Here is a 112,518-nt window from a genome sequence, read left to right as displayed (position 1 = left end):
CGCCGAGCATTTCGCAGATCACCAGCGACGGCACCGGCAGCGCGAACTCGGCGACCAGATCGACCGGCGGGGTGAGCCGCGCCATGGCGTCGAGCTGCTGCTCGACGATCTCGGCGATGCGTTCTTCCAGCGCCCGCATGCGCCGGACGGTGAACGCCCCGATGAGCTTGCGCCGCAACCGGGTGTGGTCCGGTGGATCCATGGCCACGAACACGCCGGGCATCTGCGGCGACGGCTCGGTGGCGGCGGGCATGCCTGGCGTCTCGTAGGGCACGTGCACGATGCCGAGGTCCTGGCGCGAGCTGAACCGGGTGTCGGCCATCAGCTTGCGCACTGCTTCGTAGCCGGTCACCAGCCAGCCGTCGTGGCCGTCGGGGAACCGCAGCGGGCTCACCGGGCGGGTCTCGCGCAGCCGGGTGATCTCGCTCGGCGGATCGAACGGGCCCGCATCGCGTTGCTGGGGCAGGCCGTAGGGGACTGTTTCGGTCATCGTATTTCCTTGTCGGAGAGCGGAATCAGGTTTGATCGCGGAGGGTGATGGCCCCGGAGGGGCACAGCAGCGCGGCCTCGCGCACCGCCGGCTCGTCCGCCGCGGCGGGCGGTCGAACCGGCAGCACCCGGCCATCGTCGGGGTCCTGGTCGAAGACGGCGGGAGCGGTGAGCACGCACATGCCTGCGCCGATGCACCGCTCCCGGTCCACATGCAGTTCCAGCACGGCTCGGCCTACGCGGCGGCGGCGTGCCGGATGACGATGTTGCCGAGCGAATTCCGCGCGAACACCCGAACGGTGTCGGCAGCCTCGGCCGCGACCGGCGCCAGCGTGTTCTGCACGTTGCCGCGGGCGACCTCGGTCTCCAGCCGCACCGCGCTGCCCGGGTGGATACCCACCTCCAGCGCGCCCACCGAGGTCTCCAGCCGCAGGTCACCGCGCACCGCCGCGCCGATGCGGATGTTTCCCTTGGCGGTCTTCGCGGTCACCGAACCCTGCGGACGCTCGACGATGATGTCGCCCAGCGACACCGTCAGCTCGCAGTGGCCGAGTTCGCCCGCGCCGTGGACCTGCCCGACACCGGTGGTGCTGGTCAGCTCCGAGCCCGCGGGCACCTCGATGGTCACCGTGATCGCCGCGTTGCCGCCGAACGGGATGTGGGTGCGCCATGTCTTCGGGGTGCGCACGCTCAGCACGCCGTCGGCGAACTCGACGGTGGTCTGCTCGGCGGCACGCACGTCGGCCTTCTTCGACTCGTCGGCCGGGCGGACGACCACGACGCTGTCGGTGCGCTTGGAAGCGATGACGGTGACGTCGGCGGCCAGCACGTCGACGGTGACGGCGATCGGCTGCGGGGTCTGGAAGGTGTACATGGTGTTCTCCTCGAGATCGTGCTCCCGCTGCCTGCTCGCCGCGGTCGCTGTGACGTTGATGTGACTACTGTCGCGGGGGCGGCTGATACGGAGCTGACACCGAACTGATGCGTCGCCTGACATGCCGAGCGCCCCCGTTGACGCCCCGGGCAGAATGAGCCGGTGCGAATCAAGATGCTCGGCCCGCTGGAAATCCGGACCGATGACGGTGGATTGATTGCGATACCGGGTGCTCGGCTGCGCGCTTTGCTGGTCGCCCTCGCGCTCGAGCCGGGGCGCGCCGTCGCGAAGACGAAGCTGATCGACTGGATCTGGGGCGAGCAGCCACCGGCGGACGCCGCGAATGCGTTGCAGGCGTTGGTCTCCCGGTTGCGCCGGGTACTGCCCGATGGCGCGGTCGATGTGCAGGCGGGCGGGTATCGGCTGGCGGTCGCACCGGGCGCCGTCGACGCGGTGCGCTTCGATCAACTGCTCGACCAGGCGCGCAGCGGCGACGACGCGCAGCAGGCGCGGTTGCTGCGGGAAGCCGTTGAACTCTGGCGCGGGGCGGCGATGCAGGATCTCGGCGACAGCGACGACGTGGCCGCGGTCGTCACCAGGTACGACGGCCTGCGACTGTCGGCCATGGAAGATCTGTACGAGGCGGAGATCCGGCTGGGTCGTGGTGCGGAGCTGGTCACCGAGCTGACCGATCGGGTCGCTCAGCATCCGGTGCGGGAACGGCTGGCCGGCTCGCTCATGCGGGCGCTGGCCGCCGCGGGGCGAGGACCGGAAGCGCTGACGGTGTTCCAGCGCACCCGGGAGACCCTTGCCGATGAACTCGGTGTGGACCCGTCACCGGAACTGTCCGCCTTGCATGTCGCGCTGCTGCGCGGGGAGGTGGGCGCGCGGCCGCAGGAGCGCACCACGAATCTGCGCGCCGAACTCACCAGCTACGTCGGCAAAGTCACCGATATCGCCGCGGTGCGCGAACTCATCGCGGCCCACCGGCTCACCACCATCACCGGGCCGGGCGGATCGGGCAAGACCCGTCTGGCCGTGGAAACCGCGCGCACCATGCTCGGCGATCTGCCCGACGGCGCCTGGCTGGTGGAGCTGGCCGGCGTCGACGGCAGCGGCGATCTGGCGCAGGCCGCGCTCGCCGCGTTCGGGCTCAGGGACGCACTGCTGGGCAGCGCGCCGAACGCCGAACCGATGGAGCGGCTGGTCGCGGCGATCCGCGACCGCGAAACCCTGTTGATCCTGGACAACTGCGAGCACGTCATCGAGGCCGCGGCCGCCTTCGCGCACCGGGTGCTCGGCGAATGCACTCGGCTGCGGATCCTGGCGACGAGCCGGGAGCGGCTCGGTATCACCGGGGAGGCGCTGTGGCAGGTGGAGCCGCTGGCCTTGCCCGCCGCGACCGCCGATGCCGCCGTGATCGCGGACTCCCCCGCCGTCGCGCTGCTGCGGGACCGGGCGAGCGCGGTCCGCCAAGACCTGGGCACCGATCCGGCCACGCTGGCGACCATGGCCCGGATCTGCCGGGCGCTCGACGGTATTCCGCTGGCCATCGAACTGGCGGCGGCACGCTTGCGCACCATGTCCCTCGACCAGCTCGCGCACCGCCTCGACGACCGGTTCCGGCTGCTCACCGGCGGCAGCCGCACCGCGATCCGCCAGCACCGCACGCTGCGCGCGGTGGTGGACTGGAGCTGGGAGCTGCTCAGCGACGCCGAACGTCTCGTGCTGCGCAGGCTCGCGGTGTTCGCCGGTGGGGCGAGTCTGGAAGCGGCCGAACAGGTCTGCGCCGACGGCAGCACGGTCGAGCAGTGGGAAGTGCTGGAACTGCTGACGTCGCTGACCGAGAAATCGCTGCTCATCACCACCGACGACGGCCTCCGCTTCCGCATGCTGGAAACCATCAAGCAGTACGCAGCCGACCGGCTGGCCGAATCCGGCGATGCGGAAGCCGCCCGCCGCGCGCACCTGAACTACTTCACCGGCCTCGCCGCCACCGCCGAACCCCATCTGCGCCGCGCCGAGCAGCTGGAATGGCTGGCCGTGCTCGAGGCCGAGCACGACAACATCGCGATGGCGATGCGTGGCGCCCTCGCCGACGCGGACGCCGCCGGCGCGATGCGGCTGGCCGCGGCCGCGGGCTGGTACTGGTGGCTGGGCGGGCACAAGGGCGAAGGCACCGAGCTGGTGATCGCGGCCGCCGAACTCCCCGGCGACGTCGACGACGAGACCAGGGCCATGGTGTACGGGCTGGTCGTGCATTTCGTGTCCTCGGGCCGCAATGACGAGCAGCAGATCGCGGAATGGATCCGCAAGGCGCACCGCTTCGGCCGCGACGTGCGGGGCGGCCATCCCGCGTTGCGGTTCACCGCCGCGCTCGACCGGATGTTGCAGGGGCCCGACGAATACCTGCCCGCGTTCGAATCGCTGCTGGACGACGAGGACCCGTGGGTGCGTGCGCTGGCCCGGTTGCAGCTCGGCAAGCTGCGGACGGTGCTCGGCCAGCAGGGACACGAGGCCGACGAGTATCTCGCGCGGGCGTTGACCGAGTTCCGCGCGCTCGGCGAGCGCTGGGGCATGTCGTTCGCGCTCACCGAACTGGCAGGCCGGACCGCGCTGCGTGGCGAGTTGCCCCGCGCGATCGAGCTTTTCGATGAGGCGATCGCGGTGGTCACCGAGGTCGGCGCGATCGAGGACGTGGTCGCGATGCGCGCTCGTCAAGCCCAGCTGCACTGGGTGCTCGGCGACCCGGAGGCCAGCGCGGCCGCCCTCGCGGAAGCTCAACGTTGCGCCGACCAGAACGGCTGGCCCACCGCCCTGGCCGAAGTCGCCTTGGCGCGTGCGGAACTGGCCCGGCTGCGCGACGACACCGCCCTGGCGCACCAGCAGATCGACCTCGCCCGCACCCTGCTCGGCGCCGACGCCGAACAACCGAATGTCAGCGCGACGGTGCACATCCTGCTCGCCTATCTCGCCGACGACCTTACCGAAGCCGCGACCCACTGCGACGCGGCATACCAGGCGGCCTCCGCGGCAGGCCACGCCCTCCTGACCGCCCACGTCCTCATCGGCATCGCCGACCTCGCCGTACGCGCCGACCAGTACGACCAGGCCACCCGCCTGCTCGCCGCCGCCACCACCGTCCGAGGCCTGCCCGATCACTCCCATCCCGACGCCGCCCGAATAGAACAGAAAGCTCGAAACCACCTCGGCGACACAGCATTCGATCAAGCCACCCGAGAGGGCGCGAAGGCCGACCCGCATGAGCTGGTCACCCAGACCCTCGGACACTGAAGGCGCCGGCCGGATGATGTCGTAGATCCTCGGCCGGTTCGCTGCGCGCAGAGGTTCGTATGCCGCCGTGCCCGCCGACAGCGACCCAGATGAATGCGCGACCGCACCTGGACCGGCTTATTCGACCCTCGTAGTGCACACCTTGCCCTACGCGGCCAGGCGTTCGCCCGGACCGCGTCGACCGAGGTGCTGCCGGGGCCGATATATCACTGTCGACTTTCAGCGCAGACCGGTCCTTGTCCCTTGTCGAACGTTGCTGTGCCGCAGTCTTAGTCGACTGGACAACGCAGCATCGCCTCGGTGACCGGGGGCACCGAGGCGATGGGGGTTCGAATTCGCTTGGGTTCACGCGCGCTTGGTGAAGGTGGCGCGGGACCACAGGTAGCCGATGACGGCGAAGCCCGCGCACCAGGCGAGGGCGGCGGCGGTGTAGCCGGCGGAGGGGGTGCCGGTCAGGAAGCCGCGGACGGATTCGATGATCGGGGTGAAGGGCTGGTATTCGGCGAACTGGCGGACGCCGGGGCCCATCTTGTCGGCGGGGACGATGGCGCTGCTCAGGAAGGGCAGCATGATCAGCGGGACCACCGACATTCCGGCGGCCTCCGGGGTTTTGGCGGCCATGCCGAGGGCGACGGTGAGCCAGGCGGCGGCGAAGGCGGTGGCCAGCAGGACACCGAGGGCGCCGAGCCATTGCACGAGCGTTGCCGGGGAACGGAATCCGAGGGCGAAGCCGACGGCGAGGACGGAGACGATGGCGACCACGTTGGTCACCAGACTGGCCGCCACGTGCCCGGTGAGCACGGCGCCGCGGGAGACGTCCATGACCCGGAACCGGTTGATGACACCGTTGGTCATATCGGAACTCACCGCGACCGCCGTGCCGGACAGGCCGTAGCTGATGGCGAGCATCAGCATGCCGGGCACGGCGTAGTCGATGTAGTCCTCACCGACGTCGAACGCGTCGCCGAAGACGTAGACGAAGATCAGCATCATCATCACCGGCATCAACGCCGCGTTGAAGATGGTGACGGGTGAACGGGTGATGTGGGTGAAGTTGCGGCGCAACATCACCGACGAGTCGTACAGGGCGGCGGACAGGCTGCTGGTTGCGGACTGAGTGCTCATCGTGCTTCGGCCTCCGTGGTGGCGTGCCCGGTCAGGGCAAGGAAAACGTCGTCGAGATCGGGGGTGTGGATGGAGACCTGCTCGGCCTCGATGGTGCGCGCGGCGAGCCGGTCCAGCAGGGCGCGCAGGGTTGCCGAGTCACCGTCGCCGGGGACGTCGAGGGTGAGCGCGTCCTGGTCGGCGGTGCCTTCGGTCAGGATCTGCGCGGCCGTCGCCAGTTGCGCGGCGTGGGCGAACCGGAACCGGATGTGGCCGCCGGGGACACGACGCTTGAGTTCCTCCGCGGTGCCTTCGGCGACGATGCGCCCCTGATCGAGCACCGCGATCCGGTCGGCCAGCTGATCGGCTTCCTCGAGGTACTGGGTGGTGAGGAAGATGGTGACGCCCTCATCGGTCAGCTCCCGCACGATTTCCCACATGGTGCGCCTGCTGCGCGGATCGAGGCCGGTGGTCGGCTCGTCGAGGAAAATGATCTCCGGCTTGGTGACCAGCGTCATCGCCAGGTCGAGCTTGCGACGCATACCGCCGGAGTAGCTCGCGGCCGGCTTGTTCGCCGACTCGACCAGGTCGAAACGCTCGAGCAGGTCGGCGATCACCCGCTTGCCATCCTTGCCGCGCAAGCGGTGCAGATCGGCCATCAAGCGCAGGTTCTCCGCGCCGGTCAGCAGGCCGTCGACCGCCGCGAACTGTCCGGTGACGCCGATCGCCGCGCGCACCGCCTTGGTCTCGGTGACGAGATCGTGGCCCGCCACACGGGCGGTCCCGCCGTCGGATTTCAGCAGGGTGGTCAGGACGTTCACCGTCGTGGTCTTGCCCGCTCCGTTGGGGCCGAGCAGGGCGAAGATCGTGCCCGTACCGACATTCAGGTCGATGCCGTCGAGGACTTTCTTGTCTCCGTAGGACTTGCGCAGCCCGGAGGCGGCGATTGCTGTGCTGTTCATGGGACCAACCGTCGCCGGGCGGGCTGATACCGACCTGACACCGGCCTGATACGCACGCTGACGCCGTCCGCCGCACGCCGTGCCAGTGCCGTGTCAGTCCGCCGTCAGCTCGGCGTCAGCCGGGGCGGCGACCGTTCTTCTCGTGAACAGCACCGCCTTCGCCTCCGCCGCCGGTCCCGTCTGCGCCCCGATGATCCGCATCGATGGGAATGTCAGGACCGCGTGGAGCCGCCCTGAGCCCGCAGGTGCCGGCCGCGCGCGGCTGTGCGGCGTCCGCGTCCAGCAGGCTTCGCTCGGTGTACGGCGCTACGGCTCCCGCGTCCGGCAGGCGTCGCTCGGCGCGCAGCAGTACGGCTCCAGCGTCCGGCAGGCCGCGCCCGGCGCACAGCAGTACGGCTCCCGCGTCCGGCAGGCCCTGGTCGGTACCCACCCCTGCGCGCAACTGCTCCGCTTCGCCTTGGTCGGCGGTGCGAGCAATATCAGCTACCTGCTGCTGTTCCTCGCCTGCGCCGGGCTGGGCCCGATGGCAGCCAATGCCGCCGGGTCGATCGTGAGCACCATGATCGCGAACGAACTGCACCGCCGGATCACCTTCCGTGCGGCCGGCCGGATCAGCTGGCTGACCGCGCAGTGGCAGGGCGGCGGGCTGGCGCTGATCGGGCTGCTGACCAGCACCGCGGCGCTCGCCGTCATCGAATTCGTTGCGCCCGGCCTCGGCGAGCTCACCCGAGCGGGCCTGGTGCTCGCCGTCATGGCGGCGGTCGGCGGGCTGCGCTTTCTCGCGCTGCGCGGTTTGTTCTAGGTGTGCCGCAGGTCAGCCGATGGCGGTCACGAAGGTCGAGGCGCGAACCACTGCGCGGCAAAACGCTATCGACCGGGCTCGGGATCTCGAACGAACCCACCGCGCCGTGCCGTCTCGGCAACCGATTCCGCGGCTGTGCGAGTGGCGAAGTCATCGATCGGATCCCCGCTGACCAACCGCCGGTAGTACAGCGGGCCGGTGACAGCGGTGAGGACCGCGCGCGGGTCGGTTCCCGGCGGGACTTCTCCGCGGGCGATGGCGTCGGTGACGCAGCCCGACCACTCGGTGAGCCGGGCATCGTAGAAGCGGCGCAGGGCAGCGGCAGTGGATTCGTCGCAGGTGGCTGCGGCTATGACCGCCCCGATCAGGCGGCCTTCACGCGGGTCGGTGAGGGTTTTCGCGGCCAGGCGGGCGATCGCGGTAAGGTCACCGAGCAGCGAGCCGGTCTCCACCCGTGGCCCCAGTGCTTCGGCCATATCCACCAGGAGGTCGGCGATGAGGCCGGTGGGGGTGCGCCAGCGCCGGTAGACCGTGGTCTTGCCGACCTCGGCGCGCTGGGCGACCTCGGCCAGATCCAGATGGGCGAATCCGCGTTCGGCGAGCAGATCACCGGTGACGGCGAGTACGGCCGCTCGGACTCTGGCGGTGCGCCCACCTGGGCGGACCGATCCTGGGATGGTCGAATCTTCCGTCATAACGGGACTCCAGTTTCATTTACCGCCGAACAGGTGTACGTTCTGAGTTGTTAACGGAACTATAGACCCTTTAGGAGTTGTCATGGAGTACCGGCGGTTGGGTGCCTCGGGTCTGCTCGTCCCCGCGTTGAGCTTCGGTGCGGGGACCTTCGGCGGTCGCGGCGAACTGTTCATCGCGTGGGGTGATACCGATGCGGCGCAGGCGCGGCGGATGGTCGACATCAGCCTCGAAGCCGGCGTCAACATGTTCGACACCGCAGATGTCTACTCCGACGGCGCGTCGGAAGAGGTTCTCGGTGCGGCTATCAAGGGACGGCGCGATCAACTACTGCTGTCCACCAAGGCGAGCCTGCCCACCGGCCCCGGCCCGTTCGACGCCGGCTCCGGCAGGTCTCGGCTGATCGACGCCGTGGAAGGCTCACTGCGGCGGCTCGGCGTCGACCACATCGACCTGTTCCAACTGCACGCCTTCGACGCGCACACCCCGATCGACGAGGTGCTGCACGCCCTCGACGATCTGGTGCGCGCGGGCAAGATCCGCTACCTCGGCGCCTCGAACTTCGCCGGCTGGCAGCTGATGAAATCGCTGGCCGCCGCCGACAAGCACGGCCTGACCCGCTATGTCGCGCACCAGGTCTACTACTCCCTGGTCGGCCGCGACTACGAATGGGAGCTGATGCCGCTCGGCCGTGAGGAAGGCGTCGGCGCGGTGGTGTGGAGCCCGCTCGGCTGGGGCAGGCTGACCGGCAAGATCCGTCGCGGGCAACCACTTCCGGAAGGCAGCCGGTTGCATCAGACCGCCGAAGCAGGCCCGCCGGTGAACGACGAACTGCTCTACGACGTAGTCGACGTGCTCGACGAAATCGCCGCCGAGACCGGCAAATCCGTGCCGCAGATCGCCTTGAACTGGCTGCTCAACCGGCCCACCGTATCCACCGTCATCGTCGGCGCCCGCAATGAGGAGCAGCTGCGCCAGAACCTCGGCGCCATCGGCTGGAACCTCACCGCCGACCAGATCGCCCGCCTGGACAAGGCGAGCGCCGTCACCCCGCCCTACCCGTACTACCCGTACTACCGCCTGCCCGACTTCACCCGCCTCAACCCGCCCGCAGTCTGATCGGGGCTCGAACAGGCGCCATCCCGAAGCTCTCCTCACGTACGCGGAAGCGCTTCAAGGCGCTTCGACGCGGCGGCACCAGCGCGTGCCCGCCTCAACGTGCCCGCGCTGTGATGTGCCGTCCCGACAGTCAATCCACACGCGTCGTCGAGAGCTACATGGCTGAGGCATTGTTCGAGTAGTTCCCTCGCTCATGTAGCACTCGGCGCGGGGGCGCGAGGGCGCGGTGGATGTTGGTGACGGCGGGCGGTCAGTAGACGTCGCGGACGTAGCGCTTTTCGGCGATCAACTGCTTCTTGAAGGCCAGTGCTCCGTCTTCGTCGAGCTTGCCGTGGATCTGGGCGAGCTTGAGCAGGGTGTCGTCGACGTCCTTGGCCATGCGGGCGGCGTCACCGCAGACGTAGAGGTGGGCGCCCTCGCGCAGCCATGACCACAGTTCGGCGCCGTGCTCGATCATCCGGTGCTGCACGTAGATCCGTTCCCGCTGGTCGCGGGAGAACGCGAGGTCGAGCCGGGACAGGTGCCCGGTGCGGAACATGTCCTCGAGTTCGGTGCGGTAGTAGAAGTTCTGCGCGGCGTGCTGGTCGCCGAAGAACAGCCAGTTGCGTCCGGTGGCGCCGAGCGCGCGGCGTTCGTGCAGGAAGCCGCGGAACGGGGCGATGCCGGTGCCGGGGCCGACCATGATCATGGGCACGCTCGGGTCCAGCGGCGGACGGAAATGCGGGGCGCGTTGCAGGAAGATCGGCACCTCGGCGGTGTCGGCGCGATCGGCCAGGAAGGTCGAGCAGACCCCGCCGCGCCGGGCCGCCGAACCCGCGGCGGCCGGGTCACCGTAGCGCACCACGCCGACGGTCAGCTCCACCTGATCCGGGCTGACCAGCGGGCTCGACGAGATCGAATACTGGCGCGGCTGCAGCTTTTTCAGCGCGCCCAGCCATTCGACCAGGTCGGCGCGCACCGGGAAATCGCGCAGCACGTCGACGGCCTGCCGGTCCCACAAGTAGCCGGCCAGCTCGTTGCGGTTGTCCCGGCGCAGCAGCTTGGCCAGGCGCTGGTCCGGGTTGCGGTCGGCGACGAATTCCAGCAGATCGTGGGAGATCTTGGTGATGTCGTAGCGGGTGCGCAGCGCGTCGGCCAGCGGCATCTCGGTCGCATCCACCTCGACGGTGCGCTGCCCGTCCAGGCCGGTCGCGTCCAGCCATTCCCGCACCAGCGACGGACAGTTCGTCGGCCAGACCCCGAGCGAATCACCGACCTCGTAGCTCGCCTCGAGTCCGCGCAGATCGAATCCGAACCTGCGCACCTCTTTCGACGAATCCGGGCTGGTCAGCACCTCGTTGCGGACCAGCGGCGCGCGCAGCGGGGCATTGCGGCTGAACGGTGCCGGGGCACGACGGGCGGGCTGCGAGGCAGGCGCTGTAATGGTGCGGTCGAGCACGGCGGTCGCGGTGCCGCCGGAGCCACCGGGCGCACCCAGGCCGCCGCCCGGCTGCGGGAATCCGACCGAATCACCCGGCCCCGAAACAGGATTCGCTTCCGCACCGCCGCCGGAGCCGCCGAGCACCGCGACCACCTCATCCAGCCAGGCGGCGCCGGGTTCGGCGAAGTCGGGTTCGCAGTCGACGCGCGGAAGCAGCCGGGTCGCACCGCGTTCGGCGAACTTCTCGTCCAGTTTGCGGCCGTGGCCGCAGAAGTCGTCGTAGGAGGAATCGCCGAGGGCGAAGACGGCGTAGCGCATACCGGTGAACCGAGTGGCGCTGTCGTCGAGTCGCTGCCAGAAGTCGCTGCCGTTGTCGGGCGGACCGCCGTCGCCGAAGGTGCTGCTGATCACCAGCACGTCGCCGGTGAGAGCACCGAGTTCACAGGAGTCCATATCGAGCAGCCGTGGGCTCAGCCCTGATTCGGTGAGGCGTTGCGCGGCCGTCGCGGCGAACTCTTCGGCATTGCCGGTCTGCGACGCCCACAGCACCGTCACCACCCGCTGCTGCGCGGCAGGCTCGGTGACCTGCGAATCACCAGCGCCCCCACGGGAATACATGCCTGCCAGTAGCCCGTCCACCCACAGCCTGCTCTGCGGCGACAGCGGGGCCGACGCGGGCAGCACCGGCTGGCCGGTGACCGGCAGCGAGTGCAGCGCGGCCAGATAGCCGCCGAGGTAGATGCGCTCGGTCTCGCTCAGCGTCGGTGTCGCGGTCGCGTCTAGGCCGAGCATGGCGGCCAGCGGGTGGGTTCCGTCTTGCGGTTGCGCGAGCGGCGCCTGCTGGGCGGGCCGGGCGACCGGAGCAACGCGACGCAAGGCGACCGCGCACGCCTTGAACTCCGGTTGCAGCGAATCGGCGTCGACGGCGTCATTGGTGACGGCGTTGATGGTCAGGTACTCCCCCTGTTCGTCGTTCCAGTGGAAGGGCGCGAAGCAGTCGCCAGGGCGCACCCGGTCGCTGATCCGGGCGGGCAGCACGGCCCGGCCGCGGCGCGAGGTGATCTCGAGTTGATCGCCGGGGGCCAGTTCGAGGGTGCGGGCATCGTCGGGGTGGATTTCGACGAACGGTTCGCCGTTGAGTTTGTTGAGCTTGTCGATGCGCCCGGTCTTGGTCATCGAATGCCACTGATGTTGCAGGCGACCGGTATTGAGCAGGAATGGGTAGTCGTCGTCGGGCATCTCCTCGGGCAGCAGATGCGGCCGCGGCCAGAACACCGCGCGACGGCTCGGCGTCGGGAAGGCCAATCGGGGACGGTGCCCGTCGGCGTCGACGAACTCCGTTTGGCTCACGCCGTCGTTGACGTAGCGGATCGGGTTGCGGCGCTGCCCGGGGTCGGGGCACGGCCACTGCATCGGCCCCTCGCGCAACCGTTCGTAGCTCATCCCGCGCAGGTCATAGCCGGTCGCCGGATTCGCGAACTGCCTGATCTCCTCGAAAACCTCCGCGCTCGAAGTGAAATCGAAGCCGGAGAAACCCATGGCGGTCGCCACCTGCGCGATCAACTGCCAATCCGGGCGGGCGTCACCCGCAGGCGGCACCGAACTCTGCAACAGCGTGACGTTGCGTTCGGAATTCACCATCACCGCGTCGGCCTCGGCCCACAGCGTGGCGGGCAGCAGCAGATCGGCGTAGGCGTTGGTGGCGGTGTCGGTGTAGGCGTCCTGCGCGATCACCAACTCGGCCGCCTCCAGGCCACCGATGACGGTCTTCCGATTGGCCACCGTCGCCACGGGATTGGTGCAGATGATCCAGGCAGCCTTGATGGTGCCGGCGGACAGGCCGCGGAACATGTCGATGGTGCCGGGCCCGGCTTCGGCGCGAATGGTGCCGGGTTCCAGGCCCCACGCGGTCTCCACGAACGTCCGGTCGGCGGGGTTGAGCACGCTGCGCTGCCCGGGCAGGCCGGGACCCATGTACCCCATTTCCCGGCCGCCCATGGCGTTGGGCTGACCGGTCAGCGAGAACGGACCGCTGCCGGGACGGCAGATCGCGCCGGTGGCCAGATGCAGGTTGATCAGCGCATTGGTGTTCCAGGTGCCGTGCGTGGACTGGTTGAGCCCCATCGTCCACAGGCTCATCCATTCGCCCGCCTCGCCGATCCAGCGGGCCGCGGTGCGCAGATCCTCGACGGCCAGGCCGGTGATCTCGGCGACCCGTTCCGGGGTGTAGCCGGCCAGGAATTCCGGCATCGCCGCCCAGCCCTCGGTGTGCTCGGCGATGAATTCGGCATCGATGTCGCCCGCCTCGACCAGCAGGTGCAGCAGTCCGTTCAGCAGCGCCAGATCGGTGCCGGGCGCGATCTGCAAGAACAGGTCGGCGCGGGCGGCGGTATCGGTGCGCCGCGGATCCACCACGATCAGCTTCGCACCCGCCTTCAACCGGTCGGCCATCCGCAGGAACAGGATGGGATGGCAGTCGGCCATGTTCGCGCCGATGACGAAGAACAGGTCGGCGCGGTCGATGTCGTCATAGGAGCCGGGCGGCCCGTCGGCGCCGAGCGACTGCTTGTACCCGGTGCCCGCGCTCGCCATGCACAGCCGGGAGTTGGCCTCGATGTGCACTGTGCGCAGGTAGCCCTTGGCGAGTTTGGTGGCCAGGTACTGCGCTTCCAGCGACATCTGCCCGGAGACGTAGAGGGCGATGGCGTCGGGGCCGTGCTCGTCGAGGATGGCGCGCAAGCGGTTGGCGGCCTCGGTGACCGCGGCGTCGACGTCGATCGGTACCGGCGCCTCGTCGCGGCCGTCTCGGCGGTAGGCGGTGCGCATGCGGCCGTCGGTGCGCATGAGTTCGGCGTGGGTGGCGCCCTTGGTGCACAGCCTGCCCGCGTTCGATGGATGCAGTTTGTCGCCGCTGACCTTGGCGATGACGGTGGCGCCGGTCGCGTCGTGGGTGGTGTCGACGGTGATGCCGCAGCCCACACCGCAGTACGAGCACGCCGTCCTGGTCGTGCCCGGCTGCCGGTCGGTCACCGCATCGGACATGCCACCGATCATTGCGGCGCTCGGTTTCAGCTGGTTTGCCCGATGTTATCGGCAGATGACGTTTCCGCTCACCGTCCCGCGTCCACCGCTGTGAGCTGGGCGTTCACGGCAGTGCGACGTACATCACCCCAGCTTGTAGGCCCGGTGCAAGGCCACCGCCCCCAAGCTCAGGTTGCGCCATTTGACCCCCGACCAGCCCGCATCGGCGATCCGCAGCGCCAGCTGACGCTGATTCGACCAGTCCGGAATGGATTCGGCGAGGTAGGCGTAGGCCTCGGGATTGCTGCTGGCGACCTTGGCGATCTGCGGCAGGATCTTGGTCAGGTACAGCCGGTAGACCGAACGGAACGCGGGCACCGTCGGCGTCGAGAACTCGCACACCACGAGCCGTCCGCCGGGTTTGGTCACCCGCAGCATCTCGCGCAGCGCCAGATCCGGATCGGCGACATTGCGCAGACCGTAGGAGATGGTGACGGCGTCGAAGGAGTTGTCGGCGAACGGCAGCGCCATCGCATCGCCCGCGACCATCGGCACATTGCGGAACCGGCCCGCCTTCAGCATGCCCTGGGAGAAGTCGGCCGCCACGCACCAGGCGCCGGACTTGGCGAACTCCGCGGTGGACACCCCGGTGCCCGCGGCGAGGTCGAGCACCCGCTCGCCCGGGCGCGGCGCGATCGCCTTGCGCGTCTCCCGCCGCCAGTACCAGTCCTGGCCGCCGGAGATGAGGATATTGGTGGAGTCGTACCGCTGCGCGACCTCGTCGAACATCGCCGCGACCTCATTGGGCTGCTTGTCCAGCGAGGCCCGGACCGAGTGTGTTTTCGCCACGCCACCGACATTAACCGCCCGCTCGCGCGTATCGATGCGCGCACCGGTGTTGCCTCGGTTACCCGTGCGGCTCACCACAGATGCCGATAGTGCACGCCGGCGTCGACGACCAGCGCGAGGCCGAGCACGACGAAGACGACGCGGACCGAAACCGGACCGTATGTCCTCAGCACCCGAACCACTTTCCGGTAGCCGCGTTGCGCCCCCGGCGAGCGGCGGGTCGCCAGCACCAGCACGAGCAGCGGCGGCAGCAGCGCGAGCGCGCAGTAGGCCACCACGATCACCGGCCACAGCGGCGGCAGCGGGTCGCGGGCCGAGATCATCGCCAGCCCGGCCAGATACGGGATGGCCGTCGGCGCCTGTGCCAGCCCGATGGCGACGCCGACGATGCCGAGCAGCCAGGGTTTTCGCCGGAACGCCGTCGCCCACGGCGGGGGTTCGGCGCGCGCGCCGGCGGGCAGGCACGCGACGGCGATGAGCGCGAGACCGATCGCCAGCTCACCCCAGGCGCGGACGGTCGGAGTCAGCCGGACATCGAACCAGCCGGTCAGAAAGTTGATGCCGAGCACCGCCAGCAGCCCGAAGGTCGTGGTGACCGCGAAAACGCCCGCGATGAAACTCAATCCACCGGGCACCGGCGACCTGCGCCCCAGCTTGCTGTCGAACACGATGGCCGTGGTGACGCCGACGAGCAGCAGGTCGAGGGAATCGATGAATGCGAACCCGGCGAGGGCGAGAAGAAGGGCCAGCATGACCTTGGTCAGCGTACCGGCGCCCGGCGAACCGGCATTCGGTCTCCGGTCGGCGCGGCCGATGACGCCACCATCAGCCGATCAGCAGCCCTCTCGAGTGGGAATCGCGCCGCACCCGAGCGCTTGCCGATCGGTTCCGGCTCGCATGGCATCCGGGCACAGGCCTTGCCGCCGATGGTCAGCGGCAAGCTTGCGCCTGTCGAGCCGGCCGGATCCGCCCGGCCCACATTGCCCGATCAGTACCGGCGGTGCACATGCATGCCGGCCATCGCCGGACGGACAAGCGGCGACCGAATCTCCCGGGCCGCGGGGAGCACGTAGCGCGCCCTACCGCTACCGCACCAGGGTACGCCGGATCAGACCGGCGACCCGGCCGCGGACCAATTTGCCGCGCGTCCGGTGAGCGCGAGCAAGCGGTCTGCCTTCGGCGCGTCGTCCGGGACCGAAACGACCGGGCCGAACAACCCCGGTGTCCCCTCCGCCGGAGTATCGGCCAGGAACTCCAGCAGCACATCGAGATCGGCGTCGGCGATCGACACTTCCTGGCCGGTGGCCCGGGCCAGATCCCACGCGTGGATCACCAGTTCGTCCAAAGCCACCCGCGCCATGATGGCCGCAGGCATGCTCACCCCGCCGGCTTCGGTGTCACCGTCCCACGCCGAATCGTCCCGCCAGGCGGCGACCAGCGCGTCCAGCTGACGCGGAATGCGCGTACGCCAGTCCGGTGCGAGCGGATTGTCCGGCCCGGTGCTCGGTGCGACGGACCCGCCGACCGCCTCCTTGGTGGCGGCCTGCCGGAAGGCTTCGGTCAGATCGACCACATGCGCGAGCAGATCCCGCACGGTGGTGTCGGCGCACGGGGTGGGTGCGCCGAGCCGGTCGTCGGTGATACCCGCGACAACGGCGGCGAGGGCGGTGGCGGCGGGTGCGAAATCGAACTCCGGTGTCATCGTGTCTCCTGGAGCGAGTGGTGGGCGTCCATTCGTTGAGACGGGACCGCCCGCCGGAATTCATCGCAGCGCCGAAACAACCCGCACATGGTTGCCGGATCGGGCCGACCGGAGCATGCTCGACAGCGTTGGACTGTTGTCCGCCCCGTCGCGGCACCGCGCGGGGCTTACGCGGAGAGGAGCCCACGATGATCCCGAACACCCCCGACCCGGTCCCGGCCGCCAACCCTGCCGACGTGGCAGATCAGTCGGTCGAGATCGCGCCAGAGGACGAGGACACCGGTCTCGACACCGCCGGGCTCCGCACCAGGGACAACTGGGAGGCCAACCCGGCCGATGTGGTGGAGCAGTCGATTCCGGTCCCGATGGACGACGAGTACGAAGACGAGGAGTCCGAGGCGCCGGCCTGACCCAGGAGCCCGTGCGACGCCGCCGTCCGAGCGCTCGGGCGGCGGCGAGTGCGGTCTAGCCCTGGATCTTCGCCCGCACCGTGGCGTGCAGTTCGCGCAGGCTCGACCGTTCCGTCACCACTTCCAGCACCCGGATCCCGTGCGCGTTCCCGCCGAGCTCCACGGCCAGCTTTTCCGGTGTGACCTGCTGGTGCGGTATGCGGTAGGCCGCGCACAGGGCGGCCAGGTCCATGCCGTGCGGGGTGCCGAAGACCCGCTCGAACACGCCCGCGTACTGCGGATCGCCCTGTTCGAGCAGTTCGAAGATGCCGCCGCCGTCATCGTTGGCGACCACGATGGTCAGGTCGGCCGGCCGTGGCTCACCGCGCCCGATCAGCAGCCCGGACGCATCGTGCAGGAAGGTGAGGTCACCGATCAGCGCGATAGTGCGGCCGACGTGGTGCAGCGCCGCGCCGACCGCGGTGGAGACGGTGCCGTCGATGCCCGCCACACCACGGTTGGACAGCACCCGCACACCGGGGCGGGGCGTCGACACCAGCGCGGCGTCACGCACCGGGTTGGAGGCGCCGAGCAGCAGCTGATCGCCCTCGCGCAGCGCGTCCATCACCACCGCGGCGACATGCAGGCCGGTCGGCTTGGGATGTCCGGCCAGCTCCTCGCGCACGACCTGGCCGGCCTTGGCGTTCAGATCGCGGCAGTGCGCCAGCCATTCCGGGCGCGGCTGCCCGGCGGTGACGGCGCGGGTGCCGGTGCCGACCACATTGCCGGAGACATCGGGCCAGCGCGGGCCGGTGGTCAGCGCGAACACCGTGACCTCGGGATCGGCCAGCACCTTCGACACCTGACGGTGCAGCGTCGGCCGTCCGGTGATGATCGCCTGCTTCGGCTTCAGCAACGGCAGCGCCAGCGGATGCAGGGCCGGGCCGTGCATCGGGGCGGTCGGCTCGGCGACGGTCGGCAATTGCGACAGTTCCGGGCGCAGTCCGGCACCGTGGCCGGAGATGACGACGGTGTCGGGCGTCAGGTCGATATCGAGCGGGACGTCGAGGGTCGCGTAGCGGGTCTCGGTCCAGGCGCTGCCGTCCGCACGGCCCTGCGGCAGCGACTCGCCCGGCGCGAGGTCGGGCACCAGCGGTTCGCGCAGCGGGATATCGAAATGCACCGGCCCGGCATTGCCGGAGCGGGTGCCGCGCGCGGCGGCGAGTACCCGGCAGACCGCCGAGCGCCAGACGCTGTTGTGCTGGTCGTAGCCGCCGGCGTCGTCGGTTTCGGCCAGCCCGAGGCTGATCGTCGCGCGCACCTGGCTGCCGAACAGGCCCAGCTGTTCGATGGTCTGGTTGGCGCCGGTGCCGAGCATCTCGTAGGGCCGGTTGGCGCTGAGCACGATGAGCGGAACCCGCGCGTAGTTGGCCTCCAGCACGGCCGGTCCGAGGTTGGCCACGGCGGTGCCGGAGGTCATCACGACGGGCACGGGGCAGCCGGAGGCGATGGCGAGGCCGATGGCGAGAAACCCGGCGGTGCGTTCATCGATGCGCATGTGCAGCCGCAGCCGTCCGGCGGCGTCGGCGGCCTGCAACGCGAAGGCCAGCGGCGCATTGCGCGAGCCGGGGCACAGCACGACATCTCGCACGCCCCCGCGCGCCAGCTCGTCGACGACGACCTGGGCCTGTGCTGTTGACGGGTTCACCACTCCAGACTCTCAGACGGTGAGCCGTCCGGGCGCGTCAGCCTGCTCACACCCGGCGTTCCTTAGGTTTTGCTAACCTAAGGGTCATGGCCAAGCGCACCAAATACCTCAAGCCGGACGAGCGGCGGATCTGCACCGCCGAGGTCGTCGCGAGCAAGCGGCTGAGCCCGCATTTCGTCCGCGTCACCGTCGGCGGGCCGGATCTCGCCGACTTCACTCCAATGGGCTACGACCAGTGGTTCCGGCTGTTCCTGCGCCGCCCGCAGCAGAGCGAGCTGCGGCTGCCCACCGCGGCCAACAACCTCTGGTACGCGCAGTACCTGATGATGAGCAAGGACACGCGGCCGCTGGTGCGCAACTACACGGTGCGCGATTTCCGTCCCGCGGGCGCGGGCCAGTTCGGCGAGCATGCCGAGATCGATATCGATTTCGTCTCGCACGGCGATGACAGCCCGGCCTCCACCTGGGCGAACAACGTCAGCATCGGCACCATGGTCGGCCTGTTCGACGAAGGCGTGATGTATCAGGCTCCGGAGCATACGAATTGGTCGCTGCTGGTGGGCGATGAGAGCGCGATGCCCGCGCTGGCCGGCATCCTGCGGTCGGCCCCGCGGGATCTGCGCGGCGCGGCCTACATCGAGATCCCCCATGCCGATGACGTGCAGGAACTCGGCGAACCCGAAGGGGTTCACGTGCATTGGCTGCCCCGCACCGACGCATCGGCGAAGATCGGCGAATTGGCGGCGGCCACGGTCCGCACGGCCGAAATGCCGAGCACGGGCGTGTACGGATTCATCGCCGGCGAGCAGGCGCTGGCTTCGGGGGTGCGGCGGCATCTGGTGAACGAACGCGCAATCCCCAAGGCGGACGTCACCTTCACCGGCTACTGGCGTTTCGGCAAAGCCGCGCCGAGCTGAACCACACCGCCCGAACGCGGAATTCGGGGGCAGCGCCCGGCCATGCGAGTGGCCGGGACGAAAAAAGCGGTACCGCCACGAGATCCGCAGCGGTACCACCAGGGGGATGTCAGCCCGCGTGCCGCTGCACCAGATCGCCGACGCGCGGCAGCGCCTCGATGACGTTCTTCTTGGCCGAGGAACGCATCGAGTTGTAGACCTTCTTGATGGCGGGCCGGGTGGAGGCTTCGGCCCGCTCGTCGGTCACGGCGAGCAACGCCTCGGCGACCTCATCCGACTTGGCCACGAGCAGGTCGGCGAAGCTACCCGAACCGGCAGCGGTGTACTCCTGCCAGTAGGGCTCCAGCTGCGCGAGCAGCTTGGGCGCCAGCGACTCCAGCGCGTCGGGCACGATGGACGGGCTGATCTTCTTGACCGCCGCGTACCCACCCTTCACAGCCAGGCCGGACGCACCACCCTTGTCCGAGACCTCGGCATCGAGCACCTGGACGGCGTCAGCGAGGAAGGCCGGGCGCGTGGCCTCGTCGAGCAGGGATTCAGACAGTGCTGCAACCACTTTCAGGGTCCTCCGGATCGTTATTTCGATGGACGAGCAGCCGCAACTATACGCATCGCTTCCGGGCTTGCGTGGGCTATGGCTGCCACGGCAGCAACTGCACCATGAGCCCTTCACAATCGGCGAGCACTGTGCCCTGCTCATCGGCCAATTCGGCGCTGATGAACGTTTTGCGACCTTCGATTCGTTCGACTCGCCCGCGCACCGTCAGCGGGGTCTCCAGCGGAGTCACCTTGCGGTAGTTCACATGCAGGTAGGCGGTGCGGCTGATCGGGCGGCCGGCGTAGTGCACGATCATGCCGAGCAGGTCGTCGAACAGCAGCGGCAGCACACCACCGTGCGCGGCGGAATTGCCGCCGAGGTGGAAGCGGCGGAACACGCCCGTCATCACGATGCCGTCCGGCCCGGCTTCCACAGTGCGCCACGGGAGCAGCAGCAGACTGCCGCGGCCCGGGAGTTCGACCGCACGTCCGGCGGGGCCCTGCAATTCGGGTGCGCGGTAGGGCTCGAGCAGTTCGATCAACCGGTTGGCCTGGGCGAGAGCGTCGGCGAGCACGTCGTCGGGTGCGTCGATGGAGACCGTCAGATCCTGCAAGGTGCGCATGGCTTCGACGAACGGCCCGAAATCGGGCCCGACCCGCGCCGGCGTGATCTTGGGAAAGCCGCCGTGCCGCTCATACCGAGACTCATCGACAGCACTCTCGTCGATAACCGGTTCTACTCGCTCACTCATACCTGCACGCTAACGCGATTTTTTACACCGTCAAGTCGATGCCTCCCGCAGGCCGGGAGTCGAGCGCCTCACACCTGCGCCGGAACCGGCCACCCGCGGGGCCATAATCACTGACGTGACGTTCAATCCGACGCTGTGGCGGCCCGTACCCGGGTTCGAGAACCTGACCGACATCACCTACCACCGGCATATCGAGCAGGGCACCGTCCGGGTCGCCTTCGATCGGCCCGAGGTCCGCAACGCCTTCCGCCCGCATACCGTCGACGAGCTCTACCGCGTGCTCGACCACGCGCGGATGACCTCCGACGTCGGCGCGGTGCTGCTCACCGGCAACGGACCGAGCCCCAAGGACGGCGGCTGGGCCTTCTGCTCCGGCGGCGACCAGCGCATCCGCGGACGCAGCGGCTACCAGTACGCCAGCGGCGAGACCGCCGACACGGTGGACCAGGCCAGGGCGGGCCGGCTGCACATCCTCGAGGTGCAGCGCCTCATCCGGTTCATGCCCAAGGTGGTGATCGCGCTGGTCAACGGCTGGGCCGCCGGCGGAGGGCACAGCCTGCACGTGGTCTGTGATCTCACCCTGGCCAGCCGCGAGCACGCCCGGTTCAAGCAGACCGACGCCGATGTGGGCAGCTTCGACGGCGGCTACGGCAGCGCCTACCTGGCCAAACTGGTCGGGCAGAAGTTCGCGCGCGAGATCTTCTTCCTCGGCAGGCCCTACACCGCCGAGGAGATGCATCAGATGGGCGCGGTGAACAAGGTCGTCGACCATGCCGAACTCGAGGACGTCGCGCTGGAGTGGACCGCCGACATCAACGGCAAATCCCCGCAGGCCCAGCGCATGCTCAAGTACGCGTTCAACCTGGCCGACGACGGCCTGGTCGGCCAGCAGCTGTTCGCCGGTGAGGCGACCCGGATGGCGTACATGACCGATGAGGCCGTCGAGGGCCGCGACGCCTTCCTGGAGAAGCGCGCACCCGACTGGAGCCCCTACCCCTGGTACTTCTGATCGGTTACCACCCGCCAGGCGAGGACCCACACCACGAGGGAGACCGATGGACATCCTCAGTAGCCGAATCCTGCTGCGACCGGCCGATTACGACCGGACGCTCGCCTTCTACCGCGACGATCTGGGGCTCGCCATCGCCAGGGAGTACCCGGGCGGCACGGTGTTCTTCGCCGGGCAGTCGCTGATCGAGATCGCCGGGCACGGTGGTTCGGACGGCTCGTCGAGCTTCGACGGAGCTATCTGGATGCAGGTGCGCGACGCCTCGGCCGCGGCGGTGGAGCTCACGCTCAAGGGAGTGGCGATCGAGCGGCCGCCGGTGCAGGAGCCGTGGGGCCTGATCGAGATGTGGGTGCGCGATCCCGATGGTGTGGCGATCGTGCTCGTGGAGGTACCCGACGATCATCCGATTCGTCGCGATAGCCGCAGGAAGCCGCAATGATCGCGGCCGCGCCCGGTGACTGTCGGCAGGTCACCGAGTTGCCATTCGGACAGCCGAGGGGAACGATAGCGCTCGGATGGCCGCCCGACCGTCGATGCCCGGGTGACCGTAGCCCGCGTACATCCGACGAACGAATCGCAGTTTCGATGTTTGGCCTATCCGAGCCTGATTTTCCCGTGTTTCCGGCCGCGTTCGCAGCTGGTACGCACCGTCACGGCAACCCGTTCCGCACCCGGTCTCACGCGCATGACACGATCCCTGTCGTGAGCGAGCGCAACGAGGTGGAGCCGTGAGCGAGCGAACTCCCGGCACCTCCACCACGTCCTCGACGGAGCCGAGTGCCAGCGAGGTGGAGTCATGAGTACCCTGCGAACCTTGCCGATGCCCACCGGTTCGGGCATGCGTGATGTGCTGCCGCACCTGCGCGAGGCCCTCGAGGGCAATGGCCCGGCGTGGCTGCCGATTCCGACCAGTGACCGCCGTGAGGCCCGCCGGTTGAGCAGTGCGCTCTCCCCCGGCGAGCCGATCGAAGACGACGTCGCGCTGGTGGTCACCACCTCCGGCACCACCGGCGTGCCCAAGGGGGCCATGTTGAGCGCGGCGGCCCTGCGGGCCAGCGGCAATGCCACCCACGACCGGCTGGGCGGGCCGGGCAGCTGGCTGCTCGCCCTGCCCACCCACCACATCGCCGGCATTCAGGTGCTGTTGCGCAGCATTCTGGCCGGGACCGAACCGACCGTGCTGGACGTTTCCGGCGGTTTCCTGCCCGAAGCGCTGGCCGGCGCCGTCGCGAGCATGCCCGGCCCGCGCCGCTACACCTCACTCGTGCCGACCCAGCTGATCAAGGCCCTCGACGCCCCCGCGGGCGCCGCCGCATTGGCCGAGCTCGACGCCGTGCTGGTCGGCGGTGCGGCCACCCCGATCCCGGTGTACGAGCGCGCGAAAGCCGCCGGGATCAATGTGGTTCGCACCTACGGCATGAGCGAGACCTGCGGCGGCTGTGTCTACGACGGCGTCCCGCTCGACGGCGCCAAGGTGCGCATCGAGGACGGCCGGGTGCTGCTCGGCGGCGCCATGCTGGCGTCGGGCTACCGCGGCCTGCCCGACCATCCCGCCTTCGCCGAACCCGGCTGGTTCCGCACCGAGGACGCGGGCACCTTCGAGAACGGCGTGCTCAGCATCAGCGGCCGCCTCGACGAGGCCATCATGACCGGCGGACTGCTCGTCATCCCGCAGGTCGTGGAGGCCGTGCTGGTCACCCATCCGGCGATCAGTGAGGTCGTCGTCCTCGGCCTGCCCGACGAACGGCTCGGCCAGCGCGTCGCCGTCGCGGTGGTCCCGGCGGCCGGCGCCAACCCGACCCTCGACGAACTCCGCGACCACGTGCTGCGCGAACTCGACCCCATCGCCGCACCGCGCGAACTCGCCGTTTTGGATGAGCTGCCGTTGCACGGGCCGGGTAAGCCGAACCGGGCCAAGCTGCGGGAGATTCTGATATCGGAGTCGGCGCACTAGACAAATGCCGCTCCGCCGCTCCAGATCGAACAAGAGCGTCGTCGTTATCACCGATCCGGGTCGTCGCGGGCCTCGGGAACGCCTCGACGATCAGGCCGGGTACAACGCGATGGAGCCGAGGACCGACGAGCCGGCGACCTGACCGGCGGCGCGCAATCAATACGTGTCCTCAGCTCGCAGGCACGACCGCGTGATCAGACCGGATACGGCACACGCTGCTTGGCCGTGCGCAGCGCATCGGCCCACCACAGCAACTGCCGCGCCATCACGTGCAGCGCCTCGGTGGCCGCCTGGTCCGGGTACCCGTCGGCCGGGTCCAGCGAGGACCACGGGTTGTGCAGGCTGACGGTCTCGCGGACGGTCACCGCATGCAGTTCCGCCAGCACCGGGCGTAAGGCCTCGACCGCACGTAAACCGCCGGACATCCCGCCGTAGGAGACGAATCCGACCGGTTTCGCCCGCAATTCGGGCCCGAGCATGTCTATGGCGGTCTTGAGCGGCCCTGGATAGCTGTGGTTGTACTCGGGCGTGATCACGATGAGGGCGTCGGCGCGACCGATGCGTTCGGTGAGAGTCGCGAAATCCTCGTCGGCGCCCATCGAGTGCGGAATGGTCGTCTCGGCCAGATCGAGGAGGTCGACGTCGAGGCCCGCGCCGGTCAGCCGGTCGTGCACCCAGGCGCCGATCCGGGCGCCGAAGCGGCCGTCACGGACGCTGCCGATGAGCGCGGCCACACGCAGATCGAGCACTGCGGTCTCAGGATTCATCAGATACCTTCGCTGTTCGGAGGGTTGTTGGACGGCGTTCCACCGTCACCGGCAACGGTAGAAGCTCAACAAATGTTGAGGTCAAATCGGCGGTGCGGGCGCTCTTGCGCCCGGCTTGCAGAACCCACGCAATCGCGGTGCAAGCCCGGTGCAAGAACGTCCGCGCACAGTCGACGCCATGACTGATTACGCATCGACCGGCCCCCTCGCCATCGAGGCCGACGGCCTGGTCAAGATGTTCGGCGCCCAGCGCGCCGTCGACGGGGTGAGTCTGGCCGTGCCGCAGGGCGCGGTGTACGGGGTACTCGGGCCGAACGGCGCCGGTAAAACCACGACGATCCGCATGCTCGCCACCCTGCTGCGCCCCGACGGCGGCAGCGCCCGCATCTTCGGCCACGACGTGCTCGCCGAGCCGGACGCGGTGCGCTCGCTGATCGGCGTCACCGGCCAGTACGCCTCCGTCGACGAGGACCTGACGGCCTCGGAGAACCTGATGATCTTCTCCCGGCTGCTCGGCCTGTCCCGGGCCGACGCGCGCCGCAAGACCGCCGAACTCCTCGACGAATTCGACCTGACCGAGGCCGCCGACAAGGCGTTGAAGAACTTCTCCGGCGGTATGCGCCGGCGGCTGGATCTGGCCGCGAGCCTGATCTCCACCCCGCCGCTGCTGTTCCTGGACGAGCCGACCACCGGCCTGGATCCGCGCACCCGCGCCCAGATGTGGGAGACCATCCGCAGGCTGGTCCGCGAGGGCGCGACGGTGCTGCTCACCACCCAGTACCTGGACGAGGCCGATCAGCTGGCCGACCGGATCGCGGTGATCGACCGCGGCCGGGTGATCGCCGACGGCACCGCCGACGAACTCAAATCCTCGGTCGGCCAGTCCTCGCTGCACCTGACCCTCACCGACACCGGCCAGCTCGCCGAGGCCCGCCGCATCATCGGCGATTTCCTCGGCACCGACGCCGCCGTCTCCCCGGAAGCCGGGCGCCTCACCGCGCCCCTGCCCGATCCAGGGGTCACCGCGGATCTGCTGATCCGGCTGCGCGAATGGGAGGTCGGCGTCGAGGAGATCTCGGTCAGCAAGCCGAGCCTGGACGAGGTCTTCCTCACCATCACCGGCCATCCGGCCGAAGACAACACCGACGAATCCGAACTCGAACGGAGTTCGGCATGACCGAGTCAGCGCCCGGAGGAGGCAGCTTGCGTAACCACGCAGGGCGCCTCGGGCATGCCAGAAAGGACACAGCATGACCACAACCCTTACCGCGCCGGCAAAGGCCAGGCCGGTCCCGCAGCCCGCAGGGCCCATCACCCTGAAACAGACCTTCGACAACACCCTCACCATGGCCTACCGGGGCGTGCTGAAGATCAAGCACAACCCCGAGCAGCTGTTCGATGTGGTGATCCAGCCGATCATCTTCACGCTGATGTTCACCTACATCTTCGGCGGCGCCATCTCCGGTGACGTGCAGAGCTACCTGCCGGTCATCATCCCCGGCATCCTGGTGCAGACGGTCATCATGACCTCCATCGTCACCGGGGTGCAGCTCAAGGAGGACATGGAGAAGGGCGTCTTCGATCGCTTCAAATCCCTGCCCATCGCCCGTATCTCGGCGCTGTCGGGCGCGCTGACCGCCGATATGGTCCGCTACGCCATCGCCTCGGTGCTGACGCTGGTCATGGGCCTGATCATGGGTTTCCGGCCCGATCCGCTCGGCGCCATCGCCGGTGTCGCGCTGGTGATCGTGTGCTCGTTCGCGACCAGCTGGATCTGGGCGTTCTTCGGCGTCATCGCCAACAAGGCCTCGGCCGTGCAGGGCTATTCGATGCTGGTGATGTTCCCGCTGACCTTCGCCTCCCCGGCGTTCGTGCCGAAGGAGACCATGCCGGGCTGGTTGCAGGCGTTCATCGACGTCAACCTGGTCTCGCATCTGGTGTGGGCGTGCCGTGACCTGATGAACGACGGGCATGTCGGCTCGCATGTCGTCTGGTCGCTGGTGGGCGCCGCGGTGATCATGGCGGTCTTCGCGCCGCTGACCGTGCGCGCCTACATGCGGCGGGTCTGAGACCGTGCCGCACCCGACCGGGTCCGCTCGCGAATCATCGTGCGAGCGGGCCCGGTTCGGTCGTGTTCGCCGCGACAGCCTTCAGCAATGTCATGATCCGGTCGGCGGCGATCAGCCTGCGCAGCCCCGCCGCCTCGGCCGTCGCCCGATCGAGGCGGTCGAGGCCGACGGTGTCGCGGTGTAGTTCGCGGTGGCGGGCCAGCGCCATGACCGGATAGTCCTGCCTGGCTTTCGCGGCCGGGGCCAGGGCCAGCAACTCCAGCCCGACAGCACTGTCCGGATCGACGGCGAGCCGATGCGATCCCACCGCGCAGGCCACCGCGCCGATCTGCGGAACATCCCAGAACTGGATGAGCCGTTCGACCGCGATCTCGGCCAACTGGCCGGCCATCGCCGTCACCGCGGCGGCATGCCCGTAGACGGTGTACGCGTCGACCATCGCACTGCACAACATCATCACGCCCGGCCCGGGCACGAACTCGCGGCCGGGCCAGCCGACCAGCTCGAGCGCGCGACGGAACAGCCACAGGCCGCGCTCCCGGTTGCCTTCGGCGAGTTCGATTTCGGCCAGGCTCGCCGCCACCGTCGACAGCCGGTGATTGCGCCGCACCCCCGGATCGTCGAGGGCGGTCAGCCGGGAGCCGCCTGCTTCGGTGAGGCCGAGTGCGCGCTCGAGTTCCGCGCGTGCCCGCCCGCTCTGCCCGCACCCGGTGAGCGCGGCGGCCAGGAAACAACGCAGCTCCAGGCTCTCCTCGTAGGCGCCGAGCCGGCGCAGCTGCTCGGCGGCGATCTCGTAATATCCGACGGCTTCGCGGTAGCGCGCGTTCTGGCCGGCCAGGCCGCCGAGGTGCTGGTTGATCATGGCGCCGGACCAGACGTCGTTGGCGGTGATCATCGACGCGGCGATCCGCGCATCCCGGGCCGAGCCATGCTGTTGACCGTGGTTCTCCCAGGAATTGGCGCGAATGATCAGCGCCGCCAACGCGGTATCGCGGTCGGCGGAGCGAGTCGCGTCGGCGAGCAGCCGCGCCACGGCCCAGCCGTCGATCGGGCAGGTGATGAATCTGCCGAAGAAACGGGCGGTTTCGCTGAGTTCACCGCTGCGGCGTAGCAGCCGCCGCGCCCGCGTGCGCACCGTCGCCGCGTCGCGCAGTTCGCTTTCCATGTACATCAGGTGCAGACCGCTGTAGACGTAGCCGAGCATCTCCAGGTCGATCTCGATGCCATGGCCGTCCGGCGGTGGCATGGCCAGCATCCGGCGCACCCACGCGATGAGTTCCATATGCGCACCACGCATCACCCACAGCATGGCGGTGATCGGGAAAACGGTGTACATCGTTCGGGCGTCGCGACGTTCATCGGCCAAGCGCAGCACCGCGGTGAGATTGTCCATCTCGGCGGCGACGGTGAGGGCTACCGTCACCTGGTCGCACTCGTGGTACCGGCGGGCCGCGTTCAAGGCGAAATCGCGGGCCCACCCGCACATTCGGTCGGCGACCAGGTCCACTTCGTTCAGCGGACTGCCGGGCGAATCGGCGGGTTCGGTCCGCGCACCGGCCGTTCGGTCACTGCCATGGCCGCCTGCGGTCGCCGTCACTGGTTCGGAACGGCCGGTCTTCGTCCCGATCACCGTCGATCCGGTGCGGGACTGCGCGGCAAGTTGTTCCTCGCCGAATTCCCGTACTGTCTCGAGCATCCGGTAGCGCAGCGGAAGATCGACGTCCGGATCGGGCCGATCGGCCTCGAGCACCGTGAGCAGCGATTGCCCGACCAGCCCCTCGACAGCGGCCACCACATCGGCGACCTCGGGGCCACCGGCCACGAATTCGGCCGCGTCCAAGGTGAATCCGGCCGGGAACCGGCACAGCCTGCGCAGCGCGATCTGCTGCGGTTCGTCGAGCAGATTCCAGCTCCAGGCGATCACGGCATGCAGGGTGCGGTGCCGTTCCGGCGAGGAGCGATCGCCGCTGCGCAGCAGCGCGAACCGGTGCTCGAGGCGGGTATCGATCTCCTCGACGCTCATGGTGCGCACTCGCGCGGCGGCCAGTTCGATGGCCAGCGGGAGGCCGTCGAGGCGATGACACAGCCGCGCGACGACCTCGGGGTTCAGCCGCGCGTTCGGGCGCACCGCCTTCGCCCTGGCCACGAACAATTCCGTCGCCGGCGATCCGGCCGCGTCGATGGCCAGCGGCGCCAGCGGATACACCGTCTCGGCGGTGATCGCCAGCGGCGCGCGACTGGTGGTGAGCACGGTCAGCTGATCGCAGCTGCCGACCAGATCGGCCACCACCTCGGCCACCGCGTCGATGAGGTGCTCGCAGTTGTCCAGGATCAGCAGCATCGGACGCTCCGACAGGGCATCCCGCAGCCGCTGCCGCAACTCCACCTTGATTCCGGTGCGGATCAGCAGCGGGTCCCGCGCGAAATCGCCGAGTCCGAGCACCGCACCGATTGCCGCCTCGACCTCACCGCGTGCTTCCGCGGCGGACCCGTCGGCCCGCACCGAAGCCAGCTCGACCAAGACCACCGGCTCGTGTCGTGCCAGCCGCGCGCCGAGTTCATTGGCGACGCGGGTTTTGCCGGTTCCGCCTGGCCCGAGCACCGTGGTGACGCGGGAGTTGCGCAGCAGTTCCTCCAGGGCGATCAGATCGTCTGCCCGGCCCAGCAGCGCGTTCGGCGCCGCACGCACCCCGATCGCGCTCGGCCGCTGCGCCGACTCGCCGCGCGCGGCCGATCCCTGCCGGTCGACCGCCGGCGCGAGCCCGTCCGGCGCGGCGCGTGGATGCTCGGTCACCGCGGGCCCGCCGGCAGGGCCGGTCGACGACCACGACCGGCGGGCGCGATCGCGCGTCGGGGAATCGGTCGCCGGGATAGCAGCCGATGCTCCGGGCCCACGCTCATGCGGCGGTTCGGCTCCGTTGCGGGACCGGGAGTCGGCCGGGATTTCTTCGACCCGTGGCGACCCGAATTCGGTGGGCGCGCCCCCGTTGTGCCTGTCGCTCCCATGCGGCTCGAGCAGCGGTTCGGAAGGCTGGTCGTGCGGATCGGTCTGCCGCATGCCCGCCTGCCCGGCAACAGTCGCGTCCGAGGCCGTGGTCGCGGATGGAAAGTCGCCGCGAAGGATGGCGGTGTTCAACTCGGCCAGCGCCGGACCGGGATCGGTACCGAGGTGATCGGCCAGTGCGGCACGGATGGTGGCGAAGACGTCCAGGGCCTCGTTGGTGTGGCCTGCGGTAGCCAGCAGGCGCATGAGGGTGCGGGCGGCGGGTTCGCTCAGCGGGTCGGCGCGCACTGCGTCGCGGGCGAGGGCGATGGCGCCGTCCAGGTCGCCGATGCCCGCACGGGCGGTGAGCTCGAGGCCGTTCAGGGCGGCCCAGGCGTCGGCCGCGGCCACGGCGAGTTCCTCGGCCAGCGGGCCGGGAGTGAGATCGGCTCCCGGTTCGCCGCGCCACAGCGCCCGTGCCTGGGCGACCAAGTCGAGGCAGCGGGCGTAATCGCGCTCGGCCCGGGCCTGCTCGAGCAGCACCGACACCGCCGTGAGATCGACCTGCTCAGCGCTGAGTCGCAATCGGTAGCCCGCCGGGCCGACCTCCACGGCACCCTCGGGGAGCGCCGCGCGCAGCCGGGAGACCTGGGTGTGCAGTGCGTTCATCGGCGCGCGCGGCGGCCGCTCACCCCACACCTCGTCGATCAGGGCCTGCGCGCTGCGGCTGCGACCGGGCGTGACCGCGAGCGCGGCCAGCAACATCCGGGCCCGCACACCGGGGACCGGTGCCAGCACGCCGTCGCGGCGCAGCGCGACCTCGCCCAGCAGCCCGACCACGACCGATGCTGCGGGCGCCATCACCGGTATCCGGCCGCTCGGACCGCTCAGCTCAGAAACCATGCCGTGCTCATCGTATGCGCTGGTACGGCCGCGAAGCGCGCCGATTCCGCTGCGGTCCGACCGGTCGGTCGCCTACGCTGGGCCAATGGCCGAATTCGAGGTGGTGCGCCAGATCGTCATCGCGGCCGAACCGGCACGCGTGCACGAGTTGATCAACGACTTCCACAACTGGGTCGAGTGGTCGCCGTGGGAAGACCTCGACCCCGAGTTGCGCCGCATGTACAGCGGCCCGGATGCCGGAGTCGGCGCCCGCTACGCCTGGGAAGGCAACCGCAAGGCCGGGCGCGGGACAATGGAGATCACCTCGAGCACCGAGCAGGAGATCCGCGTCAAGCTCGACTTCGAGAAGCCCTTCAAAGCCAGCAACAATGTCGTGTTCTCGCTCACCCCCGCCGAAGGTGGCGGTACTCAGGTGGTGTGGCGGATGAACGGCGAACAGCGCGGGCTGATGGCGCTGATGGGCAAGGTCATCTCGATGGACAGCCTGATCGGCAAGGATTTCGAGAAGGGCCTTGGCCGGCTGCGGCTGGCCGCCGAAGCCGCGCCCCGGTAGCGCGCCGATTAGGCTGCGGACATGGCTACCGCAGCGCAATGGATCGAGGGCGCCCGGCCCCGCACCCTGCCGAACGCTATCGCCCCGGTCATCGCAGGTACCGGAGCCGCCGCATCCATCGACGGCCTGGTGTGGTGGAAAGCGATTCTCGCGCTGCTCGTCTCGCTGGCGCTCATCATCGGCGTGAACTACGCCAACGACTACTCCGACGGGATCCGCGGCACCGATGACGACCGCGTCGGCCCACTGCGCCTGGTCGGCTCGGGCCTGGCCTCGCCCGCCGCTGTCCGCACCGCGGCCATCGTCAGCCTTGGCATCGGCGCCGTCTTCGGCCTGATCCTGGTGGTGCTGACCGCGTGGTGGCTCATCCTCATCGGCGCCGCCTGCCTGGCCGGTGCCTGGTTCTACACCGGCGGCAGCAAGCCCTACGGCTACAGCGGTTTCGGCGAGATCGCCGTGTTCGTCTTCTTCGGCCTGATCGGTGTCCTCGGCACCCAGTTCGTTCAGGCCGAACGCATCGACTGGGTCGGTGCCGTGCTGGCCGTAGCCGTCGGCGCCTTCTCCAGCGCCGTCCTGGTCGCGAACAACCTGCGCGACATCCCCACCGACACCGAATCGGGCAAGGTCACCCTCGCCGTCAAACTCGGCGACCCCCGCACCCGCACCCTGCATCTGGTCCTACTGGCGGTGCCGTTCGTCGCGACGTTGCTGCTCGTCGCGCGCTCCCCGTTCGCCCTCGCCGGCCTGCTCGCGATCCCGCTCGCCGTCCGCGCCAACGCCCCGGTGCGTTCGGGCCGAGGCGGGCTCGAATTGATCCCAGCACTGCGTGATTCCGGACTCGCCCTGCTGGCGTGGTCGATCTTGACCGCGGCAGCGCTCGGACTCGCCGCTCTCTGAGCCGGGCGGCATTCCCCGCCGAGGCGAATCGATCGCACGCGAAAAGCGTGGCAGCGCCGTACTGTTGAGGCAGGGGCGAGGGGCTCGACGGGATGGCGCTCAGCGGTCCCGTCATCTCTAGGAGGGACCATGTCGGAGGCCGGCGACCGCGAAAAACCTGTGCAGCGATCCGATTCGCCGCCTCCACCAGACGATTCGCGGCCGCCCGACGCACCGCCGCCCTCCGTACCGAATCCACAGCAGCCGGAATCCGGTGAGCCTGGACCCGCATCGACACCGAACCCATCAGCGCCGGCGCTACCGGGCCCATACCGGGCTCCCGTACAAGGACATTCGGGACCAGCTCACCCCGCGATCCCCCAGCCCAGCCCGCAGTGGCCGGGCAGTGGGTCGTTCCCATCGCGATCCAGCGGACAGGCACCGGGCGGTGGGCAATACCCACCACAACACGGCGCACACGGGCCCGGCGGCGGACCGCTTCCACCACAACCCGGCGGACAGGCGCAGCGCGGCGCGCAACTCCCGCCACAACATGTCGAGTGGGTGCCCGGCAGCCGCGCCTATCCACCACACCACGGCGGACATGCACCCATCGGCGCGCCGGCTCCGATGCAATCCGGTGGGCAGGGTGGTCCCTATCCCCCGCAATCGAGCGGGCACATGCCTCGCGGCCCGTATCCGCCACCACCCGGCGGACAAACCCCTGGCAGCAGCCCGTATCCACCGCACCCCGGTGGGCACGGTCCCGGCGGCGGGCCGTATGTCCCCTATCCGAATCCGGGATTCGGGTTCGACGCTCAGCATGGTGGGCCGATGGGCGGCGAAGGGGCGGTGCGTTCACAGCGGCGGCGGGCTTGGGTCATCGCCTCGCTGGTGATTCTGGTCGTCTGCGCGCTCGGGGTCGGTGGGGTCGTGTTCTTGCAGCGCACCGGTGATGGGGCGAGTGTCGAGCAGCGGGGGCGGTCGGCGTTGGCGAGCGCGCAATTGCGGTTGCTGGATACGCCGGCCACGCATTTCACCGGGACGGTGAAACCGAAGGGGGCGTCGGCCGGGCGGCTTCGGGTGGATCTCACGGTCACCAACGTCGGTGATGCGACGGGGACGGTGTCGGTGCGCGGTGGCATCGATATGGACTACCTGGGTGTCGGCGGGAAATCCTTCCTGCGCGGCAGCGAGCAGGCGTGGCTCGCGCTCGGCGAATCCGCCGAGGACGCCGCTCGTTACAGGGACGTGCCGGTATTGATCGGGCCCGAGCGTTTCGGGTTCGATCTGGCGAGCACCTTGGCGCCGGCGCGGCTGGCGCTTGCGCTGGATCCCGAGGCCGAACGCAGCGCCGACGTCACCGTCGGTGAGCCGATCGAGATCGACGGGCATCGATCCACACCCATCACCAGCGGCTCCATCACCACCTATGTGAGCAATTTCGATCCGGCGGGCGAATCGAGCGACGGTTCCGGTCAGCCGGTGATCGACCGGATCGTCAGTGCGTCGTCGTCCGGCGGCTCGGGCGAGGAGGAATCGGGGCTGCCCGAGTTCTCCGTCGAACCCGAAGCCGCGGAAGCCGACGACGCCCTCGGCATCTACGAAGAACTGCCGGGCCGGGTGAACGACGTGAGCAACGCCGTCGATTCCCGGATTTCCGTGGGCGGCAATATCAACGGCCAGTTCCTGCAGAACCCCTGCCTCGGCGTCTGCACGATCCAGTTCGTCATCAGCAACACGGTCAACACCTCGCGCGATATCCGGGTCACCACGGTCAGGTTCGACTACACCGTCAGCATGCAGTCGTCGGTGCCGGTGGCGCTCGGGCCGGGCTGCAACGGCAGCGGCACCATGCCCGCCAATGGCTCGACGACGCTGTCGTGCAGCGCGACCTACGATCCCCAGCTGATCCCGGCCGGTCAGACCCGGCCGATCACGGCCACCATCCAGGTCACGGTGCGCGCCCTCGACCCGCAGCAGGTCACCGAACTCCAGGACAAGACCGTCGACCGCGGCCGTCAGGTCAAAGACATCTCCCAGGACGCGCCGAACAGCTACCGCCGCTACACCGAGACCGGCGGCACCCTGCCACAGCCGAAGTGGACCCAGCGCTACGACCGGACGAACAGTTCGGCCCAGGAGCGGGGCGGCGCCGGGAAGCCGATGCGTGAGGATCAGGTCGCGGCGGTCTCGAGCGTCATGGACCGCCTCGGCATTTCCGGGCCCGATAAGCAGAAAACGATTCAGGCGCTGCGCAATGCGAACAGCAGCCCGATGGGCGCCGAGGCCGCCGATATCATCGGCAAGGGCCATCTCGCCGGGTCGGAGGGGTTCAAGGATCTGGTGTCGAAGTTCCGCGGGCCGTCCGCTGCCCGGCCGGCGGCCATGCAGGAGTTGCGCCTCGGCGACGAGTTGTACCGGCGTGGCCATCACGATCTGGTGTTCGGCCGGACGAAGGAGGGTCAGGGGCGCTTCGATATCGACGTCGGCATCAAGGGTCCCGACGGTCAGGTGACCTTCGCCTATCAGGCGAAAGAGGTCGCCTCGATCAAAGGCCTGCGGTCGGCGACGGCCTCGGTGGTCAAGCAATTGGTGGACGCGCCCGCCCAGCGGAAGGTGGGCGTACTGGAGGTGGCCGCACCGTCGACCGCGCTGGATACCGATACGCTGCGTTCGCTGAACGACCGGTCCGCCGCCAGCGGTATCGCCTTTGTGCTGCGCTTTTCCGACGACAAGGAGCTGATCATTCCCGACGGCGCGAAAGTCTTCCCGGAATGAGCGCGGCCGAACCGCTTCGGGCGCCGGCGTTCTCGTTCGTGTGGACCTGGTGGCCGACCGGCGTCGGACGCGGTGTGGCGGCCCAGTTCGAGCTGGCGGACCGGCTCGTGAGCTGCGCCGAACGGCACGGCTTGTTGTCGGCGGCGCGGGTGAGTTGCCGCTGGTCGGTCGAGGGGCGGATCGTGCCGGGCGCGCAATCCACGGTCGCGGTGGCCGCCGGTCTCGCCGATCCCGCATTGCCCGCTCTGCTCGAATCCGCGCGCCCGCCCGAGGTTCCCGGCCATGCGACGATCGGCGCGCTCACCGTCACCGGGCCGGGCACCCGATTCGACGCTGCCGGATCCCCGCACACCCAGGACGATCTGGTGCGCGTGGGGGTGGATCTCACCGGCACGGAACCTATCGTCGACCTCGAGGTCCACCACGACATCTGGCTGACCCACGACTTCCACGGACGTCCGCAACCGGAGATCCATCGAGGTAATGCACCGCGATTGGCCGCTGTCCTCACCGACTTCGACGCGGTGCTCGAGGTAGCGGTCGAACCCGGTCCGCCCTCGAACTTCGGCACCCCGCAACCTCGCGGCATCGAGCCGCCGCTCGACGATGACGGCGCGCCCATGGATGTCACCGAGTGGTTGTGAACCGCGGGGCGGATTCCCGCGATCGCCCACCAGGACGAACGAACCCGGGCACCCGCCGGATCACCGCGGGCAGCCGATACTCAGTCCCGGTCGGGCACAAGCACACCGAGTAGCCAGTTCACCACCGTGACGATGATCGCGCCCCAGAACGCGGCCCAGAAGCCGTCGATGCGCAGGCCGTAATCGGTGAACTCGGTGATCCACGCCGTCAGCCACAGCATCAGGGCATTGACCACCAGCAGGAACAGGCCGAGGGTCACGATCACCAGTGGCAGCGACAGCAGCTGCACGATCGGCTTGACGAGGGCGTTCACCGCGGTGAACACGGCCGCGACCGCCAGCAGCGTGATGATCTTGGCGCCGTTGCCCTGATCCTCCGGACTGATGATGTCGATCTTGTCGATCCACGTCGCGGCCAGCCAGATGGCGAACGCGTTGATGATCAACCGAAGCACAAGCTGCATGGAGCCATGCTAGAGCCCGAAAGCCGGATCCGGGCGGTACCGAGCCGAACCTTCGCGGTTCAGGCTGCCCGGTCCAGCAGCGCGTGCACCCGCGTCCGCAGGGCCTCGGCCTGGTCGTCGCCGCCGATCAGCGCCGCCGTCGTGGCGTTCGGTGCCCGCAGTATCGCCAGCAGGATGTGCCCGGATTCGATGCTCTTGTCCTTGCGCGCCAACGCCTCCCGCAGCGACAGCTCCAGCGTCTTCTTCGCATCGCGGGAGAACCGGATGTGGCCGAAGTTCATCCCGCCGCGCCCGAACCGTCCACGCGGCTGGGGTGGTTCGGCGCGGTCGAGTGCGTCCTCGCCGAAGGTGGCCTCGAGACTGTCGCGTACGGCGTCGAGGTCGATGCCGATGGAGCGCAGGGCTTCGGCGTCGCGGTCGCCGAGCGGGGCGTTCTTTCCGTCCTCGGCCAGCTCGGCGGTCACTCGCTCATGGGTGAGTCCGGCCGAGGCCAGCGCGTCCTTCATCGCGGGCTCGGCCTGCGACAGCACTCCGAGCAGCACGTGTTCGACGCGAATCTCGGGCGCACGCAGCTGCCTGGCCTCTTCTTGGGCCACCACAACGGCCATTCGAGCGTGCTTGCTGAACCGTTCGAACATCAGCGGCCCCTGCCTTTCTTGTTGTATTTCTGGTGCACCGCTTGCTTGCTGACCTCGAGGGCGTCCGCGATGGCCTGCCACGACCAGCCCTGATCCCTGGCGTTGGCCACTTGGATCGCTTCGAGCCGTTCGAGCAGCCTGCGCAATGCCAGGACCGCCCGCAGCCCGACTTCCGGGTCGGGACTACCGGCCGCCGCCGCCAGCGTGGTTGCTTCCGTCATGTCGTCAATTTTGATTGACAGCAGCGCTGCTTGTCAACAAAAATTGACGCTCGACGCGAAAGAATGCGCCCCGGCCGAACCCCGCCGTTCACGACTCCATACGAACTGGAGGCGAACCCGGGAACCCGATGCCGGGGCGCTCCGATCCGGGATCGGCCCCGATCAGCCTTCCGCCACCTCGCCGAACTGCTCACGCAAGCGGTACTTCAGCACCTTCCCCGACGCATTGCGCGGCAGCGCGTCGACGAACTCCAGCCGCAGCGGCACCTTGTATCCGGCCAGGTCACCGCGCGCGAACTCACGCAGCTCGTCCAGCGTGAGCGAGGCGCCGGGCTGGGTGGCGACGACGGCCGTCACCGCCTCACCCCATTTCTCGTCCGGCAGGCCGAGCACCGCCACCTCGGCCACCGCCGGATGCCGGTAGAGCACGTTCTCCACCTCGGCTGGGTAGACGTTCTCACCACCGGTGATCACCATGTCCTTGACCCGGTCGACCACATAGACGAAGCCGTCCTCGTCGGCCTGACCGATATCGCCGGTGTGGAACCAGCCCTCGGCATCGATGACCGCGTCGGTGGCGGCCTTGTTGTTCCAATACCCCTGCATGACCTGCGGTCCGCGCACACAGATCTCGCCGCGTTCACCGTCGGGGACCGGGTTGTTGTCGAGGTCGACCAGGCGGACATCCGACAGCGGCAGCACCTTGTGCCCGGCGGCGCCGAGCCGGGTGGCGACATCGTCGGTGGACAGCACCAGCGCCAGCGGCGCCGTTTCGGTGAGGCCGTAACCCTGAGCGAAGGGCACGCCGCGCTCGCCGTAGCGGGTGATGAGCGCTTCCGGCACCGGCGCGCCACCACAGATGAAGGTGCGCACGCTCGACAGGTCCGTGGTCTCGAACTGCGGGACCTGCGCCATGAACAGATACATCGCCGGCACCCCGAACATGGTGGTGACCTTGTGTTCGGCGATCAGCGCCAGCGCTTGCGCCGGATCGAACGCGGCCATCAGCACCAAGTGCGCGCCCTTTTGCAACGAGACCAGCGTCGTCACGTTCAACCCGCCGATATGGAACAGCGGCGCGCAGACCAGGGAGACGTCGTCGTGCAGGGTGTCGAAGGACAGCAGCGCGTTGACGTTGTTCCAGAAGAGGTTTCCGTGCGTCAGCATCGCGCCCTTGGGCCTGCCGGTGGTGCCGGAGGTGTACATGATCACCGCGACGTCGTCGGCGTCCGGATGCCTCGGCTCGGCGATCGGCTCGCGAGCCGCCAACAGCTCGTCGAGGACCTCCCAGCCGGGACGGGCGGTCAGCGAAATCGACCGGCGCACCCCGGATTCGGCGAGTACCGGATCGACGATCTCGGCCCGGTCGGCGTCGGCGATCAGGGTGTGCACCCCGGCGTCGCCGAGGATGTAGCCGAGCTCGCCCGCCGTCAGCCGGAAGTTGAGCGGCACGAACACCGCACCCGCCCGCGACGCCGCGAACAGCGTGACCAGGAAATCCGGATGGTTCAGCCCGAGGTAGCCGACTCGATCGCCGGGCGCAACCCCGCCGGCGACCAGCTCCGCGGCCAGCCGGTCGACCCGCTCGAGGAGAGCACCGTAGGTCAGCGTCTGCCCCTCGAACGTGATGGCCGGGCGCCCCGGCCCGGACGCGGCCCGGCGGGCGATCCAGGAACCGAGGTCGGTCGGTGGCGTGATCATCGGCATACCTCCAGGTCACCGTCGTGAGCGGCGCTGCCACTGTGACGGATATCGCAGCAATGTCGCGCCAGCCTATTACGGACGGCCACCGTCGTAAATAGGAAAATGAGACCGGTGCCACAATGTGTCGGTGGTTGACACGCGACGAGCCGGGCGTCCGCGCGATCCGGACCTGGAACACCGCGCCCAGCAGGCCGCCCGCGCGGTCTACGCCGAACGCGGGTGGAGCGGGTTCACGCTGGACGAGGTGGCCAGGCGTTCCGGGATCGGCAAAGGCTCGCTCTACCTGCGGTGGCCGTCGAAGGAGGCACTGCTGGTGGACGCGGTGCGTTCGCGGATCCGGTTCATCGCAGGCATCGACACCGGCGACCTGCGATCCGATCTGATCGAGTTCGCCACCAGCTGGCTGGCGCACGAAAGCACCGATGACGGGTCACTGGCACGCCAGCTGTCGGCCGACGCGCATCGCGTGCCGAAACTCGCCGACACCCTCGCCGGCGATCCGTACCCCGAACATTTGCGCGCCACCCGCGCGATCATCCGGCGTGGCATCGAGCGGGGCGAACTCCCACCGCAGACCTCGGTCGCCCTGGTCGCCGATCTGATCGCGGGAGCGGTCTCCAACCACGTCACCGCGACGCCGCCGCACCTGCGGGAACGGGCGAAAGCCGAATCGGCCGCCTACATCGCCGCTTTGGTGGACACGATCATCGCCGGGGTCCGCGCGACCGCGGGTCGTGCGCGCGAGTCGGCCGGCCGGGCACCGTCGAAGGCGGGCGGGCCTGCCCGCGATCGGCAGGGCGCGGCGCGATCCGGGTAGGCCGGGCACGCGATCCGGCGGATCCCTCCGGTCGTCGGCCGATGACGCGCAATGAGGCCAAGGCCGCGCGTTCAGCCGCGCCAGATGCCCGTCGCGGTGAAATCGGCCAGCACGGCGGCAGGTTCGTCGAGGTCCAGACCCTGCTTCGCGACCCAGTCGTCGTCGAAATACGTTCCCGCGTACCGGTCGCCGCCGTCGCAGAGCAGGGTGACCACGCTGCCGGTGCGCCCCTGCGCCAGCATCTCGGCGATCAGCGCGAACGCGCCCCACAGATTGGTGCCGGTCGAACCACCGACGCGCCGGCCGAGCACCCGGCTGGCGTGCCGCGCGGTGGCGATCGACGCCGCGTCGGGCACCTCGATCATCCGGTCCACCACCTGCGCGATGAACGACGGCTCCACCCGCGGACGCCCGATGCCTTCGATCCGCGACGGCATCCCGGTCTGATAGCCCGGATCACCGGTTTCGTAGCCGCCGTAGAACGCGGAATTCTCCGGATCGACGATGGCCAGTTTCGTCGCATGCCTGCGGTAGCGGATGTAGCGGCCGATGGTGGCGCCGGTGCCGCCGGTGCCCGCGCCGGTGACGATCCACTCCGGCACCGGGTGATTCTCCAGTTTCAGCTGCTCGAAGATGGATTCGGCGATGTTGTTGTTGCCACGCCAGTCGGTCGCCCGCTCGGCATGGGTGAACTGGTCCATGTAGTGCCCACCGCATTCGGCGGCCAGCCGCGCGGCCTCGGTGTACATCTCCGGTGGGCGTTGCACGAAATGACAGCGGCCGCCCTGCGCCTCGATCAACGCGATCTTCTGCGGCGAGGTACTGGCGGGCATCACGGCGACGAAATCCAGGCCGAGCAGTTTCGCGAAATACGCCTCGCTCACCGCCGTCGACCCGGACGACGCCTCGACCACGGTGGTGTTCTCGGTGATCCAGCCGTTGCACAGCGCGTACAGGAACAGCGAACGCGCCAGCCGGTGCTTGAGACTGCCGGTGATGTGAGTGGATTCGTCCTTGAGATACAGCTGGATATCCCACTCGGCCGGCAGCGGATACCGCAGCAGATGGGTGTCGGCGCTGCGCTGGGTGTCGGCGTCGATGAGCCGCACGGCATTGTCGACCCAGGCACGCGGGGCGCTCCGGTCGACGTACTTCACGCCTTCGGCCCGCCCTGATCGCCCGGCTCGTCACCGCGCAGCCGAGCCCGCAGCTGCGCCTTGTCCTGGCGGCGGCGCTCGTCGACCACGGCGATGTCCTCGTTGACTTTGGTGCGCAGGCCCTTGAACAGGACCAGCGACAGCGGCATGGCGATGATGAGTGCGAACAGCGCGGCCACCACCAGCGGGATCTGCACGTCGATGAGATTCGCCGCGAGCATGATCACCGCGGTGATCAGCGCGACCAGGCCGAGCCGGGCCACCGTGTACAAGGCCAGGTTGCGGGCCAGCCGCCCGCCCGTCGAACCACTGGTTTGCCGGGCGGATGCCCCTTCCGGTCGCGATGCGTCACTCACGATGTCCAGAGTAGGCGGAGGTCCATCGGGTACTCGACCCGGCGCTACCACACGCCGATGCGCACAATATCCGATTTGTCTATTACCTCCCCTTTACCAACAGTAGGTCATTCGAGTACCTGGGGGTCTCGGTGCGACTATGACGGCATCTTGATGAGGGATAGTTACTGTCGAGAACGGAGAGTTTGCTATGACCGCGATCACCGTCGGCGGCCAGGACACCCTGCTGACGCCCGGCCAGGTTGCCGCCCTGTTCCATGTCGACCCGAAGACCGTCACCCGGTGGGCGCACGCCGGTCGGCTCGGGTCGCTGCGCACCCCGGGTGGGCACCGCCGGTTCCGTGAGTCCGAGGTCATGCAGCTGCTGAAGTCGCTCACCACCGAGGCCACCACGCGCTGACTGGTCTCGATCAGCCCGCCACGACGAAGCCCGTGCACGGCCGTCGTGGCGGGTATCGCACGTCTCGATGCGCGCGGGCCCGGCGCGGGTCTACCCTCGGTAGCAGGAGGTGAGCGACGTGACGTACCTGTTGGCACTCATCGCGGTCGTGGCGATCGCGGTGCTGTGCTGGAAGGCGTTCGGCCCCGACCGAGGTGCGGGCATTTCCGCGCCACCGCGACGCGCCCCCAAGCGCGTCCTCGGCCCGGACGACGACCCCGAATTCCTCTGGCGGCTCTCGCGCCAGCAGCACCGGGACGGCGAACCCGGACCCGCCGAGCACTGACCCCTGCTCGCGCAGTCCGCGGTAGCAGGTGCTCCCCGCACGGCCTCTGCACGCGCGGACAACTCGATCAGCCGCGCGCTCACCTCACCGCTCAGACCTCCCGCTCCGGTTCCGCGCCCTGCCCAGGCGCCTCACCGGCCTCGCGCAATTCCCCCGCGTCATCGAACAGCGGCAAGCCCTCACTGACACGCAATCGATCGGCGATCATCGCCAGATACCGCTGCGCCTCCTCCGACAACCCGCTCGCCGCCCGCACCAGCCGCTCCAGGGCGCCGCCCGGGCCTTCGATCACCGATCCCCCGACGACATCCCCAGCATCCACGCGCAACCCTCCTCGAGCTTCCGCACGCGCCGACACGCGCGCTATCCGAAGGACACGACCACGCGGCCAACGGCACGCGAGATGATCTGTGATACATGTCACCGACAGTCTCATGCACCCCCGGCCCGGGTTTCGGCAGGTGCATCCGGTGATCTGTTCCTCCCGAGGACGACACCCAGCCGGCCGCGCTCCGGGGGAAGGCGGCCAGGCCTGCTCCTCGCTATCGCACCGAGCTGCTGTGAATTCGGCGCGGCGGCGCTGACCTACCGCGCCCCGATCGGCTTGCCGAAGAACGAGGCCACCGTTTCACCGAGGATGGAACCGACGAAGTCGAGCTGGCCGGGGGTGCCCATCATCGTCGGGACGTCGGTGGTGGTGCAGCCGGGGGCGGCGGGCACGCCGTTGAGGCGGTCGCGCATCCACAGCAGGGCGGTGGGGCCGCCGGTCACTTCGGCGACGATGTGTTCGCTGGCATGGTCGCGGGTGTAGGTGACCTGGGCGTTCGGATCCTTGCAGTAGGTGTCGACCAGCTGGTTGGTCGAATGCAGCGGCAGGATCTCGTCCCAGGCGGAATGCCAGAGGAACATGGGCATTCCGGGGACCGACTGCCCCATGCGGGTGTCGTCGAGCATCGCGGCCACCACCGGCTCGTGCAGCGGGTCGCCCTGGGTGCGCATCATGCCCTTCAGGTTCAGGAAGGGCAGCAGACTGGACTGATACTGCACGCACAGTGGAGCTTTCAGCGTGCGCAGGGCCTGACCGACCGGATCGAGGTTGCGGTCGAGGAACGCGGCGAACTCGGGATATTCGCGCGAGATACCCATGACGGCGGCGAACACCAGCCCGGAGGTGGCCTGGTTGTTCGACATGTTCAGTGCCGCACCGAGATCGGCGCCGACCCCGCCCATCGCGGTGGCCGCGATATTCAGTTCGGGTGCGTAGGACTTGTGCAGTTCGGCGGCGTGACCGGTGGCGATGGAACCGCCGGAGTAGCCGTACATGCCGACCGGCGCGTCCGGGCCGACCTCCAGCGGCGCGAACGAGGTGGCCGCGCGGATCCCGTCGAGGGTGATGCGCCCGGCCAGCGGTCCGGCGGCATAGGCCGAGTTCGGGCCCTGATGGTCGGGGATCACGACGGCCCAGCCCTGCTGGAGCGCGGCCTGCGCGAAGACGAACTCCGCCGGCGCGACGATCTGGCCGACGAACGGCGCGACCGAAAGATGTTGCAGCGCATACGACGGCGTGCAGTAGCCGGCGGTGGAGTCCTCGGCGATCTGCACCGACAGCAGTTTGCGCGGCTCCGGTGAGGCGCCGCGCGGCTTGATCAGGGTGGCCACGGCCGGGATGGCCTCGTCGCGGCTGTTGTTGGAGCGGTAGGAGACCTGCCAGGCGTCGACGTTGAGCGGGATGAGGCCGAAGTTCGCGACGTTCACCTGCCGCACCGCGATGATCTCACCGGGCGCCTTGGCGCCGAACACCTCGGCGGGCGGATGGTAGAAGCCGGGGTCGAGCTCCGGCGGCAGCGGCAGCACCCTGGCCGGTTCGATGGCCGGCGGCGGGGCGGGCTCGGCGCCCGCGGTGGGTCCCGCCACCGCGAACACGGCGACAGCACTCAGAGTCAACGTGCAGATTCGGCGAATCCACCCCGGTTCGGTCATCTTCGACCCACATCCTTACCAGCCTTTTGAGACGCCAACGTCTCAACTTCGGCGCTCACTATGGCACGGATGTGTCCCAGATCGCAATCAACCGGTGGCGGTACCCGGCAACACCAGCGCGAGCAGCAGCGCCGACAGCACCTCGAGCAGGTCGTTCACCGGTGGCCGCGGATCCTGCTGACTCCACCGGTGCACCGCACCGTTGACCGCTCCGATGAACGCCGCCATGGCCAGCTGCCAGCCGCCCGGTGGTGTCCGCACCCCCGGCACGGCGGCCGCTGTTTGTGCGACCACCGCACCCCATTCGTCACGCACCTGCGCCCGATGCCGTTCGACCGCATCGCTGACGCCGACGATCTCCACGAAGGCGACCCGCACACAGCGCGGGTCGTCGGTGATGGCATGCACGTACGCGCGCATACCCGACTCGATCAGCGTGCGCGGCTCCGCGCTCCCCGCACCGGTCAGCCCCTCCCGGAAGGCCGCCCGCGCACGCTGCTGCACATGGTCGTAGACGTCGACCAGCAACGCTTCCCGTCCCGTGTACTGCTCATAGAACTGCCGGCGCGACAACCCCGCCGCCGCGCACACATCCGAGATCGAGCTGGCCGCGTAGGTCTTCTCCGCGAAGACCGTCAGCCCCGCTTCGATGAACAGCGCCCGCCGTTCGGCCCGCCGCTCCTGCACCGACCTGCCGGCATAGTTGTGCCTGGTCCGCGCCGTACTCATCGCCAGCGCCCGGCCTCAGTTCAGACCGGCGTAGGAGTGCAGGCCGGAGACCACCATGTTGATGATGAACAGGTTGAACAGCATCGCCACGAAACCGGCGATGTTGATCCAGGCGGCCTTGGTGTCGCGCCAGCCGGAGGTGGCGCGGGCGTGCAGGTAGGCGGCGTAGAGGACCCAAGCGATGAACGAGCACGTCTCCTTGGGGTCCCAGCCCCAGAACCGGCCCCATGCGGCCTCGGCCCAGATCGCGCCCAGGATGACGCCGGCGCCGAACAGCGGGAAGCCGATGATGGTGGTCTTGTAGGCGATCCGGTCCAGCGTCCGCGCGTCGGGCAGGCGACGGGCGATGGCGCCGAAGACATTGCCCGACTCCGCGCCCTGCGGCTGCCGGATGCGGTACAGGAACAGCAGACTCGCCACACCCGAGACCATGAACACACCGCTGCCGACGCTGACGATCGTCACATGGATCGGCAGCCAGAACGATTTGAGCGCTGGCACCACCGGCGCGGCGTCGGCGTAGAGCACGGTGCCGGCCAGGAACATCAGGATCAGCAGCGGAACCAGCAGGAACACCCACATGGCCCGGTATTTCTGATCGCGCAGGAAGATCAGCCCCACCACGGCCGTCGCCGCCGTCGCCATGGTGACGAACTCGTACATGTTGCCCAGCGGGAACCGGTGGGTGGCGAAGCCGCGCAGCACGATCGAGAGCACATGCAGCCCGACCGCGACGTACAGCACCGAGAACGCCATATCGCCCAGGCGTTCCGACAGCGGCAGCCGCGGCGCTTCGACGATCTTGCCGGGGACCGCCGGATCGACGGTGACCGAGCCACCGCCCGCGGCCACCAGCTCGCGTTCGACCACCTTGCGGGTGCGCACCGACGCGTACTGCACGATCAGCAGTACGAGCACCAGCGCGTACACGAAGATCGCGGACATGTACGCGAAGTCGCTGTAGCGCGCGAGGGTCTCGTCGATCTGCATCATCTATCTCCCGTGGTCTTCCCGGTCGGCGTCGGCGCATCGTCGGGCGCGCCGTCGCCGAGCAGGCGGGCGCGCAATCGATCGAACTCCCCGCCCCACCCGGCCTGATCGGACCTGGCGAGTCCACCCATCTCTACTACGACGCGTCGTTGGTCAACGGTACCCGCTTCGGCGTCGGCCGGGTACACGCGCAGCCAGATCCGCCGGCGCGACACCAGCAGCGACACCAGCAGGCCCGCCATCATCGTCACCGCGCTCACCAGCACCCACTGCTGCGCCGGATCGTGTGAGACCTGCAGGTTGACGAACTCCTCCGCACCGTCGAAGGTCACCACCGTGCCGTTCGACAGCGTCGCGGATTCACCGGGGCGCAGGTTGACCCTGGCTTCCTTGGTGAGCCGTTCCTGGCGGATCAGTTCCTGGTCGAGCGCGAACAGCGACTGCGGGCGCCCGGTGTCGAGGCCGGTATCGCCGCGGTAGATGTCGACGGCGACGGCCGGATCGGTCATCTCCGGATACGCCGAGGTGAGCAGCGTGCCGTGCAGGTTCGCGGTCGGCGCGAACAGGCCCTCGATCGCGATCTGGTTGTTGCGGCGCTCCTCCTCGGTCGGGTAGAGCCCGCCGGGCGGATCGATGCGCAGCACACCGCTGGACAGGAAGGTGGTGGCGTCGTCGGGGCGCCACTGCACGGTTTCGGTGCGGGTCTCGCCGTTCGGGAACTTCACCGTGAACGTCGGCGCGTAACCGTGGCCCTGCAGGTAGATACGGTCGCCGGCGACGCGCAGCGGGTGGTTGACCCGGATCTCGGTCTCGCGCCAGGTATCGGTCGCGAAGTCCTCACCGGCCTGATAGGCGATATTGGACCGGAACATCTCGGCCTGGCCGTTGTCGAGGTAGTCGGCGTGGAAATCCTTGACCCGCACGCAGATCGGCGTCATCCCGGTGCCGTCGTTGGCCGAACCGGTCCGGAACGAGTCGAACGCCGCGGGTGAGGTGCTGCAAAAACCGGGCCCGTTGTTCGCGATGACGATGACGCTGCCCTCGTAGCCGAACAGCTTGCCCACCGCGATCGACACCAGCAGCCCGACCAGCGCCAGATGGAAGACCAGGTTGCCGAACTCGCGCGAGTACCCCTTCTCCGCCGACAGCGTGACCTCGCCGTCGCGGTCGCCCGGCCGCATGGCGGTACGCCAGCGCCGCAGCTGACCGCTCGCATTGGCGATCACCTCGTCCGGGGTGCCGTCTACCGTCGCGGAGTAGTGGTGCGGCAAGCGCGCCAGGTTGCGCGGCACCCGCACCGGCGGGGTGCGCAACGCCCGGTAGTGATCGACCGCGCGCGGCAGGATGCAACCGACCAGCGAGATGAACAGCAGAACGTAGATCGCGGTGAACCACGAACTGGAGAACACGTCGAACAGCTGGAAGCGATCCATCCACGGGCCGAGCGTCGGCCGGTCGGCGATGTACTGGGCGACCTTCTGCTCGTTGAGTTCGCGTTGCGGCAGCAGCGCGCCCGGGATGGCGGCCAGCGCCAGCAGGAACAGCAGGACCAGCGCGGTGCGCATGCTGGTGAGCCCGCGCCAGGTATTGCGCACGAAGGCCAGCACCCGAGCTGGTAGCGATTGGCGCGGCGGCCGCGCCGGAGCATCGGGACGGTCGATCACGGTCATATCGGCAGGGTCACCTCGGAAACGAACCCGTCGCGCACCCATGCCACGAACTGATCCCACGCGCCGGTGACCAGCGCGATCCCGACGGCCACCAGCAACAACCCGCCGATCACCTGGATGGTCCTGGAATTGCGCCGCAACCAGCCCACACCGCGCAGCGCGCTGGCCGACCCGAACGCCAGGATCACGAACGGCAAGCCGAGCCCGAGGCAGTACGCGACGATCAACGCGACGCCACGGGCCGCGGTGGTGCCCTCGGTGCCCGCCGCCACCGCCATCACGCCCGACAGCGTCGGGCCGAGGCACGGCGTCCAGCCGAGCGCGAACACGCCGCCGAGCAGCGGTGCGCCCGCGATGCTGGTCAGCCTGCGCGGTTCCATCCTCGTATCACGTTGCAAAGCGGGGACCATACCGATGAACACCAGGCCCATCAGGATGGTGACGACACCGCCGAGTCGCATCAGCAACTCGCGGTTGACGTTCAACGTCTGGATCACGCCGAACACGGTCGCCGTCGCCAGCACGAACACCACGGTGAACCCGGCCACGAACAGCCCGGCCGCACCCGCGACCCGCATCCGGGCCGCTTTCGCGGGAGCACGCTGCGCCAGTGCGACCGACGACCCGGACCCGGACTTGCCCTTCGCCTCGGCCACCGTGGCGGGCGGGGCCTCGGCCCCGACCAGCCCGGCCAGATACGACAGATAGCCCGGTACCAGCGGCACCACGCACGGCGAGGCGAACGAGACCAGTCCGGCGAGCAGGCAGGCGCCGAGCGCCAGCAGCAGCGGCCCGGTGGCCGCTGTCTGCTGGAACGAATCACCCACCCCGGCCAGAACCGTCACTGCTGCTCCGGGTCGGCCGCCGGTTCGGCGGCCTCGTGTTCGTCATCGGGGCGGGTGAGCGCCGCGGACGCGGGGGCGGTGCGGTATTCGAGCACCCAGTGACCGAGCGAGGAGCGAACCATCACCTCCGCGCGCACACCGCGGGGCGGACGGGTCGACGGGTAGCGGCGGCGCACCGCCGTCCGGCTGCGGACCGGTTTCATCGTCTCTCCTGTATGGCTTCCCGGAGGGAGTTCATCGCCCCTCCGGCGCTTGACTGACGGTCCCCCCGGCAGGTTCCTCGCGAGCGATGCTCTCGACGACAGGTTGTAGATCTTCGGCCAGCACCGCGCGCAGGAAGATCGCGGCGACCCGGTGCTGACGATCGAGGACCAGCGTCGTCGGGATGACGCTGGTGGGGAAATTCCCGCCGAGCGCGAGCAGGGTGCGCATGGACGGGTCGTAGATCGACGGGTAGCCGACCTTGTTGTCGACGACGAAATCCTGCGCCTTGTCGCGCTGCGGATCGCGGACATTGATGCCGAGGAAGGCGACGCCGGAATCCCTGGTCTGTTCGTAGACCTGCTCCAGCGCGGGCGCCTCGGCGCGGCAGGGCCCGCACCACTGGCCCCACAGGTTGAGCACGACGACCTGCCCGGCGAAATCCGAGAGCGCGATCTCGGCGCCCTCCTTCATCAGGTCGGGGCCCGACAGCTCCCCGATGGTGCCGCGCGAGCTGGGCGGATCGTAGAAGATCTCGGTCTTACCGCCGGGCGAGACGAATTCGAAGGTGCCGCCGGAAGCCACCGCGTCGTCCCCGGTTGCGCAGCCGGTGACAGCCGCGACGACCAGGGCCAGGCAGGCCAGCAGGACCGGCATCCGCCGGGCCCGCCGTGACGACACCTTCCCTCTCATGCCCCGTGCACCGTGGGATCCGACCCGCCCGCGGGCTCGGAGTAGACGATGTCGACGAGGGTGTCGCCTTGATAGACCAGCGAGGTCAGCGACGCCAGCGAGCACTGCCGCTGACGCGGGTCGTGCCAGAGCCGCTGGCCCTGCAGGAACCGGCGCAGCGTCCACACCGGAAGCTGATGCGAGACCAGCACCGCTTCCCGGCCGGTGGCCTCGGCGCGGGCCTTGTTCACCGCGGCCAGCATGCGGTGCGCGATCTGCAGGTAGGGCTCGCCCCACGACGGGGTGAACGGGTCGCGCAGCTTCCACCAGTGCCGCGGCTTGCGCAGCGCGCCGTCGCCGACGGATACCCGCAGGCCTTCGAAGGTGTTGCCCGCCTCGATCAGGTTCTCGTCGGTGCGCACGATCAGCCCGTGTTGCGCCGCGATCGGCTCGGCGGTCTCCTGGGCGCGCTGCAACGGCGAGGCGATGACAGCGGCGATGTCGTGATCGGCCAGCGCCCGTGCCACCGCACCGGCCTGCGCCCGGCCCGCCACCGACAGCCCGAAACCGGGCAGCCTGCCGTAGAGGATGCCCTTCGGGTTGTGCACTTCACCGTGGCGCAGCACATGCACGATGGTCTCCACCGCGGCCCCGCCGTCGTGGATGCGCGGCTGGGTGGCGGCCACCGGCCCGGCGTCGTCCTGGTCGTCGGCGGCGGATTCGGCGGCGGCGACGGCAGCGGCCGCTTCGGCGGCGGCGGTCTCGGCAGCGGCCTCGGCGACCACGGCCTCGGCCATCGCGGTCTCGGCGGCGGTGGTCTGCGCGACGGCCTCGGCGATGACAGCGGGATCGGATTCCGCGGCGGCGACGGCGGCGGCGGTCTCGGCGACCGCCTTCGCGACCACGGCGTCGGCGGCGGCGGTCTCGGCGACCGCCTTGGCCGCGGCGGCCTTGGCGGTGGCGGCCTCGACGGCCGACGCCGCGTCAGCGGAGTTCTCGGTGGGTTCGCGCTCGGAATCGGGCTGGCTCACGCGCGGGTTCCTTCGGGTGTGGCGGCCGCGGCCGCGTGTGCGGCGGCGGGCAGGGCGGCGGCGATACGGGCGAAAGCGTCCTCGTCGAGCGCCGCGGACACGAACCACGCCTCGAACGCGCTCGGCGGCGCGTAGACCCCGCCCTCGAGCAGGGCGTGGAAAAAGGCGGGATAACGCCAGGTCTGGCTCGCCTTGGCGGTGGCGTAGTCGATGACCGGGGAGTCGGCGAAGAACACGCTCACCATATTGCCTGCGAACTGAACCTGGTGCTCGACCCCTGCCTCACCCAGCGCCTCGGCGAACAGGACGCCGAGGCGTTCGGAGTTGCGATTCAGGGTGGCGTACACCTCGTCGTCGGCGGCCCGCAGGGTCGCCAGGCCCGCGGCGACCGCGACCGGGTTACCGGAAAGCGTGCCCGCCTGATAAACCGGGCCGAGCGGAGCGAGATGATTCATGATCTCGGCACGGCCGCCGAACGCCGCCGCGGGCAGGCCACCGCTCATCACCTTGCCGAAGGTGTACAGGTCCCCCGCGACGCCGTCGAGCCCGAACCAGCCCGAGGGGCTGACCCGGAAGCCGGTCATCACTTCGTCCATGATCAGCAGCGCGCCGTGCTCGATGGTCAGTTTGCGCAGGCCGGCGTTGAATCCGGGCAGCGGCGCGACCGCGCCCATATTGCCCGCGGCCGCCTCGGTGATCACGCAGGCGATCTCGCCCGGATTGGCGGCGAACGCGGCGGCGACGGCCTCGAGGTCGTTGTAGGGCAGCACGATGGTGTCGGCCGCCTGGGCACCCGTCACGCCGGGCGAGGTGGGCAGGCCGAGGGTGGCGACACCGGAACCCGCGTCGGCCAGCAGCGCGTCCACGTGGCCGTGGTAGCAGCCGGCGAACTTGATGATCTTGGTGCGGCCGGTGTAGCCGCGAGCCAGCCGGACCGCGCTCATGGTGGCCTCGGTGCCGGAGTTCACCAGCCGGACCCGCTCCACCGGCGCGACCCGGTTCGCGATGAGTTCGGCGAGTTCGATCTCGGCCTCGGTCGGCGCGCCGAAGGACAGGCCGCCGGTCGCCGCCTTCTGCACCGCCTCGACGACGGCCGGATGGGCGTGCCCGAGGATCATCGGACCCCAGGAGCACACCAGGTCGACGTAGTCGTTGCCGTCGGCGTCGGTGAGTGTGCAGCCGTTGGCGGAGGCGATGAAGCGGGGGGTGCCGCCGACCGAGTGGAAGGCCCGCACCGGCGAGTTGACACCGCCGGGGATCACCTCGGTGGCCCGTTCGAAGAGCTGAGCGGAAACCGGCACCGTTGCCCTGGTCACGCGCGGAGAAGAACTCACGCGTTCCAGTCTGGCAGCCGTGCCCGATCGAGTCGACGACAGGGTGTAGTGGAGTGACCCACACCGCAGCCCGATCGGGGCGCGCTCAGATATACATGCAGGTTGCTCAGGTGTACATGCAGGGCACAGAGGCCGAGATGGTGTGCAACCAGCACATGACGTTGTTGTAGACGCCCGCCGAACCGGTCTCCGGCGCGAACACCGCCGCCGGTGGCGCGGGCTCGAGCGGCAGGCCGGGTGCCGCGCCGGCGGGTGCGGCGGCGAATCCGATGGCGGCTACTACCGCCGCGACCGCACAGGTCCTCGTTACCAGCCGTTTCATGGCGTCATCCTTCGCTAGGTCGTCCCCGGGCCCAGACGGTAGCCGAATCCGATTGGGCCGCAAAAACATTCCGGTCGGAATCGTTTGCCCGGACGGTGCGCACGATCCGGGTGACGAGATCGATCAGCGCCAGGCCCGCCGCCGCGATCAGCAGCGAGGCCAGTACCAGCCACGGACCCGAATAGCGGGTGGCGGTGAAGCCGGGCACCTCACCCATCGGGGCGAACTCGGTGGTCTGCACGCCTTGACGCCAGCTGATCACGGCCGCCACGACACAGACGACCGCGACCACCGCGTCGACGGCCATCAGTACGATTCGTCGGTTCATCGGTCGGCTCCGTTCTCGTCGGGACGCTGCTCCGGCGCCGGATCGGCGGCTTCCCCGTGGCTACGCGCGCTGCCGGCCACGGGCTCGTCACCCGGCGATGGTTCCGGATCGGGCGTCCGCTCGTCCAGTGCTGTCGTCAACGCGGCACGCAGTCCGCGATGATCGCGAGCCCACGCCTGCACCACCTCACCGTCGGTGCGCCGCAGCCCGATTCCTTTGCGGCGGCGCGGCACCCCCGACAGTTCGCCGAGCGCACGCGCGGACTCCCACGGTTCATCGTCCCAGCTCTGCTCATCGGCTTCACCGAGGACGGCGTCGATGGCGTCGAGCGGCAGCGTCTCGGTGCCGTTACGCAGGGTTTCGGGGGTGAGTTCGACGCTGACATGCCTGCGCGCGGCGACCACTTGCAGTGCGACGAAGGCGGCGATCAGCACGCCGCAGAAGACGAGGGCGAACCAGTGCGGTGAGCTTCCGGTGGCGAGTTCCAGCACCAGAATGAGTAGGCACAGCGCGGGCCCGTAGGCGACGGCGCGCCAGCGTCCGCCGGGTTCGGCGAACAGGACGGTCCCGGAATCGTTCATGACAGCACCGCTCATGACGGCAGGGACCGCGACAGCGACAGTGGAGAAATCAGCCGACGAGGCTGGGGATCAGCAGGACGGCGACGGTGACCAGACCGAACAGCACCAGCAGGCTCAACACGAGCAGATCCCGCCGAACGCTCTGTGGCTGTTGGATCACCACTCGCATTACTGCCTCCGATCTCCCGGAGCAGTCGCGACGTCCGAACGTCGGGCCGACCACCTCGGGTTCCCACTCCTACTGTGACAACCCTCACGATACATGCCGGCGCGGCCCCGACAAACTCACCCCCGGCGCCGACGACCGTTCACCGCCGGTTCATCTGGAAGTACCGGGTCGAGTCCGGACGGTGACTCAGATAGATCGCGCCGGCCGCCAGCACGCCCTGCACGATGGCCGCGCCACCGGCCACCAGCGAAGCGATGCCGCTCACCGCGTCCAGCGCGAACAGCGACCCGATCGCCATGAACACCAGCCAGACACCGGCGAAGGTGAGCACCGCGCGCGCCCACGCCTTGCCGCGAGCCAGCTGATGCACCACGAGCAAACCGATGCCGGCGATCACCAGGCCGAACACCACAACCAGCGCGAACGCGATCGTCACCATGAGTTCGGCGGTCGCCTCGCTGAACTGCGGGTCGGTCGCGCGGGCCTGTTCGAGCATGTCCTCGGTGAAGCTGTCGCGCTGACCGACGGCGGTGATCACCGACGCGATCAACTGCACGAGACCGACCGCGATGGCGGCCCACCACAGCTGACGCGCGGTGCCGACGTCTTCGGGCATGACGGGCGCCGGGTCGGCGCCCGGCGGTTTCGGCATATTCACGACAGCCAGTGCGCCGCCTCGGTCGCCCAGTAGGTGAGCACGATGTCCGCGCCCGCCCGGCGGATACCGATCAGCGATTCGATGATGGCGCCGCGACGGTCGATCCAGCCGCGTTCGGCGGCGGCGGTGATCATCGCGTATTCACCGGAGATCTGATAGGCGGCGACCGGCACGGTGGACCGGTCGGCGACCTCGCGCAGGATGTCCAGGTAGGACATGGCCGGTTTCACCATGACGATGTCGGCGCCTTCGGCCAGATCCAGTTCCACCTCGCGCAGCGACTCGCGGCGGTTGGCCGGATCCTGCTGGTAGGTGCGCCGGTCGCCCTGCAGCGAGGAGCCGACGGCCTCACGGAAGGGGCCGTAGAACGCCGAGGCGTATTTCGCCGCGTAGGCGAGGATGCCGGTGTCGAGGTGGCCGGTGGCGTCGAGGCCGCCACGGATCGCACCGACCTGGCCGTCCATCATGCCGCTGGTGCCGAGCAGGTCGGCGCCCGCTTCGGCCTGGGCGATGGCCATCTCCACGTAGCGGTCGAGGGTGGCGTCGTTGTCCACCGAGCCGTCGGCGGCCAAGACGCCGCAGTGACCGTGATCGGTGAACTCGTCCAGGCAGGTATCGGCCATGATCACCGTCGACGAGCCGACCTCCTCGGCCAGGGCGCGCAGGCCGCGGTTGAGGATGCCGTCCGGGTCGGTGGCCCCGCTGCCGGTGGCGTCCTTGTCTTCCGGGCGCGGCACCCCGAACAACATCAGCCCGCCGACTCCGGCCGAGACCGCCTCGACGGCGGCCTTGCGCAGCGAATCCAGCGAATGCTGCTGCACGCCCGGCATGGATCCGATCTCGCGCGGTTCATCGAGGCCGTCGGCGACGAACATCGGCAGCACCAGATGCCGCGGCTCGAGCGAGGTCTCCGCCACCAGCCGCCGGATCGCAGGGGTACGCCGCAGTCGTCGCGGACGTTCCGTTCCCGTCATAGCCCGCACGATACGCCTGCGGCGCTGTTCGCGTTCAGCCGCGTCGGCGCACTCCGATTCCGGCGAGATCGGCCGAAACCGCCGGTCGGGCGGCCGAAAGCCGTTGTGCACAACGAAGTTTGTCGGTGGTCGCGGGTAGAATCGAAGACATGTTCGAAGGGGTCCGCGTGCCCCGGATCACCACGGGAGGGATGTCAGATGGCTTCGAAGACAGCTCACATCGACCACGTCCACACCGCGCCCGCACGGCGTCCGCTACCGGCCGGGCGTCCACGCTCCTGGTACATCCTGCACAACCGGCGTCGTAAGGCCATGCGCCTGGCCATCGCCCTGCTCGATTCGGGGGTGTACGCGCCCGGTTATGCCACCGACCGCAAGATCCGGGCCGCCGCGGAGGTAGCAGGTGTCCGGCCGCCGTCGGATGCCACCTGCGAGCTGGTGCGTACCTTGCTACGCCAGCACCGCTGAGTCGCGGTGAGCCTGCGCCGCATCGGCCGCGCAGGCTCGCCCCTGTGGGCACGCCGCATCGAATTCTGCTCACCGGCCGAAGTTTTCGGCGGACAACACCTGTCGGCGCGCCCCCGCGCTGACTACCATCGGTCTCCGCCCACGAGCGCGGGACCACCATCGCTCGCCCACAGACGAATTCGGATCAACGATGACATCCGCAGATGCCGTGCACGCCATGCTGCTCGGATTCGCCGGCCGTATCCCGGACCGGTACCTGACCGATCTTCGCTACAGCCTGAGCCTCGGCGACCAGCGCGAGGTCGCCTATGCCGTCGAGGCGATCGCGCGCCGACGCAAGATCGCGCTACGCCCGGCCGAACTCGCGACGCTGGCCGAGATCCTCGGGACGCGGTTCACCCGATGGGGCATGCGCGACGTCGTGGCGCCGGCGCCGAGTGAGCGGGTGCCGTTCGAATTCACCCCGCTGCTACCGGAATCCGCGGCGTTGCCGGTGGCGCCGATGCCGCGCGCCCTCGATCTGACCGGAGTCACCGGCAGCACCGATCTCAGCCTCGACGACATCGATACCGCCGCGGTCGCGGCGGCCCGCGAGCACGGCGCGGTGATCGGTGTCTGGCGGTCCTGGCGCAGGCCCGCCCGGCCGGATCAGGAAGGGTGGACGCAGACGCCGCGCCGGATCTACCTGGTCGAGGTCGGCCACGGCGGCAGGCCGTGGATCGTCGCCGCCGACGTGGCCTCGGCACTGCACGTGGCGGGCGAGGCCGACGGGCAGGTCGAGGTGTACACCACCGGTGCCGATCTGCCGCGCTATCAACTCAGCGCACAGGCCCGCTCCTGCCTGCTGTGGGCCGCGGACGACACCGCACCGCGGATCCCCGCGCCGTTCACCGAGCACCCCGTCCGGTTCCCCGCAAACCATCCGCGCCTGACCGATACCCGGGCGGCCGTGCGTTACCTGCGCACCGCGCCGGCGGTCTGCCGGGCGTCCGGGGTGGCGGATACGGTCGAGCCGGAATCGGCTGTGCCGGTACCGATGACGATCCGCACCGACGGGCGCTGGGTGTGGCCGGAGGCGGTCGCGCACTATCTCGACGAATACGGGTTGGCACCGGATCCGGCACTGGCCGAGCATCTGCGCACCGCTGGACCGCCACCGTTGTTCGTCGACGGCGTCGCCCAGTTCCGAGCCGAGATCGCCGGGCGGGAATTGCCGGGGCCACGCAGTATCGTGAGTGCGGATTCGGTTGCGCCGCAACGTTATCGATTCGCGCCCGTGCCTGCCGCCGTGCTGCGGGTGGCGTGGTCGCGGTTGCCGGATCGGCTCGACCTGAGCGACCGCTCCGGCTTCGACGACCTGACCGATCTGCTGATCGACCGTGGCGATCAAGCGGTCCTCGGCGCGGTCCGCGACCTCGGTGTGGCCGTCGGCCTGTGGCGCGCCTGGCGGTATCCGGCGCATGAATCACCACGTCGCGGGCACCGGCACTACCTGGTGGAAGTGAGTTCGATGAACGCCTTCCATCGTGCCGCGGGTCCACACTGGATCGAACGGATTTCGCGAGCAGCAGGCCGATCCGAGGGACAGTCGGCCACGATCGAGGTGCTCGCCACCGGTGCTCCCCGCGCCACCGCCCAGACCCGGATCTTCGACAACGGTGCACTGCTGTGGGCACGCACGCGCCCGGAGTCCCGCACGATCACTCGAGTGCGCGCCTTCGTCACGCCGACCGACCTGCAAGACGGGGTGCTGCGTTTCCGTGCCGAGATCGCGACGCAGGAGCGGCGGATGCCTGCTGCCGATTACTGGGCGGAGCTGCGCCGCCATCGCGACGTCATCGGTGATATCGCTCCAGAACCCGAGCCGGCGGAGGTCCACCTGCCGGAAGAGTCCACCCGTCGCGCACCGGGCGATATCGCCCGCACGCTCGGAAAGTTCGTGCTGCGCGCCCTTTTCGCACTCCCCCTGGCCATCCTGGGATGGGTGCTGCTAGCCGACAATCCGGACGTCGCCCGCTGGTACCTCTATGGAATGTGTGGCTGGTTCGTCGCAACGCTCGTAGTCGGTCTGCTCCTGCTGGAACTCGGCTCGCACCTGCACCGCCGCCCACTCGACGCGGCCGCCCGCCTACGCGGCCGCGCCGCGGCCGAACGCGCCCAGCGGCTGGAGAAATGGCAGCGCGCCGCGACCGGTTCGATGATCGAACTGCCCGGCTCCCTTGCCGATTTGTACACAGAGCTGCGCCGAACCCAACGCGCTCTCGGCTCACGCCGCACGACCCAACTCGGCGACGAGGGCGAATCCGCTGCTGCGGGGATATACGTCGGCGCCGGAACAGACGGGCAGAGCAGTGGGCACGAGAAGCGCTACGCCGGCCAGAGCGGAGCCGCGTCCCCTACCGTTCGCGACAGCAGGCCGGACATAGGCAGCTCACGCACCGTCGGCGGCGGCGGTTGGCGTCGCGGCACCGACGCACGCAACAGCTCCTTGCCCGGCGGCAATGAACACAGCGCCGGGAGCACATCGCGCGGCAGCAGTCCGGTCGCAGGCAGCTCACGCACCGCCGGTGTGGGTGGTTGGCGTCGCGGCTCCGATGCACGCAACAGCTCCTCGCCCGGCGGCAATGAACACAGCGCCGGAACCACATCACGCGGCAGCGGCGATCCGCACGGTAGCGGCACTCGTGTCGCCGAACAGCGCGGCAGCCGAGGTGGCGGCGAGACGAGTCGGCGAAGCGGCGCGTCACCCGGCAGCGGCGCACACGGAATCGGCTCGGGCGACGACCGGTTCGGTAAGAAGTCGCGGCGTGGCGGCTCCCGCAGTATCGACGCCGGGCGGAGCGGATCGCGTTCGGGCATTGCGGGACAGGGCGTTTCGCGTACGGGTAGCTCTCGCGACGGCGGTTCGTCTGGCAGCAGCGGCTCGAGCGGCAGCGTGGGAGCGGTCGACTGGAGCATCGGCTCGAGCGGGGACAGCTGGGGCGGTGGAAGTTCCGGCGGCGGCTGGAGCGGCGGCGACTCCGGCGGTGGAGGCGGCGGCGGGGGCTGTGGTGGTGGCAGTGGATAACCCGGGTACCCCGAACGCACCAGCAGCGCGATCGATGATCGCGCTGCTGGGTCGAACAGTATGGTGCCGTGCGGCTGCCGGACTAGCGGCTGCGGCGGCTCTTCTTGCGCGGCGGGGGCAGCAGGCCCTCGGCGCGCAGCCGGGCGGCGTGCTCGGCCAGTGCCTCCACCAGCGGTCCGACCTGGGCGGTCTCGGGCTGCACGTCGACGCGCAGGCCGAATTCGATGGCGGTCTCGGCGGTCTTGGGGCCGATGCACGCGACGATGGTGCGGGCATGCGGCTTACCGGCGATACCCACCAGGTTGCGGACGGTGGAGGACGAGGTGAACAGGACCGCGTCGAAACCGCCGGTCTTGATCATCTCGCGGGTCTCGGCCGGCGGCGGCGAGGCGCGCACCGTGCGGTAGGCGGTGACGTCGTCGATTTCCCAGCCACGGTCACGCAGACCCTCGGCCAGGGTTTCGGTGGCGATATCGGCGCGCGGCAGCAGCACCCGATTCACCGGATCGAACACGTCGTCGTAGGGCGGGAAGTCGGCCAGCAGGCCCTCGGAGGACTGTTCACCGCTCGGCAGCAGCTCCGGGTTGATGCCGAAGGAACGCACCTTGTCCGCGGTGGCCTCGCCGACACAGGCGATCTTCACCCCGGAGAACGCCCGCGCGTCCAGCCCGAACTCGGAGAACTTCTCCCACACCGCGCGCACCGCGTTGGTGGAGGTGAACACCACCCACTGGTAGCGGCCGTCGACCAGGCCCTTGACCGCGCGCTCCATCTGCGCGGGGCTGCGCGGCGGCTCGACGGCGATGGTCGGCACTTCCATCGGGATGGCGCCGTGGGTGACCAGCCGCTCGCTCATCTCGGCGGCCTGATCCTTGGTGCGCGGCACCAGCACGGTCCAGCCGTAGAGCGCCCGCGATTCCCACCACGACATCTTCGACCGCTGCGCGACCACCTTGCCGATGGTCACCACCAGCGGGCCGACCAGTTCGGAGGCGGCGCTGTTGAGCGTGGCCAGGGTGGCTTCGATGGTGCGCTGCTGCCGGGTGGTGCCGCGCACGGTCACCGCGACCGGCGTCTGTGGGGCCATACCGTGTTCGACCAGCGCGCTCGCGGTCTCGGCCAGATGCCCGGAGGTGGCGTGCAGCACCAGCGGTCCGGGTGCGGCGGCCAGTGCCGCCCAGTCCACCTCGCCACGCACGTCGGCCTCGGTATGGCCCGATCCCAGCGCGATACCGGCGTAGCTGGGCACTGCCGAGCCACCGGGCAGGCCGGGCAGCACCTCGAACACCATGTGCGAGCGGGTGACGGTGGTGACCTCGGCGATCACCGCGTCGGTGGTCAGCGGATCGCCCGCGACCACGCGCACCACGTCGTGTCCGGCGCGGGCCTCGGCGATCAGCGTCTTGGCGACCTCGGCCGGCTCGCCGAGGGCGGGCCGCACGTCGACGGCGCGCTCACCGTCGGGGCCCGGCTCGACGGCGGTGCCGATCAGGGCCAGCACACCCTTGTCGACGTCGGGGTCGGTGAAGGCGAGCGTTGCCCGGCCGAGCACCTCGCGCGCCCGCACGGTGAGCAGCGCCGGATCTCCTGGACCCGACCCGACGAACAGGATCCGACCGGGATGCTTCTTAGCGGCTCGACTCATCGGTTGTTCTCCATTGGACTGGGATCGGTGACGTCTGTGGGGGCGGCCGCTACCGGGGCGGGTTCGGCGGCGAGCAATTCGCGCGCACCGAGCTCCAGCAGCTCGCGGGCCAGCGCCCGCCCCAATTCGGCGGCATCAGCGGGCGCACCCACCACCGACGCGCGCAGCACGTCGGAGCCGTCGATGGCAGCCGCGCAGCCGCGCAGCGAGAGTTCCTCGACGATGCGACCGTCGTCGTCGAGGGATTCGACCACCTCGGCGATCGCGCCGACCGGCGCGGTACAGCCGGCCTCGAGTTCGGCCAGCAGTGCCCGTTCGGCGATCACGGCGGCGCGGGTGGCGGCGTCGTCGAGCGTGGTGAGCAGCTCGATCAGTTCGGCGTCGTCGCTGCGGCATTCCACGGCGAGGGCGCCCTGAGCGGGGGCGGGCAGCATCTGCACGGGTTCGAGGGCCTCGGTCACCGCGTCGAGGCGGCCGATGCGGGAGAGCCCGGCGCGGGCCACCACGATCGCGTCGAGTTCGCCCTCGCTGACCTTGCGTAACCGGGAGTCGAGGTTGCCGCGCAGCGGCACGATCTCCAAACCGAGGCCGAGCGCGCGCAACTGGGCGCCGCGGCGCGGGGCCGAGGTGCCGACCACCGAACCGACGGGCAGTTCACCGAGCACCAGGCCGTCGCGGGCGACGAGGGCGTCGCGCGGATCCGCGCGCTGCGGGATGGCGGCGATGGTGAAGCGCTCGTCCGGCGCGGTCGGCAGGTCCTTGTAGGAGTGCACCGCGATATCGACGGTGCCCGCGGCGAGTTCGTCGCGCAGCGCGGAGGTGAACACGCCGACGCCGATCTTCTCCACCGGATCGGAGGACAGGTCGCCGGGTGTTTTGACCACGATCAGCTCCGCGGGCCGTCCGGCGGCGATCAGCGCGTCGCGCACGGTGCCCGCCTGGGTCAGCGCGAGCAGGCTGCCTCTGGTGCCGATTCGCAACGGTGCGCGCACATCCGACGCCGACTGGGTAGTGGCGGTCATCGAAGCATTCATGCCGTTTCCTCCTGGGCGTGGACGGGACGGCCTACGTGGTTACGCAGGCTGCCGCGTCCGGCCGTTGACCCGCTCACGCCGTCTGCTCCTCTTCGTCGCCGAGATGACCGACGGTGAAATCGTCGGCCAAGGTGACTTCGCTGTCGTCCGGGACCGCGTGGATCTCCATGGGCGCGGCAACCGCCTGCGCCGCACCGGGTTTGAGTTCGAACAATTCGCGTAGCGCCTCGGCGTAGCTGTCGCCGCCCGGGGTCGAGGCCAGCTGCTTGACCCGCACCGTCGGCGCGTGCAGCAGCTTGTCCACCACCCGCCGCACCGTGCGCGCGACCTCGTCGCGTTCCGGATCGGCCAGGTCGGGCAGGCGCGAATCCAGCCGCATCAGTTCGGCTTCCACCACTTCGGCGGCCCGCTGACGCAGTGCGGCGACGGTCGGGGTGACCTCGGCCATCCGCTGCCCGGCCAGGTATTTGGCGAGTTCGTCGGCGACGATCGTGCGGGCGGCCACGGTGTCGTCGGCGGCCGCGCCCGCGGCGGGATCGCGCTGCAAGGTCTCGATATCGATGACGGTGACGCCGGGCAGCCCGGCCACCGCGTGCTCCACATCGCGGGGCAGGCCGAGATCGCAGAACACCAGCGGACGTTCGCCCGCGCGATCACGAGCGGCCAGCGCGGTGTGCGTATCGGCCAGGTTGACCACCGCGCCGACCGCGCCGGTACAGGTGACCACCACGTCGGCGGCCGCCATGGCCTCGGGCAGCCGCGACAACTCCATCGCCTCGGCGTCGACGCCGTGCGTGCCCGCGGTGGCAGCGAGCCGCTGGGCCCGCTCCATGGTCCGGTTGACGACGACGATGCGCCCGATGCCGGCCCGCGAAAGATGCGCGACCGCGAGCCCGCCCATCGCACCGGCACCGACCACCACAGCGGTGCGTCCGGCGAGCGGTCCGAGCACGGCGCCGGCGCGGTCGAGTGCGACCGACACCACCGAGGCGCCCGCGCGATCGATCCCGGTCTCCGAATGCACCCGCTTGCCGACCCGCAGCGCGTGCTGGGCCAACTCGTGCAGGGTGCGCCCGACGGCCTGCTGGGCGTCGGCGGTGGCGTAGGCGCTGCGGATCTGGCTGAGCACCTGCTGCTCGCCGATCACCATCGAGTCCAGGCCACTGGAGACCGCGAACAGGTGCTCGGCCGCGGCCTCGCTGTAGCGGACGTAGGCGTGCTTGGTCAGATCGGGCAGCGGCAGCCCGGAGTGTTTGGTCAGCAGGTCGCCCACCTCGGCGAGTCCGCCGTGGAAGGCGTCGACCACGGCGTACACCTCGACGCGGTTGCAGGTGGAGACGATCATCGCCTCGGAGACGTGGCTCGAGGTGAGCAACCGGTCGATCAGCTTGGGCCGGTCGGCGTCGGTGATCGCGACCTTCTCCAGCACGGAGACCGGCGCACTGCGATGGGAGATGCCGACGAGAAGAACACTCATGGTGTGACCACCGATCCCTTGCTGGTTGGCTCCGTTGCCGAATGCGAGGTTGCCGGATGCTGCGGGGTTGCCGGATGCTGTGTGGCCGCCGCCGGGTGGGCGCGGCCGGGGTGAGCGGGCTGCGGATGGGTATTGGCCGCCCGGCGGGCGACCCGCCCGGAGCCGAGCGCATGGGCGACCGGGATCGAGTCGCCGCGCTCGCCGACCGCCGCGGGCTGTATCGAATCGGTGGCCTCCCGGGGCCCTCCGTGGTTACGCTCGCTGCCGCCTCCGTGCCCGTCGCTCGGCCACCGGTCGACCTCGGCGTTGCGCACCCGCTCGAACGACAGCATCTGCATCTCGACGGCCAGATCGACCCGGCGCACCTCGACCGTGGCCGGTACCTCCAGCTCACAGGGGGCGAAGCTCAGAATCGATTGCAGTCCGGCCGCGACCAGCGCGTCGCAGACCTGCTGGGCGGCGTCGTCGGGGACCGCGATGACGGCGATGGTGGGTTCGAGGGTGGCGATGGCCGCGTCGAGTTCGGCCGCGTCACGTACCCGCAGGCCCGACACCGTGCGCCCGATCACCGCGGGATCGTTGTCGAACAGGCCGACCACGGTGAAGCCGCGACGCCGGAAGCCGCCGTAGCCGACCAGGGCGCTGCCGAGATTTCCCGCGCCGACCAGCACGACGCGGTGCCCCTCGGACAGGCCGAGCACATCTTCGATCCTGGTCCGCAGCTTGGCGACGTCGTAGCCGACACCGCGAACACCGTTGGGACCGAGGAACGACAGGTCCTTGCGCAGCTTCGCGGAATTGACACCCGCCGCGACAGCGAGTTCCTCACTCGATACGATGAGCACACCGTCGTCGGCCAACATGGCGAGGACTCGGAGGTAGGTGGCCAGCCGCGCCACCGTCGCCTGCGGAATGTCCTTGTGGGTACGATTGGCGGCCTCGTGGTTCCGCGAGCTGCCGCCTTCGGGCCCGTCGCTCGACCGCAGAGCTTTGGAGGCGCCACCCGGCGCCTCATGGTGCTCTGTCACGTCCTCGGCTCCTCGCCCGTCCTGAAGTCAGGTCCGGTTCGTCTGTGACCTCCGTCCCGGGCTGCTCCGGTGACGGGATCGAATGTCGGGTTGATTCACCGCGCGCCGGCACACTCGAGAACGCTGCTCGAGAAGGCTCTCGAGAATCCTCGGCCCGCGGGTCGCGTGCCACCACCGTAACCGCTTGTGAAGCCCTGCACAAAGTCGGTGAAATTGGCCTCATTTTCCCCCGCGACCAGCACAGCGCCGCTCGGCGCGCCGATCATCGGCTCAGGTCGGCTCGCAATCGGGGTTCGTCGACGTCGAAATAGCTGTGCTCACGACCGTTGAGCAGCACCACAGGAAGCCGGTCGCCGTATTCGGCGCGCAGGCCAGGGTCGGTGGCGGCGGCCTCGTCGACGTCGACGGTGCCGACCTCGATTCCGTAATCGGCGCAGATCGTCCGCAACTGTTCGAGTGCGATTGCGCACATTCCGCACCCCGCCCTGGTCAGCAGGGTGACCGATGGCAATGCATCGGATGCGGCGCTTTCTGTGGGATTGGTCATGAAGGTTATTAAATCCCCTCGCCACGCCAGTGCGACTGCGCACGGTCCTGGGGTCACGAGGGCGGAATCCGGTTACTGTTGGACGTGGCTTGCGCCTGGCAGGTCACGGCCGGGCGGCGGTGGAATGTGCCACCTCGCAGGGCCTGGTCAGGCGCGGACCATAACAGCGGTCGAGCGACGGGCCCGGAGGCGTCAGCTTGCGTAACCACGCAGGGGCCTCGGGAGACCGCCGGTTCGGCAGAGCGCGACGGGCGGAGGTACTGGTGCCGGAACGATCGAGGGTGGCGAGGACCGGATTCATCGCGGGGCGGTTCGGCGAGTTTCCGGCGCGGTGGAACCTGGGCCCGCTCGGCCAGGGCCTGACCGATCAGCTCGCCCGCATCTCGCGCAGCCCGTTCGGCCCGAGCGAGGAGGAGCTGCGGGCCAATCTGGCGGGTGAGGCCAGTGCGGACGCAGCGCTGGCGCTGCACGACGCGGAGTTGGCTTCGGCGGCCGAGGAGCAGACCGAGGGGCCGGAGGTTCCGCGGGATCTGACGGCGGCGGCGTTTTTCGATGTCGACAACACCATGGTGCAGGGCGCCTCCATCGTGCATTTCGCGCGCGGGCTGGCCGCTCGCAAATACTTCAAGACCTCGGATCTGGTCGATATCGCCTGGAAACAGGTGAAATTCCGGGTGACCGGCAAAGAAAACAGCACCGATATGGCCTCCGGCAAGGAAAAGGCGCTCGAATTCATCGCGGGCCGCTCCACCGCGGAGCTGGCCGCGCTCGGTGAGGAGATCTACGACGAGATCATCGCCGACAAGATCTGGCCGGGCACCAGGGCGCTGGCGCAGATGCATCTGGATGCCGGCCAGCAGGTCTGGCTGGTCACCGCGACGCCGGTGGAGCTGGCGCAGGTGATCGCCAAGCGGCTCGGGCTCACCGGTGCGCTCGGCACGGTCGCCGAGAGTGTGGACGGCAAGTTCACCGGCCGCCTGGTCGGCGACATCCTGCACGGACTGGGTAAGGCACACGCGGTGCGCACTCTCGCCATCCGCGAGGGCCTCAACCTCAAGCGCTGCACCGCCTATTCCGACAGCCACAACGATGTGCCGATGCTGTCGCTGGTCGGCACGGCGGTCGCGATCAACCCGGATTCGGATCTGCGTGAGGTCGCCAAGAACCGCGGCTGGGAGATCCGTGATTTCCGCACCGGACGCAAGGCCGCCAAGATCGGCGTGCCGACGGCGCTGGCGCTCGGGGCGGCCGGTGGTGCGGTGGCGGCGGCGATCACCCGGCGCCGGGATCTGCACTGACACCGGGCGGACCCAATTCGGAGTCCGCCCGGCATTCGACAGCCTGTGTTACCCCGTGAACGGGTTGCGGCGTTTGGTGAGCAGCTTGTAGAGGGTCTGCTGGATGGTTTCGCGGACCTGGTCGGTGACCTCGAACATCGTCATCGGGTCGTCGGCGGCCTCGGGCTCGTATTCGGTGGTGGCGATGGGCTTGCCGAATTCGATGTACCACTTCGACGGCAGCGGCATCGCGCCGAGCAGGCCCAGGTGCGGGAACAGCGGCGTCACCGGGAAGTAGGGCAGCCCGAGCAGCCGCGCCAACGGCTTGATATCGGCGAGCTTGGGGTAGATCTCCTCGGATCCGACGATCGAGCACGGAATGATCGGCACCCCGGTGCGCACGGCGGCGGCCACGAATCCGCCGCGACCGAACCGTTGCAGCTTGTACCGGTCGGCGTAGTTCTTGCCGACGCCCTTGAACCCTTCGGGGAACACGCCTGTCAGCTCACCGGTGCGCAGCAGCCGCTCGGCATCGGGGCGGCAGGCCAGGGTGTGCCCGGCCTTGCGGGCCAGCACGCCGAGTACCGGCGTCTCGAAGACCAGATCGGCGGCCAGCAGGCGTAGTGCGCGCTGTTTCGGGTGGTGGTCGTGGATGGCGAGCTGGAGCATGAGCCCGTCCAGCGGAACGGTGCCCGCGTGGTTGGACACGATCAGCGCGCCACCCACCTCCGGGATGTTCTCCATGCCGCTGACCTGCACCCGGAACCAGTAGTCCGACAGCGGGCGCAGTGCGGGCAGGATCACCGATTCGAGCAGATGCTCGTCGAAACCGAATTCGTCGACCTGATAGTCGCCGGTGAGCCTGCGGCGAGCGAATTCGGCGGTCTTGCTGATCTGCTTGCCGAGCGCGCCGCGCATCAGCTCCGCCAGTGATTGCGGTGCGGCGGGCGCGGCGGCGGCCAGCCGATCGGTCAGCGACGTCACGGTGGGCACCGGAGCGCTCCACTCTCGTGGCGCGGGTCGTGGCCGTGGTTCCACGGCGAGGTCGTGCAGCTGAATGACTTTCGCTACGTCGTTCATGTTTGTGCTCCCGTACCGGCCCCTACCAGGCCGAGCAGTTTGTGTTCCGCGGCATCGATCCACGAGGGATCGACGACGGGCCGCAGCGCTGCGCCCCCGATGAAGTCATCGAACGCCTGTACCGTCGTCCACCGCGGCTCGAATCCGAGCTCGGTGCGCATACGAGTGGTGTCCAGGCCACAACCGAAATGGAAGTAGTCGAGCTGTTCGGCGCTGAAATCGCGCATCACCGGACCCATCAGGGAGCGGCCGATGGTGCGGAACAGCGCCCACGGGACCGGCATAGCGACCCGGCCCGCACGGCGAACTGCTTGTGACAGAGCCAAGGCTCCGTCGCCTGCGATGTTGAACGTTCCTCCGGGTGCACCCAGCGCTGCGTGCACCAAGGCGGCGACCGCGTCTTCTTCGTGCAACAACTGCATCCGTGCGTCGCGGCCGAGCACCGTCGGTGTCAGCGGCGAACGCAGGAACTGGGCGCCACGCCCCGCCAGTCTAGGCCCGACGATGGGCGCGAAGCGCAGAATCGGCGCGGCGATATCCGGACGACGCCGGGCCAGCCCGCGCACGAAACCTTCGATTTCGATCATGTCGCGCGCGAATGCGCCGCTGGGCGGGGTGCGGGCGCCCATTTCCTCGGTGAATTTCGCCGGGTCCTTGGCGCTTCCGCCGTACACCGCCGACGACGAACGCAGCACCACCCGCCGCACCGCGGGCGCCTTCTGGCACACGGCGAACAGCTGCATGGCGCCGAGGACGTTGAGATCCTTCATCGCCGCGCGGCTGCCGCCGGCCGGCGGATGAGACAGCACCGCGGTGTGCACGACGGTGTCGACGTCGTTGCCCGCGATCACTTTGCGGATCAAGGGGTTACGGATATCGGCGCGAATGAATTCGGCCCGGCCCATCCGGCGGCGCAGCTCGGGGCTGGGGGTGAGCGAGTCGACGGCGATGACGCGCGCGATCCGCTCGTCCTGAGCCAGCCGGGAGACCACATTGCCACCGAAGAACCTGGCCGCGCCGGTCACCATCACCACGTCGGGCAATCGTGCGCCCCTACTAGCCTCAACGTCCATACGCACCGGGCCGTCCCACCTTCGAGCCCCCTCGGATTTATTCCCGTTCCAGACTAACTGCTGCCGTACCCTTCGCCGCGAAATTTAACCGGCTTCTAACGATGACTTCAGTCACCGGAAACACGCCAGATTTCAAATCTGAATATTTCAAAATGAAGGGCCCGCCACCTGATCGGTGACGGGCCCTTCTGCTGTCATCAGCGCTTACTTGCCGAGTTTGCGCCGCTGCACGCGGGTACGACGAAGCAGCTTGCGGTGCTTCTTCTTCGACATGCGCTTACGGCGCTTCTTGATCACAGAACCCATAGGGTGTTCCTCGCGTTCTCTCTACTCGGCGCGCACGCACTCACGTACGCCAACTGTCCGGTCGCTCGGCAAGCCTCACTCCCAATGTTCGCGCCACCTGGGCCAACGAACATGCGGTAGCCGCGGTGCGTGAACACGAACCGAGGGTCCATCGTACCGGCCCGGACACATGCGCCGGTAATCGACTCATCCGGCGTCGAAGTAGGACGTCTCGAGGTATTCGTGCACCGCTTTGGCATGCACCCGGAACGACCGGCCTACGCGCACCGCGGGTAGCTCACCCGAGTGCACCAGCCGATACACCGTCATTTTCGACACCCGCATCAGATTCGCGACCTCGGCGACGGTGAGGAACTGTGTTCCTCCGCCGAGCACGGGTTGTCCCTGTGGCGAACCGCCACCACTTGGAGACATCTTGTTCGAAGACATCATCGCACCACTGACCTCCGGCACGTCCGCGCCGCTGGCTTCCCCACCGGCGGAACAGACACGCACGTGCTCCTTGAAGCTTAGCGGGACCAGTGGGATTGCTGCGACGGGTGTGAGAAATCAGCCGATATTGCGCGTCGACCGGCGGCTACTCCGCGGCCACACCCTGTTCCATCGACCGTTGCTTGGCCGCGTGCAGCGCTTCCAGGAACGCCGAACGCACGCCACCGCGCTCGAGCTCGCGCAATGCGGCCGCGGTGGTGCCCGCGGGCGAGGTGACCGCGGCGCGCAGATCCGCCGCCTGCTGGCCGGATTCCTCGAGCAGCGCGGCCGAGCCGATCATCGTCTGCACGACCAGCTGGGTGGCCACATCGCGGGTCAGGCCGAGCCCGACGCCCGCGTCGACCATGGCCTCGACCACCAGGAAGAAATACGCGGGCCCGGAACCGGATACGGCAGTCACCGCGTCCATCTGGGTTTCCGGCACGACCGCGACCTTGCCGACCGCGCCGAGCACCTCGGAGACCAGCTCGAGCTGATCGGTCTTGGCGTAGCGACCGGGGGCGAGCACACTCATGCCCTGCCCGACCAGCATCGGCGTATTCGGCATCACCCGCACCACCGGGAAACCGGCGGGAAGCTTGTTCTCCAGCCGGGCCGTCGGCACACCGGCGGCCAGCGAGACCAGCACCTGATCGCGATCGCCGCCGAGTTCGGCCTTGCCGAGATCGGTCAGCACCGCGTCGACGTCGCCCGGCTTCACCGCGATCACCAGCAGGTCGGCGCCCACGGCGGCGTCGGTCACCGAATCGGTGACCCGGATGCCGAACCGGTCGGCGAGCATCTCACCGCGATCCGGGTGGGTCTCCACGACCACCAGATCCTTGACGGCCCGTCCGGATTCGAGCAAACCCGCGATCAACGCCTCGCCGATGCGTCCGCCACCGATCACAGCAATTCTGGTCATGAGCCATAAGGCTAGACGGCCGACAGTCCGGACTGCCAACAGTCGTGACGCTCGCCCGGCGCGGGCCAGGCAGCTATCGACGCGGGGCGGGCATCAACGCCAGCTGACGGCTCTGCGCGACGACGGCACCGGTGGAGTCGATGACGAGCTGGTCCTCGTCGAACATCCGCCCGCCCACCTCGTGGGTGGTGGCGATGATGCGCAGCCAGCCGGGGGCGGGCCTGCGCCGCAGGTAGGTGGTCATCTGCACGGTCGGCGCCCAGCCGAAGTTGCCGAGGTTCGCCGGCACCGGCGGGCTCATATCGGCGGCCATCATGGCGAAGTACATCGACACGTCCGGATCGTTCTGATCGCCTTCGCGCGGACGCATCCACAGGCGCAGCCTTGGTACTCCGGTTTCGCCGGCGAGGAAGCGCGCCCACTCGGAGTCGATGCACAGGTCGGCGCCCTGCGCGACGTGCACGATCTGGCCCATCGGCGATTCGGGGTCGTAGGCGATCGCCGAGGCGCCGGGTTCGGCGGGCATATCGGTGTGTGACGGCGCGTAGGCGGGCGGGGTATCGGCGTCGTCGAGGTGGCCGAAGGTGAAGGCGGTGCGCACCATGGCCTTGCCGCCCTGGCTGAGGGTGGCGTCGAGCAGACAGATCTGGCGGCCGACCTTGCGCACGCTCACCTCGTATTCGACCGCGCCGGGTTCCGGGGCGCCGAGGAAGTCCGAGCTCGCGGCGATGGGCGCCATGGCGGTGCGCTCGGGGTCGACGGTGCGCAGCCAGGTGGTCGCGGCGGCCGCCGAGGCGGCGACCATGGTGCCGCCGTGCACCTTGGGGCCGATCGTCCAGATCGGATCGATGGTGCCCGCGTAGCGCCCGGTGGTCGCGTCGGTGGTGGTGAGCTCGGTGAGGGCGCACACCTGGCCGAAGGGGGCGGCGGTGGCCTGATCGGGGTCGGCGGTCAGCTCCGGCGTCATCGTCACTCCTGTCGTTCGGCCAACTCGTTCGTACAGCGTACAAGTCACCCCGGAAGGATCGATATTCCCGGGGGTGGGTGACCGCGCGACCGGATCAGGCGGATTCGCTGCGCGGGGACTGCGGTGCGGGCGCCGGAGTGAGCCCGTTGAGATGCTGACGGGCGAAGGCGAGAGTCCGGGCGAGCATGGCCGCGCGATCGGCGGTGGTGCGCGCGTTCTGGGTATTGATCTCGGCGACGGCGTGACCGGAAAACCCGGACTCCACCAGCGCCGCGCACACCTCCACACATGGCTGGGTACCGTCGCCCGGGACCAGATGCTCGTCGTGCGCCGCGCCGCGCCCGTCGGCCAGATGCAGGTGCGCCAGGCCCGGCCCCATGCGCGCGGCGAGCGCCAGCGGGTCGGCGCCCGCGGTCGCGGTATGCGACAGATCGAGGGTGTAGTGCGCGAAGCCGGTGTCGGTCGGATCGTAAGAGGGGCTGAACGCCGTCAACGCCAAGCCGGGCCCGCCGCGACGCTCCAGGCGCTTGGCGGCACCGCCGCGACGGCCGAACAAGGTATCGGCGCGCATGGGGAACATGTTCTCCACCGCGACCACCACGGAACTGCCGGCTTCCAGCTCGGCCACCTGGGCGGCGAAGTTCTCGGCATAGCGACGCTGCCATCGAAACGGCGGATGCACCACCACGGTGTCCGCACCGAGCGCTTCGGCGGTGCGCACACTGCGCTCGAGCTTGGCGACGGGATCGGAACCCCACACCCGCTGCGAGATCAGCAGGCACGGCGCGTGCACGGCCAGCACCGGCACCGAGTACTTGCGGATGTAGGACTGCACGATCGCGATGCTCTGGCTGGCCGGCTCGGCCCACACCATCAATTCGACGCCGTCATAACCCAATTCGGCGGCATACCGGAACGCCGACTCGGTGTTCTGCGGGTACACCGACGCCGTGGACAAGCCGACACAGATCCGGCCGCGTTCAGGCGAGGCAGCCGATTCCCCCGCCGCGCTCGCGTGGCCCGGCACCACTCTGGTCTCGTCCGCCTGCCCGATGTTCCCCACAGCCGCTCCCTACTCAGTTCGTACTGAGAAGAAAGGCTAGCGGTCCCAGCGTCACAAAGATGCCGACCACGACAGCGATCACAGTGCTGAGAATGTCGTCGGTGCGCCGCAGGATGCGCACCAGGGCCACCAGACCGAGGATGACGACCATGGCCAGCGCCAGCGCCACCCACGGCAGCATCTCCCACATCCGCTCGAAACCCTTGAACAGCAACATCCCCGCGACCGCCGCGCCCGCGCTCTGGCCGCCGAGAATCATCCACTGGCGCTTGTTTTCCTCGTACTCGGCCTTGCGAGCGCTGCGCGAGCCGCGCGCGGCCGGTGCCGCGGCGCTGGACGCCAGTGCGGCGCTCTTGCCCGCGGCCGGTTTCCTGCCGAGCGCGGCGGCCTTGGCACCGGCGAGCGAGGTCACCTTGCCGAGCGCACCGGCCTTGCCGAGCGAACCCGCCTTGCGGCGCAGCGAAGACGAGGTGCGGCTCAGCGCGGCGGTGCGGCGGCCCCAGGACGATTCTTCGGCTTCGTCGTCGTCGAACTCGTCATCGAGTTCGTCGTCGAGCAGATCGTCTTCGTCGTAGAAGTCCTCGGCCTCGTCGTCGAGATCGGGGGCGGCGTCCGGGGCGACCGGGGCGTAGACGTCGGTGCGCTGGTCGTCGGGCTCGACGGTCTCGGCCGTGCGTTCCGCACGGGCCGAACCGCGTCCGGATCTACCGCGGCTCTTGCGGTCGGCTTCGGCGCGTTCGGCGCCGTCGCGCAGCAGGTCACCCGCGACCGTCTGACCCGACAGCAGCTGCTGGTCTTGATTGGCCAGCGACCACGCGGCGGTCGGGATGCCGCCGGTCTCGGGTCCGCCCGAACCGGAGCGATGCCGGCGCGCCGACCAGGCGGGCAGGCCGTTCTCGCCCTGCTTCTCGCGCCGCCGCGGCAGTTCGGGGCGGGCATCGCGGGCGGGCTGCTCGGGGGCGGGGGCGAAACCGTTGACGGTCGGCGACCAGGCAACGGTCGCCGGGCCCTGATCCTGCGCGGGCTGCGCACCCGGCGAGTAGCCGTTGACCGGAGGCGGTGTCCAGGCCGGGATCGCCGGACTCGGCTCGGCGCGCTTCGGGGCGGGCGCGAATCCATTGGCGGAGGGTGTCCAGGCGGCGGTGGCCGGGCCCGGATCCGCCAGGCTCGGCGGAGCCGGCGGGCCGACCTGCTCGGCCGGCTGCCACGGCGCCTGCGCGGCGCCGCCGAATCCGTTCGCCGGCGGGGTCCACGCCGCAGTGGCCGGGCCGGCATCGCGAGCGGCTCTGGCTTCGGCGACCCTCGCCTGTGCGGCGGCTTCGGCTTCGGCGGCCGCCCTGGCCTGCGCCTCGGCGGCGGCCTGCGCTTCGGCGGCGGCCTGCGCCTCGGCAGCCTCCGCGGCCCGGCGGCGGGCGGCCCGGCCACTCACCGAGCTGTCGCGGCCACCGGGGGCTTCGGGGACGGGCTGCCAGCCACGCTGCACCGGGTCGGTGGCGTGGCCGGTGGGTAGCTGGGGCTCGGCGTCGTATTCGTCGTCGGGGTCGGCGCGACGACGGCGACGCCCGGTGCGCCCGGAACCGAGGGCCTCGGCGACGACCGGCGATGGGATCTCGGTGCCCGTATCCGATCCCGGTGCGCTGTGACGCGAGCGGCGGCGTTCACGCGGCTCGGTATCGGCGTCACCGGCCAGTGGGTCGAAGCGGGTGATCGGTCCCGACATCGGTGAGTAGACCGGCTCGGGCTCAGGAGCTTGCGGGGCAGGCGGTTCGTAGGAGGGAGCGAGGAATTGGGTCGCGGCGGAGGTCGGTCCGTAGCCGTTCACACCGGTCGAGCCGTTGACGCCGTGCGCCCCGGTGGAACCGTTCGGGCCCGCGTCGTAGCCGCCGTGCGAGCCGTTGACACCGGCATCGCCAGAGCCCGGCGGTGGTACCTCGTCCTCGTCGTCGGGCGCCGAATGCGCGGATCGTCCGCTGTCGATCACCGGAAGATCGCCGGTCAGTTCGGCGACCGAGAGCCCGCGTCCGGCTCGGCGGCGCCGGCCACCGGACGAGGCCGCTCCCTGCTGGCCGTTGCGGGCCAGCAGTTCGGCGACCGACAGCTGTTTGGATTCCTCACTCATGAAGGCACCGTTTCGATCGGGCCCGCCGACGCGGCGCCGCCGGGCGAGGCAGCGCCGAGGCCTGCTGCCGTGCCCGGTGTGCCTGTGACAAGCGGTCCACCGTTCATATCGGTATCCAGTTTGCGCAGGATCAGTCCCTCCCGCAGCGCCCACGGACAAATTTCGATGCTATCCAGCGATAGAGCCCGCATACTCGCCTCCGCGACCAAGGCACCGGCCACCAGTTGCTGGGACCGGTCCGCACTCACGCCCTCCAGCTCCGCCCGGTCCGAGGCGGTCATCCTGGAGATGAAACCGATCAATTGACGAAGACCTGAGCTGGTGAGTGTACGTCGAACCCGCGGTCCCGCGCCCGAGGGCGCCGCACCGGTGAGCCGGGCCAGCGAACGGAAGGTCTTGGAGGTGCCGACGGCCAGATCCGGCTTGCCCGCGTCGATCACCTGTTTGGCGGGGGCGACGAGTTCGGCGTCCAGCCAGTCCCGCAGCACCGCGACCCGGCGCTTGCCCGGCGGGTCCTCCTGTAACCATTCCCTGGTCAACCGGCCCGCACCGAGTTGCAGCGACAGCGCCACATCAGGGTCTTCGTCGGCGCCATTGGTGATCTCCAGCGAGCCGCCACCGATATCGAGGTTGAGGATGCGGCCGGCGCTCCAGCCGTACCAGCGGCGCACCGCGAGAAAAGTCAGCCGGGCCTCGTCCTCGCCGGAGAGCACCTTCAGATCGACGCCCGCCTCGGCGCGCACCCGCGCCAGCACTTCGTCGGAATTGGTGGCATCGCGCACCGCCGAGGTGGCGAACGGCATCAGCTCCACGCAGCGTGAGGTCTGGGCGATGCTGGCGAATTCCTTGACGGTCGCGATCAGCCGCTGGGCGCCCGCGGGGGTGAGTTTTCCCTCGTCATCCATGTTTTCCGAGAGCCGCAACGTCGCCTTCGTCGAGCTCATCGGCATCGGATGGCCACCCCGATGCGCGTCCACCACCAACAGGTGAACGGTATTGCTTCCCACATCGAGTACCCCGAGACGCACATGAACACGGTACTCGCGACCGGGCGAGCAGACCTGATGCGGTCGTCGACGACGGACGCGAGCTTCAGCTCAGGCGACCGAACTGTTAGCGTCGACAGTTGTGACGGCAGGCGCAGCGGCATCCGGCCAGACCCGGCCGCGACCAGCGGGAAAGATGGACCCGACTCCCGAAGTCGACCTCGATTTCCCGCGTGAATGGATCGAATTCGTCGATCCGGCAAACGACGAGCATCTCATCGTCGCCGACCTCACTTGGCTGCTGTCGAAATGGACGTGCGTCTTCGGCACGCCCGCCTGTCAAGGCATCCTCGACGACCGCCCCGATGACGGCTGCTGCTCGCACGGCGCCTTCCTCGCCGACACCGACGACCGCAAACGCCTGCAAAAAGCTGTGAAAATGCTCACACCGCAGGATTGGCAGCTGATGGACCAGGCGCGCAACGCCGAGGGCAAGGTCAGCAAGAAGGGTTATCTGGAGCTCGACGAACTCGAGGACGAGCCCGCGCTGCGCACCCGCCGCTACGACGGTGCCTGCATCTTCCTCAACCGTCCCGGTTTCGAGGGCGGGGTCGGCTGTGCGCTGCACACCATGGCGTTGCGGCGCGGGATCGAACCGCTCGAGGTCAAGCCGGACGTGTGCTGGCAGTTGCCGATCCGGCGCACCCAGGACTGGGTGGATCGTCCCGACGGCGTACAGATCCTGCGCACCGTGATCACCGAATACGACCGTCGCGGCTGGGGTCCCGGCGGCCTCGACCTGCACTGGTACTGCTCCGGTTCACCGGACGCGCACGTCGGCGCGCGGCCGGTCTGGCAGTCCTACGGCCCCGAGCTCACCGAACTGCTCGGCAAGCCCGCCTACGACGAGCTGGCCCGGCACTGCAAGCGCCGCGAGGGCCTCGGGCTGATCGCCGTGCATCCGGCGACCGTGCATGCCAACCGCATGCGGGACGACGCCGCGGCAACCGAACAGTCCGCGTAGTCCCGGGTTTCAGCGGGCGTGCGGCCGGGCACGACGCAGCACCGCCCGTTCCCTACCCACCGCCGAGCGCCAGGGCGGAGCAGCTCGGTGGCGCCCGTCGACGGGTCCGATCGCTCTCCGGCGCTGCCGGGCCCGACGGGCAGCACAGTCGGACCGCTGACGGTCGGCACGCGACCGCCCGACGCGGAGCGAACTGCTGCTTGCCCGCCTCAGGCCTCGAGCTTGTATCCCAGCCCGCGCACGGTCACAAGGTGCTCCGGCCGGGCCGGATCGGCCTCGATCTTCGAGCGCAGCCGCTTGACGTGCACGTCGAGGGTCTTGGTGTCGCCGACGTAGTCCGCGCCCCAGACCCGGTCGATGAGCTGGCCGCGGGTCAGCACCCGGCCGGAATTGCGCAGCAGGTACTCGAGCAGGTCGAACTCCTTGAGCGGCAGCGTCACCGGCTTGCCGTTCACCAGCACCGTGTGCCGGTCGACGTCCATGCGCACCGGTCCGGCCTCGAGCACGCCGTTCTCGCTGCCGCCGTCGAGTTCATCGCCCGCGCCGCGGCGCAGCACGGCCCGGATGCGGGCGATGAGTTCGCGCGCGGAGTACGGCTTGGTGACATAGTCGTCGGCGCCCAATTCCAGGCCGACGACCTTGTCGATCTCGCTGTCGCGGGCGGTCACCATGATCACCGGCACGCCGCTGCGGGTGCGCAGCTGCTTGCACACGTCGGTGCCGCTCATCCCGGGCAGCATCAGGTCGAGCAGCACGATGTCGGCACCGGACCGGTCGAACTCGGCGAGCGCGGACGGGCCGTCGCCCACGACGGTGACCTCGAAACCTTCCTTCTTCAGCAGGAAGGCGAGCGGGTCGGCCAGCGACTCCTCATCCTCGACGATCAACACACTCGTCATCTGCGTGCCTCCACACCATTGGTTCGGCCCGGCGCTATCGGGCGCGGGCTGGTTTCCTTCTTGCTCATCACCACGCCGCCGGCCTCGTCCTCGCCGTCGGTTTCGTGATGTGCCGGTATACGCAGGGTGAAAGTCGAGCCGGTGCCCAACTTGCTCCACAGCGTGATCTCACCGTTGTGGTTGGCGGCCACGTGTTTGACGATAGCCAGCCCGAGGCCGGTGCCGCCGGTCGAGCGCGAACGCGCCTTGTCCGAGCGGAAGAATCGTTCGAACACCCGCTCCTGGTCTTCCTTGGCGATGCCGATGCCGCGGTCGGTGACGGCCATGGCGACGTGATCGCCGCGCAGCGACCGGCTCACCGAGACGTGCGACCCGGGCGGCGAGTACGCGATGGCGTTCTCCACCAGGTTCGACAGCGCCGTCACCAGCAGCGTTTCATCGCCGAGCACCTCGAGCCCGCTGGGCCGGTCGGTGCTGACGGTGATGCCCGCGGCTTCGGCGGTGGTGCGGGAGCGGTCCACGGCCTGCATCACCACGGTGTCGACGTCGACCACCTCCAGTTGCGGCAGCTTCTCCGCCCCCTGCAACCGCGACAGCGCGATCAGCTCGGTGACCATCTTGCCCAGCCTGCGCGATTCGCCGAGCACGCGTTCGCCGAAGTGGCGCACGGCGTCGGGGTCGTCGGCCGATTCCAGCAGCGCCTCCGCGAGCAGGCTCATCGCACCGACCGGCGTCTTGAGCTCGTGGCTGACGTTGGCCACGAAGTCGCGGCGGGTGGCCTCCATGCGCGCCTGTTCGGAATCGTCGTCGGCGAACAGGACGGTGAAGTTGGTTTCCTCGCGCGAGAGCGGCCTGGCCACGCCGCGCACCGCGATGCGGCTGCGGCCGGGTACCGGATTCTTGGCGGTCAGGTCGAACTCCGCGGATTCGCCGCTGGCCAGCACCTTCTCCACGGCTGCCCAGGCGCGTTCGTCGAGCAGCCGGTTGCGGACCAGGCCGAGTTCCTCGGCGCGCGGGTTGACCAGCACGACGTCGCGGTATTCGTCGACGACGGCGATTCCGCTTTCCGAAGCCAGCACGATGAGGTCGAGCACCTGCGACATGGTGAGCCCGGATTCGGCCTGCCTGCGCGCGGCCTGCCTGGCGTTCATGTACGGGATGAGCAGTCCGCCGATCGCCAGTCCGACGACAGCCGCGACGACTGCCAGCAACACGGCCTGGGGAACACTCACACCATGAATCGTACGGTCGCCAGCCGCGGCCGCCACGCCAGGTCCGCGAAGTTTCACGCAGGTCACAGGTGCTTATGTCGACGTTAGCCAGGCGTTCACTTGTTGTTCGGCCAAAGTCGGGCGTAACCGGGCAACGCCGTGGTTACGGCGTGTCGTGCATGGCGGCGTTGACCGCGGCGCCGTGGGTCTCGACCCACTCGCCGTAGATCGGGCCGAGCAGATCACAGACGGCCCCGTGAGCGGGGTAATCGACCCGCGCCGGTGCGCCCCGGTACCTGCGCCGCTCGACCAGCCCACGGCGTGACAACGAGCAGCGGGGCCGCGCGAGTTCCACAACTCACGCGGCCCCGCTGCGACCAGCCAAGTCGGCGCGGCGATTCCCCTCCGTGATCGCCGCGCCCGGATCAGGGACGGCCGAGGGTGGGCATCACCAGCCGGTGTTGCCCCGCACCGGGATATTGACGAAGCTCGGGCGCTGCGGGTCCAGCTGCACGTGCTGCGGCTTCAGCTCGGTGTCGGCCAGCATGGGCAGGATCGGCAGGCCCTTCGGGAAGTTGCCCGCGTAGACGTCCACGCGCAGCCGGTGACCCGGCTTCAGCAGCGCCTCGGTGGCGGGCAGGCCGATATCGAGGGTGGTGGCCTCGCCGGGGACGGTCTTCTTGCGCTTCTCGATCGAGGTGAACGGGCGCGGGTCGGTGTAATCGCCGTTGGCCGAGCGGCTGCTGTTGGCCTGATCGACCTCGCGCAGCGATGCCATCAGCTGACCGGAGGACAGCACCGTCGACTGGCCGTCGGGCGCGACATCGTTGACCGTCACCACCCAGTAGCCGTCGGTGGCGTCCTGAACGGTATTGAGCCGCACCGCGATCGGGCCGGAGACGGTGGTCGCCTCGGCGACCGGCGCACTGGTGAAGGTCAGCCCGTTGAGTTCCTGGATGCGGGAGTCCTTGGCGCAGCCGTCGATGATCGACAGCACGCCCGCGGTGCCCTGCGCGGCATCGTTGGAGCACAGGCTGGTGAGGCCGGGCGCCACGGTCAGGCGGGCGGTGTCGGCGTTGGCGCCCGCGGTGAGCGAGCCGTCGTGCACGCTGCGCGCGGTACCGCTCGGCGCGGCCGACAGATACATCCGCCGGTGCTCGGCACGCTGGTCGGCCGGGGCCGATTCGCCGAAGCCGTCGCGGGTGACCCAGCCGCCGCCCTGCTGACGCAGCGTCACCGGACCGTAGCTGTCGATGCCGTTGTCGATGCCCTTGAGCCACTTGTCGAACCACGCGCGCTGCAACACATCCAGGCGCGGCGGCAGACCGGGCTTGCCGTACTCGTTGCCGGAGTTCAGGTGATAGGTGTTGCCCATCAGCAGCTGCTTCTGGCCCGGCGGCAGCGAGATCTTGTTGTAGATCTTGGATTCGGAGTAGGTGAACAGGTCGTGCCAGCCGCCGACCACGAATGTGGGCGTCTTGATCTTCGACGGATCACCCAGCCACGCTTGCCGTTCCGGGCTGGTGTGGTCGAGCATGCCGTGCAGGCGCGGGTCGATGTCGTTGATGTTCACCTTGGTGTAGGCGTTGAGGAAGACGTCGAGGTAGGTGAACGGCGAGGCCATCCGGTCGGTGAGCCACTGCTGGTCGAAGGTGCCGAGGACCAGCGAGGACACATCCGGCACCCATTTGAGGCCGTTGATCGCGGTCAGCCACAGCGGGATGAAGTTGAAGCCGAAGCCACCGCCGGGCATGAGCACGTCGTTGGCCAGGTCGCTACCGGGAACCACCGGGAAGATCGCCTTCAGCGCGGCCGGCTGCTTCTCGGCGGCCTGCACCTGGTTGATGCCGGAGTAGGAGATGCCGTTCATGCCGATCTTGCCGGTCGACCACGGCTGCTTCGAGGCCCAGTCGATCACCTCGACGGTGTCCTGCTGTTCCCGATCGCGCAGCATGTCCCAGACACCTTGGGAGAAGCCGGTTCCGCGCACATCGACCACGACCTGCGAGTAGCCGCTCTTCACCAGCTGCCGGTCGACGGCGAAATTGCGCAGCTCACCACCGGCGAAGGCCTTGGTCAGGTCGGTGACGCCGGACAGCGGCGTGCCGCTGAAGTCGATATCGCGCAGCAGTTGCAGCAGCGCGTCGGACAGGCCGGGGATGGACCCGGCGTGATCGGCCAGATTCGACACCAACTTGGTGTAGGGCGTCATGTTGACGATGGTGGGCGTCTTCGTGTCGACCGGGTGCCCGGATTCGTCGGCCGGACGATAGACGTTGCCCTTGAGCACCGTGCCGTCGCTCATCGTGATGGGCACGTCCCATTCGATGTGGATCTTGGGGTACTGCTGGGGGCCGTCATGGGTCGCGGCCCAGCTCGCGCCTGCCGCACCACCGTCCGGACCGGCCGCCGCGGGCGTCGCGAGCGCGCTCTGCCCCAGCAGGGGAACGAGCAGCACCGCCGCCACCATCATCACAACGGCCCGTAAGACGTACTTCATCGGACGTGACCCACCTCTCGCACTGGTCAGACGGTCAGCAGCCTACACACCCCTTACCGCGCGGTAATAATCGTCAGTCACTTAATGCGCTCGGCGGCCGGTCGGACGGTGTTTTTGCAGGGCATTTCGGCAGCGCGGAAGCGGTGACCGACCCAGACGGACGGGGCGGTTATCGGGCCGAAACGCTAGCGCGCCGCGTCTCGGAGTGAGACGCGGCGCGCTGAGAGAGTGCGGGAAGGTGCTTACTTGCCACCCTGGCTCGCGACGGCGGCGGCACCGGCGGCCGCGGCTTCCGGGTCGAGGTATTCGCGCGGACGCACCGGACGCAAGTCCTCGTCGAGCTCGTAGCGCAGCGGGATGCCGGTGGGGATGTTCAGGCCGGCGATATCGTCATCGGAGATCTGGTCCAGGTGCTTGACCAGCGCGCGCAGCGAGTTGCCATGCGCGGCCACCAGCACGGTCTTGCCCGAGAGCAGATCCTTGGAGATGGTCGACTCCCAGTAGGGCACCATCCGGTTCACCACATCGAGCAGGCATTCGGTGCGCGGCACCTCGATTCCGGCGTAGCGCGGGTCGCCGGTCTGGCTGTACTCGTTGTCGGCCTCGATCGGCGGCGGCGGGGTGTCATAGCTGCGACGCCACAGCATGAACTGCTCGTCGCCGTACTTGTCGCGGATCTGGGCCTTGTTCTTGCCCTGCAACTCGCCGTAGTGCCGCTCGTTCAGACGCCAGTCACGCACCACCGGAATCCAGTGCCGGTCGGCGGCGTCGAGGGCGATATTGGCGGTGCTGATCGCGCGGCGCAGCAGCGAGGTGTAGACGATGTCGGGCAGGATGCCGTGCTCGGCCAGCAGTTCACCGGCCCGCTTGCCCTCGGCGATGCCCTTGTCCGTCAGATGGACGTCCACCCAGCCGGTGAACAGATTCAGGGCATTCCATTCGCTCTCGCCGTGGCGCAGCAACACGAGGGTGTACGTCATGCGGGCCATCCTGCCATGGCCGGATCGGTGGCGGGCGGGCACCTCGAGCGGTGGACGTGCCGGTCAGGGGATCGGGGGCAACTCGGCGCGGGCGAGCGGTCGACCCGAGTGAGCAGGCCTCGGCGGCCAGCGGCGAGCCGGCGCGATGCGGGGCCTGGTGCGGCGCTCAGCCGGGTGCGGGCAGGTCTGCCGCGAGGATGGCGGCGCCGACGAGGGTGGCGCCGTCGGCGAGCGTCGACAGCTCCACGCGCAGGTCGCGGATGAAGTTCAGGCCCGCGTGCCGGGCGATGGCCGCGCGCATCGGTCCCCAGAGCGGTTCGCCGGAGTGTGCGAAGCCGCCGCCGATGACGACGGTATCGACGTCGAGCAGCGCCGCGGCCGAGCTGATGGCCTGGCCGAGCGCGGTGCCCGCCCGGTCGAGCGCGGCGACCGCGATCGGATCCCCGGCCGCAGCAGCTTCCGCCAACTCGGCACCGTTCGCACCCGTCCAACCCCGCTCCCTGGCCCACCGTGCCGACGACATCCCACTCGCGACGGCCTCGACGCAGCCGAATCCGCCGCAAGCACACGGCACATCCCAGCCGGGGACGACGATGTGACCGATATGGCCGGCGTTGCCGGTGCGACCGGAGGCGACGCGGCCGTCCACCAGCAGTCCACCGCCGATCCCGGACGACACCGTCATCGCCAGCGCGTTCGGCACACCACGCAGCGCCCCCGAATGGTGTTCGGCCAGGGCCAGACACGCGCCGTCGATGGCGAATCGCACCGCGGCACCGGGAAACAGCTCGCCGACCGCCGATACGATCGCGAATCCGTCGCGCCATTCGGGGATATTGAGCGGCCCGGCAACTCCCGCGGGCACATCCACCGGCCCCGCCGATCCGATCCCGACCGCGCTCACCGACTCCCCCGCGGCCACCTCGAGCAGCAGCGACCGGCATGCCTCCCACACCTCTGACTCCGGAACCGCGACGCGCCGCACCGCACTCACCCGGCTCTTTTCGTCGACGACCCCGGCCGCGAACTTCGTCGCCCCGATATCGAGCGCCAGAACCGCCACGCAGCCTCCCTGATCGATGTGCGAACCCGATTGTCGCCCACCTGGCACCGGCTCGACCCGCGACACAACTGCTGAGCTGCCGCGCCTCAGTCGCGAGAGCGGGTACCAGAACCGTGATCTCGGAGGCGGTGGGATTACTGCGGTTCCACGCCCACGGCTGCGGCTCCACGCCCACGGCTGCGGCTCCACGCCGACGGCCCGGATTCCGCAGGCGCCTCGGCCGGCACAGCACCCCGCGCACCTTTCTCCCGCCACCGGAGCGAGCCACATCTCGACCCTCGCTGAGCCCGAGGCGGAAAGACGGGCAGCACTCAGCGCGAAATCCGCTGGCGCTCGATCACCCGCCGACGCATGCTCGGCAGGTGACCGATGAACACCCTCAGATCGTGACCATCTTCCGTTCGCGGCTGCGCCCGGACGCCGAGGCCAACGGCTATTCCGCGATGGCCGATCGGATGGAGGAACGCGCCAGGGCCATGCCCGGTTTCCGCGATATCAAGTCGTTCACCGCGGCCGACGGTGAACGCGTGTCCATCGTCGTCTTCGACAACCGCGCCGGCCACGACGCCTGGCGCGCGGACCCCGAACACCGCCGCGCCCAGCAGCTCGGCCGCACGGATTTCTACAGCGAATACTCGGTCACCGTCTGCGAACAGGTCCGCCACTACAGCTTCCGGGACGTGCCCGAGGCACGATGAACCGGTGGGCCGCCGTCTCGACCCACCGGTTCAGGCACGCGTCATCGAACTTCCGGCAACCTCACGCCATTTCCGGCACCCGCAGGTGTGCGATCGCCAGTTCGAACTCGCGGACGTCGAGCGCCTCGACCCCGGTCTGCCTGGCGGCGTCGACGCGCAGGGCCGCCGACTGTTCCCGGCTGCGCCGCATGGCCTCGGCATCGTCGTAGGTGGTGCAGGACACGGCCCGGCCGGACTTGCGGTTGACCATCAGGCTCGCGCTGCAGAACCCGTCGAGTTCCTCCATCGCGGGCAGGGTGTTGGCCTTGTAGACCTCGATGGCCGCGTCGATGCGGCTGGGATCGGTCTTCACCCAGGTCGCGCGCACGCAGGCGCCCTCGTGGGTGCGGTGGGCTCGGTGCAGGCCGGCGATTTCCCATTCTTCGACGTGCGCGCTCCCGCCGAACAGGGCGATCGCGCGTTCACGGATCGGGCCGACCCGCTCCGTGCTGGCATGCATGGCTTCCTCGGTCTCCCAGGAGCTGGTGGCGATGCAGCGGCCACTGGTCCGGTCGACCATCAGGGACAATCCGACGCACCCTGGTATTTCTTGGAGTTCTGGCAGCACGACATCACGCATATGCGCAATCCCGGCGTCGATAGCGGAGGGTTGCGCCTGAATCGTGGTAGATCGCGCGTACACGATCCACCCCCTCTCTGCTTCGGGGCAGCGCCCGGTGGCGCCACCGGTGCTCTTCACGATGCTCCCCAGCCGACACGTTAGGCAAGAGGCCGCCGCGATCATTCCCGGCAACCTCGCCAACCGGGCCGGTCGGCGAGGTGATCTCGCCGGCCGGTCCACCTCGACGGGCTAGTTCGACGGATAGTGCTGCTCGAGCCACTGCTCGAAGGTCGGGCCCGCGATGATCGCGCCCGGACCGGGCAGGAGCGCACCGGCGGCCTGGAGGTCGCGGTTCGGATCCTGGTCGTCGATGATTTCTTCGACCCGCGCCGGAGCACCGCGACGTGCGGCCAGCCTCGCGGTGGCCGCGGCCAGGTTCAGTTCCTCCGGGCCTGCGATCTCGGTCATCTCGGGTGCGGAATCGGCGAGCGCCAGCCTCACCAGCTCCTCGGCCACCGTGCGCGCGGCGACCAGCTGAGTGCGTGTCGCCGGAATGTAAGCGCTGTCGCCACGGGTGTTCCAGTCCAGCATCATCTCGGTGAATTCGTGGAACTGCGCGGCCCGCAGAATCCGCACCGGCAGCGGGCCTTCCCGGTAGGCACGCTCATGGGCGAGCTTGCCGGCGTAATGGCCCGCGGTGAACGCGTCGATGCCGATGATCGACACCAGCACGATCCGCCGCACCCCCGACGCCGACGCCGCCTCCTGCACATTCCGGGCGATGGTGGCGAAGAAGTCTTGTACCGCAGCGGTTTCCGTCGTCGACGCGTTGGTCGCGTCGACCACCACATCCGCACCGGCCAGAGCCGGGGCCAACCCGGCACCGCTGTAGGCGTCCACCCCGGCCGCCCGCGTCACCGCGGCCACCTCATAACCCTGATTCTTCAAAACATCCACGACCTCACGGCCGATCCGCCCACTGGCACCCAGCACCGCAACCCGCATCACTACCTCCAACATCCGGCTCGGTCACCACACCGACGAGGTAGCGCCCGCCAGTGTGACACCGCCGAGAGCTACATGGCTGAGGCATTTCGCGAGAAGACCTCTCGCTCATGTAGCGCTCGCGGCCGCCTCAGGAGGTGCGGCGGGCGAAGCGGCCGGGGTCGGCCTGGTCGCGGGGTTTGACGATGATCTGGTCGAGGTTGACGTGCGGGGGGCGGGAGGCGGTGAAGGCGACGATTTCGGCGATGTCCTGGGCTACCAGGGGGTCGATGCCTTCGTAGACCTTGGCGGCGCGCTCCTCGTCGCCGGAGAAGCGGACCAGGGAGAACTCGGTTTCCACTGCGCCGGGCGCGATTTCGGTGAGACGCACGGGTTTGCCGAGCAGCTCGCCGCGCAGCGTGCGGTGCAGGACGGCCTGGGCGTGCTTGGCGGAGGTGTAGCCGGAGCCGTTGTCGTAGGCGTGGAAGGCGGCCACGGAGGTGATGGTGACGATGAGCCCGTCGCCGGAGTCGATGAGCTTGGGCAGCAGCGCCTTGGTCACCCGCAGCGTGCCGAGCACGTTTGTCTCCCACATCCAGCGCCAGTCGTCGAGATCGGCTTCGGCGACCGTCGCCAGGCCCTTCGCGCCGCCGGCGTTGTTGACCAGCACGTCCACCCGGTCGATCGCATCGGTGAAGGCCCGCACCGAGTCGTCGGAGGTCACGTCGAGTTCGAGGGCGGTACCGCCGATCTCCTCGGCCAGCCGCTGCAACCGGTCGAGCCTGCGGGCCCCGACATACACGTGGTAGCCCTGCTTCGCGAGCTCGCGAGCGGTGGCCTCCCCGATTCCCGAACTGGCTCCGGTGACGACAGCGGTACGAGTACTCATAACCCTGAGCCTAAAGTGCCCCCACCGGCATCGCCGCGCACCCGGCACGGATCACATCCGCCCGGAACTGCGATCGCGCGCTCGGCTCATCCGCCGCGTCCGGCCGACCGCTAGCCTGACGCCATGGGTATTCGGGAAGTCGTCAGCGCGGACGGAACAACCATCGTCTACCGGGTCAGCGGCCCGGCCGAGGGCACACCGCTGGTGCTGCTGCACGGATGGTCGGCGAACCTGCGGTGCTGGGGCTCCGCCGCCGATGATTTCGCCGAGCGCTACCGCGTCATCGCGGTCGACCTGCGCGGGCACGGCTACTCGGACGCACCGGAAAGCGGCTACGACGATCCGAAGAATTGGGCCGCCGACCTGGCCGCCGTGCTGTCGGCCGAATCCATCGACTCCGGCGCCGTGCTGCTCGGCTGGTCCTACGGCGGCATCGCCATCAGCGATTACCTGACCGCGTACGGCACCGGCGCGATCGCGGGCGTGATCTACAGTGGCTCGCTGGCCAATATCGGCCCCGACGTCCCGGGCGCGGCGGTCGGCCCGGCCATGCAGACCGCGATCCCCTCGGTGTTCGAAGAGAGCGCGGGCCGGGCCATGCGCGGTTTCGCGGCCTTCGGCAATTCGAACACCGGACCGGGTGCGGACAAGGGCGTCGACGCGCAGCGCCTGTTCGGCGCCAGCCTCTCCACTCCCCCGTTCGTGCGCAAGGCCCTGTTCTACCGGACGGTGGACAACTCCGAGACCCTGCGCAACCTCGACGTTCCGGTGCTCGTGCTGCACGGCACCGCCGATCCCGTCGTGCCGGTCGACAACGGCCGCTACATCGCCGAGCTGGCGCCGAAATCGCGCACCTCGTTCTGGGAGGACGCCCAGCACGGGCTGTTCATCGAGGATCGTGAACGCTTCGTCGCCGAGGTGAGTGAGTTCATCGAGGGGCTCTGACACGCAGCACTGTTCTGGCCGTCACGCGGTGCTGGACCACAGCACACCCAGTCCAGATCGGCGGCACAGCGCACGTGGCCTCGAATCGATCGCTGCGAGAGCGTCGCCGGGCAGGTCCTGGCGACGCTCTCGCACCTCGTCGTTGTGGTCGGCTCGAACGGCCTGGTACGAGTCCCGGATGGCGCGGCTCGTCAGCGTGCACGGTCGAGCAGCAGCTCCGTCACCCGGCGTCCCCAGCCAGGGTGAGCGGGCTCACGCTACCGCTTGTGATGGCTGTCACTCGTCGGGAAGCGGGCACCTGAACGCGGCGTTACACGATGCAGTATGGACAGTGTGAGTCAACGCCCGGAACCACGGCCCCGTCGGATCGCCGTGTTGTCGGTGCATACCTCACCACTCGCGCAGCCGGGCACCGGCGATGCGGGCGGCATGAACGTCTACGTGCTGCAAACCGCCATCGAGCTGGCCCGGCGTGGCACCGAGGTGGAGATCTTCACCCGGGCCACCTCCTCGAACGTCCCCCCGGTGCAGGAAGCCGCGCCGGGCGTGCTGGTGCGCAATGTGGTGGCGGGCCCGTTCGAGGGCCTGGACAAACACGATCTGCCCACTCAGCTCTGCCCCTTTACCGCCGAGGTGCTGCGCCAGGAGGCCAGGCATCTGCCCGGCCATTACGACCTGGTGCACTCGCATTACTGGCTGTCGGGCCAGGTCGGCTGGCTGGCGCGGGACCGCTGGCGGGTGCCGCTGATCCACACCGCGCACACCCTCGCCGCGGTGAAGAACGCCGCGCTGGCCGAGGGTGACTGTCCGGAGCCCGCGACCCGCGAGATCGGCGAGAAGCAGGTGATCGCGGAGGCCGACCGGATGGTGGCCAATACCGGTGAGGAGGCGCGCCAGCTCGTCGAGCTGTACGGCGCCGATCCGGACCGGATCGACGTGGTTCCGCCCGGCGCGGATCTGAGTCGCTACCGTCCCGGCGACAAGACCGCCGCACGCGCGGAATTCGGTCTCCCGCTCGACGAGCAGGTGGTCGCGTTCATCGGCCGGATCCAGCCGTTGAAGGCGCCCGATGTGCTGGTGCGCGCCGCGGCCGAGGTGCTGCGCCGCGAACCGGACCGCAAGCTGCGGGTGCTGATCGTGGGCGGGCCATCGGGCAGCGGCCTCAAACGCCCGGACGCGCTGATCGAACTCGCCGCCGAACTCGGTATCGCCGATCGCGTGACGTTCCTGCCGCCGCAGTCCTCGGACCGGCTGGTTCAGATCTACCGCGCCGCCGATCTGGTGGCGGTCCCCAGCTACAACGAATCCTTCGGCCTGGTCGCGCTGGAAGCGCAGGCCAGCGGCACTCCGGTGCTCGCCGCCGATGTGGGCGGGCTCGGCACCGCCGTGCACGACGGGCACACCGGTCTGCTGGTGTCCGGCCACCGCACCGACGATTGGGCCGACGCCCTGACCTCGCTGCTCGACGCCCCCGCCCGGCTCGAACTGATGGGCACCCGCGCGGTCGAGCACGCCGCGGGCTTCTCCTGGGCGCACACCGCCGACGGGCTGCTGGCGAGCTATTCGGCCGCGCTGACCCGATACGCCGACGACCGCGCCGGGCTCGCCGCCCTCTCGGCCCGCACGACTATCCTCGGCGACAGTCAGGCCAGATCGCGGGCGCTGTGGCGGCGCCGGACAGGAGCACGCCGATGAGCCAGGTACCGGAGGCAGCCGCCGTCGCCGACGTGATCGACGCGACGCTGGCCGACCGCGAGATCGAATACACCCGCCCCGCCGACGACACCTTCGTCGTCGTGCTGCCCGGCGAACGCAAGCTGAAGACCACGCTCATGCTCACCGTCGGCAAGCACGGCGTGCGGATCGAATCGTTCGTCTGCCGCAAACCCGACGAGAACTTCGAGGGCGTCTACAAATACCTGCTGCGCCGCAATCGCAAGCTCTACGGCGTCGCCTACACCCTGGACCGGGTGGGCGACATCTACCTCGTGGGCCGGATCTCCAACCATGCCGTCGACCCCGACGAACTGGACCGCATTTTCGGCCAGGTGCTCGAGGCCGTCGATTTCGATTTCAACACCCTGCTCGAGCTGGGGTTCGCCGAATCCATTCGCAAGGAATGGAAGTGGCGCGTCTCGCGGGGCGAATCGTTGAAGAATCTGCGCGCGTTCGAGCATTTGATCGACGAATCGTCCGATACGCCTTAGGGTTTCGCGCGAACTGGCCCGCTGGCGGAGCCAGACCGGCGGCACCGAGCAGTTGGGCGACACTGGGGGCAGCGCGGGGTTTCAGCGCCATCTGGCCGCACGCTCTCCCGACGGTGCCGAATTCGAGCCGGAGGCCGAGTTCGCCACCGGCACACTGCGTTACATCGGTGACGTCCTGGTGCCTACGGCGTCGGCACGGTGGGCTACCAGGCCCGTGCCGGTGACGACCACAACCCCTACAACCGCACCGTGGTCATCCGGGCCTGCGGCGACGACGTCACCGGCACCGCGCATATCGACCTGCCCGAATCAGCCCACATCCGTACTCAGCTCCCACCGGCCGGCTGCGCACCGTTACTGCGCCGTGCGATCAGGCAGCCTGGCCGGCCCGCCGTCCGGACTCAGCGCCCGCCGGCCGGCTGCGGCGGGACCGGAGTCGCCGAGATCGTCGTCGCGGGCTTGCCGTTCAACGCCGACATCGACTTCCACGTCGCCCAGTCGATGGTCCAGTCGTAGAGATCGCCGTCGGCGGCCGACAGCTCGATCCGGGTACCGGTGACCTCGACTGGATCGCCGTACAACGCCGTCGCGAAGTAGGCTTCGGCGTCGGCGGGTGAGAGGTTGATGCACCCATTGGTGACGTTGGCCGCGCCCTGCGCCGACAGCGATTCCGGATTGGCGTGGATGAACTCGCCGTTGTTGGAGATCCGCACCGCCCAGCGTTCGCGCACATTCTCGTAGTACGGCGGATTCGACATCATGAAGTCCTCGTACTTCTCGGTCACCACATGAATCCCCGAGCGGGTCACATTGCGATCCTCATTGCCCTCGCCGTAGCTGACCGGGAAATCGAAGATCAAGGCCCCGTCGCGGACCACTTGCATGCGGTGGCTGGGTGCGTCGGCCTTGACGATCTGGGCGCGGCCGATGGTGAAATCGGAGGTGATGTCGGAGTCGCCGTAATTGCCGTTGCCGAGATCGAGCCCGTAGAGCATGGCGGCCACGTGCACGCTGGTGCCCGGCGTCCAGTACTCCTTGGGCCGCCAGTGCAGCCGCGAGCCGCCGTTGTCGTCGGGGAACCAGGCCCACGCACCCTCGGTGGGCGGATTCGTCGTGACGGTGAGCGCCTTCTCCACCGCGGCCTTGTTCTGCACCGGCGCCTTGAACTGCACGATGATCGGCGCGGCGATGCCGACTTCCTGACCGTCGCCGATATTCAGGGTGGCCGGGACGGTGGCCTTCGGCGCGAGCGTGCTGAAGGTGCCGTCGATCGGGACGGGTTTGCCGTCGGTGCCGATGGCGGTGCCGGTCCAGGTGTAGGACGAGTCGTAGCCGAGCGGTTCGATGGTGCGGAAGCTGCGCTTGTCCGGCGACATCTCGCCCTTGACCTGCCTGCCGTTGGCGTTCGTCAGCGCGATCTGGTTGATGGTGCCGTTGTCGACGGTCACCGAGACCGGTGCGGTCGGGTTGACGTCGGCGGCATCGTCGCCGGGGGTGATGGTGACCGAGGCGATCGGTTCGTCCGACGCCGGTCCGGCGCCGTCGCCGCGGTCGATGGTGCATCCGGCGATCAGCGCCACCACCGCGAGCAGCACACCCGCCACAGCGGCAGCCGGCCGGAACGTGTCTGGTCGGTTGCTCACCCCATCGAATCTACGCCCGGCTAATCGATGCCCGGCCCATCCTCGGGTCGAATCGGGCGCTCAGCGGTGTGTGTTCGGCCACGTGGGGGCCGATGTTTGCCGACAACGCACCCGATGCCACAGCAATCGTGCAGCAATCCGATCGCGTCGAGTTCTACAGCGTGATCCCGACGGTGACCGGCTCGGGAACCAACCCGATGCCGAACCGATCGGCAACCCCGTCCCGGACCGTCCGCGCCAGCGCGACCAGATCGGCCGCCGTCGCCGAGCCGCGATTGGTCAGCGCCAGCGTGTGCTTGGTCGACAGCCGGGCGGCGGCCTCCGGTCCCGGGAATCCCTTGCCGAAGCCCGCCCGCTCGATCAGCCAGCCCGCCGACAGCTTCACCCCGTCCGGCGCGGGATAGGTCGGAATCGCGACGTCCCCGACATGCTCCCGGATCGCCGCAAGCACCTGCTCGGCCCGCTCCTGCGGCACGACCGGATTGGTGAAGAACGACCCCGCGCTCCAGGTGTCGTGATCGGCCGGGTCGAGCACCATCCCCTTGCCCGCGCGCAGCTTCAGCACGGCCTCCCTGACCTGCGCGGCAGGCCGTGTTTCGCCGTCACTCGCGCCGAGCACGCGCGCGAGCTCCCCATACCGCAGCGGCGCACTGTCCCCGCTCGGATCGAGCGCGAACTCGACAGCCAGCACCACCGCCCGATCACTGTGCTTGAGCACGCTGGTCCGGTACCCGAAACCGAGTTCGGCCGGCTCGGCCCAGCGGATCTCGCCGGTCGCCCGGTCGAGCAGCCGGACCCGGCGCAGCAGCCGATCGACCTCCACGCCATAGGCGCCCACGTTCTGCACCGGCGTCGCCCCCGCCGACCCAGGGATTCCGGACAGGCATTCCAGACCGCCGAACCCGGCGTCGACCGTCGCCGCGACCACCGCGTCCCAGTTCGCACCGGCCTCCGCGAACACACCGTCGGCGCCGAAGGTGACCTCGGCGTTGCACACCCGCACCACCACGCCGTCGAAACCGTCGTCACCGATGAGCAGGTTGGAGCCGCCCGCGAGCAGCAGCAGCGGGATACCCGCGCCGTCGAGGGCACGGACCGTCGCGACCAGGGCCTCGGTACTCGCGCAATCGGCGACGATGGCCGGGCCGCCGACCCGCAGCGTCGTCAACTCCGCAAGCCGCACCTCATCCCGGACCGTCGCACCAGTCCCCGACAGCAGCTCACGCATCTGTTCCGACGCCACCAACCGTGAAGTTCGCACAGCCAGACGGTAGCGTGTCCGTCCATGGCTACACCCCTGGCGTATACGGCCAGCTACACCCATCCGGCTGCCGCCGTGCGCGCCGCCGTCGCCGACAAGCAGTACTGGACGGACCGGATCGCGGCCGTCGGCGGTCCCAACGCCCGGCTGGAGTCGGTCACCGTCGAGGGCGATCAGGTGCGCATCGAGATGGTGCAGGCCATCGCCGCCGAACTGCTGCCCTCCGCGATCACCGCCGTGCGCCCGGGTGACCTGATCATTCCTCGTATCGAGACCTGGACCGGCAACTCCGCCACCTTCGAGGCCCGGGTAGAGGGGGCGCCCGCCGAGGTCCGCGGCACCATCACCCTCGGCGATTCCGGCGCGGGCTCCACCGCCGCGATCGAAGGCAGCATCGAGGTGAAGGTTCCGCTGTTCGGCGGCAAGATCGAGGCCGCCATCGCCGAACGCCTCACCGAACTGCTGGCCGAGGAGACCGAGTTCACCAACGCCTGGATCTCCGAGAGCTGACTCGTTGTGACGCCGACGGCGTCGCCGGGGACCGGATTGTGCCAGGTCACTTCTTCGGCTGCCCGGCGATGCCGTGACAACCGGTCCCGGTAACGTAACCGCCCATGGCTCGCCGACTGGACTACTCCGCCCGCTACCCGCTGCACACCACCAAAGAGCTGTACGCGGCGCTGTCGAACCGGGATTACTGGGAAGCCCGGATGGAGGAGATGCGCAAGTACTCCCCCAACGAAGTGATCAGCCTGGAGTCCAACGACGACGGCATCGAGATCGTGCTGCACCACATCCTGCCGCGCGACACCCTGCCCGAGATCGCGCAGACGGTGATCCGCAAGGACATGGTGATCACCCGTAAGGAGAGCTACGGCCCCTTCGGTCCCGAGGTCGAGGGCAAGTACTCCGCCTCCATCCCGGCGGGCCCCGGCAGTCTCACCGGAACGATGCGCCTGTTCCCCACCGAGATCGGCTGCACCATGCGGATCTCGTCCGAGGCGAAGGTGTTCATCCCGATGGTCGGTCCGCGCCTGGAACAGCTGATGCTGGTGAACCTCGTCGACCTGTTCCGTGCCGAGGCCGAGGTGACCCAGCGGTGGCTGGAAGAACAAAACCCCACCAGCTGAATCCGATAGGCACGATCACCCGCGGCACCACCGGCGTCAACCGATTGCGCCGCAGTGACCGCTGGCTGATCAACGACGACCTTGTCACCGCCCGCCTGCACGCTGCCGCCGATCCGCTGGTGGTCGACCTCGGCTACGGCGCGAGCCCGTGGACCACCTTCGAACTGGCCACCCGCATGCGCACGGTCCGCCCCGACGTGCGCGTGGTCGGCCTGGAAATCGACCCCGATCGGGTGGTGCCCGCCCGCGACGGCGTCAGCTTCGCCCGCGGCGGTTTCGAACTCGCCGGTCTGCGCCCTGTCCTGGTGCGCGCCTTCAATGTGCTGCGTCAGTATCCGGAGTCCGCGGTCCCTGAAGCCTGGGCCACTATCTTGTCGGGCCTGGCCCCCGGCGGCCTGCTCGTCGACGGCACCTGCGACGAACTCGGCCGCCGCAGCGCATGGATCCTGCTCGACCACACCGGCCCGCTGTCCCTGACCCTGGCCTGGGACCCCTTCACCATCGACCGTCCCTCCGACATCGCCGAGCGCCTCCCGAAGGCGCTGATCCATCGCAACGTCCCCGGCGAAGGTGTCCACGCCCTACTCGCTGCCGCCGACCGAGCTTGGTCCCACGCCGCCCCGCTGGCCCCCTTCGGCCCGCGCGTGCGCTGGCGCGCCGCCGCAAACCTGTTGCGCGACCAGGGTTTCCCGGTCCGCGATTACCGCCGCCGAATGCGCGACAACGTGCTGTCGGTCCCCTGGGACGTAGTTGCACCGTTGAGGGGTCGCACACCTTCTGGCGAGTTCGCACAGGTTAGAGCCTGTGCGAAGTAACCAAAACCTGTGCGATAACTCCCACCATGGGGCGGGCTAGGCGGCGGCGAGGGCTCGACGGAGGCGGACAGCGGCCCAGGTTCCGAGTGGTTCGGCTGCGGTGCGGATTTCGGTTGGGGCGCAGCGGTGGATGGCGAGAGCGTCGGCTACCACCTCGTCCAAAGCCGACTGGGCGATGTCGGACTCGGCGAGGTCGAGGACGGTGCGCACCGGCGTCGTCACCAGAAAGGGGCCCGCGGACTCGAGATCGCCGCTCGGCAGCCGCCTGCGCTGCACCACTACCCGCTGCGTGACCGGCGGCCGTCCGGCGGCCGCCGACAGATGCAGATAGCTCGGGTGCAAGCGGCCGATTCCGTGCAGATCCGCGGCACTCTGATGAGAGACGGCCACCGCCCCGTCGAACCAGGCCGCCCACATGGCGCACTCGTCGAGCGGACCCTCCGGCCAGTTCGCCATACGCAGCATTCCGACGCCGGACCTGGTCACCGAGCCGTTGCTCAGGCAGGCGCGCACCCGATCGGCACACCCGGTGCGCAACACCTGACGGGTGGTGAAGAACCCCGCGTGACGCCCGGCCAGCCGGCACAGCACCCGCCAGCCCCGCCCGGAATCGCCGCTTGCGGGCGCGAGAGGATCGGGAAGGAAACCCGGGCTGAACCGCGCCGCTTCACCGGCCATGGGAACCAGAGTACGTGGCAAATCTGTGGCTCATGTCACAATCGGTGCGGCTCGGCTACGAGACATCCCTCACCGCACCCTCAGAGCCGACACAGAAACGTCGGGAAGAATCTGGTCCATGCCCACGAAGATCCGCTCCACCTTGACGGTCAGTCGCCGCACCCTGGTGATCGCCCTCGTCGCGGTGGCCGTGCTGCTGGCGACCGTGCTGGTCGGCGGCGAGGCCTACGCGCGGCACGCGGTCTCGAGCTGCGTGAGCAGCCAGTTCGAGAAGGAGATGGGCTCCAAGATCGACGTCGGTTTCGGTGCCAAGCCGATGCTGGTGACCTGGGTCGACGGCAAACTACCCGAGATCAACGTCAACAGTGACGATGTGAAGTTCGGCCCCGCGGTAGGCATGCACGTAGCGGCCACCTTCCGCGATATCGAGGTCACCGACAACGGCCGCGGCGGCGCCGCGATCGGCCGCTCCACCGCCGACGTCACCTGGAGCAATGAAGGCATCGCCAAGACCCTCGGCGGATTGGTGAGCAATGTCAGCTCCTCGGCGGCCGAGGGCAAGCTGACCATGGAGGTGCTCGGCGGCCTGGCTCAGGTGCAGGTCCAGCCGCAGGTGATCAACGGTGCCGTGCAGGTCGACGTCCAATCGGCGCACGTGCTCGGCATCGGACTGCCGACCGACCTGGTGCAGGGCATCGCCGACCTGCTGTCGGAGAGCTTGCAGATGTACCCGTTCGAGATGAAGCCGACGGGCTTGCAGGTCACCGATGACGGCATCCGGGTGCAGTTGGCCGGCGGTCGCACCGAGCTGCCGGCGAGCAACGACGGCAGCTCCTCCTGCTGAGCGTCGTGCGTCGGCGACGAACCCACCACGGCCTGCGTTCAAGCCGCGAAACCCTCCAGTACCGCACGGGATTTGGACAATCCGAGCCGCGTGGCGCCGGCCGCGACGAGGGCGGCGGCCGCCTCTGCGGTGCGGATACCACCGCTGGCCTTGATACCGAGCCTGCCGCCGACGGTCTCGGCCATCAGCTCGACCGCATGGACGTCGGCGCCGCCGGCGGGATGAAATCCGGTGGAGGTCTTCACGAAATCGGCGCCCGCCTGCTCGGCTACCCGGCAGACCTGCACGATCGCCTCGTCCGGCAGCGCGGCCGATTCGATGATCACCTTGAGCAGCGCCCGGTCCCCGACCGCCTCCCGCACGGTGACGATATCGGCGAGCACCGCGCTGTAATCGCCCGCGATGGCGGCGCCGACGTCGATGACCATGTCCACCTCGGCCGCGCCCTGATCGACGGCCAGCCGCGCCTCCGCCCCCTTGACCAGCGAATGATGTTTGCCGGACGGGAATCCGGCCACCGTCGCCACCACCAGCCCCGGCGCGCGCACCGGCAGCATCGACGGCGACACACAGATCGCGTACACACCGAGTTCGCGGGCCTCGCGCACCAGTTCGGCCACCTGGTCGGCGGTCGCCTCCGGCGCCAGCAGGGTGTGGTCGATCATGTCGGCCACTTCGGCCCGGGTCAGCGACGCGGAATCTGCCATGGGGACAAAGTCTGGCATATCGCCGGCACACCGTTCGGCCCGGCGGAATCCCGATTGCGCGACGCAGGCGCTTCACGCACACTTCTGTTGGTCGGGAAGAGAGGACAACCGTGCTGATCCGACGCGAACGCGCCGGCGACACCGACGCCATCGCCGCAGTCCACCGCAGCGCCTTCGGCCCGCAATACACCGGCCAGGAGGCCATCGAACCCCCCGAAGTCGATCTGGTCGAACGCCTACGCAGCGATCCCGGCTGGATCCCGACGCTGTCGATGGTCGCGGTGGAGCACGACGCCGTCATCGGGCACGTCTGCCTCACCCGCGCCGCCGTCGGCCCGTTCCCGGTGCTCGCGCTCGGACCGATCGGAGTGCAGGCAGGCCATCAAGGCGACGGTGTGGGCGCGGCGCTCATGCACGCCGTCATCGGGGCCGCCGACGCCCTCGACGAACCCCTGATCGGACTGGTCGGCCACCTGGACTACTACCCGCGCTTCGGTTTCGTGCCCGGCGCCCGCCTCGGCATCGCGCCGGACGAGTCGAGCTGGGCGAGCCACTTCCAGGTCCGCGCGCTCACCGCCTATGACGCGCAGATCGTCGGAGAATTCCATTACGCGGAGCCGTTCTACAGCTGATTTCGCTCGCGGAATGACGCTGACGACGTCTCGCCTCTCGGCTGCCGCTGGTCGGCGCCGATGGACACGCACGATGGGTCGAGAACTCAGGGAGCGCGGAATCGCTTCGGATCGGCGGCGTCATCGACCGATGCAACGGATGCGGCGAGCTGCTAGGCGTCGCCGCATCCGGCCCACCCCCGCCGTCTGGTGTACTCGGTGCGAGCGGGCCTTTCCCACCTGCGAGGATGGGCTCATGAGTGCTGCTCCCTCCGTCACCGACGATCGTCGTTACGTGCTGACCCTCGGCTGCCCGGACCGTCCGGGCATCATCGCCGAGATCACCTCGTTCATCGCGGGCTTCGGTGGATCGATCGTGGAGGCCGGCTATCATTCCGACCCGGAGACCGGCTGGTTCTTCACCCGGCAGGCCATCAAGGCCTCCACGGTGCCGTTCGATCTCGGTGAGCTGCGCACCCGCTTCGCCGACGTCGCGGCGAGCCTCGGCTCCGAAACCGACTGGCAACTGCTCGATTCCGGTGCGCGGCGCCGCGCGGTGCTGCTGGTCAGCAAGGACGGTCACTGCCTGCACGACCTGCTCGGCCGGGCCGCCTCCGGCGAGCTACCCGCCACCATCGAGGCGGTGATCGGCAACCATCTCGATCTGGCCGAGATCACCGAAGCGCACGGCGTGAAGTTTCATCACGTCCCGTTCCCGAAGGACGCGGCCGAACGCGGCCCCGCCTTCGAACAGGTCCGCGCCCTGGTCGACCAGCACGACCCGCACGCGGTCGTCCTGGCCCGCTTCATGCAGGTGCTACCCGCGGACCTCTGCGAGCACTGGGCGGGCAAAGCGATCAACATCCACCACAGCTTCCTGCCCTCGTTCGTCGGCGCCCGTCCCTACCACCAGGCCTTCGCCCGCGGCGTCAAACTCATCGGCGCGACCTGCCACTACGTGACGCCCGAACTGGACGCCGGCCCGATCATCGAACAGGACGTCATCCGCATCGACCACGCCGACGAAGTCCGCGACATGGTGCGCCAGGGCCGCGACATCGAACGGGTGGTCCTGGCCCGCGGTCTGCGCTGGCACCTGGAAGGCCGAGTCCTGGTCCACGGCCGCCGCACCGTCGTCTTCTCCTGAGAGCGGCCTCGCACAAGTTCCGGTGACGTCGCACAGGTTTCGGCGCGCTTAAAGGTCCACAACCTGTGCGAGGAACTCACCTCGAGGCGGCAGGGCTCGGTCACTGCACGTCGAACGGCAGTGGGAGTGCAGGGTTTTCGGCGCTCAGCCCACGGCTTCGACCGGCTGGTACACCGAATCGAGTACGCGCCCCAGCTCTTCGTTGAAGCGTTCGTAGGCTTCGACATTCCCGAGGTGCCCGGTCGGCAGCACCTCGTAGCGAACCAGACTGCCTACCTCGGCGAGGATTTCGGCGAGCTGCTCGGAGTGGACCGGCGGGGTCATGTCGTCGAATTCGCCGGCCAGCAGGGTGGTCGGGACGACGAGGTTGCGGGCGGAGTCGCCGAGGTGCATGTCGGCTAGCAGGAAGCCGAACTTGGCGCGGACCGAAGCCGGGCAGGAGCGGACGACGGCCATGCTGAAATCGACCAGTTCGCGCGGGGCGTCCAGGGTCATGATCTGGCGGGCGAAGACCCAGCGGACGGGGGCGATGGGCGGGAAGACGATGGGGGTGCCGAGGCCCAAGCGGCCGAACCAGAAGGGCAGCGGGATGGTGCGACCGCCGAGCCAGGACAGCGGCTTGTTGAACGGGGGCACCACGGTGGTTTCGGCGACCAGGGAGTGCGGGCCGGTGTTGCTGAGCAGCACGGCTTCGGCTTGCGCGGTGACGCGGTCGGGGTGTTTGCCTGCCCAGGCCTGCAGGGTCATGCCGCCGAGGCTGTGGCCGACGAGGACGGCGCGCTGGCCGGGACGCAGGGCGGCGTCGAGGACCGCGCAGAGGTCGTCGGCGAGCAGGTCGCAGTCGAGGGGGCTGGAGCCGAGTTCGCTTTCACCGTGGCCGCGCTGGTCGTAGGCGATGACGCGGTATTCGCCGGCGAAGGCGTTGATCTGCGGGTACCAGTATTCGATGGCACAGGTCCAGCCGTGCACCAGCACGATGACGTCGCCGTCGGCGGGTCCGTACGCGTGCACGCGCAGCTTGACGCCGTCGGGGGTGGTCACCGGGATGACGTCGTGCGGAACGGTCGGCGGATTCAGCGCGGCGTTCTGGTAGGTACGTGACCGCAGGTTCGCACGGTGCACGTCCAGCATTCCCCGAAGCTGGGTCGGGAGGCTCGCCAACGCCGTCGGCAACATTGCACGCATCGGACACTCCTTTGTGTTACTGACAGATACAGTAACCATTGGAGCGCGTGCTAGCTAGTGCTAGCAGTCAGAAAGTTTCGGAGAACCGCGCGTCACCAGCGCAGACGGCAACGAAATTTTTTTTTCCGGATCGGCCGCACTGAGGAACGCGACCGTTCCCTGCCACCCGATCCAGAATCGCCGGCGTCCGCATGGCCCCCACGACTGCTCATCGGCTGGTCAGCGCTCATCGCCGACCGCGTGCCGTCCAATGACGCCGCCGAGATTCGCCTGATGAGGGCCCGTCAGGCCGGTTGGTGACCACCACCGCCACCCGCCCCGAGCGCCGCTCGCGACCAGAGCAGAGTCACACCTACCAGCGAGGCCCCCGCTGAATCTCATCCACCTTCGGCCGCACATCGGCCAGATAGATACCGGTCGCGATGATCGCGATGAACGCGAACAACCCCAGCCCCGCGAACGACAGCAGCAGAAGCAGCACCGCGACACCGAGGATCGCCAGCCAGATCGGCTTGGTCAGCTTGTCTACCGCCGTAAACGCGTCCGGGCGCTGACGTAGGGCGTGGATCAGCGCGAAGATCGTCGCGCCGAAAGCCAGCAGCCACAGCACGAGCACGATAAGGCCGGTCACACCCTGCGCAATTTCCACTCCACCATGATAGGAGCAAGCGCCGCCGCCCACCGGCTCCCAGCGGCGAGGAACGAAAAGCGACGACCCCGCGCACCGAATCGGTACGCGGGGTCGTCGGGTAGCGCGACCGCAGGCCCGTCACCGGGCGTGCGGCAGGCGAATCAAGCCTTCTTCGCGGCGGTCTTGCGCGCCGGAGCCTTCTTCGCGGGAGCCTCGGCCTTGGCGGCGGGAGCCTTGGCCGGAGCCTTCTTGGCGGCGGGCGCCTTCTTGGCGGGGGCGGGCGCGGTCTCGGTGGTGACCTCGACGACCTCGGCGTCGACGACGGCGTCGGCAGCAGCCTCGGCCTCGTCCTCGGCGGCCTTGGCGGAACGGCCGATCAGCTCGTTGACCCGGCCGAGCACGTCCTCGGCCCGCTCGGCGGCGTCCTTGTACAGCGACTCGACGCGGCCGACCTGCTCCTCGACCAGGTGGTTGGCGCGCAGCCGCTCCACGGTCTCCTCACCGCGCACGGCGAGGTCGGAGTAGATGTCGAGGACCTGGCGGTAGTACTGCTCGGCCAGCTTGCGCAGCTCCTCGGGGGTGAACTTCTCGCGCAGCTCGGCGAGGTCCTCCGGGAGTTCCGAGGGCAGGCCGGAGAGCCGCTCGCGCAGCGAGTCGAACTGGCCCTGGACGTCGGCGGGGAGGTTGGCGATGCGTTCGCGGGCCTCGTCGACGCGGCCGGTGACATCGGCGGGGAGGTTGGCGATGCGTTCGCGGGCCTCGTCGACGCGGCCGGTGACATCGGCGGACTGGGCGCGCTCGCGCACCTGGGTCACGGCGTCGAGGACGGCGGTGTAGACGGCGTCACCCGCGCCTACGGTCGCGTAGAGCGGCTTGGTGGTGGCGTTGTCGGTCATGTTTCGTTCTCCTGGCGTGGCGGAGTGTCGGTCGTAATATGCGGAACGGCACTGTCCCAGTCATCCCCCCCTGATTCGTTCCCTCCGTTTTCCCGGCGAAACGATTCGTAAATATCCAGCAAGACCTGCTTTTGCCGTTCACTGATCGTCGTGTCGGCGAGCAGGGCGTCCCGGACCGGGCTGTGCGGCCGTTGTTCGAGATAGCCGGCCCGTACGTACAGCACCTCCGAGGACACTCGCAGTGCCTTCGCGATCTGCGTGAGCACCTCGGCGGAGGGGTTGCGCAATCCGCGCTCGATCTGACTGAGATACGGGTTGCTCACCCCCGCCAGCTGTGCGAGCTGACGCAGCGAGACCTGGGCGGCCTCACGTTGCGCCCTGATGAAACCTCCGATGTCGTGCGCCGCGTTGGAGACGCGACCCCCCCGTTCCCCGAGACCCGAACCATCGTCCGGCTCCTCGGTGTGCTGGGCGGAAACCTCGGGCTGGTCTGCCATCACTCACCTTCTGGCGGTAGTACGTAACCAATGCTAGGGCAGGGTGCTTGCTATTGCAAGCACTTGTGTTAGCACCCTTCGGGCAAATATCCGGCTGCGCTGTCTCAGCCGCCGAACATCAGGTGCGACACCGTGTAGATGGCAAGTCCGGCAAGCGAACCCACCACCGTGCCGTTGATCCGGATGAATTGCAGGTCACGCCCGACCTGCAATTCGATCTTCTTACTCGCTTCTTCCGCATCCCACCTGGCAACGGTATCGCTGACGATGGTGGCGATCTCGTCGGCGTAGTTGGCCGCCAGATACCGCGCGCCGCGCTCGATCCAGCCGTCCACTTTGGCGCGCGTGGTTTCATCATCGCGCAGTTGCTCGCCGAGCGCTTGCACGTTCTCGGCAACCTTGCGACGCAGCGTGCTGTTGGGGTCGTCGGCCGATTCCAGGATCAGCCGTTTGGCCGCGCGCCAGGTCGCCTCCGCCATGCCGGTGATCTCCTCGCGGCCCATGATCTGGGACTTGATCCGCTCGGCCTTGGCGATCATCGCCTCGTCGTGCTGGAGGTCGTCGGCGAACTGCTCGAGGAACCGGTTGGCGGCCAGTCGCACCTCGTGATCCGGGGTGGAGCGCACCTTCCAGGTGAATTCGACGACCTCGCGGTAGATCTTCTCCGACAGCATGATGTTGACGAACTTCGGCGCCCACTGCGGTGCGTCGCGCAGCACCACCCGGTCGATCGTCTCCTGACTGCCCAGCGCCCACTGGTGGGCGCGCTCGGCCAGCAGATCCAGCAGCGGCAGCTGACGATTGTCGGCGAGCAGCTCGGCCAGCACCCGCCCGATCGGCGGACCCCACTGCGGTTCGGCGATCCGCTTGACGATGGTGTTGTCGATGACCTGCTCGACGTCCTCATCGCGCAGCACCCCGACCACCGCACGCAGAATGGTCGAACTCTCCTGCGCCACCCGCGCGGCATTGGCCGGATCGGCCATCCAGCGCCCGACCCGCCAGGACACCTGCGCCGAATTGACCTTCGCGGTCACCACCTCGGGCGAGAGGAAATTCGTGCCGACGAAGCTGCCGAGGCTGGCGCCGAGCTGATCCTTTTTGCGTTTGATGATCGCGGTGTGCGGAATGGGCAGGCCGAGCGGATGCCGGAACAGCGCCGTCACCGCGAACCAGTCGGCCAGTGCGCCGACCATGCCCGCCTCGGAGGCGGCGCGCACGTAGCCGACCCAGTCGCCACCGCCGCCGCGCGACTCGAGCCAGCGGCAGCCGAGATAGATCGCGGTCGCCAGCGCCAGCAGGCCGGTGGCCAGCGACTTCATCTTCCACAGATCACGCCGTTTGCTCGCGTCGTCGGTGAAGGAGGTGAAGCTGCTCGGCATCGCCGGCTGCGTGCCGGCGGCCTCGGAGCTGCGGTCGCCGAGGACCGCGGTATCGCCGGGAGCGTTCTGCATGTCCTCCATTCTGCTGGCCTTCGCGCTCCGGCAGCGTCGCCGAGCGCTTCCGGAGGGTCGCCGCACGGTGTGACTCCGCTCGCATCGACTACCCGAATGCGGTGATCGGCACCCCAAAAGGTCCTGCTGGGGAGTAATGGGACCTAAGCTGGGTGACACGGAACCGTTTCGAACGAGGGAGCCCACCCTGTCCACCGAAGACCTTGTCGACGTCGGTGAGCGCGCCGACCGACCGGCGGCGGTGCGCACCGGCAATACCGATGGCCGCAAACGCCGGTGGCGACAGCACAAGATCGACCGTCGCGAAGAGCTGGTCGACGGCACCCTGGCCGCCGTGCGCGCCCGTGGCAGCAGCGCCGGAATGGACGAGATCGCCGCCGAGATCGGCGTGTCCAAGACGGTGCTCTACCGCTATTTCGCGGACAAGAACGATCTGGTGCACGCCACCATGCAGCGGTTCATCGAGATCACGCTGATGCCGCGCGTCTACGGCGCGATCAGCCTGGACGCCGACGAATACCAGCTGGTCCGCACCGCGCTCGGTGAGTACGTCGGCGCGGTCGACGAGGACCCCGAGGTCTATCGGTTCATCATGGGCAACGGCTCGGCCGACCAGTCCTCGCTGGCCGAGTTCGAGAAGCTGTTCGCCGAGGTGGTCGCCGCCGCCATCATCAGCAGGGCCGACGATCTCGGGATCGAGACCGAAGGCGCGCTGCTGTGGTCGTATGTGCTGGTCGGCGGCATTCAGCTGGCCACCCACTGGTGGACCACCGACAAGACGATGTCGCGTGAGGAAGTCATCGATTACCTGTCGATGATGGCCTGGAGCGCCATCGAAGGCATGGCACGCGCGGGCGGCTCGCGTACCAAGTTCAACGCCATGCCGCATGTGCTGCCCAAGCCGGTGGACACCCCTGAGGCCGCCGACGGCACCGTCTGAGCCAGCGCGGGCCCCGGATGTGACGCGGGACTCGACATCGCGGCGCGGTTGGTTAGTCTGAACGCCAGCGGGGCGCTACAGAGGGGTTGCGTCTCCGTTCGCGCGTCGGCACCAACGGAGGTACCTCGATGGCGAAGCAAGTGCCGACATCCCGGCTGGCTCGCGGGACGAAGCTCGGCGCGGTCGCGGCCGGATCCGTGCTGCGTAATCAGCGCGCGCGGCTGTCCATGCGCGGTCGCTCGGAAGCCGTGCGCGCGAAGATGGCCGAAGAATCCATGATCCGCACCACCGAACAGGTGGTCATGGTGCTCGGCACCATGAAGGGCGTGGCCATGAAGCTCGGCCAGATGATGTCGGTGCTGGATCTGGATCTGGTTCCGCCCGACCATCGCGAACGTTTCCAGAAGCGCCTCGCGGTGCTGCGCAATGCCGCGCCGACGGTGTCGTTCGAGGCCATGCGCGCGGTGATCGAGGAGGATTTCGGGCGACCGCTCGATGAGGTGTTCGCCGAGTTCGAATCCGAACCGGTGGCGGCGGCCTCGATCGGTCAGGTCTATCGCGGGCGGCTGCACGACGGGCGCAAGGTCGCGGTGAAGGTGCAATATCCGGGCATCGATATCGCGGTGCGCGCGGATCTGAAGAACCTGGCGATGTTTCGCCGGGTGCTGCAATCGGCGATGCCATGGGTGACGCCCGCGGTGCTGGACGAGCTGCGGCTCAATATGGAGGCCGAACTCGACTATCACGCCGAGGCCGAAACCCAGCAGCAGATCTCCGAGCTCTATGCCGGGCATCCGTTCATCGTGGTGCCGCGGCCGGTGCCTGAGCTGAGCACCCGGCGGGTGCTGGTCAGCGAATACCTGGTGGGCAGCGGTTTCGACGAGATCAAGGAGCTGCCGCAGGCCGAGCGGGATCGGATCGGCGAGATCATCTACCGCTTCTATGTGGGTTCGCTGTTCGTGTTCAACGAGTTCTGCGGCGATCCGCATCCGGGCAACGTGATGCTCACCGAGGATGGGCGGGTCGGTTTTCTCGATTTCGGCCTGTTCAATCGGATGGATCCCAAGCACGTCCAATTCGAGGCGGCGTGCCTGCGTGCGGCGGCCGAGGATCGGGCGGAGGACCTGCGGCAGTTGATGATCCAGCGCGGGGTGATCGACTCCCCCGATGAGATCGGCCCGGACGAATGCCTCGAATACGTGCTGGCGGCCTCCGAATGGTGTCTCATCGATGAGGAATTGACCATCACCCCGGAGCTGGCCAGCGGCGCGTTCCTGCTCGCGGTCGACCCGCGGGCCAGCGAGTTCACCGGGATGAAGCAGCAGAATCTGCCGCCGGAGCATCTGTTCTCCCGGCGCGCGGACTTCCTCACCTTCGGCATGCTCGGCCAGCTCGAGGCCACGGCCAATTGGCATCGCATCTCCCGGGAATGGCTCTACGACGAACCACCGGTGACCGAACTCGGCAAACAGCATCATCGCTGGCTGGCCGAACGCACCGACGGCAAGAAATCCGGCAAGGCTCGACACGACAAGGTATGAGGGAACATATGGCGGACAGCCGCGAATTCGATCTGATCCTCTTCGGCGCGACGGGCTTCGTCGGGAAACTCACCGCGCAGTATCTGCTGGGGGCCGCACCTGCGGACGCCAAGATCGCGTTGGCCGGACGCTCGGTGGACAAGCTGACCCGGGTCCGCGACGAACTCGGCCCGGCGGCCGCGGCCTGGGAGCTGGTGGTCGCGGACGCGGCCGATCAACCGGCCCTCGACGCCCTCGCCGCCCGCACCACCGTCGTGGTGACCACGGTCGGGCCGTACCTGCGCTACGGCCTGCCGCTGGTCGCCGCCTGCGCCAAGGCGGGCACCCACTACGCCGACCTCACCGGCGAGCCGCTGTTCATCCGCGAGGCGATCGACCGGTATCACGAGGAGGCCGTCCGCACGGGCGCCAAGATCGTCAATTCCTGTGGGTACGACTCGGTTCCGTCGGATCTGAGCGTGTATCAGCTGTACCGCCGGACCGTCGAGGACAACACCGGCGAGCTCACCGACACCACATTGATCGCCTCGCTCAAGGGTGGCGTCAGCGGCGGCACCATCGACTCGGGGCGCGCGATGATGGAGGCGGTGGCCGCCGATCCATCCAAGCAGTCGGTGCTCAGCCACCCGTATTCGCTGAGCCCGGACAAGTCGATGGACCCGGATGTGGGCCGCCAGTCCGATCAGGCGTTGCAGCGCGCGAGTTCCATCGATCCGAGCCTGGACGGCTGGGTCGGCACCTTCGTGATGGCCATGCACAACACCAAGATCGTGCGCCGCAGCAACGGCCTGCTCGGCTGGGTGTACGGCAAGAACTTCCGCTACCGCGAAGTGATGAGCGCCGGTAAATCGCCGGTGGCGCCGCTGGTGGCGGCCGGTATGTCCGGCGGGATCGTGGCGACGATGGCGGCGGGTGCGCTGCTGTCGCGGGTGAGCTTCGGACGCAAGCTGCTGGATCGGGTGCTGCCCAAGCCCGGCACCGGACCCAGCGAGCAGGCGCGCACCAGCGGCTGGTTCACCATGAAGACCTACGCGCACACCACGTCGGGCGCGAAGTATGTCGCGACCTTCGCCGGACAGGGCGATCCCGGCTATCAGGCGACGGCCGTGCTGCTCGGCGAGAGCGGGCTGTGCCTGGCGTTCGACGGTGCGAAGCTGCCGGAACTGGCGGGCGTGCTCACCCCGGCCGCGGCGATGGGCGATGCGCTCACCGAACGTCTGCGGGCGGCCGGGATGACGATCGAGGTCGAGCGCGGCTGAGCGCGGCACGGCAATGAATCTCTCGCGGACAATGGAGTCGGCTCGATGAATCTCGCTCGTCGCACCATGAACAACCCGGCGCTGGCCGCGGTGTACGAGCGAGCCTGGCGGCCTGCGCTGTTCTATCTGGCCAGTGGCCAGACCACCGCAGCGGACCGGCGGTTCGCGGCCGATTCGCTGCGGCTGCGCAAGGCGCATCGGGTGCTCGATATCGCCTGTGGTCCCGGCAATTTCACGCGGTATCTCAGTGAGCAGCTGCCCGATGACGGTTACGCGGTCGGCGTTGACTACTCGCCACCGATGCTGGCCAGGGCGTTGGCCGACAATTCGGGTCCGCGAGTGGGCTATCTGCGTGGCGATGCGCGGCTCCTGCCGTTCGCCGATGGCTCCTTCGACGCGGTGTGCTGTTTCGGTGCGCTGTACCTGATTCCGGATCCGCTGGCGGCGGCGCGGGAGATGATCCGGGTGCTGGCGCCGGGCGGCCGGATCGCGATCACCACCAGTCATCGCGATGATTCGGCGTTCGGCCATGCGACCCGGATCGTCGGCGGCTGGTCGGGTTTGCGGGTGTTCGACACCGAGACGTTCCCGGCCTTGTTCGCCGAACAGGGGTTGGTCGAGATCGATCAGGAGATCCATCGGCTGCTGCAATACGTCTCGGCCACCCGTCCGGGCTGAAGTCCCGCGTCGCCGGCCAGGCCGACCATTCTGCGGAGGACCTCGGGGGTCAGGAATAGTTCGAATTCGCTGCCGCCGCTGTCGAATACGAAGCCGAGATAGTCGGCATCGGGCAGGGGCGCGCGGCGCACCGAGCATTCGTCGCCGATCACCACCCAGGAGCCGATGGTCAAACCGCGTGACGGCGAATGATCGAACACAGCGCCTCCCCCAGTGGACTATGCCAATTCTCGTATCAGTGGACTATGCCACTTTTACAGCCGAGCTGTCAACGGGGTGTGCGCCGAAACCTCTGTGCCCCAGGGGGAACGCCGCCTCACGGCAGGCTGACCGGCGCCACAGGGCGGTCGGCAATGCAGGGTCAGCCGAGGCCATTGGTCGACACCACCGGTGGTCCCCGGCCGTCTCGATATGGGCGGCCGAACCGCCGCGGCGGGCGCCAGAAGATCACGCGGCAGAGGCGGCGTCGCGGATCTACGCACAGGCAGTTGTTTACCGAATCCGCAGGGTGGCGCGCGCGGATGGCCACACCCAACAGCGTTCGCGCTGATCGACGTACACACCCTCCGAAAGTGCATGACCTGGGCTGACGCATGTCGTGACGCCCGAGATCACAGGAGTGCCGGAGCCCCGGCCTCAACGATCCGCGAGAGCGCCGGGCTCCAGCACCCAGTAGTCGGGCGGATACACGGTTTCGGCGAACCACAGCACCGCACCCGCGTCGTCGTAATGCACTGCCTGACGGACGAGCACCGGCGCGTCGGGCTCGATACCGAGGTGATCGCGCTCGCCCTCGGCAACCCTTCGCGCGCAGACCCGTTCCTGTCGTTGCGCCACAACCTTGCCGAGCATGGATTGCAGATAGTGGCCGGCACCGCCGGAGATCGGCGCCTGCTCCAGCAATCGTGGTGCGATCGAGGCGAATTCGTGTGGATACCACGTCGTGCGCAGCCGCACGTCACCCTCGGAACCCAGCACCACCCGGCGGACGATCGCCTCCCCCGATGAGCGGAAAACCTCGGCGACCGAATCCGGCGGTTCGGCGACCTCCGCCGCGACGACGATGACCGTGGGGGTGCGGCGTTCACCCCCATCACCGGCCTCCGCACCGGGAACATCCTCGAGTGGAACCAACCCGAGACGACTCGAACCCTTGGCCCCAGCACCCCCCGAGCCCGCCCACCTTGACAAACCACGCGCCCACCCGGGAGTACCACTACGTACCCACGCCGGCATGGTGCCCTCCCGCACTACCAGACCACGCCGCGCGACAAAGGTCCCAGCCCCGCGCCGCGACTCCACGATCCCGCTCTGCCGCAACATATTCAGCGCCTTCGCCGCCGTCGGCCGCGCCACCGACCACCGCGCCGCGAGCTCGCGTTCGGACTCCACCTCGTCCCCCACACCGAGCTCGCCCCGCTCGATCCGCCCCCGGATGTCCTCGGCGATGCGCAGATACTTCGGCAGCGATGCATCGGTCTCGGACACAGCTCGCGAGTGTAACCGCCGCTTTCGTGCCCGACATCACAGCCGGGCACCGATACCTCGCCCGCGAAGCCGGCGACAGCGCGCATTTCCGACCGGTAGAGTCCGAATCGACGCGGCGGGGATGTGATGGACCGAGCGGAAGGGGGAGCCCAGATGGCGGTACCGGAAACGGGGCAGAGCCGGGCTCGGCAACTGTACGTCGCGGCGGTGGACGGCGGTGTCGCGCCGTTCGAACTCGACGAGGACGTGGCCTCGAATCTGGCCGCTGCCTGCGACGTCCTGGTCGACGATCTGGACCGGGCCAGAGCCGAATCACACGTGATCACCGAGGTTTCCGGCTTTCCCGATCTACCCACCGGCCACGCGCTGGCCCGCGGATTCAGCGGCAAGGGGCGCGAATATCTCGACACCCTGACCGCTCTCCAGGAGACCGCGCTGCTGTACAAGGCGGCCTATCTGGCGGCGGGCAAGAAGTTCGCCGATGCCGAGGCTGCCAACAAGGCCGCGATCGACCTCGTCGCCGCCCATCTGGCGCCGCGGTGAGACCGGCCGACGAGGGAGGAGCGCACCATGGCCGACGACGCCACACCCACCGGTGACACCGATCCCCCGTACGCACCGGAGCGTGAACATTTCAGCGGCTACACCCATCAGGAGATCTGGGATCGCGTGCACGAGGTGATGGACCCGGCCGCGCTCGACCGGGCTGCGGCAGTCTGGCAGGCCAATGCCACCGCGCTCGGCGAGGCGTTTCGCGCCTTCAGCGACGCCACCCATCGCGAATTCGCGCGATGGTCCGGCCGGACCGCCGACGCAGCGGCGCAGGCCACCCGCGATTTCATTCGCGCGGGCACCGACGCCCACGAGGTGTGCGCCGCGATCGCCGCACTGTTCGAACTCGATCGCGATGCGGCGCAGACGGTTCGGGCTGCGATTCCGCCGCCGCAGCCGTATCGTCCGCTCGACGACCCCGCCGCCGAGGCCGTGCACGGCGGGCAACGACGAATGGATCACGACATCGCGGCGGCGGCCGTCACCGCCGACGTCCAGGACCTCATGACACACGTCTACTCCCCCGCCATCCCCGCTTCGGGGGACCGGGTGCCCCGCTTCGCGGCACCGCGCACCGACCCCACCGGCGGCGGGAGCGCGCCACTGTGAAATGGGTACTCACCCCGGACGAGTTCAGCTACGTCTGGCAGAACGAAACCGACCTGGATCGCCGCCCCTATCCGGTCAATATGGCGCCCGCCGCCACCGTGCGCACCGAGAGCGAACACCTACGCCTGCGATTACCGCAGCGGTTCGCCAGACAGGCCGACCCCGATCTGGCTGCCGCGCTCATGTTGTGCGCCCGCGCCGACGCCACCACCATCACCGTGTCCGGCGAACGCACCGCCTCCGGTAACGGAGACCGCCCCCACCGCATCCTGGCCTTCGCCGCCGTGGTGCACCAGCACGCCGCGATCCTGGTGGCCGCCCCCACCACCGTCACGGTGCAGATGAGCCATGCCCGCGCCCTCGGCGAGCTGCTGGTGGAGGTGATCGGGCCGGCGCGCCCGGGCCGCGCGGGTACGCTGCGCGAACCGCAGGACGCCGTGCTCGGCGCCACCGACCACGCGGGCAACGGCCAGACCTTCTCCACCAACGGTGAGCGCGGCGCCGCCCGCTTCCGCCGCGCGCTGCGCAAACCGGTCGACGCGCGCGGCTTCATCACCGTCACGGTGGAACCGGACAATCCGATGTCGCCGCCGACCAGGCATCGCACCTGGCTCGATGTCAGCGGCGACGGACGCTATCTGCTCACCACCGCCGACGAGCTCACCCTCACCCCGGTGTCCGACGCCGAATTCGCCCACCAGCTGCTCAAACTCGCCCAGATTCGCTGATCCGGGCCGCGATTGTGGTAGGCCTGACGGATGGTGAAGCACTGGTCGGTTCCGGTCCGGGAGGCATTGCAGGCCGACGGCGTGCGTATCGCCGATCTGGACACCTCCGCCCGTCCGGGGTTCGACGGCGACAAGAAGCTCGGTGAGGCGCTGCTCGCCGAACGCGGAAAGGTCCTGTCGGATCTTCAGGAAAAGCTGTACGCCAATGGCCGGTCCGGTGATTCACGCAGCGTGCTGCTGGTATTGCAGGGCATGGACACCGCGGGCAAGGGCGGCATCGTGCGGCATGTGATCGGTTCGGTGGATCCGCAGGGCGTCGACCATGCCGCCTTCGGCGTCCCGACCGAGGAGGAGAAGCGCCACCACTACCTGTGGCGCATCCGCAAAGAACTGCCGCGCGGCGGGCAGATCGGTGTCTTCGACCGCTCGCATTACGAGGACGTGCTGGTGGTGCGGGTGCACAATCTCGTTCCCGCCACCGTCTGGGGTGAGCGCTACGACGAGATCAACGCCTTCGAACGCGAACTCACCGACGAGGGCATCACCTTGGTGAAGGTCGCCATGTTCGTCTCCCTCGACGAGCAGAAGAAGCGGCTGCGCCAACGCCTGGAGCGCGCGGACAAGTACTGGAAATTCAACCCGTCCGATATCGACGAACGCGCCTTCTGGCCCGCCTACCAGGATGCCTACCAGGCCATACTCGACCGCACCAGCACCGAAAGCGCGCCCTGGTACGTGCTGCCGGCCGACCACAAGTGGTATTCCAGGCTCGCCGTCACCGAACTGCTCATCGCGGCCTTGCAGGACCTGGACCTCGACTGGCCACCGGCCCACTTCGACGTCGCCGAGCAGCTGGCCCGGCTCGAGCAAGCCTGACATTCCCCCGCGAGCGCTACATGAGCGTGCGGGGTTCTCGGCGTTCGCCTCGCTGATGTAGCGCTCGGCGCGGTGACGAGAGGGCTCGGGGGTTCCATACAGCCTTGTATGGAAGCGGGGGTGCGGATACGATTTAGTGGGACTCCGGGTCCCAGGTAATTTCCCGGAAGCTGGAACGAGGGAGACACCGATGACGCTGTCCGCTGTATCGACAGGCAAAACCGCTGAACAGAGCTACCGCGAGGTACTCCAGGGGCTGTCCGAGGGGTCGGTCAACAAGCACTTCGACCCGTACGTCGACATCGACTGGGACTCCCCCGACTACGGGATCGACCGCAACGATCGGCGCTGGATTCTGCCCGAGGCCGATCCGCTGGGCCGCCACCCCTGGTACAAATCGCTGCCCGTCGAGAAGCAGATCGCGATGGGCATGTGGCGGCAGGCCGGGATCGCGAAGGTGGGGCTCGACTTCGAGCAGCTGCTGATCCGCGGGCTCATGCAGTATGTGGTGTCGCTGCCGAACGGCGATCCGGAATTCCGCTTCATCACTCATGAAGCGGCCGAAGAGTGCAACCACACGCTCATGTTCCAGGAGATGATCAATCGCATCGGCGAGGACGTCATCGGCATGGGATCCATCGACCGCAAGCTGACGATGATCATCTGGCCCGCGGTGAAGTACTTCCCCGAGTTCTTCTTCACCATGGTGCTCGGCGGCGAAGAACCCATCGACCATTTGCAGAAGTCGATCCTGCGCGGCGGCGACCAAATGCATCCGATGGTGCAGCGGGTCATGCAGATTCACGTCGCCGAGGAAGCCAGGCACATTTCCTTCGCCCACGAATACCTGCGCCGCAACGTTCCGAAAATGCACCCCGCCACCCGCTTCGCACTGTCGCTGCTGTTCCCCACCGCCATGCGCATCATGTGCGAAATGATCGCGACCCCGCCCAAGGAATTCATCGAGAAGTTCGAGATCCCCCAGTCGGTCGTCAAGGACATGTACTGGCGCAGCGAGGAATCCAGCAACGCCCTGCGCGACATCTTCGCCGACGTGCGAGCACTGGCCGAACAGAGCGGACTGATGAATCCGGTGTCCAAGCTGGTGTGGAAGGTGCTCGGCATCGACGGCCGCCCCTCGCGATACCGCAGCGAACCCGTCCGCCGCGCGGCTGCCTGATCAGCGAAACGCCCGGCCGCCGGCAACCACCGCGGCCGGGCGTGACGCTTACCCGGCGATATCACGCCCGCGACCTGTCGACGCTGCCCGCAAAACGCATACCTTGGCCCGACGGCTTCGTCCCAACGGAACGACATTTCGCTACTCAATCCGCTGAACTCGAACGATCGCGAAGGTTATCCACTGCGGTTCGCGCCGCCAGGCGAACATCTTCATGCGGGTCGTCGATCAACGCTTCGATCGCCGATATCGCATCGGTAGCACCCAGGTCCTCGAGCGCATCGATGGCCGTCTCCCGCACGATGTAGTCGGAATCGCCAAGCCCCCGCATCAACGCTGGACGCGCCGACGCAGGCTCGGCACGAGCAAGATAGTCCAGCACGGCGGCACGGACGATCGCCGCCTCGTGCTCACTCATACGACGGACTTTGTCAGCCATATCGGTAGCGCCGAGCGATCCGAGAAGCCTGATAGCGTCCGCGATGACGAGCGGATCAGAGCCGCTGGCCAGCGTTTTCACCGTGTCGCAAAACGCCGGATCTTCTCCCTGATGGAGGGCCAGCACGGTGAGCGCTGCGCGCAATTGCGGTACACGCCGACCCAAGAGTTCCTGACCGAGCACCTCGCCACCGGCTCGCCCCTGCGCGTACAACTGTTCGGCAACCGCTTCGTAGTAGTCGTCGTACTCGTGATCGACCGCGAACCTGGCTACCAGATCCGGTAGAGACAGATCACCAAGCCGTGAGTGCAGCTCATCGGGGGTCAATTCCACCGACCATGAACGTTGTCCCGCCGAGTCTTCTACGTTCACTTGACGCCACATTCCTTCATGATCGCTACCAAGCCTTCTCGGCGCCCGATGAAGGTCCCCGCGGGGGCCGCACCGAGTATGGCCCGCCGCCGAACTGCTGAATCCGGCGGCGGGGCGGCGCTGTCAGTCGGCGACGAGGCGGGGGCTGAAGTGGGAGTGTTCGCGTTGGCGGCGGATGACGTAGGTGCCTGGTGTGGTGCCGGTGGCTCCGTGTTCGGGGTGCATGAGGTAGGTGACGGATGTCGCTGTGAAGATGCCGAGGGCCAATCCGGTGGGGTCGACGACCTCGCCGGTCCAGCGGCAAGTGGCCGGCTCGGCGACGAGGACGTGGGGGTTTCCGCCTGCGGGGCCGCGGAGTACCTCGATGCCGTCGGGTGGGACCTGGCGCCAGGTTGCGTCGGGGCGGGGTTCGACGGAGTCGAGCATGGACAGGGGGATGACGATCAAGTCGCCTTGGGCGTACATGCCGTCGATGACGGGGATGCGGACGGATTGGTCGAGTTGTTCGAGGACGTCGTTCATAGGGATTACCTCAGGTGCGGTGCAGGAGTTGGGTGTACTGGGCGCCGGTGAGGCCGTAGGTCCAGGCGGCGGCGTCGACGGGGTCGGTGAAATAGCCGGGGACGGGCAGGCCGTAGCGGCGGCGAGTGCCGTCGCGTTCGACGGAACCGTTCACGGCTACCAGGACCCGCTGGTTGCGGGGTGCGTCGTAGAGCATCAGCTCGAAACCGTGGTTGCCCGGGTCCGGCGCGGTGGCGATGAGCTGCGTTCCGGCTTCTTCGAGATACGCAGGCCAGCCGAGACTTTCGATCGCGCACCGCCGGACTTCGATATTGGTTTCGCGGTCGATGGCCTCGGCGGTGGGGGCGGTGACCACCCAGCCGGGTACCTGGGTGCCGTGCCAGAAGTACAGTTCCCAGCCGTCGGCGTAGCGGACGGCGGGACCGTCGGCGCTGTGCAGCCGCACCTCGTCGAAGGTGTCGTTCACCAGTTCGGTCGCGAGCAATCGGGGTCGCTCGGTGACGACACACACGCCGTCGCCGGGCCACCAAGGACCGCACGCCCCTGCGACTGCGGACCACAGTT

112 protein-coding genes (2 of these 112 cut by a window edge) are annotated in these 112,518 nt (G+C 68.9%); 40 read left to right on the top strand and 72 right to left on the bottom strand.

All coding sequences use genetic code 11. The annotated features are described in order from the left end of the window. The 3 genes in view from FEK34_RS21390 to FEK34_RS21380 are tightly spaced (at most 25 nt apart) and all read right to left on the bottom strand, a layout consistent with a single transcriptional unit that may run on beyond the window. Positions 1–490, bottom strand: the beginning of a protein-coding gene (locus FEK34_RS21390) for a cytochrome P450 (RefSeq protein WP_138450324.1). Its footprint begins 725 nt before the window's first position; 490 of the gene's 1,215 nt are visible here — the first part of the coding sequence; the start codon lies at positions 488–490; its stop codon lies off the left edge, out of view. Positions 491–515: 25 nt separating this feature from the next. After that, positions 516–716: a ferredoxin gene (locus tag FEK34_RS21385; RefSeq protein WP_432279988.1), complete on the bottom strand. Its 201-nt coding sequence runs from the start codon at positions 714–716 to the stop codon at positions 516–518. 8 nt (positions 717–724) lie between these two features. Beyond that, the gene (locus FEK34_RS21380) at positions 725–1,363 is read right to left on the bottom strand and encodes a DUF4097 family beta strand repeat-containing protein (protein ID WP_138450322.1); all 639 of its coding nucleotides are present in this window, start codon (positions 1,361–1,363) and stop codon (positions 725–727) included. A gap of 162 nt (positions 1,364–1,525) precedes the next feature. On the opposite strand from FEK34_RS21380, the gene FEK34_RS21375 reads away from it, so the two are divergent. After that, on the top strand, positions 1,526–4,657 hold the full coding sequence (locus FEK34_RS21375) for a BTAD domain-containing putative transcriptional regulator (protein WP_138450320.1): 3,132 nt from the start codon (positions 1,526–1,528) through the stop codon (positions 4,655–4,657). 345 nt (positions 4,658–5,002) lie between these two features. On the opposite strand, the gene FEK34_RS21370 is transcribed toward FEK34_RS21375, so the two are convergent. Together FEK34_RS21370 and FEK34_RS21365 are read right to left on the bottom strand one after the other, a co-directional pair. Beyond that, on the bottom strand, positions 5,003–5,782 hold the full coding sequence (locus FEK34_RS21370; RefSeq protein WP_138450318.1) for an ABC transporter permease: 780 nt from the start codon (positions 5,780–5,782) through the stop codon (positions 5,003–5,005). Beyond that, positions 5,779–6,723, bottom strand: coding sequence for an ATP-binding cassette domain-containing protein (locus FEK34_RS21365; RefSeq protein WP_138450316.1), 945 nt, complete (start codon positions 6,721–6,723; stop codon positions 5,779–5,781). The genes FEK34_RS21370 and FEK34_RS21365 overlap by 4 nt, the downstream gene beginning before the upstream one ends. Before the next feature lie 142 nt (positions 6,724–6,865). Here FEK34_RS21365 and FEK34_RS31305 point away from each other — a divergent pair, with 142 nt between their 5' ends. Next, entirely contained in the window at positions 6,866–7,525 is a 660-nt protein-coding gene (locus tag FEK34_RS31305; RefSeq protein WP_349292441.1) for a GtrA family protein, read from the top strand. 65 nt (positions 7,526–7,590) lie between these two features. Here FEK34_RS31305 and FEK34_RS21355 read toward each other — a convergent pair whose 3' ends face one another. Then, on the bottom strand, positions 7,591–8,220 hold the full coding sequence (locus tag FEK34_RS21355; RefSeq protein WP_138450314.1) for a TetR/AcrR family transcriptional regulator: 630 nt from the start codon (positions 8,218–8,220) through the stop codon (positions 7,591–7,593). 82 nt (positions 8,221–8,302) lie between these two features. On the opposite strand from FEK34_RS21355, the gene FEK34_RS21350 reads away from it, so the two are divergent. Beyond that, positions 8,303–9,337 (top strand): aldo/keto reductase, encoded by a 1,035-nt coding sequence (locus FEK34_RS21350; RefSeq protein ID WP_138450311.1) that lies wholly within the window; start codon positions 8,303–8,305, stop codon positions 9,335–9,337. Between the two features lie 250 nt (positions 9,338–9,587). On the opposite strand, the gene FEK34_RS21345 is transcribed toward FEK34_RS21350, so the two are convergent. From FEK34_RS21345 to FEK34_RS21330, 4 genes are all read right to left on the bottom strand, one after another. Next, positions 9,588–13,799, bottom strand: a complete 4,212-nt coding sequence (locus FEK34_RS21345; protein WP_432760973.1) for a molybdopterin-dependent oxidoreductase — start codon at positions 13,797–13,799, stop codon at positions 9,588–9,590. A gap of 123 nt (positions 13,800–13,922) precedes the next feature. After that, positions 13,923–14,627 (bottom strand): demethylmenaquinone methyltransferase, encoded by a 705-nt coding sequence (locus tag FEK34_RS21340; protein ID WP_138450307.1) that lies wholly within the window; start codon positions 14,625–14,627, stop codon positions 13,923–13,925. A 71-nt stretch (positions 14,628–14,698) separates the two neighbouring features. Continuing rightward, positions 14,699–15,379: a GAP family protein gene (locus tag FEK34_RS21335; RefSeq protein ID WP_138450305.1), complete on the bottom strand. Its 681-nt coding sequence runs from the start codon at positions 15,377–15,379 to the stop codon at positions 14,699–14,701. 356 nt (positions 15,380–15,735) lie between these two features. Next, the gene (locus tag FEK34_RS21330) at positions 15,736–16,329 is read right to left on the bottom strand and encodes a TIGR03086 family metal-binding protein (RefSeq protein ID WP_138450302.1); all 594 of its coding nucleotides are present in this window, start codon (positions 16,327–16,329) and stop codon (positions 15,736–15,738) included. Positions 16,330–16,517: 188 nt separating this feature from the next. Between FEK34_RS21330 and FEK34_RS21325 the strand changes: the two genes are divergently transcribed. Next, on the top strand, positions 16,518–16,739 hold the full coding sequence (locus FEK34_RS21325; protein ID WP_138450298.1) for a hypothetical protein: 222 nt from the start codon (positions 16,518–16,520) through the stop codon (positions 16,737–16,739). Positions 16,740–16,794: 55 nt separating this feature from the next. Here the strand turns inward: FEK34_RS21325 and menD are convergent, their stop codons facing one another. Then, complete coding sequence (gene menD, locus FEK34_RS21320) at positions 16,795–18,426, bottom strand: 2-succinyl-5-enolpyruvyl-6-hydroxy-3-cyclohexene-1-carboxylic-acid synthase (protein ID WP_138450297.1); 1,632 nt, start codon at positions 18,424–18,426, stop codon at positions 16,795–16,797. Positions 18,427–18,512: 86 nt separating this feature from the next. Between menD and FEK34_RS21315 the strand changes: the two genes are divergently transcribed. Next, a complete protein-coding gene (locus FEK34_RS21315; RefSeq protein WP_138450295.1) occupies positions 18,513–19,343 on the top strand; it encodes a siderophore-interacting protein in 831 nt (276 codons plus the stop codon). A gap of 109 nt (positions 19,344–19,452) precedes the next feature. Here the strand turns inward: FEK34_RS21315 and FEK34_RS21310 are convergent, their stop codons facing one another. Both FEK34_RS21310 and FEK34_RS21305 read right to left on the bottom strand, forming a co-directional pair. Continuing rightward, a complete protein-coding gene (locus FEK34_RS21310) occupies positions 19,453–19,899 on the bottom strand; it encodes a DUF6918 family protein (RefSeq protein ID WP_138450293.1) in 447 nt (148 codons plus the stop codon). Positions 19,900–19,975: 76 nt separating this feature from the next. Then, positions 19,976–20,632, bottom strand: a complete 657-nt coding sequence (locus tag FEK34_RS21305; protein WP_138450290.1) for a PaaI family thioesterase — start codon at positions 20,630–20,632, stop codon at positions 19,976–19,978. A gap of 115 nt (positions 20,633–20,747) precedes the next feature. Between FEK34_RS21305 and FEK34_RS21300 the strand changes: the two genes are divergently transcribed. The 3 genes from FEK34_RS21300 (at position 20,748) to menE (ending at position 23,595) form a co-directional block, all read left to right on the top strand. Beyond that, positions 20,748–21,641, top strand: a complete 894-nt coding sequence (locus FEK34_RS21300) for a 1,4-dihydroxy-2-naphthoyl-CoA synthase (protein ID WP_138450288.1) — start codon at positions 20,748–20,750, stop codon at positions 21,639–21,641. 46 nt (positions 21,642–21,687) lie between these two features. Further along, positions 21,688–22,080 (top strand): VOC family protein, encoded by a 393-nt coding sequence (locus FEK34_RS21295; RefSeq protein ID WP_138450286.1) that lies wholly within the window; start codon positions 21,688–21,690, stop codon positions 22,078–22,080. Positions 22,081–22,437: 357 nt separating this feature from the next. Then, positions 22,438–23,595: an o-succinylbenzoate--CoA ligase gene (gene menE / locus FEK34_RS21290; protein WP_138450283.1), complete on the top strand. Its 1,158-nt coding sequence runs from the start codon at positions 22,438–22,440 to the stop codon at positions 23,593–23,595. A 194-nt stretch (positions 23,596–23,789) separates the two neighbouring features. Here the strand turns inward: menE and FEK34_RS21285 are convergent, their stop codons facing one another. Next, entirely contained in the window at positions 23,790–24,362 is a 573-nt protein-coding gene (locus FEK34_RS21285) for an NADPH-dependent FMN reductase (RefSeq protein ID WP_138450281.1), read from the bottom strand. Positions 24,363–24,540: 178 nt separating this feature from the next. Between FEK34_RS21285 and FEK34_RS21280 the strand changes: the two genes are divergently transcribed. Next, positions 24,541–25,539, top strand: coding sequence for an ATP-binding cassette domain-containing protein (locus tag FEK34_RS21280; RefSeq protein WP_138450279.1), 999 nt, complete (start codon positions 24,541–24,543; stop codon positions 25,537–25,539). A 73-nt stretch (positions 25,540–25,612) separates the two neighbouring features. Then, a complete protein-coding gene (locus tag FEK34_RS21275) occupies positions 25,613–26,431 on the top strand; it encodes an ABC transporter permease (RefSeq protein WP_138450276.1) in 819 nt (272 codons plus the stop codon). A 34-nt stretch (positions 26,432–26,465) separates the two neighbouring features. On the opposite strand, the gene FEK34_RS21270 is transcribed toward FEK34_RS21275, so the two are convergent. Beyond that, the gene (locus FEK34_RS21270) at positions 26,466–30,317 is read right to left on the bottom strand and encodes an AfsR/SARP family transcriptional regulator (RefSeq protein ID WP_249359459.1); all 3,852 of its coding nucleotides are present in this window, start codon (positions 30,315–30,317) and stop codon (positions 26,466–26,468) included. Between the two features lie 85 nt (positions 30,318–30,402). On the opposite strand from FEK34_RS21270, the gene FEK34_RS21260 reads away from it, so the two are divergent. From FEK34_RS21260 to FEK34_RS21245, 4 genes are all read left to right on the top strand, one after another. Next, entirely contained in the window at positions 30,403–30,870 is a 468-nt protein-coding gene (locus FEK34_RS21260) for an SRPBCC family protein (RefSeq protein ID WP_138450274.1), read from the top strand. 21 nt (positions 30,871–30,891) lie between these two features. Continuing rightward, positions 30,892–31,767, top strand: coding sequence for a 1,4-dihydroxy-2-naphthoate polyprenyltransferase (locus FEK34_RS21255; protein WP_138450271.1), 876 nt, complete (start codon positions 30,892–30,894; stop codon positions 31,765–31,767). 813 nt (positions 31,768–32,580) lie between these two features. Further along, positions 32,581–34,527, top strand: a complete 1,947-nt coding sequence (locus tag FEK34_RS21250; RefSeq protein WP_138450270.1) for a hypothetical protein — start codon at positions 32,581–32,583, stop codon at positions 34,525–34,527. After that, a complete protein-coding gene (locus tag FEK34_RS21245) occupies positions 34,524–35,171 on the top strand; it encodes a hypothetical protein (protein WP_138450267.1) in 648 nt (215 codons plus the stop codon). Before FEK34_RS21250 ends, FEK34_RS21245 begins: the two co-directional genes overlap by 4 nt. Positions 35,172–35,251: 80 nt before the next feature. On the opposite strand, the gene FEK34_RS21240 is transcribed toward FEK34_RS21245, so the two are convergent. The 4 genes from FEK34_RS21240 to FEK34_RS21225 form a co-directional block, all read right to left on the bottom strand. Further along, a complete protein-coding gene (locus tag FEK34_RS21240) occupies positions 35,252–35,635 on the bottom strand; it encodes a phage holin family protein (protein WP_138450263.1) in 384 nt (127 codons plus the stop codon). Between the two features lie 59 nt (positions 35,636–35,694). Continuing rightward, positions 35,695–36,273, bottom strand: a complete 579-nt coding sequence (locus FEK34_RS21235) for a Clp protease N-terminal domain-containing protein (RefSeq protein ID WP_138450261.1) — start codon at positions 36,271–36,273, stop codon at positions 35,695–35,697. Then, positions 36,273–36,494 carry a helix-turn-helix domain-containing protein gene (locus tag FEK34_RS21230; protein WP_138450259.1) on the bottom strand — a complete coding sequence of 74 codons (222 nt, stop codon included), beginning with the start codon at positions 36,492–36,494 and terminating at the stop codon, positions 36,273–36,275. Before FEK34_RS21230 ends, FEK34_RS21235 begins: the two co-directional genes overlap by 1 nt. 162 nt (positions 36,495–36,656) lie before the next feature. Further along, on the bottom strand, positions 36,657–38,201 hold the full coding sequence (locus FEK34_RS21225) for an acyl-CoA synthetase (protein ID WP_138450256.1): 1,545 nt from the start codon (positions 38,199–38,201) through the stop codon (positions 36,657–36,659). A gap of 124 nt (positions 38,202–38,325) precedes the next feature. Here FEK34_RS21225 and FEK34_RS21220 point away from each other — a divergent pair, with 124 nt between their 5' ends. Then, on the top strand, positions 38,326–39,015 hold the full coding sequence (locus tag FEK34_RS21220) for a TetR/AcrR family transcriptional regulator (protein WP_171048320.1): 690 nt from the start codon (positions 38,326–38,328) through the stop codon (positions 39,013–39,015). A gap of 71 nt (positions 39,016–39,086) precedes the next feature. Here the strand turns inward: FEK34_RS21220 and FEK34_RS21215 are convergent, their stop codons facing one another. Then, positions 39,087–40,172 carry a PLP-dependent cysteine synthase family protein gene (locus tag FEK34_RS21215; protein ID WP_138450251.1) on the bottom strand — a complete coding sequence of 362 codons (1,086 nt, stop codon included), beginning with the start codon at positions 40,170–40,172 and terminating at the stop codon, positions 39,087–39,089. Further along, positions 40,169–40,528: a DUF4229 domain-containing protein gene (locus FEK34_RS21210; RefSeq protein ID WP_171048319.1), complete on the bottom strand. Its 360-nt coding sequence runs from the start codon at positions 40,526–40,528 to the stop codon at positions 40,169–40,171. Before FEK34_RS21210 ends, FEK34_RS21215 begins: the two co-directional genes overlap by 4 nt. A gap of 190 nt (positions 40,529–40,718) precedes the next feature. Between FEK34_RS21210 and FEK34_RS21205 the strand changes: the two genes are divergently transcribed. Both FEK34_RS21205 and FEK34_RS21200 read left to right on the top strand, forming a co-directional pair. Beyond that, the gene (locus tag FEK34_RS21205) at positions 40,719–40,928 is read left to right on the top strand and encodes a BldC family transcriptional regulator (protein WP_036540564.1); all 210 of its coding nucleotides are present in this window, start codon (positions 40,719–40,721) and stop codon (positions 40,926–40,928) included. Positions 40,929–41,046: 118 nt separating this feature from the next. Continuing rightward, a complete protein-coding gene (locus FEK34_RS21200) occupies positions 41,047–41,253 on the top strand; it encodes a hypothetical protein (RefSeq protein ID WP_138450249.1) in 207 nt (68 codons plus the stop codon). 91 nt (positions 41,254–41,344) lie between these two features. On the opposite strand, the gene FEK34_RS21195 is transcribed toward FEK34_RS21200, so the two are convergent. From FEK34_RS21195 to hemB, 15 genes are all read right to left on the bottom strand, one after another. Further along, the gene (locus FEK34_RS21195; RefSeq protein WP_138450247.1) at positions 41,345–41,575 is read right to left on the bottom strand and encodes a hypothetical protein; all 231 of its coding nucleotides are present in this window, start codon (positions 41,573–41,575) and stop codon (positions 41,345–41,347) included. A gap of 263 nt (positions 41,576–41,838) precedes the next feature. Beyond that, positions 41,839–43,233 carry a lipase family protein gene (locus FEK34_RS21190; RefSeq protein WP_138450245.1) on the bottom strand — a complete coding sequence of 465 codons (1,395 nt, stop codon included), beginning with the start codon at positions 43,231–43,233 and terminating at the stop codon, positions 41,839–41,841. An 87-nt stretch (positions 43,234–43,320) separates the two neighbouring features. Beyond that, the gene (locus FEK34_RS21185; protein WP_138450242.1) at positions 43,321–43,962 is read right to left on the bottom strand and encodes a TetR/AcrR family transcriptional regulator; all 642 of its coding nucleotides are present in this window, start codon (positions 43,960–43,962) and stop codon (positions 43,321–43,323) included. 15 nt (positions 43,963–43,977) lie between these two features. Further along, positions 43,978–44,952 carry a c-type cytochrome biogenesis protein CcsB gene (gene ccsB / locus FEK34_RS21180; RefSeq protein ID WP_138450557.1) on the bottom strand — a complete coding sequence of 325 codons (975 nt, stop codon included), beginning with the start codon at positions 44,950–44,952 and terminating at the stop codon, positions 43,978–43,980. Then, complete coding sequence (gene resB, locus FEK34_RS21175) at positions 44,952–46,622, bottom strand: cytochrome c biogenesis protein ResB (RefSeq protein WP_138450240.1); 1,671 nt, start codon at positions 46,620–46,622, stop codon at positions 44,952–44,954. The genes ccsB and resB overlap by 1 nt, the downstream gene beginning before the upstream one ends. After that, complete coding sequence (locus FEK34_RS21170) at positions 46,619–47,467, bottom strand: cytochrome c biogenesis CcdA family protein (RefSeq protein ID WP_138450238.1); 849 nt, start codon at positions 47,465–47,467, stop codon at positions 46,619–46,621. Before FEK34_RS21170 ends, resB begins: the two co-directional genes overlap by 4 nt. After that, positions 47,464–47,670 (bottom strand): hypothetical protein, encoded by a 207-nt coding sequence (locus tag FEK34_RS21165; RefSeq protein ID WP_138450236.1) that lies wholly within the window; start codon positions 47,668–47,670, stop codon positions 47,464–47,466. Before FEK34_RS21165 ends, FEK34_RS21170 begins: the two co-directional genes overlap by 4 nt. A 31-nt stretch (positions 47,671–47,701) precedes the next feature. Continuing rightward, entirely contained in the window at positions 47,702–48,325 is a 624-nt protein-coding gene (locus FEK34_RS21160) for a TlpA disulfide reductase family protein (RefSeq protein ID WP_138450556.1), read from the bottom strand. A gap of 32 nt (positions 48,326–48,357) precedes the next feature. Further along, a complete protein-coding gene (locus FEK34_RS21155; protein WP_249359486.1) occupies positions 48,358–49,137 on the bottom strand; it encodes a histidine phosphatase family protein in 780 nt (259 codons plus the stop codon). Positions 49,138–49,367: 230 nt separating this feature from the next. Further along, positions 49,368–50,705 carry a glutamate-1-semialdehyde 2,1-aminomutase gene (hemL, locus tag FEK34_RS21145; RefSeq protein WP_138450234.1) on the bottom strand — a complete coding sequence of 446 codons (1,338 nt, stop codon included), beginning with the start codon at positions 50,703–50,705 and terminating at the stop codon, positions 49,368–49,370. 106 nt (positions 50,706–50,811) lie between these two features. Beyond that, positions 50,812–51,027, bottom strand: coding sequence for a hypothetical protein (locus FEK34_RS21140; RefSeq protein WP_138450231.1), 216 nt, complete (start codon positions 51,025–51,027; stop codon positions 50,812–50,814). A 4-nt stretch (positions 51,028–51,031) separates the two neighbouring features. Continuing rightward, positions 51,032–51,355 carry a hypothetical protein gene (locus FEK34_RS21135; protein ID WP_138450229.1) on the bottom strand — a complete coding sequence of 108 codons (324 nt, stop codon included), beginning with the start codon at positions 51,353–51,355 and terminating at the stop codon, positions 51,032–51,034. Continuing rightward, positions 51,352–51,936: a hypothetical protein gene (locus FEK34_RS21130; protein ID WP_138450227.1), complete on the bottom strand. Its 585-nt coding sequence runs from the start codon at positions 51,934–51,936 to the stop codon at positions 51,352–51,354. Before FEK34_RS21130 ends, FEK34_RS21135 begins: the two co-directional genes overlap by 4 nt. A gap of 308 nt (positions 51,937–52,244) precedes the next feature. Continuing rightward, entirely contained in the window at positions 52,245–52,757 is a 513-nt protein-coding gene (locus tag FEK34_RS21125) for a hypothetical protein (RefSeq protein WP_249359484.1), read from the bottom strand. Between the two features lie 2 nt (positions 52,758–52,759). Beyond that, complete coding sequence (hemB, locus tag FEK34_RS21120) at positions 52,760–53,737, bottom strand: porphobilinogen synthase (RefSeq protein WP_138450222.1); 978 nt, start codon at positions 53,735–53,737, stop codon at positions 52,760–52,762. 198 nt (positions 53,738–53,935) lie between these two features. On the opposite strand from hemB, the gene FEK34_RS21115 reads away from it, so the two are divergent. Further along, the gene (locus FEK34_RS21115; RefSeq protein WP_138450220.1) at positions 53,936–54,205 is read left to right on the top strand and encodes a hypothetical protein; all 270 of its coding nucleotides are present in this window, start codon (positions 53,936–53,938) and stop codon (positions 54,203–54,205) included. Between the two features lie 190 nt (positions 54,206–54,395). Further along, positions 54,396–57,272, top strand: coding sequence for a hypothetical protein (locus tag FEK34_RS21110; RefSeq protein WP_138450218.1), 2,877 nt, complete (start codon positions 54,396–54,398; stop codon positions 57,270–57,272). A gap of 82 nt (positions 57,273–57,354) precedes the next feature. Here the strand turns inward: FEK34_RS21110 and FEK34_RS21105 are convergent, their stop codons facing one another. The 5 genes from FEK34_RS21105 to FEK34_RS21085 all read right to left on the bottom strand — a co-directional run bounded on the left by FEK34_RS21105 (position 57,355) and on the right by FEK34_RS21085 (position 63,003). Further along, entirely contained in the window at positions 57,355–58,917 is a 1,563-nt protein-coding gene (locus FEK34_RS21105) for a uroporphyrinogen-III synthase (protein ID WP_138450216.1), read from the bottom strand. Continuing rightward, positions 58,914–59,951 carry a hydroxymethylbilane synthase gene (gene hemC / locus FEK34_RS21100; protein WP_138450214.1) on the bottom strand — a complete coding sequence of 346 codons (1,038 nt, stop codon included), beginning with the start codon at positions 59,949–59,951 and terminating at the stop codon, positions 58,914–58,916. Before hemC ends, FEK34_RS21105 begins: the two co-directional genes overlap by 4 nt. Before the next feature lie 73 nt (positions 59,952–60,024). Beyond that, positions 60,025–61,428 carry a glutamyl-tRNA reductase gene (locus FEK34_RS21095; protein ID WP_138450212.1) on the bottom strand — a complete coding sequence of 468 codons (1,404 nt, stop codon included), beginning with the start codon at positions 61,426–61,428 and terminating at the stop codon, positions 60,025–60,027. Then, positions 61,425–62,456 (bottom strand): redox-sensing transcriptional repressor Rex, encoded by a 1,032-nt coding sequence (locus tag FEK34_RS21090; RefSeq protein ID WP_138450210.1) that lies wholly within the window; start codon positions 62,454–62,456, stop codon positions 61,425–61,427. Before FEK34_RS21090 ends, FEK34_RS21095 begins: the two co-directional genes overlap by 4 nt. A 262-nt stretch (positions 62,457–62,718) precedes the next feature. Beyond that, positions 62,719–63,003, bottom strand: a complete 285-nt coding sequence (locus FEK34_RS21085; RefSeq protein ID WP_138450209.1) for a glutaredoxin family protein — start codon at positions 63,001–63,003, stop codon at positions 62,719–62,721. Positions 63,004–63,341: 338 nt separating this feature from the next. Here FEK34_RS21085 and FEK34_RS21080 point away from each other — a divergent pair, with 338 nt between their 5' ends. Continuing rightward, a complete protein-coding gene (locus tag FEK34_RS21080; protein ID WP_249359482.1) occupies positions 63,342–64,301 on the top strand; it encodes an HAD family hydrolase in 960 nt (319 codons plus the stop codon). Positions 64,302–64,349: 48 nt separating this feature from the next. Here FEK34_RS21080 and FEK34_RS21075 read toward each other — a convergent pair whose 3' ends face one another. The 9 genes from FEK34_RS21075 to FEK34_RS21035 form a co-directional block, all read right to left on the bottom strand. Further along, positions 64,350–65,360 (bottom strand): lysophospholipid acyltransferase family protein, encoded by a 1,011-nt coding sequence (locus FEK34_RS21075; protein WP_130918004.1) that lies wholly within the window; start codon positions 65,358–65,360, stop codon positions 64,350–64,352. Next, a complete protein-coding gene (locus FEK34_RS21070) occupies positions 65,357–66,403 on the bottom strand; it encodes an NAD-dependent epimerase/dehydratase family protein (protein WP_432760976.1) in 1,047 nt (348 codons plus the stop codon). The genes FEK34_RS21075 and FEK34_RS21070 overlap by 4 nt, the downstream gene beginning before the upstream one ends. Positions 66,404–66,637: 234 nt before the next feature. Next, positions 66,638–66,739 carry a 30S ribosomal protein bS22 gene (locus FEK34_RS21065; RefSeq protein WP_003402602.1) on the bottom strand — a complete coding sequence of 34 codons (102 nt, stop codon included), beginning with the start codon at positions 66,737–66,739 and terminating at the stop codon, positions 66,638–66,640. A gap of 186 nt (positions 66,740–66,925) precedes the next feature. Continuing rightward, the gene (locus FEK34_RS21060) at positions 66,926–67,171 is read right to left on the bottom strand and encodes a helix-turn-helix domain-containing protein (RefSeq protein ID WP_036540611.1); all 246 of its coding nucleotides are present in this window, start codon (positions 67,169–67,171) and stop codon (positions 66,926–66,928) included. A 145-nt stretch (positions 67,172–67,316) separates the two neighbouring features. After that, positions 67,317–68,135, bottom strand: coding sequence for a pyrroline-5-carboxylate reductase (gene proC, locus FEK34_RS21055; protein WP_138450205.1), 819 nt, complete (start codon positions 68,133–68,135; stop codon positions 67,317–67,319). Between the two features lie 73 nt (positions 68,136–68,208). After that, positions 68,209–69,102: a thioesterase family protein gene (locus tag FEK34_RS21050; RefSeq protein ID WP_138450203.1), complete on the bottom strand. Its 894-nt coding sequence runs from the start codon at positions 69,100–69,102 to the stop codon at positions 68,209–68,211. 94 nt (positions 69,103–69,196) lie between these two features. After that, positions 69,197–70,072: a sugar phosphate isomerase/epimerase family protein gene (locus FEK34_RS21045; RefSeq protein ID WP_138450550.1), complete on the bottom strand. Its 876-nt coding sequence runs from the start codon at positions 70,070–70,072 to the stop codon at positions 69,197–69,199. A 106-nt stretch (positions 70,073–70,178) separates the two neighbouring features. Next, a complete protein-coding gene (locus FEK34_RS31300) occupies positions 70,179–72,284 on the bottom strand; it encodes a hypothetical protein (protein ID WP_212748796.1) in 2,106 nt (701 codons plus the stop codon). Further along, on the bottom strand, positions 72,281–73,312 hold the full coding sequence (locus FEK34_RS21035; RefSeq protein WP_138450201.1) for a Ppx/GppA phosphatase family protein: 1,032 nt from the start codon (positions 73,310–73,312) through the stop codon (positions 72,281–72,283). Before FEK34_RS21035 ends, FEK34_RS31300 begins: the two co-directional genes overlap by 4 nt. Positions 73,313–73,466: 154 nt before the next feature. Between FEK34_RS21035 and FEK34_RS21030 the strand changes: the two genes are divergently transcribed. Next, positions 73,467–74,294, top strand: coding sequence for a hypothetical protein (locus tag FEK34_RS21030; protein WP_138450548.1), 828 nt, complete (start codon positions 73,467–73,469; stop codon positions 74,292–74,294). A gap of 209 nt (positions 74,295–74,503) precedes the next feature. Here the strand turns inward: FEK34_RS21030 and FEK34_RS21025 are convergent, their stop codons facing one another. The 5 genes from FEK34_RS21025 to FEK34_RS21005 form a co-directional block, all read right to left on the bottom strand. Further along, positions 74,504–75,193 carry a response regulator transcription factor gene (locus FEK34_RS21025; RefSeq protein WP_014353185.1) on the bottom strand — a complete coding sequence of 230 codons (690 nt, stop codon included), beginning with the start codon at positions 75,191–75,193 and terminating at the stop codon, positions 74,504–74,506. After that, positions 75,190–76,425 (bottom strand): sensor histidine kinase, encoded by a 1,236-nt coding sequence (locus FEK34_RS21020; protein ID WP_138450198.1) that lies wholly within the window; start codon positions 76,423–76,425, stop codon positions 75,190–75,192. Before FEK34_RS21020 ends, FEK34_RS21025 begins: the two co-directional genes overlap by 4 nt. A gap of 427 nt (positions 76,426–76,852) precedes the next feature. Then, entirely contained in the window at positions 76,853–78,904 is a 2,052-nt protein-coding gene (locus FEK34_RS21015) for a CocE/NonD family hydrolase (protein WP_138450196.1), read from the bottom strand. A 242-nt stretch (positions 78,905–79,146) separates the two neighbouring features. Beyond that, on the bottom strand, positions 79,147–79,884 hold the full coding sequence (locus tag FEK34_RS21010) for a phosphoglyceromutase (RefSeq protein ID WP_138450194.1): 738 nt from the start codon (positions 79,882–79,884) through the stop codon (positions 79,147–79,149). A gap of 166 nt (positions 79,885–80,050) precedes the next feature. Beyond that, positions 80,051–80,947 (bottom strand): ROK family protein, encoded by an 897-nt coding sequence (locus tag FEK34_RS21005; RefSeq protein ID WP_138450192.1) that lies wholly within the window; start codon positions 80,945–80,947, stop codon positions 80,051–80,053. A gap of 386 nt (positions 80,948–81,333) precedes the next feature. Here FEK34_RS21005 and FEK34_RS21000 point away from each other — a divergent pair, with 386 nt between their 5' ends. Next, the gene (locus FEK34_RS21000) at positions 81,334–81,645 is read left to right on the top strand and encodes an antibiotic biosynthesis monooxygenase family protein (RefSeq protein WP_249359457.1); all 312 of its coding nucleotides are present in this window, start codon (positions 81,334–81,336) and stop codon (positions 81,643–81,645) included. Between the two features lie 61 nt (positions 81,646–81,706). Here the strand turns inward: FEK34_RS21000 and FEK34_RS20995 are convergent, their stop codons facing one another. From FEK34_RS20995 to FEK34_RS20985, 3 genes are all read right to left on the bottom strand, one after another. Then, positions 81,707–82,327, bottom strand: coding sequence for an antibiotic biosynthesis monooxygenase (locus FEK34_RS20995; protein WP_138450190.1), 621 nt, complete (start codon positions 82,325–82,327; stop codon positions 81,707–81,709). Positions 82,328–82,495: 168 nt separating this feature from the next. After that, a complete protein-coding gene (locus FEK34_RS20990) occupies positions 82,496–83,251 on the bottom strand; it encodes an SDR family oxidoreductase (RefSeq protein WP_249359456.1) in 756 nt (251 codons plus the stop codon). A 130-nt stretch (positions 83,252–83,381) separates the two neighbouring features. Beyond that, positions 83,382–84,119, bottom strand: a complete 738-nt coding sequence (locus tag FEK34_RS20985) for an SDR family NAD(P)-dependent oxidoreductase (RefSeq protein ID WP_104360635.1) — start codon at positions 84,117–84,119, stop codon at positions 83,382–83,384. A gap of 123 nt (positions 84,120–84,242) precedes the next feature. Between FEK34_RS20985 and FEK34_RS20980 the strand changes: the two genes are divergently transcribed. The 3 genes from FEK34_RS20980 (at position 84,243) to FEK34_RS20970 (ending at position 87,271) form a co-directional block, all read left to right on the top strand. Next, entirely contained in the window at positions 84,243–85,064 is an 822-nt protein-coding gene (locus FEK34_RS20980; protein ID WP_138450188.1) for an alpha/beta fold hydrolase, read from the top strand. A 324-nt stretch (positions 85,065–85,388) separates the two neighbouring features. Beyond that, positions 85,389–86,759, top strand: coding sequence for a D-inositol-3-phosphate glycosyltransferase (mshA, locus tag FEK34_RS20975; protein ID WP_138450185.1), 1,371 nt, complete (start codon positions 85,389–85,391; stop codon positions 86,757–86,759). Continuing rightward, positions 86,756–87,271: a YbjN domain-containing protein gene (locus tag FEK34_RS20970; protein WP_138450183.1), complete on the top strand. Its 516-nt coding sequence runs from the start codon at positions 86,756–86,758 to the stop codon at positions 87,269–87,271. Before mshA ends, FEK34_RS20970 begins: the two co-directional genes overlap by 4 nt. 401 nt (positions 87,272–87,672) lie before the next feature. Here FEK34_RS20970 and FEK34_RS20965 read toward each other — a convergent pair whose 3' ends face one another. Beyond that, positions 87,673–88,914: a L,D-transpeptidase gene (locus FEK34_RS20965; RefSeq protein WP_212748795.1), complete on the bottom strand. Its 1,242-nt coding sequence runs from the start codon at positions 88,912–88,914 to the stop codon at positions 87,673–87,675. A 154-nt stretch (positions 88,915–89,068) separates the two neighbouring features. Further along, positions 89,069–90,142, bottom strand: a complete 1,074-nt coding sequence (locus tag FEK34_RS20960; protein WP_138450540.1) for a UDP-N-acetylmuramate dehydrogenase — start codon at positions 90,140–90,142, stop codon at positions 89,069–89,071. A gap of 57 nt (positions 90,143–90,199) precedes the next feature. Here FEK34_RS20960 and FEK34_RS20955 point away from each other — a divergent pair, with 57 nt between their 5' ends. The 3 genes from FEK34_RS20955 to FEK34_RS20945 all read left to right on the top strand — a co-directional run bounded on the left by FEK34_RS20955 (position 90,200) and on the right by FEK34_RS20945 (position 92,120). Beyond that, entirely contained in the window at positions 90,200–90,685 is a 486-nt protein-coding gene (locus tag FEK34_RS20955) for a DUF2505 domain-containing protein (RefSeq protein WP_138450181.1), read from the top strand. 104 nt (positions 90,686–90,789) lie between these two features. Next, positions 90,790–91,305, top strand: a complete 516-nt coding sequence (locus FEK34_RS20950; RefSeq protein ID WP_138450179.1) for a DUF2505 domain-containing protein — start codon at positions 90,790–90,792, stop codon at positions 91,303–91,305. After that, positions 91,275–92,120, top strand: coding sequence for a class I SAM-dependent methyltransferase (locus FEK34_RS20945; RefSeq protein ID WP_171048317.1), 846 nt, complete (start codon positions 91,275–91,277; stop codon positions 92,118–92,120). Before FEK34_RS20950 ends, FEK34_RS20945 begins: the two co-directional genes overlap by 31 nt. Positions 92,121–92,156: 36 nt before the next feature. Here the strand turns inward: FEK34_RS20945 and FEK34_RS20940 are convergent, their stop codons facing one another. Continuing rightward, positions 92,157–92,798, bottom strand: coding sequence for a hypothetical protein (locus tag FEK34_RS20940; protein ID WP_249359454.1), 642 nt, complete (start codon positions 92,796–92,798; stop codon positions 92,157–92,159). A gap of 118 nt (positions 92,799–92,916) precedes the next feature. On the opposite strand from FEK34_RS20940, the gene FEK34_RS20935 reads away from it, so the two are divergent. Then, positions 92,917–93,642 (top strand): LmeA family phospholipid-binding protein, encoded by a 726-nt coding sequence (locus tag FEK34_RS20935; protein WP_138450177.1) that lies wholly within the window; start codon positions 92,917–92,919, stop codon positions 93,640–93,642. A 38-nt stretch (positions 93,643–93,680) separates the two neighbouring features. On the opposite strand, the gene deoC is transcribed toward FEK34_RS20935, so the two are convergent. Continuing rightward, positions 93,681–94,349, bottom strand: coding sequence for a deoxyribose-phosphate aldolase (gene deoC / locus FEK34_RS20930; protein ID WP_138450175.1), 669 nt, complete (start codon positions 94,347–94,349; stop codon positions 93,681–93,683). Positions 94,350–94,459: 110 nt separating this feature from the next. Between deoC and FEK34_RS20925 the strand changes: the two genes are divergently transcribed. Continuing rightward, on the top strand, positions 94,460–94,981 hold the full coding sequence (locus FEK34_RS20925; RefSeq protein WP_138450173.1) for a GNAT family N-acetyltransferase: 522 nt from the start codon (positions 94,460–94,462) through the stop codon (positions 94,979–94,981). Between the two features lie 235 nt (positions 94,982–95,216). After that, a complete protein-coding gene (gene purU, locus FEK34_RS20920) occupies positions 95,217–96,107 on the top strand; it encodes a formyltetrahydrofolate deformylase (RefSeq protein WP_138450171.1) in 891 nt (296 codons plus the stop codon). A 144-nt stretch (positions 96,108–96,251) separates the two neighbouring features. Here the strand turns inward: purU and FEK34_RS20915 are convergent, their stop codons facing one another. From FEK34_RS20915 to FEK34_RS20895, 5 genes are all read right to left on the bottom strand, one after another. After that, complete coding sequence (locus tag FEK34_RS20915) at positions 96,252–97,292, bottom strand: alpha/beta fold hydrolase (protein WP_138450169.1); 1,041 nt, start codon at positions 97,290–97,292, stop codon at positions 96,252–96,254. Positions 97,293–97,644: 352 nt separating this feature from the next. After that, positions 97,645–97,941 (bottom strand): DUF2516 family protein, encoded by a 297-nt coding sequence (locus FEK34_RS20910; protein ID WP_104360649.1) that lies wholly within the window; start codon positions 97,939–97,941, stop codon positions 97,645–97,647. Between the two features lie 143 nt (positions 97,942–98,084). Further along, the gene (locus FEK34_RS20905) at positions 98,085–98,819 is read right to left on the bottom strand and encodes a heparin-binding hemagglutinin (RefSeq protein WP_138450168.1); all 735 of its coding nucleotides are present in this window, start codon (positions 98,817–98,819) and stop codon (positions 98,085–98,087) included. Beyond that, on the bottom strand, positions 98,816–99,316 hold the full coding sequence (locus tag FEK34_RS20900) for a helix-turn-helix domain-containing protein (protein ID WP_138450166.1): 501 nt from the start codon (positions 99,314–99,316) through the stop codon (positions 98,816–98,818). The genes FEK34_RS20905 and FEK34_RS20900 overlap by 4 nt, the downstream gene beginning before the upstream one ends. A 104-nt stretch (positions 99,317–99,420) precedes the next feature. Then, the gene (locus FEK34_RS20895; RefSeq protein ID WP_432760972.1) at positions 99,421–100,770 is read right to left on the bottom strand and encodes a DUF445 domain-containing protein; all 1,350 of its coding nucleotides are present in this window, start codon (positions 100,768–100,770) and stop codon (positions 99,421–99,423) included. 241 nt (positions 100,771–101,011) lie between these two features. Here FEK34_RS20895 and FEK34_RS20890 point away from each other — a divergent pair, with 241 nt between their 5' ends. The 4 genes from FEK34_RS20890 (at position 101,012) to FEK34_RS20875 (ending at position 105,188) form a co-directional block, all read left to right on the top strand. Further along, positions 101,012–101,710, top strand: coding sequence for a TetR/AcrR family transcriptional regulator (locus FEK34_RS20890; RefSeq protein ID WP_138450532.1), 699 nt, complete (start codon positions 101,012–101,014; stop codon positions 101,708–101,710). Between the two features lie 128 nt (positions 101,711–101,838). Next, positions 101,839–103,251: an ABC1 kinase family protein gene (locus tag FEK34_RS20885; RefSeq protein WP_138450164.1), complete on the top strand. Its 1,413-nt coding sequence runs from the start codon at positions 101,839–101,841 to the stop codon at positions 103,249–103,251. Between the two features lie 8 nt (positions 103,252–103,259). Continuing rightward, entirely contained in the window at positions 103,260–104,510 is a 1,251-nt protein-coding gene (locus tag FEK34_RS20880) for a saccharopine dehydrogenase family protein (RefSeq protein ID WP_171048316.1), read from the top strand. Positions 104,511–104,555: 45 nt separating this feature from the next. Further along, positions 104,556–105,188: a class I SAM-dependent methyltransferase gene (locus FEK34_RS20875; protein WP_138450160.1), complete on the top strand. Its 633-nt coding sequence runs from the start codon at positions 104,556–104,558 to the stop codon at positions 105,186–105,188. Here the strand turns inward: FEK34_RS20875 and FEK34_RS20870 are convergent. Together FEK34_RS20870 and FEK34_RS30095 are read right to left on the bottom strand one after the other, a co-directional pair. Then, positions 105,137–105,388, bottom strand: coding sequence for a hypothetical protein (locus FEK34_RS20870; protein WP_138450158.1), 252 nt, complete (start codon positions 105,386–105,388; stop codon positions 105,137–105,139). The two genes, FEK34_RS20875 and FEK34_RS20870, sit on opposite strands and share 52 nt — an antisense overlap. 436 nt (positions 105,389–105,824) lie before the next feature. Next, a complete protein-coding gene (locus FEK34_RS30095; RefSeq protein ID WP_171048315.1) occupies positions 105,825–106,676 on the bottom strand; it encodes a GntR family transcriptional regulator in 852 nt (283 codons plus the stop codon). Positions 106,677–106,829: 153 nt separating this feature from the next. Here FEK34_RS30095 and FEK34_RS20860 point away from each other — a divergent pair, with 153 nt between their 5' ends. The 5 genes from FEK34_RS20860 to FEK34_RS20840 all read left to right on the top strand — a co-directional run bounded on the left by FEK34_RS20860 (position 106,830) and on the right by FEK34_RS20840 (position 110,621). Continuing rightward, the gene (locus FEK34_RS20860; protein ID WP_138450156.1) at positions 106,830–107,219 is read left to right on the top strand and encodes a hypothetical protein; all 390 of its coding nucleotides are present in this window, start codon (positions 106,830–106,832) and stop codon (positions 107,217–107,219) included. A 27-nt stretch (positions 107,220–107,246) separates the two neighbouring features. Next, positions 107,247–107,837 (top strand): hypothetical protein, encoded by a 591-nt coding sequence (locus tag FEK34_RS20855; protein ID WP_138450154.1) that lies wholly within the window; start codon positions 107,247–107,249, stop codon positions 107,835–107,837. Further along, on the top strand, positions 107,834–108,565 hold the full coding sequence (locus tag FEK34_RS20850; protein ID WP_138450152.1) for an ESX secretion-associated protein EspG: 732 nt from the start codon (positions 107,834–107,836) through the stop codon (positions 108,563–108,565). Before FEK34_RS20855 ends, FEK34_RS20850 begins: the two co-directional genes overlap by 4 nt. 30 nt (positions 108,566–108,595) lie before the next feature. Continuing rightward, the gene (locus FEK34_RS20845) at positions 108,596–109,441 is read left to right on the top strand and encodes a polyphosphate kinase 2 family protein (RefSeq protein WP_138450150.1); all 846 of its coding nucleotides are present in this window, start codon (positions 108,596–108,598) and stop codon (positions 109,439–109,441) included. Positions 109,442–109,631: 190 nt separating this feature from the next. Next, complete coding sequence (locus tag FEK34_RS20840) at positions 109,632–110,621, top strand: AurF N-oxygenase family protein (protein WP_138450148.1); 990 nt, start codon at positions 109,632–109,634, stop codon at positions 110,619–110,621. Between the two features lie 145 nt (positions 110,622–110,766). Here FEK34_RS20840 and FEK34_RS20835 read toward each other — a convergent pair whose 3' ends face one another. The 3 genes from FEK34_RS20835 to FEK34_RS20825 form a co-directional block, all read right to left on the bottom strand. After that, positions 110,767–111,432, bottom strand: a complete 666-nt coding sequence (locus FEK34_RS20835; RefSeq protein ID WP_171048314.1) for a HEAT repeat domain-containing protein — start codon at positions 111,430–111,432, stop codon at positions 110,767–110,769. A 123-nt stretch (positions 111,433–111,555) separates the two neighbouring features. Continuing rightward, positions 111,556–111,954: a hypothetical protein gene (locus FEK34_RS20830; RefSeq protein ID WP_138450145.1), complete on the bottom strand. Its 399-nt coding sequence runs from the start codon at positions 111,952–111,954 to the stop codon at positions 111,556–111,558. 10 nt (positions 111,955–111,964) lie between these two features. Continuing rightward, on the bottom strand, positions 111,965–112,518 hold the 3' portion of the coding sequence (locus tag FEK34_RS20825; protein WP_138450143.1) for a DUF6745 domain-containing protein. It continues 196 nt past the right edge of the window; the window shows 554 of its 750 coding nt (coding positions 197–750); the start codon falls outside the window, past its right edge; the stop codon is at positions 111,965–111,967.

This window comes from Nocardia cyriacigeorgica (assembly GCF_005863245.1).
In the GTDB taxonomy this organism is placed as follows: domain Bacteria; phylum Actinomycetota; class Actinomycetes; order Mycobacteriales; family Mycobacteriaceae; genus Nocardia; species Nocardia cyriacigeorgica_C.
This window is presented reverse-complemented; position numbering and strand designations above follow the sequence as displayed.

What these genes read in the sequence shown, in the direction of transcription:
- FEK34_RS21380 (WP_138450322.1), bottom strand. Translation starts at nt 1,363, where the DNA reads ATGTACACCTTCCAGACCCCGCAGCCGATCGCCGTCACCGTCGACGTG.
- FEK34_RS21370 (WP_138450318.1), bottom strand. Translation starts at nt 5,782, where the DNA reads ATGAGCACTCAGTCCGCAACCAGCAGCCTGTCCGCCGCCCTGTACGAC.
- FEK34_RS21365 (WP_138450316.1), bottom strand. Translation starts at nt 6,723, where the DNA reads ATGAACAGCACAGCAATCGCCGCCTCCGGGCTGCGCAAGTCCTACGGA.
- FEK34_RS21355 (WP_138450314.1), bottom strand. Translation starts at nt 8,220, where the DNA reads ATGACGGAAGATTCGACCATCCCAGGATCGGTCCGCCCAGGTGGGCGC.
- FEK34_RS21350 (WP_138450311.1), top strand. Translation starts at nt 8,303, where the DNA reads ATGGAGTACCGGCGGTTGGGTGCCTCGGGTCTGCTCGTCCCCGCGTTG.
- FEK34_RS21345 (WP_432760973.1), bottom strand. Translation starts at nt 13,799, where the DNA reads ATGTCCGATGCGGTGACCGACCGGCAGCCGGGCACGACCAGGACGGCG.
- FEK34_RS21335 (WP_138450305.1), bottom strand. Translation starts at nt 15,379, where the DNA reads ATGCTGGCCCTTCTTCTCGCCCTCGCCGGGTTCGCATTCATCGATTCC.
- FEK34_RS21330 (WP_138450302.1), bottom strand. Translation starts at nt 16,329, where the DNA reads ATGACACCGGAGTTCGATTTCGCACCCGCCGCCACCGCCCTCGCCGCC.
- FEK34_RS21325 (WP_138450298.1), top strand. Translation starts at nt 16,518, where the DNA reads ATGATCCCGAACACCCCCGACCCGGTCCCGGCCGCCAACCCTGCCGAC.
- FEK34_RS21315 (WP_138450295.1), top strand. Translation starts at nt 18,513, where the DNA reads ATGGCCAAGCGCACCAAATACCTCAAGCCGGACGAGCGGCGGATCTGC.
- FEK34_RS21305 (WP_138450290.1), bottom strand. Translation starts at nt 20,632, where the DNA reads ATGAGTGAGCGAGTAGAACCGGTTATCGACGAGAGTGCTGTCGATGAG.
- FEK34_RS21295 (WP_138450286.1), top strand. Translation starts at nt 21,688, where the DNA reads ATGGACATCCTCAGTAGCCGAATCCTGCTGCGACCGGCCGATTACGAC.
- menE (WP_138450283.1), top strand. Translation starts at nt 22,438, where the DNA reads ATGAGTACCCTGCGAACCTTGCCGATGCCCACCGGTTCGGGCATGCGT.
- FEK34_RS21285 (WP_138450281.1), bottom strand. Translation starts at nt 24,362, where the DNA reads ATGAATCCTGAGACCGCAGTGCTCGATCTGCGTGTGGCCGCGCTCATC.
- FEK34_RS21280 (WP_138450279.1), top strand. Translation starts at nt 24,541, where the DNA reads ATGACTGATTACGCATCGACCGGCCCCCTCGCCATCGAGGCCGACGGC.
- FEK34_RS21275 (WP_138450276.1), top strand. Translation starts at nt 25,613, where the DNA reads ATGACCACAACCCTTACCGCGCCGGCAAAGGCCAGGCCGGTCCCGCAG.
- FEK34_RS21270 (WP_249359459.1), bottom strand. Translation starts at nt 30,317, where the DNA reads ATGGTTTCTGAGCTGAGCGGTCCGAGCGGCCGGATACCGGTGATGGCG.
- FEK34_RS21260 (WP_138450274.1), top strand. Translation starts at nt 30,403, where the DNA reads ATGGCCGAATTCGAGGTGGTGCGCCAGATCGTCATCGCGGCCGAACCG.
- FEK34_RS21255 (WP_138450271.1), top strand. Translation starts at nt 30,892, where the DNA reads ATGGCTACCGCAGCGCAATGGATCGAGGGCGCCCGGCCCCGCACCCTG.
- FEK34_RS21250 (WP_138450270.1), top strand. Translation starts at nt 32,581, where the DNA reads ATGGGCGGCGAAGGGGCGGTGCGTTCACAGCGGCGGCGGGCTTGGGTC.
- FEK34_RS21245 (WP_138450267.1), top strand. Translation starts at nt 34,524, where the DNA reads ATGAGCGCGGCCGAACCGCTTCGGGCGCCGGCGTTCTCGTTCGTGTGG.
- FEK34_RS21240 (WP_138450263.1), bottom strand. Translation starts at nt 35,635, where the DNA reads ATGCAGCTTGTGCTTCGGTTGATCATCAACGCGTTCGCCATCTGGCTG.
- FEK34_RS21235 (WP_138450261.1), bottom strand. Translation starts at nt 36,273, where the DNA reads ATGTTCGAACGGTTCAGCAAGCACGCTCGAATGGCCGTTGTGGTGGCC.
- FEK34_RS21230 (WP_138450259.1), bottom strand. Translation starts at nt 36,494, where the DNA reads ATGACGGAAGCAACCACGCTGGCGGCGGCGGCCGGTAGTCCCGACCCG.
- FEK34_RS21225 (WP_138450256.1), bottom strand. Translation starts at nt 38,201, where the DNA reads ATGCCGATGATCACGCCACCGACCGACCTCGGTTCCTGGATCGCCCGC.
- FEK34_RS21205 (WP_036540564.1), top strand. Translation starts at nt 40,719, where the DNA reads ATGACCGCGATCACCGTCGGCGGCCAGGACACCCTGCTGACGCCCGGC.
- FEK34_RS21190 (WP_138450245.1), bottom strand. Translation starts at nt 43,233, where the DNA reads ATGACCGAACCGGGGTGGATTCGCCGAATCTGCACGTTGACTCTGAGT.
- FEK34_RS21185 (WP_138450242.1), bottom strand. Translation starts at nt 43,962, where the DNA reads ATGAGTACGGCGCGGACCAGGCACAACTATGCCGGCAGGTCGGTGCAG.
- ccsB (WP_138450557.1), bottom strand. Translation starts at nt 44,952, where the DNA reads ATGCAGATCGACGAGACCCTCGCGCGCTACAGCGACTTCGCGTACATG.
- resB (WP_138450240.1), bottom strand. Translation starts at nt 46,622, where the DNA reads ATGACCGTGATCGACCGTCCCGATGCTCCGGCGCGGCCGCCGCGCCAA.
- FEK34_RS21165 (WP_138450236.1), bottom strand. Translation starts at nt 47,670, where the DNA reads ATGAAACCGGTCCGCAGCCGGACGGCGGTGCGCCGCCGCTACCCGTCG.
- FEK34_RS21160 (WP_138450556.1), bottom strand. Translation starts at nt 48,325, where the DNA reads ATGCCGGTCCTGCTGGCCTGCCTGGCCCTGGTCGTCGCGGCTGTCACC.
- FEK34_RS21155 (WP_249359486.1), bottom strand. Translation starts at nt 49,137, where the DNA reads ATGGCCGAGGCCGTGGTCGCCGAGGCCGCTGCCGAGACCGCCGCCGCC.
- FEK34_RS21140 (WP_138450231.1), bottom strand. Translation starts at nt 51,027, where the DNA reads ATGAAACGGCTGGTAACGAGGACCTGTGCGGTCGCGGCGGTAGTAGCC.
- FEK34_RS21135 (WP_138450229.1), bottom strand. Translation starts at nt 51,355, where the DNA reads ATGAACCGACGAATCGTACTGATGGCCGTCGACGCGGTGGTCGCGGTC.
- FEK34_RS21130 (WP_138450227.1), bottom strand. Translation starts at nt 51,936, where the DNA reads ATGAACGATTCCGGGACCGTCCTGTTCGCCGAACCCGGCGGACGCTGG.
- FEK34_RS21125 (WP_249359484.1), bottom strand. Translation starts at nt 52,757, where the DNA reads ATGCCGAAACCGCCGGGCGCCGACCCGGCGCCCGTCATGCCCGAAGAC.
- hemB (WP_138450222.1), bottom strand. Translation starts at nt 53,737, where the DNA reads ATGACGGGAACGGAACGTCCGCGACGACTGCGGCGTACCCCTGCGATC.
- FEK34_RS21115 (WP_138450220.1), top strand. Translation starts at nt 53,936, where the DNA reads ATGGCTTCGAAGACAGCTCACATCGACCACGTCCACACCGCGCCCGCA.
- FEK34_RS21110 (WP_138450218.1), top strand. Translation starts at nt 54,396, where the DNA reads ATGACATCCGCAGATGCCGTGCACGCCATGCTGCTCGGATTCGCCGGC.
- FEK34_RS21105 (WP_138450216.1), bottom strand. Translation starts at nt 58,917, where the DNA reads ATGAGTCGAGCCGCTAAGAAGCATCCCGGTCGGATCCTGTTCGTCGGG.
- hemC (WP_138450214.1), bottom strand. Translation starts at nt 59,951, where the DNA reads ATGAATGCTTCGATGACCGCCACTACCCAGTCGGCGTCGGATGTGCGC.
- FEK34_RS21095 (WP_138450212.1), bottom strand. Translation starts at nt 61,428, where the DNA reads ATGAGTGTTCTTCTCGTCGGCATCTCCCATCGCAGTGCGCCGGTCTCC.
- FEK34_RS21085 (WP_138450209.1), bottom strand. Translation starts at nt 63,003, where the DNA reads ATGACCAATCCCACAGAAAGCGCCGCATCCGATGCATTGCCATCGGTC.
- FEK34_RS21075 (WP_130918004.1), bottom strand. Translation starts at nt 65,360, where the DNA reads ATGAACGACGTAGCGAAAGTCATTCAGCTGCACGACCTCGCCGTGGAA.
- FEK34_RS21065 (WP_003402602.1), bottom strand. Translation starts at nt 66,739, where the DNA reads ATGGGTTCTGTGATCAAGAAGCGCCGTAAGCGCATGTCGAAGAAGAAG.
- FEK34_RS21060 (WP_036540611.1), bottom strand. Translation starts at nt 67,171, where the DNA reads ATGATGTCTTCGAACAAGATGTCTCCAAGTGGTGGCGGTTCGCCACAG.
- proC (WP_138450205.1), bottom strand. Translation starts at nt 68,135, where the DNA reads ATGACCAGAATTGCTGTGATCGGTGGCGGACGCATCGGCGAGGCGTTG.
- FEK34_RS21050 (WP_138450203.1), bottom strand. Translation starts at nt 69,102, where the DNA reads ATGACGCCGGAGCTGACCGCCGACCCCGATCAGGCCACCGCCGCCCCC.
- FEK34_RS31300 (WP_212748796.1), bottom strand. Translation starts at nt 72,284, where the DNA reads ATGAGTGAGGAATCCAAACAGCTGTCGGTCGCCGAACTGCTGGCCCGC.
- FEK34_RS21030 (WP_138450548.1), top strand. Translation starts at nt 73,467, where the DNA reads ATGGACCCGACTCCCGAAGTCGACCTCGATTTCCCGCGTGAATGGATC.
- FEK34_RS21025 (WP_014353185.1), bottom strand. Translation starts at nt 75,193, where the DNA reads ATGACGAGTGTGTTGATCGTCGAGGATGAGGAGTCGCTGGCCGACCCG.
- FEK34_RS21015 (WP_138450196.1), bottom strand. Translation starts at nt 78,904, where the DNA reads ATGAAGTACGTCTTACGGGCCGTTGTGATGATGGTGGCGGCGGTGCTG.
- FEK34_RS21010 (WP_138450194.1), bottom strand. Translation starts at nt 79,884, where the DNA reads ATGACGTACACCCTCGTGTTGCTGCGCCACGGCGAGAGCGAATGGAAT.
- FEK34_RS20990 (WP_249359456.1), bottom strand. Translation starts at nt 83,251, where the DNA reads ATGCGGGTTGCGGTGCTGGGTGCCAGTGGGCGGATCGGCCGTGAGGTC.
- FEK34_RS20985 (WP_104360635.1), bottom strand. Translation starts at nt 84,119, where the DNA reads ATGAGTACTCGTACCGCTGTCGTCACCGGAGCCAGTTCGGGAATCGGG.
- FEK34_RS20980 (WP_138450188.1), top strand. Translation starts at nt 84,243, where the DNA reads ATGGGTATTCGGGAAGTCGTCAGCGCGGACGGAACAACCATCGTCTAC.
- mshA (WP_138450185.1), top strand. Translation starts at nt 85,389, where the DNA reads ATGGACAGTGTGAGTCAACGCCCGGAACCACGGCCCCGTCGGATCGCC.
- FEK34_RS20970 (WP_138450183.1), top strand. Translation starts at nt 86,756, where the DNA reads ATGAGCCAGGTACCGGAGGCAGCCGCCGTCGCCGACGTGATCGACGCG.
- FEK34_RS20960 (WP_138450540.1), bottom strand. Translation starts at nt 90,142, where the DNA reads ATGCGTGAGCTGCTGTCGGGGACTGGTGCGACGGTCCGGGATGAGGTG.
- FEK34_RS20955 (WP_138450181.1), top strand. Translation starts at nt 90,200, where the DNA reads ATGGCTACACCCCTGGCGTATACGGCCAGCTACACCCATCCGGCTGCC.
- FEK34_RS20950 (WP_138450179.1), top strand. Translation starts at nt 90,790, where the DNA reads ATGGCTCGCCGACTGGACTACTCCGCCCGCTACCCGCTGCACACCACC.
- FEK34_RS20940 (WP_249359454.1), bottom strand. Translation starts at nt 92,798, where the DNA reads ATGGCCGGTGAAGCGGCGCGGTTCAGCCCGGGTTTCCTTCCCGATCCT.
- FEK34_RS20935 (WP_138450177.1), top strand. Translation starts at nt 92,917, where the DNA reads ATGCCCACGAAGATCCGCTCCACCTTGACGGTCAGTCGCCGCACCCTG.
- deoC (WP_138450175.1), bottom strand. Translation starts at nt 94,349, where the DNA reads ATGGCAGATTCCGCGTCGCTGACCCGGGCCGAAGTGGCCGACATGATC.
- purU (WP_138450171.1), top strand. Translation starts at nt 95,217, where the DNA reads ATGAGTGCTGCTCCCTCCGTCACCGACGATCGTCGTTACGTGCTGACC.
- FEK34_RS20915 (WP_138450169.1), bottom strand. Translation starts at nt 97,292, where the DNA reads ATGCGTGCAATGTTGCCGACGGCGTTGGCGAGCCTCCCGACCCAGCTT.
- FEK34_RS20905 (WP_138450168.1), bottom strand. Translation starts at nt 98,819, where the DNA reads ATGACCGACAACGCCACCACCAAGCCGCTCTACGCGACCGTAGGCGCG.
- FEK34_RS20900 (WP_138450166.1), bottom strand. Translation starts at nt 99,316, where the DNA reads ATGGCAGACCAGCCCGAGGTTTCCGCCCAGCACACCGAGGAGCCGGAC.
- FEK34_RS20895 (WP_432760972.1), bottom strand. Translation starts at nt 100,770, where the DNA reads ATGCAGAACGCTCCCGGCGATACCGCGGTCCTCGGCGACCGCAGCTCC.
- FEK34_RS20885 (WP_138450164.1), top strand. Translation starts at nt 101,839, where the DNA reads ATGGCGAAGCAAGTGCCGACATCCCGGCTGGCTCGCGGGACGAAGCTC.
- FEK34_RS20880 (WP_171048316.1), top strand. Translation starts at nt 103,260, where the DNA reads ATGGCGGACAGCCGCGAATTCGATCTGATCCTCTTCGGCGCGACGGGC.
- FEK34_RS20875 (WP_138450160.1), top strand. Translation starts at nt 104,556, where the DNA reads ATGAATCTCGCTCGTCGCACCATGAACAACCCGGCGCTGGCCGCGGTG.
- FEK34_RS20860 (WP_138450156.1), top strand. Translation starts at nt 106,830, where the DNA reads ATGGCGGTACCGGAAACGGGGCAGAGCCGGGCTCGGCAACTGTACGTC.
- FEK34_RS20855 (WP_138450154.1), top strand. Translation starts at nt 107,247, where the DNA reads ATGGCCGACGACGCCACACCCACCGGTGACACCGATCCCCCGTACGCA.
- FEK34_RS20845 (WP_138450150.1), top strand. Translation starts at nt 108,596, where the DNA reads ATGGTGAAGCACTGGTCGGTTCCGGTCCGGGAGGCATTGCAGGCCGAC.
- FEK34_RS20840 (WP_138450148.1), top strand. Translation starts at nt 109,632, where the DNA reads ATGACGCTGTCCGCTGTATCGACAGGCAAAACCGCTGAACAGAGCTAC.
- FEK34_RS20830 (WP_138450145.1), bottom strand. Translation starts at nt 111,954, where the DNA reads ATGAACGACGTCCTCGAACAACTCGACCAATCCGTCCGCATCCCCGTC.